This window comes from Paeniglutamicibacter selenitireducens (assembly GCF_051550675.1).
In the GTDB taxonomy this organism is placed as follows: Bacteria; Actinomycetota; Actinomycetes; order Actinomycetales; family Micrococcaceae; genus Paeniglutamicibacter.
The window spans coordinates 113,758-225,154 of the sequence record NZ_JBPULF010000006.1 but is presented as its reverse complement, the minus strand read 5'-3'; the positions used below and the strand labels follow the sequence as shown (position 1 = coordinate 225,154).

Below are 111,397 nucleotides of genomic sequence, written 5' to 3'. Positions count from 1 at the left end.
AGCGAATGGCGCGCCGCTTCATCGAGCACTGCCCGCGGGGCGCGGGCCCCGCCGAGCAGGATCGCGTCGAAGCGCTTGAGCGTGGACAGGGTTTCGGCATCCGGGTCGGTGAGCAGGCGCTGGAGCTGGGTGGGCACCAGGGAGACCAGCCGCCTGCCGTCGGTCAGGGCCGAGGCCGCCTCGTTGAACCCGGCCGCGTCGAAGCTCCGGTCCAGGTCCATGGCCCAGGGCCGCGTCCCGGCGTACAGGCTGCGGCTGAGCACCGAGAGCCCCGCGACGTAGTGCAGGGGCAGGGCGAGCAGCCACTGGCCCTCGAAACCCAGGTACTCGGCGGTGGCCATGGAGGAGGAAGCCAGTGCCTCCACGGACAGCGCCGTGCGCTTGGGCGTGCCGGTGGACCCGGAGGTGCGCACCACCGCGGCGATGTCCTCCAGGCCCTCCAGCTCCGCCTCGGGGACGAGGTTGGCCAGGTACTCGTCGGCCGTGGTGCCGGGAAGGATCTCCACGGCCGGGCCTTCCTCGTTGAGGGCTGCGGCCAGGACTGCGAGCGCGGATTCCGGGTTCATGGGCGGCGGGGTCCTTGGCCTCTAGAAGTAGTAGGGGTGCGCGGACCAGTCGGGATCGCGCTTCTCCAGGAAGGCGTCCCGGCCCTCGACGGCCTCGTCGGTCATGTAGGCCATGCGGGTCGCCTCGCCGGCGAAGACCTGCTGGCCGGCCAGCCCGTCGTCGGCAAGGTTGAAGGCGAACTTGAGCATGCGGATGGCCTGCGGCGACTGGCGGGCGATGTCCGCCGCGTACTGAAGGGCGACCTCCTCGAGGCGGGCGTGGTCGACGGCCTCGTTGACAGCTCCCATGCGGACCATGTCCTCGGCGGAGTATTCGCGGGCGAGGAAGAAGATCTCGCGGGCGGTCTTCTGGCCGACCTGGCGGGCCAGCAGGGCCGAGCCGTAGCCGGCGTCGAAGGAGCCGACAGTGGCGTCGGTCTGCTTGAACTTGCCGTGCTCACGGGAGGCGATGGTCAGGTCCGAGACCACGTGCAGGGAGTGCCCGCCGCCGGCGGCCCAGCCGTTGACCACGGCGATGACGACCTTGGGCATGGTGCGCATCAGGCGCTGGACCTCGAGGATGTGAAGGCGTCCGGCACGTGCCGGGTCGATCGAGTCGGCGGTCTCGCCCTCGGCGTAGCGGTAGCCGTCGCGGCCGCGGATGCGCTGGTCGCCGCCCGAGCAGAACGAGTGCCCGCCGTCCTTGGGGGAGGGGCCGTTGCCGGTGAGCAGCACCGTTGCCACGTCGGAGCTCATGCGGGCGTGGTCCATGACGCGGTAGAGCTCGTCGACGGTGCCGGGACGGAACGCGTTGCGCACCTCCGGGCGGTTGAAGGCGATGCGCACGGTCGGCAGGTCGCGGACGACGGCGCCTGAGTCGTCGCGCTCGACCTGGCGGTGGTAGGTCATGTCCTGGAGGTCGAAGCCTTCGACCACCCGCCAGCGCAGGGGATCGAAAATGTCTGAGACCTTGGCCGGCAGCTGGGGGTTTGATTCAACGTTGCTCACAGGTATGAATGCTAGTGCCTTACCCTTCGGCGTCGCGAAAGGGGGCCGCGGGGCCGGAAACTGTTCAACAATTTTTCGGGGATTTTCCGGGGTTCAAACGAACGCGCCAAAGACGCCTCTGACCAGCCGATTTGCGTGACCGGGCGGGCCGTTCACGACCCATGCTTCCTGTGTTCCGGGGCACAATCCAAGTGTATTTGTGGTCGTGAATGGGATATGTTTGCCGCTTGCGTCCACCGGATGTGTCACGGGCCACCCGGTACGCACTCCCGCCGGCCCCGGCGCGGGAGCAGAGCCTTATCGAAGGAGTCACGCGTTGGAACCCCGCAACGTTCTTGAGCAGCACGACCACGATTCGACACGGGACGCGGGTGTTACTTCCGAGGGATACAAGAAGACCCTGACCCGCCGCCATGTCCAGATGATCGCGATGGGCGGGGCGATCGGCGTCGGCCTCTTCATGGGTGCCGGCGGGCGCCTGGCCTCCACCGGTCCGGCGTTGATCTTCTCCTACGCCATCGCAGGGGTCATCGCCTACTTCCTGATGCGCGCCCTGGGCGAGCTGATCATGTACCGCCAGTCCTCGGGCTCCTTCGTTTCCTATGCGGGCGAGCTCTTCGGCGCCAAGGGCGCCTACCTTTCCGGGTGGATGTACGTGCTGAACTGGGCCATGACCGGTATTGCCGAACTCATCGCCATCGGCCTGTACTTCCAGTACTTTTTCCCGGGAGTCCCGGTGGAAGCCTCCGCGCTGTGCGCCCTCGGGCTGCTCGTGGCAGTAAACCTCTTCAGTGCCAAGGCTTTTGCCGAGTTCGAGTTCTGGGCCTCCTTCCTCAAGGTCGCGGCCATCGTCTCCTTCCTGTGCATCGGCACCTACCTGGTGGTCACCAACGCGCAGGTGGGTGACGGGCACGCCTCGGTGGGCAACCTCTTCGCCGGCGAGGGCGGCATGTTCCCGCGCGGCTTCCTGATTTCCATCCTGGTGCTCAACGCCGTGATCTTCGCCTACAACGCCATCGAGCTGGTCGGCATCACCGCCGGCGAAATGGAAAACCCGGCCAAGGAAGTTCCCGCGGCGATCCGCGCCGTGGTCCTCCGGATCGTCGTCTTCTACGTCGGTTCGGTGTCCCTGCTGGCCATGATCGTGCCGTGGGACCACTACCAGGCCGGCGTCAGCCCGTTTGTCACGGTCTTTGACCAGCTCGGCTGGGGCTGGATCGGCAGCGTCATGAACTTCGTGGTCATCACCGCTGCCCTGAGCTCCTGCAACTCGGGTCTCTACTCGATCGGCCGCATCTTCCGCGCCATGGCCAACAACGGCCACGCCCCCCAGTGGCTGACCCGGATGAACAAGCGCTACGTCCCCTATGCGGGAATTTGGGCCATCTCCGGCGTCTACTGCATCGGCATCATCCTGAACGTGTGGCTGGGCGGCACCTACGCGTTCGACCTGGCGCTGAACACCGCCTCCATCGGCGTGCTTTTTACCTGGGCCTCGATCTTCGCGTGCCAGCTGATGCTGCGCAAGAAGCGCGGCAAGGCCTCCTCGCTGCTGATGCCGGGATCGCCCTACACCAGCTGGGCGGGTCTTGTCTCCCTGCTGGTCATCACCGTGCTGATCGGTTTCGACACCATCACCGGCAAGGACGGCGAGGTCTTCCACCTCGGCCTTTACACCATCGGCTGCATCCCGCTGATTGGCCTTGCGCTGTGGATCGGCTGGCGCAAGGTGCGCACCAACAAGCCCAAGAGCGAGCTGTACTCCTAGCTCCCGGCCCCTGCACCCTTGGCCGGGTTCTTGGTACTTCGCCTCGGCGGGGCCGGGCGGATGCGCCGGAATGGCGCCTTCCGTTCGGCCCCGCCGCGCCTTTTGGCGCAAGGGTTTCCACTGTCACTGCCCAAGGCCGCGTGAAGCGCGTGTGCGGGATTGTGGCGCGGAGGTTGACCCCGATCACGTCGGGGTGGGATTGTATTAGTGAACGAATGGTCGGTAAATAACGTGCGGCCTGGCCGGGACCCGCGCCCGGGAACAGCGCGCAGCGGGTGCCGAATGACAAAGGAGTTGTGATGACCGAGGCTTTCTTGGTGGGCGGAGCCCGCACACCGGTGGGACGATACGGCGGGGCCCTGAGCGGCGTCCGCCCCGATGACCTGGCGGCGCTCACCATTCGGGCCGCCGTGGAACGCGCCGGCATCGACCCGGCCGACGTCGACGAGGTGATCTTCGGCAACGCCAACGGCGCCGGCGAGGAAAACCGCAACGTGGCCCGCATGGCCTGGCTGTTGGCGGGCTTCGAGGACACCGTCCCGGGCATCACCGTGAACCGCCTCTGCGCCTCCGGCATGAGCGCCATCACCATGGCCAGCCACATGGTCAAGGCGGGTGCCGCGGACATCGTCGTCGCCGGCGGCGTCGAGTCCATGAGCCGTGCCCCCTGGGTCATGGAGAAGCCGGACAAGGCCTTCGCCAAGCCCGGAGCCAGCTACGACACCTCGATCGGCTGGCGCTTCCCGAACCCCGAGTTCCTATCCGGCGAACTCTCCCGCGAGGGCAAGGCCACCTTCTCCATGCCCGAAACGGCCGAGGAGGTCGCCCGCGTCTTCAACACCAGCCGCGAGGACTGCGACGCGTTCGCCGTGCGCTCCCACGAACGCGCCATCGCCGCGATCGAGGCCGGCCGCTTCAAGGACGAGATCGTCCCGGTGACGGTGAAGACCCGCAAGGGCGAAACCGTCGTGGACACCGACGAGGGACCGCGCGCCGGAACCACCGCCGAGGTGCTGGCCAACCTGCGCCCCGTGGTCAAGGGCGGCACCGTGGTCACCGCGGGCAACGCCTCGACCCTCAACGACGGCGCCTCGGCGATCATCGTGGCCTCCGAGGCCGCCATCAAGAAGTACGGGCTCATCCCGCGCGCCCGCATCATCGACGGCGCCTCTGCCGGCCTGGCCCCGGAGATCATGGGCGTGGGCCCGGTCCCGGCGACCCGCAAGGTCATGGAACGCTCCGGCTACAAGATCGAGGACCTCGCGGCCGTCGAGCTCAACGAGGCCTTCGCCTCCCAGTCGCTGGCCTCGATGCGCGAATTGGGCATCGACCCGGAGATCGTGAACAACGACGGCGGGGCCATCGCCCTCGGCCACCCGCTGGGTTCCTCGGGTTCGCGCATCGTCATCACCCTGCTGGGCCGCCTGGAGCGCGAGGCCAAGGAAGGCGGGTCCAAGCTGGGCCTTGCCACCATGTGCGTGGGCGTCGGCCAGGGCTCGGCCCTGCTCATCGAGGGGGTCTAGGGGAATGGGGGAGACGATCGACGCCTCCGGCTTCCAGACCCTGAAGCTCACCGAGTTCGCGGACCGGCTGTACGTGCAGCTCGACCGCCCCGAGGTGAAGAACGCGATCGACCAGCTCATGGTCGACGAGCTGCACGCGGTGTGCGCCTACCTGGAACGCACCCCGAAGGTCATGGTGCTCTCCGGCACCCCGGCCGACCCGGAGTCCGGCGCCAAGGGTGTCTTCGCCTCCGGCGCCGACATCGCCCAGCTGCGCGAGCGCCGGCGCGATGACGCCCTGGCCGGCATCAACTCGGGCATCTTCGATAGGCTCGCCAAGCTGCCGATGCCCGTGATCGCGGCGCTCGACGGCTTCGCGCTGGGCGGCGGCGCCGAGCTGGCCTACGCCGCGGACTTCCGCATCGGCACCCCCGAGCTGCGCATGGGCAACCCGGAAACCGGGCTCGGCATCATGGCAGCGGCGGGCGCCACCTGGCGGCTGAAGGAACTCGTGGGCGAACCCGTCGCCAAGGAGATCCTGCTTGCGGGCAAGGTCCTCAAGGGCGAGGAATGCCTGCGCGTCGGACTTGTCACCGAACTGGTGGAGGGCAAGGACCTCCTGGAGGCGGCCTCGGCCCTGGCCGACCGCATCGCCACCCAGGACCCGCTGGCCGTGCGCATCACCAAGTCCGTGTTCCACACCCCGCGCGAGGCGCACCCGGTCATCGACACCCTCGCCCAGGGGATGCTCTTTGAATCCCAGGCAAAATTCGACCGCATGCAGGCCTTCTTGGACAGGAAGAAAAAGTAATGACTGAAGTTTCCCCGGCACTTCCGGCCAAGGTCGGCGTCCTCGGCGGCGGGCGCATGGGCGCCGGCATCGCCCATGCCTTCCTCATCAACGGCTGCGACGTCGTCGTCGTCGAACGCGACGAGGCTTCCGCACAGGGCGCCCGCGAACGCGTCGAGGCCGCAGCCGCCAAGTCGATCGAGCGCGGTTCTGTCGACGGGAACCTGGGCGAGATGCTGACCCGGTTCGACGTTTCGGTGGACTACGCGTCCTTCGCCGACCGCGAGCTCGTCGTCGAGGCCGTCCCGGAGATCTGGGACCTGAAGGTCGCCTCGCTGAAGAAGGTCGAGGAACACCTGGGCGATGGCGCCATCCTGGCCTCGAACACCTCCTCGCTGTCCATGAGCGGCCTGGCCGCCGAGCTTCAGCGCCCGGAGAACTTCCTGGGCCTGCACTTCTTCAACCCGGTTCCCGCCTCCACGCTGATCGAGGTGGTCATCGCCAAGCAAAGTGCACCGGCGGTCATCGAGGCCGCCCGCGGCTGGGTGGCGGGCCTGGGCAAGACCGCTGTGGTGGTCAACGACGCCCCCGGCTTCGCCTCCTCGCGCCTGGGCGTGGCCATCGCGCTTGAAGCCATGCGCATGGTCGAGGAAGGCGTGGCAAGCGCCGAGGACATCGACAACGCCATGGTGCTCGGCTACAAGCACCCGACAGGCCCGCTGAAGACCACCGACATCGTGGGCCTTGATGTGCGCCTGGGCATTGCCGAGTACCTGCACGAGACCCTGGGCGACCGCTTCGCCCCGCCGCAGATCCTGCGCGACCTGGTCGAGGCGGGCCACCTGGGCCGCAAGACCGGCAAGGGCTTCTACGACTGGAGCTGAGCCCGATTCACCGACCGCGGGGGCCGTGCAGCATCTGCTGCACGGCCCCCGCGGCGTCTAGCGCGTGCGCGGCGCCCGTGCCTGTGTCTGCTCGAATCGTTCGCGCCTCAGGAAGGCCAGCTGGGCTTCCTTCTCCTCCAGCTGGATCCGCGGACCGAGCTCGAAGCAGGTGGCCTGGAGCCGGCGCACGGCCTTCTCGTTCCGGGCGTCGGGTTCCACAACGATCCTGTCGATCGCGGGGTCCGAGAACATGAAGTTGATAAGCATCGTGGCAAGCCGCGGCGTGAAATGCGGGATGGGGCGGGTGGCCGGTGCCAGCAGCAGGTGCATGCCGATGTCCGCGGCGCGGGCCGGGTAGGCCTCGCCCACCGGATCGTGCAGGGGCTCGTAGGTCTGGAACAGGGCCATCGGCTCGCCCTCCAGCAACACCAGGAACGCGTGGTGCGTCTCGAGCGACTCGACGAACCGGTAGACCTCCAGGACCTCGGTGCGGGTGTATTCGGTCATGCCCCAGAAACGGGCGCGCTCCTGCGTGACCCAGCCGTGGATGAGGTCGGCGTCCTGTTCCGGGCACAACGGCACGATCAGCACCGTGCCCCAGGACCCGAGGTCCTCGGTGAATACTGCTGTGCGGAGGCCGGGGTCCGGTGCTGTTGCGGAGGTGGTGTTCATGGGGTCCTTTTCGATAGGGGGTCCGTGGCGGAGCGGGTATTGGATGCGGGTCGGGTATCGGTGGTTAGGTGGCTGTCGGTGGCCGGGTCCGGGCGCAGCAGGTTCCAGTCGGTGACGACGGGGACGAGCTCCCCGCCGGCCCAGAGCGGGAGCTGGTCGGCGGAATGCGCAGTGCCCGGCGTGCCGGCCGCACCGAACGGGACAACCCATCGGGAATTCGCGCGGTCCGCAAGGTCCCAGACGTAGCGGGCCACCGGGCCGCGGAAGCTGCGGTCCTGCACCCCGGGCAGGGACTCGGTGCACAGTACGCAGCCGGTGTCACCGGCCAGGGCCGCGACCGGGACCCGGTCCGCGAGCCGGCCGGGGAGCTCGTGCACGGCCAGGAGCGTGTGTCGCCCGCCCCAGGTTTCCCCCGCGTCTTCGGCGGTGCCGGCCGAGGCCTCGACCAGCGCTTCGGAGGCCACGGCGGCCGGGGCGATCCCCAGCTCCGCACCGCGCAGCAGCAGGGTCTCCAGGGCGAAACCCACCCGGGAGGCCACGGAGAGCCAGGGGGCGAACAACGGGGAATACCCGTGCGGCAGGGCCAGCGGCTCCAGCGCAGGGTGCCGCGCGATCCCGCGGACCACCGCCGAGCGCCACGCGGCGAAGGCCGCGGCGTCGGTGCTTTCCGCGTCCATGCGGCCGTCCCAGCGGAGGATGCGGGTGCGCAGCCGGTCCGCGATGCGCGGCAACAGCGCGGCATCGACGGATTCGAGCAGGGTACGGAAGGCGGGGAGCGGGCCGAGCAGAGTGTCTGCATGGATGTCCTGCATGTCCGCCACCGTGAGGGGAGCTGTGCCCCGGGATTCCAGGAGTTCGCGGATGCGCCGGGCCCGGTGGGCCGGGGCAAACTCCATGCCGATGCGGTCCCCGCCGGCTGCCTCGCGGTCGTTGGCGCTCACCGCGAAGCGCCCCACCGAGGTGCTCGGCAGCTCCACGTGACAGCCCTCCCAGGCGTGGGCGGCAGAGGCCGCCGGCACCGGCAGGCACCGGTTTCCGTGGTTCCGCAGCGGGACCACCCCGGCGAGGAAGTGCCGCACGGTGCCTTCGGTGTCCGCCGCGAGCACGCTGTTCACCGGTTCCACCCAGCGCTGCAGCGCATTCTCCACGTCGGCCACGCGGCGGCTGCGCAGCAGCGGCAGGAGTGCGTCGAAGCCGAGGCGTTCCTCGACCCGCGCCGGTATCCGCAGGCTCAGGGCGCCGCCGTCGGGACCGCCCGCGATGACGGGCCCGCGGGCGGTCCCGATGACTTCGACCTCCACGGGGGCGCCGCCGCGGACCAGGACCGTTTCCCTGCCGGTGGTTGCCGGTTCCCAGCCGCGGGGGCCGCGGGCCTCGATGCCGCCATCGGGGGCCCGGCGCAGTTCCTCCTCGAAGAGGTCCTGGTAGTCGGCCATGGCGTTGGTGATGGCCCAGGCGGTGTGGCCGGTGTGGCCGAAGTGCGGAAGGCCCGGGACACCCGGGAAGGCGAAGCCGACGGCATCGAACTCCGGGCAGGCAAGGCGCACCTGCTGGTAGACGCCGGGCAGTTCCAGCAACCGGTGCGGGTCCCCGGCGACCAACGGGGAACCGTCGGCGGTGGCCGAGCCATGGACGGCCCAGGCGTTGCTGCCGGAGAACACCGGGGCCTCGACGCTGAACAGGGCGACGGCATCGGGACCCAGGGTCCGGGCGACGTGGGCGCGGAAGAGCTTGTTGGGGAACGTGGAGAAGAGGATGTGCTGGACCAGGAACACGCCCAGCGGCGTCCACGGGTTCCACGGCGCCGGGGCGGTGCCGGACTGATCGAATTCCGGCCCGCCGCGCAGGCCGGCTTCGAGCCCCTGGTTGATGCCCTCCACGTAGCCGGTGCACCAGCGTTGCGTGTCTGCGTCGAGGGAATCGAAGCAGCGGCGGGCTGTGTCATCGAGCCGGGCTTGGCGGGCGAAACTGTCCCAGGGCACGCCGTCGGCACCCAGCATCTCGGCGGTTCGCCCCTCGGAGCGCCAACGTTCCAGCTCGATCTGCCACGAGCGGTCGGTGGCGGCGTTCAGGCCCTGCAGGCGGGCCAGGTCGTCGGCGGAGGCGGCCCACAGGTGGGGGATGCCCCAGTCGTCGCGGTGGATGCCGGTGGCGGGGGAGTGGTTGCCGAGGCCGGCGGCGGAAGTCATTGTCACGGGATGTGCTTTCAAGAACGGGGTGGAGGTGCGGTGCCCCGCCCCGGCCCGGGCGAACCGGGGCGGGGCGGGGCTGTAGCGCCGGTGGCTCAGGCCAGGTGCCCGGCCAGCGGGTTGGCCAGCGTTCCGGCGTAGATCAGCCCGCCGGACTGGTCCGCCAAATCCAGCATCTGCTGGTTGTTGCGCAGCTGCAGCCGGTTCAGGCAGGAGAGCTCGAAGTCCGGGGCGAAGAGCTCCAGGGCGTCGAAGGCCCGCGCCTGCTCCGGGTTGCGCTTCCGGTAGGCGAGCAGGCGCTGCGCCGCGACGGCCCAGAACTCCTCCTCGTCGCACACGCCCTCGCGGGCCAACGCGGGGGCCAGGAAGCGCAGGAAGCAGTCGACGACGTCCGTGAAGATCGCCAGCCGCCGCTCCGACTCCGGCGCGGAGATGCGGATCCGCTCCACCGCGGCGGGCAGTTCCTGCCTGTCGCCGAACACCGCGACCTCCTCGGCCAGGTCCTTGTGCAGCACCCGCACCGGGACCGAGTCCTCGAGGACCAGGATGACGTTTTCCCCGTGCGGCATGAACACCAGGTCGTAGCGGCACAGGCAGTGCACCAGCGGCACCAGGTAGGCGTCGAAGTAGCGGGCCAGCCAGTCCGCCGGGGCCAGCTCCGAGCGCCGGATGTGCGCCGCGGCCAGCGAGGCGCCCGCGGCATCGACATGCAGCAGGGAGGCCATGGTGGCCAGCGCCTGGCCCTCCTGGATGCGCGAGGCCGGGGATTCGCGCCAGAGCGCGGCAAGCATCTTGCGCTGCGGAGTGTCCTTCCCCGCGGCGTTGAACAGCGGGTTGGTGTAGCCCGCCGCAGCGACCTCGCGCAGCAGCCGGGTACCGCGCGCCCGCAGCTCGGGATCGGCATCCACCACGGAGGACAGCCACGCGTTGATGGCAGGGGTGCCCTCCATGTAGGCGGCCGAGAGGCCGCGCATGAAGCCCATGTTCAGCACCGAGAGCGCGGTCTTGACGTAGTGCCGCTCCGGGTTGCTGCGGTTGAAGAAGGTGCGGATCGACTGCTGCGGCTGGTAGAGGTCGGCTCCGGAACCCAGGTGCACCAGGTGGCCGGTGGCCACGTCCGGCGCGAAGCTGACGGCGAGCTTGTGCTCCCACTGCCACGGGTGCACCGGGATGAAGACGAAGTCGCCCGCCTCCAGCCCGCTGGCGGCGCAGGCGGCGGCGAGCCTTCCGGTGAGCAGGGCCAGCTGCTCCTCGCCGAGCTCCGCGCGCAGCAGCCCGGCCGCGTCGAGCCCGTCCAGGGCCGTGAACCGGGCCCGGGAGCCGTGGGCGGCAACCCACTCCAGCGCGATCGCGGCCCCGGCCTCCGGGGCGTGCTCCAGGTAGTCCCCGGCGCCCAGGCCCAGCCGGCCGTTGTTTGCCACAAAGCACGGGTGCCCCTCGGTCATCGCTGCCTCGGTGCGCTGGAAGTCCGCGACGGCGTCCCCGGTGCCCGCCGCAAGTTCCGCGGCGCTGGCGGTGGAGTGCAGCTGCTTGAAGCAGTGCCCGGCCAGCGTGCTGCCGATTTCCTCCAGGTAGACCGGAAGCTGCGCGTCGGCGAGGCCGAGCTGCTCCCGGAAGGCGAGCACGAACCCCGCGGCATCGGGTGCTTCCGGTTCCCCGGAGCGGGTGACAGCCAGCGAGGCCGGATCCACGACCCAGTGGTCCAGGCGGTGCACCGTGGCGGTGAAACGGTACTCGAGTTCCCCGCCGGACAGCGACCAGCCCCCGTCGACGGCCACCGGGACCAGCAGCCGCTCGTGGGTGAACTCGGCGATGGCCTTGGCCAACACGTGGCGGTTGGCCTTCGCCCAGCGTGCGGGGGACAGGTGCACGGTGGCAGTGGAGGGCCCGAGGGTTGCGGCGGCGAAGTCGGCCCGGGTGCAGAAGGAGAGCAGCGCGGTCTTGGCCGGGGTGTCGGGGCCCGCCGGCAGCTCCACGCGCCCGGCGGGGCGGAATCCCAGCCGCGAGTTCAGTGAATGGATGGCGCTGTTCGAGGCGTCGGGCTCCACCACGATGCGCAGCACCGCGAGGTCAGCGAAGAGGTGCCCGATGGCCGCCTCCATGGCAGCGGCGCTGAACCCGGGCCGTGCCGCCCCGCTGCCGGGTCCGGCGAGCAGCAGGTGCAGGCCCGCGTCACCGGTTCGGTGGACGTAGGCGCCGGCGAGTACCGAGTGTTCGGGGGCGTAGTGCTCCAGCAGCATCACTGCCTCCGGCTCCCCGCCGGGGGTGCTTGCGGGCAGCAGCCCGAGCAGCACGTGGTGGTGCGGGTCCGCGTCAAGCGCCTCGTAGGCCTCGCGCACCTCCTCGACGCTGGTGCCGTTCATGCCCCAGTAGCGGGCCCGTTCGGTGTTCACCCAGCTGTGCAGCAGTTCGGCATCGTTGGCCGGGTCGAGGCGGCGGAAGGAGAAGTCGGTGGCAGCCGGCGCGAGAGCGGCCTCGGTGGCGGGTTCGATGGCGGAGATCATGCGTGGGCCCCTTCGGGGTGGAGGTCAAGGGAGTGGTCGGCGGCACCTGCCGCGGGGGAACCGAAGTGCTGGAAGCCGATCCGGGTTTCCACCCGGTAGTGGGCCCGGCCGAGCAGCCGGTTGATGATCACCGAGTTGCGGTAGGCGCCCATGCCCAGGTCGGGGGCGGTGAAGCCGTGGGTGTGCAGTTCGGCGTTCTGCACCAGCACGTCGCCGGAGTCGGTGACCGAGTAGTTGCGGTCCACCTCCAGCCGCCCGTCGGGCAGCCGGTTCAGCCGGTGTTCGATGCCGTCCAGGAAGTCCGGTTCCCGGTAGCCATAGCCGGTGGCGAGCACCATCGTGTCGGCGTGGGTGGTGAATCTCCCGTCGTCGTCCTGGTTGCGCAGCCCCAGGCCCAGCGATCCCTCGCAGGTGGCGACGGATTCCAGCGCCGTGGCGGCGCGCAAGGTGACGGGTGCGTGGCCGGAGACCGAACGCCGGTAGAGCATCTCGTGGATCTCGTCGATCAAATCCGCGTTGATGCCCTTGTAGAGCCCCTTCTGGCTGGCCGAGAGCCTGTCGCGGGTGCCCTGCGGCAGGCCGTGGAAGTGGTCGATGTATTCCGGGCTGGTCATCTCCAGGGTCAGCTTGGTGTATTCCAGCGGGAAGAAGCGCGCGGAGCGGGTGACCCACTCCAGCCGCCCGTCGGCCGGGAGCCGGCCGAGCAGGTCCGCGAAGATCTCCGCGGCGCTCTGCCCGCTGCCGACTACCGCGATGCGCCCGGAGGCGGCCAGGCGGTCGGCGGCCTCGCGGTAGCCGCTGCTGTGCACCACCTGGCCGCTGGCCAGCAGGTGCTGCGGGACGGTGGCCGGCACGTAGGGCACGGTGCCGGTGCCCAGCACCAGCTGGCGGGTGCGCACGGTGTGCACCCCCTCGGCGGTGTGCACGTCGAGTTCGTACACCCCGTCCACGTGGCGGGACGCTGCCACGTGGTGCCCGAAGCGGACCGAGGGAAGCTTGGCCGCTGCCCAGCGCAAGTAGTTGTTGTATTCCTCGCGCAGCGGGTAGAAGTTCTCGCGGATGTAGAACGGGTAGATGCGCCCGGATTCCTTCAGATGGTTCAGGAAGGACAGCGGGTTGGTCGGGTCCGCCATGGTGACTAGGTCCGCCATGAACGGGACCTGCAGGTGGGCGCCCTCAAGCATCATGCCCGGGTGCCAGGCCAGTTCGTCGGCGCTCTCCAGCACCAGGACCTTCAGGTCCTTCACGGAGCTGGCCAGCGCCGCGAACCCCAGGTTGAAGGGGCCGGCGCCGATCCCGACGGCATCCCAGAGCTGTTCGTGGTTCTGGTTCCGGAGGCTCATGCGGACACCTCGCGTGCTGCGCGCTCGCCGGAGAGGCGGCGGCCGTGGGCCACGACGGCGTCGAGGATGGCGGCCACGTCCTGCGGCGTGGCTTGCGGGTTCAGCAGTGTCAGTTTCAAGTGGCGTACTCCGTTGACGGTGGTGGCGGCGACCATGGCCTCGCCTGACTCATAGAGGGACTTGCGGATCTCGTTGGCCAGCGGGCCGGCGTCCGGGGCCGCGGCGGCCGGGACGTAGCGGAAGACCACTGTGCTCAGCTGCACCGGTGCGGCGAGCTCAAGCTCGGGGTGCTCCTTGACCATGTCGCCGGCGAGGACTGCCAGGTCGATGACGGTGTCGAACATGTCCCCGATCGCCGGCCCGCCGATGGAACGCAGCGTCACCCAGAGCTTCAGCGCGTCGAAGCGCCGCGTGGTGGCCAGTGACTTGTCGACCTGGTTGGGCACGCTTCCGGCCTCGGCCGCGGGGTTCAGGTATTCGGCGTGGTGCGAGACGAGGCCCAGTGTTGCCTTGTCGCGCACCAGGATGGCGCTGGAGCCGATGGGCTGGAAGAAGGACTTGTGGAAGTCGACGGTCACCGAGTTGGCGCGTTCGATGCCGGCCAGCATTCCGCGGTGCCGCGGCGAGGCGAGCAGTCCGCCGCCGTAGGCGCCGTCGACGTGGAACCATGCGCCGTGGGTGGCTGCCAGCGCCCCAAGAGCCGGCAGCGGGTCGATGGCACCGAAATCAGTGGTTCCGGCGGTGGCGACAATGGCCATGGCCCGGAATCCGGCGGCACGGTCGGCCTCGAGGATGCGCTCGAGTTCGGCGGCGTCCATCCGGTGCATGGAATCGACCGGGACGGCCACCACTGCGTCGGCCCCCATGCCGAGCAGCGAGGCGGACGTGGAGATGCTGAAGTGGCTGTCCGCCGAGGCGTAGATGCGCAGCCCGGCCAGGCGTTCGGGCATGCTGCCCGGCATTCCCGCGATGGCGGCATTGCGGGCCAGCAGCATGGCCTGCATGTTGGAGGCCGTGCCGCCGCTGGTGAAGACGCCGTCGGCTTCCGGGCCGAGTCCGGCAAGGTCGGCGGCCCAGTCGATGAGTCTTTGTTCGATCAGCGTGGCTCCGGCGCTCTGGTCCCAGGTGTCCATCGAGGTGTTGATCGTGGTGACCAGGGCCTCGGCGACGACGGCGGGCACCGCCACCGGACAGTTCAGGTGAGCGGCGTAGCGGGGGTGGTGGAAGTAGACGGCATCGCGCATGTAGAGCTCCGCCGCTTCTTCGAGGGCGGCTTCGGTGCTGCCCAGAGGGCTGCGGAGGTCCACGGCATCGAGTCGGGCACGCAACGCCGCGGGGCCGGGACCAGTGGTGGGGCCGCTGGCCCTGGTGATCGAGTGCGCTGCCATGCGGGCGGCGGCGCCGAACTGCTCGGCCATGCGCTCGGCGGATGCCGCGCCGAGCAGGTGTCGCGCGGAGTCGCCGGCGTGGGCGGGGGAGGACAGGGTTTGCGCCAGGGGACGTTGGGGCGTCATGGGGCTCCTTACGGTATTGGGAAAACCACAAGCCGACAGGCAAAGGTTATGCTTACCTAACTTGTGCGCAGACATTAAGCGCACAGTGGTAGCCCGTAATGCAAATTCAGTTAAATGAACAACCAAAAAAGGCCATGTCGGATCGGCATCGGCCACGGTCCGGAAGGCTGAACCCCGGGGTGGTGGGCATGCCGGGGCTGGCCTTCACAATTCGCAAGATTGCCGTTGAGGCTGCGGCTTGGTCATCTGGGGCTTCGTCGCGGCCGCGCTTGTGGATCCGGGCGCCGACATGGGTACGGTGGAGGGGAGAATGCGGCGCCCTCGGGTGCCGACCGCCACCCGAGAAAGGGCTGAAAATGTACATCGTCACCAACCGGATCGACGTTCCGGCCGAGCGCGCCGAGGCTTTCGAAGAGCGCTTCATCGGCAACATGCGCAATAACCTGCCCAAGGTCGCGGGCCTTTCCCGGGCCACCCTCGACCGCCCGGTGGATGAGAACACGCCTTACAAGGTCACCATGGAGTTCGAGGCCGAATCGGACTTCGAGGCATGGAAGACCTCCGAGGCCTTCCGCGCCTCGCACGCCCGGCCGGCCTCCACCTCTGCGGATGCCGCCCAGGCACCGAAACCGGATGCCGCGGACCCGCGCTCGGCCACCGGGATCGAACACCACATCCGCGTCGAGACCTACACGGCCGAAAAGGCCTAGGCGGCGGTTCGACATGCTGGATGCCGGAGGCCAGCCACACTGGGAGGGGGCAGTCAACGCCCGCCACGTGCTCGGCCGGATCTACCGAATGGGCCGCAGCGAATGGTTGACCACCGCGGGGTGGGAACAGGCCTACGCTGACGGGGTACGCACGGTCATCGACCTGCGCAACCCCACAGAACGGACCCGCCGCCCCACGGATCCGGCGATCGACGAGGCCGCACGGGCGGGGATCGCCATCGTCAATGCGCCGACCGAGGAACCCGGGCACCCCGAGTTCGAGCGCCTCGCGGTCCCGTACATGAACCACCCGCGGCTCTACCCGGCGAACGTGGAGTTATTCCCCGACCGGATCGCCGAGGTCTTCCGCCGGATTGCGGTGGCCGAGGGCAGCATCGTGCTGCACTGTTCGGCGGGCCGGGACCGTACGGGACTGGTCGTCTCCATGCTGCTGCAGCTTGCGGGGCGCGAAGACCTCTTGCAATCCCAGTACGAGGCGGCTCTGCGCGGCATCAACGACTGGCACCTGGCCAGCCCGGTCAAGCACCCCTACGAATCGCACCTGGGCGAGCCGGAGCTCGTAGGGCACCTGGCCGAACGAGCCGCCGCGCTGGATGCGTTCGTGGGTTCGCTCGATGCCGAGGAGTTCCTGCTGGCGCACGGGCTGACCCGGACGGAGCTCGATTCCATCCTTGCAAAGCTGTCCGGTACTTCCCTGCAGGATTCTCCGCCCGCAGACGGGGTGTCACCCGAAAAACCGGACGGCACCAGGCCTTAGGCTGAAACCATGACGATGATTGAACCTGTCACCCTGCGCGGAAACCTTGTCACCCTCGAACCGTTGGGCCTGGAGCACCACGACGAGCTCGTCGAGGCGGTCCGGGACGGCGAGGTCTGGAACCTCTGGTACACCGTGGTGCCCACTCCGGAGCGGATGCGGGAGGAAATCGAACGCCGGCTGGAGGAGCAGGCGGCAGGAACCATGCTGCCGTTCGTGAGCCGGCGCAACTCCGACGGGGTGGTCCTGGGCATGACCACCTTCATGGCAATCGACTCCGGGCTGCCGCGTGTCGAGATCGGATCCACCTGGAACCGGGCCTCGGCCAGCGGCACCGGCACCAACGTGGATGCGAAGCTGCTGCTGCTCACCCACGCCTTCGAAGTGCTCGGCTGCCCGGCCGTCGAATTCCGGACGCACTGGATGAACGCGCAGTCACGGGCAGCCATCGAGCGACTCGGGGCCAAGCTGGACGGGGTGCTGCGCTCGCACACGCGCATGGCCGACGGGTCGCTGCGCGACACCTGCGTGTACTCGATCATCGCCTCCGAGTGGTCCCAGGTCCGCTCGGGGTTGGAGCACCGCTTGGCCAAGCACGCGCGGGTTGCCAATCCTGCTGGCTAGCCGCTCCCGGAAGGTTCGGGGGCGCCGGTGAACGTCACCACCGAGTACTCGTAATTTTTGCCTGCAGGAGCGCTGATGGTCAGGCTGGTGGGTTGCGAACCCGGCTTGAAACCGGAACTGAACGAAAAATAGGACCCGGCAACGCAGCCGGGGATGCTGCTACTGGCCTCCCACCCCGGATCGGGATCCGAAAAAGTGGCGACAATGGGACCGTCCGAGGTGGATCCCGGCAGGCATCCCAGAGAGAACAGCACATTGTCACCGCCGAGATGCTCGGGAAGTTCCATGTTATGTTCCCCGGCGGCCATGTTGGCAAGCACTGTTCGTTCGGTGCCCGGAATGGCCTCGGCAATGGGGTGTCTACCGTCCTGTATTTCCCGGGAAACGGCTCCTTTGGAGAGCTTCGCGATCCTTTGTTGCAGCCCCTTGGCGGAGTAGGGCTCCACTTCCGGTGGATCTTTCGTGGGGACGGCGGTGGGTGTCGGTGATTGCGCGAGGGGTTCCTGAGTGGCGGCGGGTGGCTGCGACTCGAGCGGCACACATCCGGCAACCGCCAATGTGAGTGCCAAACAACCGGTGATGCTACCGAGGATCCGTTTCATGGCCCGAGTCTACATACCACCCGCAGCAGGTCAGTGGACGTTTCTGTCGGATTCGCCCAGCCGCTTGGGTTCTTGGCCGAGAGCGAAAGGGCATTGAACGAAGGCGCTGCGGCGTGTGGGCTCGGGGGATGACGAAAATCCTTGTTCTCGGTGGCACCGCTTGGCTGGGGCGCACGCTGTGCGAAATGTCGTTGGAGCGCGGCCACGAAGTCCATGCATTGGCCCGGGGAAGCCACGAATTCGCGGCCGGCACCCGGTCCATCATCTCCGATCGCACGCAGCCGGATGCGTACGGCGGGCCGGCCGAACACCGTTGGGACCTCGTCATCGAGCTGACCCGCGATCCATCCCAAGCATGTGGCGCGCTCGAGGCGCTGTCGGGGAGCGCCGAGCACTGGGTCAACGTGTCCTCCTGCTCCGCGTATGCCGACCAATCCACGCCCGGAATGGAAGAGGACGCAGCGGTGCTCGAGCCATTGCCTCCCGAATCGCCTGCAGCAGACTACGACTACGGCCGCGCGAAATCCTCTGGCGAGAGCATCACCATGCAAGCCCGAGGCGGCAAGGCGCTGGTGGTTCGCTCGGGCCTGATCGGTGGCCCCGGGGACCCGAGCGGGCGAAGCACCTACTGGCCGCTGCGGTTTGCCGAGGACCGGCGCCCGGTACTGGTGCCGAGCGACCCGGGGAACGAAGTCCGTGTGCAGGTCATCGATGTCCGTGACCTCGCGGCATTCATCCTCGACGCGGGTCTTGCCGGGCTGCACGGCCACGTCAACGCGGTGGGCGAAGAAACAACGCTACGCGATGCGCTGCGGATGGCCCGGGCCGCCGGCGAGGGCGGCCGCCCGTCGCGGGTCGGGACGGATCCCCGCCCTTCCATGATTCCCTACGACCTGGCGCGGCTTGAAGCGGACGGCGTCAATGTCTGGGCGGGCCCCAAGTCGCTTCCGCTCGTGCCGCCGCCCGGGCCGGAATACGCCGGTTTCGCGCGGCGGTCCGACGCGCGCTCGCTGGGCATGGGGTTGCGGCGGCGGGGCCTGCAGCAAACCTTCCTCGACATTGTCGCGGCCGCCCCCGCCAGCCCGGTTGGTTCCCTGAATTCTGGACTCAGCCCGGACGAAGAAGCCGCCCTGATTGCCGCGGTATCGGGGTGATTCCAATCCCGGGACCGCCCAGTGGTGTTTGACAGCCGTCGATGCGGGGCGTCAGGATGGAGGAGTCCCATTGTCGACGTGAGGATCACGACGTGTTGCCAGTTCTTGCCTTCGCCTAATCGCGCCAAGGAACGCATGACCCGTACCAACCACCAGGTTGTTCGCGGCATGCAGTTGTTTCGGCGCATCCTTCGTCGAATCGAGAACACCCCATGCAAAACGCCCATCCCATTGTCCTGGACCACCTCGCCTTTTCTTGGCCGTCCGGCGGCGCTGTCTTCGACGGCCTTTCCACGACGTTTTCCCGCGGGACCACCGGGCTCATCGGGCCCAACGGCTCGGGCAAGTCAACGCTCCTGCGCCTGATCGCCGGTGAACTGGAGCCGACGGCCGGAAGCATCGTTGCCTCGTCGCCGCCAAGCTACCTCGCCCAAAACATCGTCCTCCATACCGGCAGGACCGTCGCCGAACTCATGGGCATCGAGGATACGCTGGCCGCACTTGAGCGGGTGCTCGCCGAAACGTCGAAAGACCTCGAACGCGACCTGGAGGTCATCGGCGATGCCTGGGACCTGCCCGAACGCAGCGCCGCGCTCCTTCAGGGCTACCTGAACATCGACATCGACCCCGCGTTCCTGGGCCGGTCGGTGGCGACCCTGTCGGGTGGCGAAACCATGGCGGTGGCCCTCGCCGGAATCGAACTGCGGGGCAGCGGAATCATGCTGTTGGATGAACCAACAAACAACCTGGACAAGGCTGCACGGCACCGGCTCTACGGCGTGCTGGAACGCTCGCCCGGGACGGTGCTTGTGACAACGCACGACCAGACCCTGCTGCGCCTTGTCGACTCCCTGGCCGAACTCCGCCCCGTCAACGTGCGTGCACTCAGGGCGGAGAAAGTGGAGCTGGTTCGTTTCGGGGACTGGCAGTCACGCGAGGAAAGCCTGGGCCACGATCGCGACGTCGCTCAGCGGCGGCTCAGCGATGCGCGCCGCAAACTGGCCATCGAAAGGCGCCAACGACGTGAAACCGAGACGAAAATCGCTAGACGTTCCAAGCAGGGGCAAAAAGCGGCCGGATCGATGCCTAAGATCTTGGCAAACTCCCTGAAGAACAAGGCAGAACAGACTGCGGCCAAGAGCCGGGGCATCATGAAGGACAGTGAGGACTCTGCCGCCGCGGAGCTGAACGCCGCGAGGGATGCCCTGCCCGTGGAGTTTCGCATAGGCATCGACCTGCCCGAAACCCGGCTTCCTGCCGGGCGCACTGTCGTGGAAATGCCGGTGGCGGGGATTGAGCGCGGAACACTCCTGGAGGATGGCGAGCCCTTGGCCGAAGATGGACTGGTGCGCCTTCGTGGACCCGAACGCATCGCCTTGACCGGTGGAAACGGGGTAGGGAAATCAACGCTGCTGGGCCGCTTGGCGACCGAGGCAAGCGTTCCGGTGGGGTTCCTGCGCCAGCGGCTGAGTGACGGCGGCACCGATGGTTGGGTCGGGCTCAACGAGGAATTGAGCATGTTGGAGAACCTCCGCGCGGCCGCGCCCGGGGTGCCGCCGGAAGCCCTGCGCGACCAGCTGGCGGCCTTCCATTTCCGTGGCAGCAGGGTCGACGAGCCGGTGGCAAGGCTCTCGGGCGGTGAAAGGTTCCGGGTCGCGCTGGCCCAGATCCTCCTGGCCAGTCCCGCCCCGCAGCTGCTCCTGCTCGACGAACCGACCAACAACGTGGACATACCCACCGTGGAACAGCTGCTCTCGGCGCTCGAGTCCTACGGGGGAGCCATGATTGTGGCCAGCCACGACGAGGATTTTCTCGCCGCGCTGGCCACGGATCGCGAATGGGAAATGATGCGAGAGTCTACGTTGCAGGGTTAGCCATGGGACGCCGGGCGTGGACCTTGACCTCGGCATGGGCGATGGAATATGCCGCGACCTCGGCCAGTGCCAGGATCGAGAACGCATTGGCTCCGTGCAGGATTCCAAGCCATGGCGCCCCGAAAGCCGCAAGACCCAGACCCACCTGAAGCACGGCGGCCAGCAGCGTCAGCAGCGCCCACCTCAAACCCGCGTGGGCAAAGAGGGCAATGGCAACCAGTGCAAGTGCCAGGATCGGCACCACGTACATCCCGATGTTTCCGTGGAGGATGGCCCCCAGGGGAGGTCCCTCGGGCATGGTTCCCCTTTGGAGAAGTTCGATCGCTTGGAACATAGACCAGGCAACCAACGCCGCCTGGACGACGACGGCAGCAGCAATGAGGTGGGCAACGATTTTGTATGCGGTACGCACGCGTCAGTCCTTCCTGAATTTTGCTCAAGGAATTCCGAAATCATGGCCAACCAGTGGCCGAGTGGCCGCGCGGATAATGGTTGCGAGCGATGCGGCTGGTGGTGGGTGATGCGGCCCGGCACGTTAGATGCGCCCACCGTAGGCCACGGGGCCTCGACGCATCAAGCGCTGGACACCACAGGAATGTCCAGCGCTTGATGTGTCGGTCCTACCAAGCAGCAGCAATGAGCTCCGCGAGGAGTTCATCGCTGTCGACCTCGAGGCCCCGCGACGCGAACCACGTGCACATGTTCTGGCAATCGCGCTGCAGGAGGTCCACGCCGCGTTCGTTGCCGGCCAGATCCACGAACTGAGGCAGGTCGATGATCACCAGCCGGTCGCCGGCTGCCAGCACGTTGTAGGGGGAGAGGTCGCCGTGGGCGAAGCCCAGGCGGGCGAGCGTCCGCATGGCTTCAACCAGCTGGTCCCAGTAACTGCGCAGCCGTTCTTCACCGGGGTGGACTTGCTGGAGACGGGGAGCTGCGGCACCCGGGGTTTCGGGGTCCTCGATGAACTCCATCAGGATCTCGGTGCCCATGATTTGGACCGGGTAGGGCACTGGCACTCCGGCGGTGAAGCACAACCGGAGGTACTGCCATTCCGAATCCGCCCAACGGGATGCCTCGATGATCTTCCCGTAGCTGCTGGCGTTCTTCAATGCGCGGGCGTCGCGCGAACGCCGGACGCTGCGGCCCTCGGTGTAGGTGGAGGACCTGCGGAACATCTTTTGGTCCGGGGATCTGTAGCGCTTCGCGGCCAGGAGCGAGCTTTGGGAATCCGTGGCCCGCTCAATCAGGAAGACGTCGGCTTCCTTCCCGGTTTTCAGGACACCCAGTTCGGTGTCGATGGCCGCTGCATCCTCGATAACGAACTCGGGGTAGGGCAGAGGGCCGCGCATCAGCTTCTCGGTCGACGGCCAGGTCGACCAACGCTGGTCCTCGCCCAACTGGTCATCGAGCATGTTCCAGTCGGGGTTTTGTTCCGCGCCGGCCAGATCGGAGCGGAGCGATATTGGTTCAAAGCTTTCCAGAAAGTCGGTTTCTGAATAATTCTTCATGGGGATGGTAACTTCCGTGCGAAGGGGAGGTGTTGTTCGGGGTGCTCATTGGGACACTCATCGTTACCCCTCCTTCGGTAGTTACTGGGTTGCTCGTACAACAACACCACAACTGATTGATTTTTGTCAATGAGTGCTCGCCTGGTGCAAGTCGGAAGCCCGTCAAGTATCGTGTGACATAACGATAAACATTATGTTGTCCTGCATGGTTGGCCTCGCGTGACACATGCAGCCCGTCGATTCGGAGTGACCCATCATGACTGGTTTGTTTGCGCTGGCAGCCATATTGCTGCTTGCTTTCCTGGCTGCGCTGCTCGTGGCACCCTTGTTCGACGGGAAAGGCAAGGCGCCGGAAGTCCGCTTGACCCGTGGGATTGCGGTGGCTTATGTGGTTGTCGCCAGTGTGGCGACGCTATTTCGGATAGTCGAGGTTGCCGTGGCTTCGAGTGTGGAAGTCTCGATGCCGGTCGAGGAATTCTGGCCAACGATGCCGCCGGGATCCCTTCTCGATGGGACTACGGCGCAAGTCGTCTCCGGAGGTTTCAGCCAGGCTTTGGTACACGTCCAGGGCTTGGCGGCGAGCACGCGGTGGTTGCTCGGCGCTACGGCCTTGCTTCAGGGAATCGTTGCCGTGGTCATTGGGGCGGCAGTACTTAGCATGTGCAATGGCTATCTAAAGAAGACGACGTTTCGCCCCGTGCTGGTCAAGTGGTTTACCGTCACTGCCGTGGTTGTACTGGTGTGCGGTCTGGGATGGCAGATCGTAGAACAGGTCGCCGGGTTGCAGGCCTCGTCGCAAGTGCTGGGCAATAGCGGCAGCGAATGGCTGAACGCTGACCCGCCGAGGGAAGATTTGCATGAAATCGTAGGTGTCCCAGAGGCGGTCTACTTCGCGTTCACCGTGAACTTCTGGCCGGTGTTTGCGGGCCTCGGACTTTACGCCACGGCACAAATATTCAAGCGCGGACAGATCATGCAAAAAGACCTGACGGGCCTGGTCTGATGAACGCCGACGACGTTGATGGAACGTCGGAAATCGAGTGCCATCTCGGGTTACTTCTTGAGCAGCGGGCGATGACGCTAGTTGACCTCAGCGACGTGATTGGTATCAGCGTGGTGAATCTTTCGGTCCTGAAAAACAACCGCGCCAAGGCCATCCGGTTTTCCACCTTGCAAGCGATCTGCAAGGCGCTGAGCTGCGACGTTGGGGAGCTGTTGACCTACAGGGTTTTGTGATCGGGGCATTGCCGCAATGCAACCGGCAATGCCCCGAAGCCGTTGCCCGCTGCATTGCCGACCGTCCTGCCAGGTCCGGCGGGAAGCGCTGCAGATCGGTGGACTACTTCATGCTCCGCTGCTTTGGTGGACGACGCGATGGGCGGGGCCTGAAAACTGTGCCGCGAGGCCCGTCCCTCGAGTCGGGACCATGACTGTGAGGGTATCCGGCTTGCCATCGGCCGGCTTCCATGGGCTTTGAGGGGAATCCAATCCTGAATCCCATGGGGGCTCCAATCACTGTGAGCACGCCGCCGCCGCCGGCGGTCCGGCGGCGGCGCTCGGGCCCGTGTTGCGCCCATGAGGCCGAAGGCATCGTCCGTGTCTCGTTCCCCGGTTCTGGCTACTTCATCCGGGGCGCGGGGTTGGGACCGCCGTCTCGATGGGCGGCGCCCTTTAGACGGAGGCGCGAGTCCGGCTTTGTGCGCCTGCGGGGTTTGAATCGGCCACAGAGGTTGAGGGCAGATGCACTGCCTCCTCATTGCGGTGGTGGCCAAGAACTGCCAGCGCTATGCCGACTGCCGACCAGGCTGCCAGCGCCAACCAGTGACTTTCTTGGGCAGCATTGGGGAAGTATGAGATATCGCGCAGGAGAGTGCCCGTGGCGCCCGGCACGAACCACTGGCCAATTTCACCCCAATGCCACGGCAGGAATTCCTGAGGGGAGGTCAGTGACGAAATCGGGTTGCCGATGAACATGGTCAGGACGGCGCCGATCGGGATGCCGGGTTTGCCCAAGAGGGATTCCAGTCCGATGATCGTGACGGCCGTGGCGAACAGTCCCAGGCCCATGGCCAGGGAATTGACCAGATAGGGTCCGGAAAGAATGCCGAACCACCCCTGCAGGATTCCGACAAGCCCGAGTCCACCGACCATGCCGTAGGCGGCTGCGGCTCCCAATCGGCGCCGGAGTCCTGTTATGAGCAGGGAAATCAAGACGCCGCCGATCATGCCGCCCATGGCCAGCGGGAGGCCCAGCAGCGCCAAGCCGGTGCCGCGGGGATCCTCTTTGTTCAGGGGCGCGACGTCGGTCACGGTCACCGTGGGTGCCGGGGCCGGATTCAGCGCGGTCGCCACCGCTGGAAGGTCGCCGGAAGCAAGGGCTTTCTGCACCTTCGCGGCTTGCGTGGCCGCGGCCTGCCGGGCCAGGCCCTGGGTGATGCCGGTGGCTGCCTGGTTCATGATCTGGACAACGACGGGGCTTGCTGCGGATGCCGTGACGACTTCCACGCCGGATCCGTCCGCGGAAAGCACAAATGCACCGTAGGCTGTCCGCGTTTCGACCGCGTCAATGGCTGCGGCTCGATCGTCGACAGGGCTGATGGCAAAAGTGCCGGCCTGGCGCAATTGCGCTTCAAGCGCTGTCGCGGCCGGACCACTACCCGAGACGACGACGGGGAGATTGCGGACGCTTGAAGTGACCGTCGGCCAAAGGAATGCCAGCAGGACAACGGCTACAACGGCTGCGGCGCCCAATGCTGTTGCAAACGTCCGTCCCCATCGGGTGTGGGGTGTTTCTGTGGGTGGCGCGGGGCCTCCTTATTATAAAAAGAATGTTCGTTCTTTATTAAGCCATCGCATCTCCGTACGGTCAAGAACGATCGTTCTTTTTGCTGGTAAGGTGCAGTCATGCCTCGCGTCTCCGATGAACATCGACAGCTCATGACCCTTCGGATCGAGCAGGCCGCAATGGAGTGCGCTAGGCGCAAAGGCTTCGCCGCCCTGTCGATGTCGGACATCATCAGCGAATCCGGGCTTTCCGCCGGAGCCATCTACGGGTATTACAAGGGCAAGGATGACCTGCTGGCGGCACTTGCTCGCCGCGTGGTTGGCGGCAGGGCGGCATTGTTGGATGAGCTGGCCTCACGGACTCCTGTTCCCCACCCCGCTGAAGGATTGCAGGAGTTTATGGTCACTGCAACCGGCCCGTTGCGCGACGGCGGCTTGGTGATCCAAATCTGGGGCATGGCAGCAAACTCCGAGGCGATAAGTGCCATCACAGTCGGAGCCTATGGGCGGCTCTCGGAACACCTTGAAAGCTACTTGGCTGCCTGGTATCGGGATTCCCGGGGACTGTCGGTTGACGCTGCGAAAGGCGCCGCGTCGATCATTCTGCCTGCGGTGCTTGCCTTGATGCAGGGATGGATGTTCCGGGTTTCCGTGGCCGGAACCGCGAACGACGAACAGTACCTGGCAGCCGTGGCGGCCATGCTTGGCCACCTTTAGCAAGGCGAATCAGGGATCCCTGTCTCCCGGCATCCAGTGGCCCGCCGCAGCGCTTTATCGGCAGGCTTCTGGTCTTGGATGACCGGTTTTGCGCGGACGCGAACGTTTTGCGGCAGCCCGGAATTACCATGTGCGGCGCGCGACCCCACGTTTCGGGCGTGCCGTGGGATGGGATGGCCCCTCCCATGCCCGTGGGAGGTGCGACTGGAACTGCGAGACGCTGGCCTCCTGCGGCCGGCTGCACGAGAATTCTCCGGGTCGGGTTAGGGGCGAATCCCCGGGGTCGGGCCGTATTCAGGGTGTTGGCCGAGCTCTGTGACGCGGAAACGGCTCCCGTCTCGGACCTCGGTTGCAGCACCGAGAGCACTAAGCGCCATTTCTGTGAGCGCGGAGCGTCGCTACTTCTTGACGTCGATGATCAGGTTGGTGATGCGCATGGTGCACAGGCGCTGTCCGGCCTCGTTTTCGATGACGACTTCGTGGCTGGCCATCCGGCGGCCCAGGCTGATCGGGGTGGCGGTGATGGTGATGATGCCCTCGCGTGCCCCCTTGTGGTGGGTGGCGGAAACATCGACACCGACCGCTGACTTGCCCATGGTCGAGGCGTGCTTGACCGCGGCCCAGGAACCAACCGCCTCGCCGACGGCCAGCGATGCACCGCCATGCAGCAGGCCGAAGGACTGCCGGTTGCCCTCCACGGGCATGGTGGCGACGACCTTCTCCACCGATTCCTCGATGATCTTGACGCCCATTTTCTCGTCGAGCTCGCCCAAGGCAATCTGCCAGACCCCGTCCTTAGAGGTTTCCGGGGTCGGTGCTGTCGGGCGCTGTTCGCTCATCGTGGTTGTCTCCTGAAGTTCACGTCATCTGGGCACCCAAGGCTCGTGGTGTCCTGCACCATACTGTACTGTGGTTGCTAATACTGACCGATCGTTCAGGAAGGATTCGTCGATGACGACAACTCCCATGGCTCCACTTGTTCCCAGCTTCATCCAAAACGCCTGGTGGACTCCGTCCGATCCGGCCGCCGGAACCCCCGTGCTCGATGCGAACACCGGCGAAACACTGGCCACCGTCGACTCCAACGGCCTGGACCTGGCGGCAATGGTCGACTACGCACGCACCATCGGCCAGCGCGAGCTGGGCAAGCTGACCCTGCACGAACGCGCCCTAAAGCTGAAGGAACTCGCGCAGTTCCTCAACGGCCGCCGCGAAGAGCTCTACGAGATGTCCTTCCGCACCGGCGCCACCAAGATCGACTCCATGGTGGACATCGACGGCGGCATCGGCGTGCTGTTCACCTTCTCCTCCAAGGGCCGGCGCGAACTGCCGAACTCCAACGTCATCCTCGACGGGCCCATGGAAGTCCTTTCCCGCGACGGATCCTTCGCCGGCGAGCACATCTACACCCGCATCCCGGGCGTCGCCGCCCAGATCAACGCGTTCAACTTCCCCGTCTGGGGCATGCTGGAGAAGTTCGCCCCGGCCTTCATCGCCGGCGTCCCGACCATCGCCAAGCCGGCCACCCCCACCGGTTACGTCGCCGAGGGCATGGTCCGCCTGATGGTCGAATCCGGCATCCTGCCCGAGGGCTCCATCCAGCTGATCTCCGGTTCCGCGCGCACCCTGCTCGACGTGCTGGACTACCGCGACATGCTTTCCTTCACCGGCTCGGCCTCCACGGCCTCCTCGCTGAAGGCCCACCCCAACGTCGTCGACGGGGGAGTGCGTTTCACCGCGGAGACCGACTCGCTGAACGCCGCGATCCTCGGCCCCGACGCCGTCGCCGGCACCCCGGAGTTCGACGCGTTCGTCAAGGCCGTCGTCACCGAGATGACGGTCAAGGCCGGCCAGAAGTGCACGGCCATCCGCCGCACCATCGTTCCCGCAGCCCTTGTCGACGACGTGGTCAAGGCCGTGGGCGAGCGCATCGAACAGCGCGTGGTCATCGGCGACCCGCGTGCCGAGGGTGTCACCATGGGCGCCCTTGCCTCGCTGGAACAGCTGCGCGACGTGCGCGCCGCCGTGGAAGCGATGGTCGCCGCAGGCGGCGAGATCGCCTACGGCACCCTCGACGCACCGGTGGTCCGCACGGCCGGGGGCGAACAGAAGCAGGTCGACGCCGGCGCCTTCATGTCGCCGCTGCTGTTGACCTGGGACGACGTGAACAACGAGGCAGTGCACAGCCTCGAGGCCTTCGGCCCTGTCAGCTCCGTGATCGGCTACTCCGACCTCGACGACGCCATCCGCCTGGCCGCCATGGGCTCCGGCTCGCTGGTCGCCACGGTCTGCACCAACGACCCGGAGACGGCCCGCACGCTCAGTGTCGGCATCGCCTCGCACCACGGCCGCGTGCACATGCTCAACCGCGAAACCGCGCGTTCCTCGACGGGCCACGGCTCACCTGTTCCGCACCTGGTCCACGGCGGCCCGGGCCGCGCCGGCGGCGGCGAGGAACTCGGCGGCATCCGCTCGGTCAAGCACCACATGCAGCGCACCGCCATCCAGGGTTCGCCGAACATGCTCACCGCCGTCACCGGGATCTGGCACACCGGCGCCGACCGCGTGATCGCCGGCTCCGCGGAATTCGGCGCCGTCGAGGGTGCCATCCACCCGTTCCGCAAATCGCTGGCCGAGCTGAAGGTCGGCGACTCCTACGCCTCGCCGCTGCGCGAAGTGACGCTGGAGGAGATCACCGCCTTCGCGAAGGAAACCGGCGACACCTTCTACGCGCACACCGATGCGGCCGCCGCCGAGGCAAACCCGTTCTTCCCGGGCATCGTCGCGCACGGCTACCTGCTGGTTTCCTGGGCCGCAGGGCTCTTCGTCGAGCCCGCACCGGGGCCGGTCCTGGCCAACTACGGCCTGGAGAACCTGCGCTTCATCACCCCGGTACCGGCCGGGGACTCGATCCGCGTCACGCTGACCGCCAAGAAGATCACCCCGCGCGTCACCGACGAATACGGGGAGGTTGCCTGGGATGCTGTCATCAACAACCAGGCCGGCGAGATCGTTGCCACCTACGACGTGTTGACCCTTGTCGAAAAGGAAGACACCACCTACGCGAACTGGGCCTGACCCCTCGTTCCCGGCGTTTCCCACGGCGTTGGACCTGTTGCCCCGGCAGCGGGTCCAACGCCGTTGGCGTCTGGCGGACGCGCTCTTACGCCAAGTCATGTGCCGGATGTTTGTGGTGGTGCGCTCCGCGATGTGAGAAGGTAGCGAGCATGCATCCCGGAACCATCCGCGACAACGAAGGCAGCCCGTCCCGACATGACTGAGATCAAGAAGCGGTGGAGCGAAGCAGAGCAGCTGGAGTTCTTCGGCTCCGGGGAGCTTGCCGAACTGCTCTCCGGAGTGGTGCGCCCGCTGGGGCTTGCCGACGCGCGGATCACCGTCATCGAGCTGCACCACCGCCCCGGTGCCGGGGTTTCGGGGGTGTTCGAGGCCGCAAGCGGGGACTCGATCCTGTACCTGGGTGCCACCGCCGAAAAGCTGGACCCGGTTCCCGAAGGCGTCGTGACGATTTCCAGCCCCCGCGGGCAGGTCGGGGTATGGCTCCATCCGGCGGACCCCCGCCTTCCGGGCCTCGCCGTGGCAACGACGCCCGAATCCGTGCAACGGCACTGGGGGCGCGGGCGGACCCTGAACGACCTCAGGACCCTCGCCTACCGGCCCTTGCGCCGCGCGGTGCTCAAGGCCACCTTCGACGACGAGCAGGAGATCTTCCTGAAGGTGCTGCGCCAGGACGGAGACACGCTGTACCGCAAGCACCTGGCCCTTGCCACCGCGGGAATCCCTGTCCCGGAACCGCTGGGCCCGCCGCTGGACGACGTCCTGGCATTCGGGAAGGTCCGCGGCGTTTCCCTGGCGGAAGAGCTCATGCACGGTGAATCCATCCCCCTGCAACCGGAAACGGTTCTTGCCCTGCTCGACGGGCTTCCCGCGAGCCTCATGGATTTCCCCGCACGCCCCGCCTGGTCCGACCGGTTGGGCTGGTACGGCCACGCCGCCCAGACGGCGCTTCCGGGGGAGGCCCAACGGATCGGGGCGCTGGTGCAACGCCTGGGGCGGATCCTGGAGGGTGCCGAACGCGGCGAACAGGTTCCAACGCACGGCGACTTCTACGAGGCCAACATCTTCGTCGAGCATGGCGCGGTGGCTGCCCTGCTGGACATCGACTCGGCGGGTCCCGGATACCTGGTGGACGACCTGGCCTGCTTCATCGGGCACCTGGCGGTCCTTCCCGCACTGGATGCGCGGTACTCCCGCGTTCCGGGCTACTTCGACACCTACGCCGCGTCCTTCGCCGGCGCCCTGGAGGCCCGGGGTGTCGGCGCCGACGGGCTCTTCGCCCGCGCTTCCTGCGTGGTCCTCTCGCTTGTGGCCGGTGCCCGCGACGAGGAAGACCCCTGTTGGCGCGACGCGGCGCTGCGACGCCTCGACCTGGCCGAGGGGCTGCTCGCGCGGATCCCCTGAGCCAGGTGCCGCGGCGAGGTTCGCGAACATGAGAGCTCTCTCATCTCCCTCTCCTTTTCTGCTCACGATGGCGGGCCATGCTTGAAGCACGACAGAAAGCCAGCCCATCCAAGGAGTAGGGAATCATGAAGAAGTCACGAGTGTTGTGGTCGGTCACCGGAGCCCTGGGAATCGTGTCGCTCGGCGCCGGAGTGGCAATGGCCCAGCCGGCAGCCACCGTTGCGGAACAACCGGCCGTGCAGGCAGTGGCACAGCAACATGCTGCTGCGGCGCCGGTGGCCACCGTCTCCGATTCGGCCCAGACCGCCCAGACCGCGGTGTCGGCGAAGACCGCGGTGTCGGCCAAGACGGCGGTGACCGCTGCATCCGCGGTTTCCCCGATGTCACCGAAATCCCCGGTTTCCCCGGTTTCCGCGCTCAGCCCGTTGTCTGCCCCGTCGGCCCCCACGGCGAACTAGACCCGCTGAACGCGGTGCGAAAAGATCCCCGGCTTTCCCCCGAAGCCGGGGATCTGCCATGTCACGCCACGTGGGTGCGGTCCGTGCCGGATCCCGGTGGGCGTGTGAGAATGAACGAATGGAACCCCAAGCAACCCCGGTAGCGCCCCTGGACCACGACGCGGCACACCGGTTGTGGACCGCCTACGCACACCAAAACCCGGAAGCCGTGGCCCTGTGCCCCGAATACACCGTCGAGCACTTCGGCGACTCGGCCGGCCTGGCCGACGTCCTGCTGGGGGAGGTCCTCAAGGGCAGGAAACGCGCGACGGCGGAACTCGCCGCCGAATTCGCGGGGCGCGGCGACGCGGTTCCCCGGGTCGGCTCGCACTGGATCGCCTGCGACGGCGCGGGGGTCCCGCGGGTCGTGCTGCGCAGCGTGGAGCTGCGCCTGGGCGTCTTCGCGAGCGCCGATGCGGCATTTGCCTGGGACGAGGGCGAGGACGACAGGTCGCTGGAGAGCTGGCGCAACGAGCACCGGCGGTACTGGCAGCGGGGCTGCGCGGCGCGCGGAACCACCTGGCGGGAAAGCGACGAGATAGTGTTCGAGCGCTTCCTGGTTGTCTGGCCGCCGGAGCTGGCCGACGGCTAGGCGCGGCCGCCCGACGGGTCGTCCAGCCGGTAGCCCATGCCACGCACCGTCGTGAACCACTGGGCCCCGAGCTTGTTGCGCAGGTAGCGGACGTAGACGTCCACCACGTTGGAGCCGGGGTCGAAGTCGTAGCCCCACACCCGGGAGAGCAGCTGCTCGCGGCTGAGCACCTGGCCCTCGTTGCGCATGAAGGCCTCCGCCAGCGCGAACTCGCGCGTTGACAGGTCGATCTCGCGGCCCTCCAGCCGCGCCCGGCGGCTGCCCAGGTCCAGCTCCAGGGACCCCACGCGCAGCAGCCGCGTGTCCGATCCGTTGGCCTGCGGGCGCAGGCGCAGGCGCACCCGGGCAAGCAGTTCCTCGAACCGGAACGGCTTGGCCATGTAGTCGTCGGCCCCGCCCTCCAGGCCCGCCACGGTGTCGTCGATGCTCGAACGGGCCGTCAGGATGATGACCGGGGTGTCGACGTGGGTGTTGCGGATGCGCTTGAGCACCGAGAACCCGTCCTCGTCCGGCAGGCCCAGGTCAAGGACTATCAGCTCGAAGTCCCCGGTCTGCGCCAGGTAGCCCCCCTCCAGGCCGGTTCCGGCGATGGTGGGCTGGAACCCGGCAGACTTCAGGCCCTTGGCGACGAAGGAGCTGATGCGCTCCTCGTCCTCGATGATCAGGATGCGGCTAATGGTCTTCTCCTTGGTCGCGCAGGGGTATTTCGATGACGAACGTGGAGCCCATGCCCGGATCCGAGCTGACGCCCACGGTTCCGTGGTGCGCGGCGGCGATCGCCGCCACGATGTTCAGGCCCAGGCCCGAGCCCTCGGTGCGCTTGGAGTTGTGGCCCCGGCCGAAGCGCTCGAAGATCCGTTCCTGGTCCTCCGGGGCGATGCCGATGCCGCCGTCGCGCACCCACAGGCGGAGCGTTCCCTGCCCGCCGGTGGAGCCGGTGATGTTGGTGCCCAACGTGATGGTGGTTCCCGGCGCGGAGAACTTGACGGCGTTCGAGCACAGCTGCAGCATGGCCTGGGTGATGCGCTGGGGGTCAAGGAGGACGACGGCCTCGTTGCGGTGCCCGACCTTCCACGTGCGGTCGCCCAGCGGGCGTGCGGTGTCCAGCAGGTCGTCAAGCAGGGCCCCGACGTTCGTGGGCACCGGGTGCACGAAGTCGATCCGGTTCGAGGTGGCCAGAGTGACAAGGTCGTTGATCAGGAAGGACATCCTGTCCAGCTCGGCCAGCGCAATGTCGCGGGACTGGTTGACGTCCCCGGGGTCCACCGGGTCCATGAGCTCCAGGTGCCCCTGGATGATCGTGACGGGCGTGCGCAGTTCGTGGCCCACATCGTCGAGCAACTGGCGCTGCGAGGTCATGGCGTTCTCCAGCCGGTCCAGCATCGCGTTGACGGTGGCGCTGAGCTCGGCGAGGTCGTCCCGCCCGACAACCTCGATGCGCTGGGCCAGGTCGGATTCGGAGATCTGCCGCGCGGTGTCCCGCAGCAGCGCGACGGGGCGCAGGATCCGCCCGACAAGCATCCAGCCCACGACCCCGGCGATGAGCAGCACGGCGAGCCCCACCAGCAGGTACATCGCGAACCCCTGGTTCAGGGCGCGCTTCTCGGCGGAGTAGTCGTAGGCGAAGACCAGGTGGGCGGGCTCGGCCGGCTCGCCCAGGGCCACGGGAACCGAGACGGCACGGTAGGTCGTGGTGGCGGTGGTCACCGATTCGACGACCACCTCCGTGCGTGAGGCCCCGCCCGTCGCCCAGGCCACGAATTCGGGGTCGTTTTCCAGCCGGAGGTCCACGACCTCCGGCGCTGTCCAGCGCACCTTCCCGTTCACGATGCTCAGCATGCCCTCGTGGTTGGCCGGCAGGGTCTGCTGCATGGCGGTGTAGAGCAGCACCTCGGCCGTCACGGGTTCGGGGAAGACCGTCGGGTCCGAATGCCGCGCGGCAAGCACGCGGAACTCCTCGACGCTGCGCTTGAGCGAGTCGTCGATCCGGGCGTCCATGCTGGAGAGCTGGAGCAGGTACACCACGCTGCCGGTGACCATGAACGCGATGGTGATGAGCCCCAGCATGCCGGCAAGCACGCGCGAACGCACCGACCAGCCCCGCCGCGTTGCCGCGCTCCGGCGCTCCGGTGCCGCGTCCGGCCCCGCGGTCCCGGCGCCGCTAGTCGTCACGGTCATCGCCGTCATCGTCGTCGTCATCGTCGTCGTCATCGGCGCGCGAGGGCGGAAGCGGCTTGACCGGTGCGGACTTGGAGGGAATGGCGGTGCTGGGTGCCGGCTTGCTCGAGGCCGGAGTCGACGAAGCCGGAGTCGACGAGACCGGTGCCGAAGACGCGGGGGATGACGCGGCGGACGAAGGCGTTTCGGTGGGCGAAGGCGTACCGGGATCCGCCGGGACGCTCGGCTCGATCGGGCGCGACTGGGTGGGGATGGCGCTCTGCTGGATGGTGACGCCCGGCCCGAGCTTCAGCGGCGGGGGAGCCGAGGCACCCTGGGCCAGGACATAAACCCCGATGCCGAGGGCGGAGAAGACCACCGCCCAGAGCGCGACCCGGCGCATCGTTCCAAAACCCATGTGAACCAGTATTGCCGATCTTGATGAGACAAAGATGAGAACCCGCGCCGGGAACGGGCCCCGGCCCGTTCCCGGCCGACCTCCTCAGTAGGCCTTGACGCGCTGTTCGACGACCAGGTGGATCAGTGCGAAGGTACCCTCGGCGTCGATGGCCTTCAGTGCGGCCTCGAGCGCCGCGGGAACGTCGGCATCTCGCTCCACCCGGACCCCGAACCCGCCGAAGGCCTGTGCCATCAGCGCGAAGTCGGGGTTCCTGAGCTGGGTGCCGCAGACGCGCTCGGGGTAGTGGCGTTCCTGGTGGGTGCGGATGGTGCCGTATTCCTGGTTGTCCATGACGATCACCAACGGGGTGGCGCCGTACTGGGCGGCCGTTGCCAGCTCCTGCCCGTTCATCAGGAACTCGCCGTCCCCGGCAATGGTGACGACGCGTCGGCCCGGGTAGTTCAGCGACGCCGCGATGGCCGAGGGGACCGAGTATCCCATCGAGCCGTTGCGGGCCGAAAGCATGGCCGCGTACTCCTCCGTGGGGAAGTAGCGGTGCGCCCAGTTGGTGTGTTCGCCGGCACCGAGGGTGACCATGGCGTCGGCCGGCAGGCCCTGGACCAGGTTGGCCATGAGCGTGTCCATCCGGGCGGGTCCGGCCGACGGCGTGGCAGGCGGCAGCTCCGCGAACTTGACCTGCTCGGCGCGCATGCGGTCGGTGAACGCCTGCCATTCGGGTTTGACTTCCAGGTCCATCAACACGAGGTCGCGGACGAACACGTCGGGCTTGGAGACGATCTGGTGGGAGACCGGCCCCGACCGACCGCGCAGCGACGGGTCGATGGTGACAAGGAAGTTCTTCTTGCCCCAGTCCTGGCGGACCACGAACCCGTCGGTGATGACGTCGCCCGGGACGGTCCCCACGAAGACCAGCAGGTCGGTTTCCTCCAGCAGGTCGTAGGTGGGCTTGGGGCGGCCGTAGCCGATCGGCCCGACGTAGGACGGGGAGCTGAACGGCACCGTGCCCTCGCAGCGCCATTCCACGGCCGCCGCGATCCTGTGCTCCTCCAGCCAGGTGGTCAGCGTTGCTGCGCCCTCCGCTGTCCAGTCGTTGCCGCCCACCACGAAGAGCGGTTTGCTGGATTCCTTGAGGGCGGACTTGAGCTGTTTCCAGTCGGTGACTGTCATCCCGCCGGCGGCGACGGGGATCACCGGGTGCAGGGTGGGATCGACCATCTTGCGGATGATGTCCTCGGGAAGGCCGACGACCACCGGGCCCGGGCGTCCGCTCATGGCCGCGAACATCGCCTCGGCGACGATCTCCGAGGCCCGGTCTGCGTGGTCCAGGACCATGACGCGCTTGGCCCCGGTGTCGAACCAGCCCTTGATGTCGAACTCCTGGAAGGCCTCGCGGTCGCGGTGGGCAAACGGGATCAAGCCGACGAACAGCACCATCGGCGTGGAGTCCTGCCATGCGGTGTGCAGGCCGACGTGGGCATTTGCGGCGCCGGGGCCGCGGGTGACCATGGCGATGCCGGGGCGCTGGTGCATCTTGCCGTCGGCCTCGGCCATGTAGGCGGCTCCGCCCTCGTGGCGGCAGACGATGGTTTCTATGGGGGAGTGGTGAAGCCCGTCGAGGACATCAAGGTAGCTCTCGCCAGGGATGACGTAGGTGCGCTCCACTCCGTGGGCGACCAATGTGTCGACGATGACGTGGCCGGCAGACTTCAGTGCGGGTGGAACCTGGGCGTGCTGCGCTTCCTGCGTGGGGATGCTCATGGCGTGTTCTCCTGTGCTGTGGCAGTGGTGAAGGCGTTGGACCCGGCGAGGCACCTCGTTGTGCCGCGCCGGACCCAGCCTGTTGTGAAGTTTTGGCAAATGTACATGATGGGCAACGGCTTGCGGTATCGGGCGACTAAATGCTTCGGTAACAATGCGGCGTTGATCACTTTGACTTGTCATTGCCGCAAACACAGGATTCAAATCCATGCTCCGCAGGTGCCCGCGCCGGGCCGCGCCCGGGCAGGATCCTGCGGGCATCCGATGGCGGAGCAGCGCTAGGATGGGCGGATGAACACCCACGAAGCACCTTCGGGACGGGCCCGGCTGCGGCACTGGAGCGTGTCGGAGCCGGACGTCGCGGCGGTGCTGGAGGCCTTCGACACGGACGACATGGCAGGACAATCCGGAGAGTCGGTCAACACCGAAGCCGCCGCACGCCGCTGGCTCGAGGCATGGGCAGGCGGCCCCCGTCCCGACGCCGTGGCGTTCGCGATAGACATCGACGGGATTGCCGTGGGCCACGTGATGGCCTCGGCGATTGATAACCGGCACGACACGGCCTGGGTTTCCTACTGGGTCACGCCCTCGGCCCGCGGGACGGGGCTGGCTTCCGCGGCCGCAGCGGGCTTGGCCGCGTACTGCTTCGGCGAGTTGGGGCTGTACCGGCTGGAGCTGGCCCACCGGGTCAACAACCCCGCGTCGGGGCGCGTTGCGGTGAAGGCAGGATTTGTCCCCGAGGGCATCGAGCGCGCCAAGCTGCGCTACCTGGACGAACACGGGATGCCTGTCCGCTTCGACGTGCAGACCTACGCCAGGCTGCGCGATGACCCGGTGCCGGCGGCGGCGCCGCTTCGCCTCGGCCCCTAGCCGGCCCCGCGGGAAGGCAGAAGGCCCTGGACATTGGTGATGTCCAGGGCCTTCTGTGATCGCGTCCGCTAGGCGGCGTAGGGGCTCGGCGGGTACTCGGAGCCCGCGTCGGACTCCGCCGCCGAGGCCTCGGCGGCGGGCAGCTCGCGCCACACGAACCAGCCGTAGAGGCCGGCCAGCACCTGGAAGACCGTGACGCCCAGCAGTGCCAGAGCGGGGTTGCTGCCGAAGAGGACCGCGACATAGACGATGCCCGCGGCACTGGCGGCAAGCCAAGCCCAGCGGTAGCCGCAGGCGATGCCGACCAGCGCCACCACCAGGGCGGCCTCGGCCAGCAGCGACACCAGCACGGCCGTGGTTCCTTCACCGAAGATGAAGCCGGTGGTGAGCATCCGTCCCAAGCGCAGGGCACCGACCACCAGGAACAGGCCAAGGCCGACGAGCAAGGACTTCACCGAGAATGCCCGGCGGACCACCGCACGGCCAAAGCGGCCCGACATCTCGTACTTGGAGAAGCGCCATAGGCCGAACGCCGCGGCTCCCATGGCCGGGATCGCGTAGACGAGCATCGAGATTTCGTACTGCAGGGACACCACGACGGGCCCGGCGAAAACGGCGAGGATCTGTGCCCACCAACCCAGGTCGTTGCGGCGGGCCAGCAAGACCATGGCGATGCAGCTGAGCAGCGCGGATACCGCGAAAAGCGATACCTGGGTGCCGGAATCCGTGCCCGGCGCCTGGGAGAAGAGGTTGTAGAAAAGTTCGTCCACGAAAAATACTGCCTATTCACAAAGATTGGGGTGTGAGACGGTGCGAGAGCCTCAACTATCGATCGTAGCGTGAAACGAGGACCAAGCGCCTATCGGTCGCTCTTGTGCAGCCCTTCGAACATCATGGTGATGGCGTGTTCCTCGACTTGTTCGGCCGTGACGTTTCCGTCCTCGCGGAACCACTCGACCAGCGAGTTGATGGTGCCGAAGAGCAGGCGCGTGGTGGTGCGCGGGTCGATGTCGCTGCGCAGCGAGCCTTCCTGTTGCGCCTCGATGACCAGGTCCGAGACCCGGCGGTCCACGGCGCGCCGGCGGTCCAGGGCATCGCGTTCGATCTCGGTGTTGCCGCGCAGGCGCAGCAGCAGCGTGACGTACTGCTGGCGTTCGACAAGCACCCGGATGGTGGAGCGCAGGAAGAACTTCAGGCGTTCCTCGGCATTTCCGGCCGTGGCGCGTTCGTCCTCGGCGATGGCCTCCAGCGGCACCAGGGCCTCGTCGAGGGCAAGGCGCAGCAGGTCGCCCTTGGAGGGCACATGGTGGTATATCGCGGATTTGCTGATGCCGAGGTTTTCGGCGAGCTTGCCCATGGACGTGGCGTCGTAGCCGTGCTTGTTGAAGACCTCAACGGCAATCGAAAGTACCGACTCCTGGTCGTAGCCGGGACGTCCCCGCTTGCTTGCCGGGGGCTTCATTGCACTGGTGGTCATGGTCAGCCATTCTTTCACGAAGTCGGCACGGACCCGTGCCGGGTGATGCGCGTCGGGGCGGGAACCTCGTACCGGTTCCCGCCCCGACGTCGCGGCGCTTCCTACTTGTTGCGCAGGTCGTAGATGCGGCGCAGCTTGCCCGAGGAGCGGGCCAGCGTGCCGGGATCGACGACGGCGATCTGGCAGGAGGAGCCGACGTGGATCTTGATGAGCTTGGCCAGTTCCTTCGAGGCGGCTTCCGCGCGGTCGCTGGTGCAGTCCTCGCGGCGCTCGATGCGGACGGCCAGCTGGTCCATGCGGTCCGGCCGTGTGATCTCCAGCTGGAAGTGCGGGGAGAGCCCCGGGACCTTCAGCGCCAGTTCCTCGATCTGGGACGGGAACAGGTTCACGCCGCGCAGGATGATCATGTCATCGCTGCGTCCGGTGATCCGGCCCATGCGGCGGTGGCCTTCGCGGGCGGTGCCGGGCAGCAGGCGGGTGAGGTCGTGGGTGCGGTAGCGGATGATCGGCAACGCCTGCTTGGTCAGCGAGGTGAAGACGAGTTCGCCGTGCTCGCCATCGCGCAGGACCTGGGTCTCGTCGAAGGCATCGATGATCTCCGGGCGGAAGTGGTCCTCCCAGATGTGGCTGCCGTCCTTGGTCTCGTTGGACTCCCCGGCGACGCCCGGGCCCATGACTTCCGAGAGGCCGTAGATGTCGCAGGCGTCGAGGTCGAACATGACCTCGAGCTCGTGGCGCATTTCCTCGGTCCACGGCTCGGCGCCCAGGACCGCGGTCTTCAGCGAGGTCTTGCGCGGGTCCAGGCCCTGGCGCTGCATGGCATCGCCGATGGTCAGCAGGTAGGTCGGGGTGCAGAGGATCGCGTCGGGCTGGAAGTCCTGGATCAGGGTGATCTGCTTTTCGGTCTGTCCGCCGGACATCGGGATCACGGTGGTGCCCAGGCGTTCGGCTGCGGCGTGGGCGCCGAGGCCGCCGGTGAACAGGCCGTAGCCGTAGGCGTTGTGTACCTTCCAGCCGGGCTTCACACCGGAGAGGCGCAGGCAGCGGGCGCCGAGCTTGGCCCAGTCGTCGAGGTCGGACTGGGTGTAGCCGACGACGGTGGCGCGGCCGGTGGTGCCGGAGGAAGCATGGATGCGTGCGACCTCGTGCTGCGGCACGGCGAACATGCCGAACGGGTAGGTCTTGCGCAGGTCCTCCTTCTCGGTGAAGGGGAACTTGGCGAGGTCCGAGAGTTCCTTCAGGTCCGTCGGGTGGACGCCCGCGGCGTCGTATTTCTCCCGGTACAGCGGCACGCGGTCGTAGGCGTAGGCCAAGGTGTCCTGGAGGCGCGCGAGCTGGATCGATTCGATCTGGTCGCGGCTCATGGTTTCTTCAGGATCCAACGGATTTGGAAGCTCGATCCGGGTGGAGGTCTGGGTCATTTCAAGGCCTATCGTGCAGTGGGGAACGGGAGGAATGGAACGGGTGAAACTAGGAGCGCTTGGGGATGGTGCGCGAACGGCCGCGGAACTCGGCGAGGACCTCGTCCTCGCCGCCGGGAACCGACTGGAAAACCTGGATGTCGTAGATGCCGCTGCGGCCGGACTGCTGGCGGCGGTTGGCGACAGCAGTGAGCAACCGCCCGGGGATGCCGGGCTTCAAGAAGTTGATGTCCACGCCGGCGGCCACCGTGATGGAGTCCGCTGAGCCGGTGTGCGGGTTGCAGGAGAGTGCGAACGCTGTGTCTGCGAAGGCGAAGATCATCCCGCCGTGGGCGATCCCGAAACCGTTGAGCATTTCCTGGCGGAGCTTCATGGTGATGGTCGCATGGCCGTCGGCAACCTTCGTCACTTCAATGCCCATCCATTGGGTGGCATAGTCGTTCTTCAGGATGGGATGCATTAACGGTGCGTCGACGTCGATGTCGCTCATGAAGGTCCCTTCAGTTATTTACCGAACGATCATTAGGTAATCCTGAAATGTGAGATAAGTCAAGACGCGAGCGTCCGAACGGCGTCATTTTGCAACCGACCGCGCATGATTTCGCGCCATTGGAATCGATACGTCCAGAGCGACCCCTGACTGCGGACTTCGGGATGCCACATGGGCCTTTCGGCCGGCCGCCGGGCGAAATGCAGGAGAACCGGCGGCGCGTGCCGGATGGCCCGCCCGCGCGCGGGACGAAAGCCCCTACCTGAGGCGCCCGCTCCCGGGGCAGACTCGAGAGTGGAGGATTCTCCGTAAACCTAAGGAGCTGGGAAACCATGCGTAAATGGCATCGTTGGGAAGACTGGACCGTGGTTGTCGCAGGCCTGGCCATTGCGCTGACACCGCTGTGGAGCGAGCCGATCGGCAATTCGGTTCCGCTGATGATCACCTCCGGCGTCCTGCTGGTCATCGTCGGGTCGATCAACCTGGCCGGACCCAACCTCTACGGAATCGAGGCCGGGCAGCTGCTCGCCGCGCTTATCGCCGTCCTGGTGCCGGGGCTTGGCTACTTTGCGGGCATGAACGTACCCGCCCTGACGGCGTGGATCGCCGGCGGCGCCGCCTTCGTGGCCACCATCCTGGCCATGAAGCCGAGCGTGAAGGCATCGCACGAGGTGCAGCACCAAGGCGGATAGACTCCGGGTCGGGCCGCGCCGGCCCATGGAACCGCCATGAAGTGTCCCCGGCATTGCTCGCAGGGGACACATCACTGTGGGGTTCGTCCGCAAACCGGATTGGCGCTGCCCTGATCGTGAACGGGGGCTAAACCGCGCCATGACATGATGGCACCGACGTCGAATGGACGCGGTTCAAGGCCCCGGACCGGTAGGCTCTGGCGCATGACGGGTGAAATGATTTCCGGAATGGTCCTCAGCGTTGTCGTTGCAGCAATTGCGCTCTATGCACTCTATTTTGTGGTCCGCGCGGCGGTCCGTGACGGAATCAAGTTGGCGAAGGCGGCCGAAACCGATAGCACCACAACGGATGCCCGGAGCAGCGCCCAGGGTTGATGCAAGCGAGCCGGTGGCCCCGGAATGCCCCGGGGCCAGCGACATGCGCCAAGGATCAGTCCGCGTAGATCCGGGCGTACAGCTCCCGGATGAAGGGTTCCTTGACCGCGTTGTAGTCCATGACCAGTGCGGTGCCGCCGCCCCGCGCATTGACCTCTTGGGCCGCCGCGGACTTGATGCGCGCGTAGTCGTCCCGGTCATCCGGATGCGCGCGCAACCAGTCCCGGTAGGAGCGCATGCGGGAGGTTTCCGGGCTGCCCGGGGCAAAGACATGCAGGTTCACCGTGGGGAGCCCGCTGTCCCGGGCGGCGACCAGCAGCCGGTGGCCGTACCAGCCCGGTTCGCGCAGCCGCAGGGCGAACCCGGCGGCGAGCAGGTCCGGTACGTATTCGCCCTCCGTGCCGGGATCCGGCACTGTCAGAACCACGTCGATGACCGGCTTGGCGGGCAGGCCCTGCACGGACGTCGAACCCAGGTGCTCCACGGCCAGCGCCCGGGTGCCCAGTGCGGTAGTGATGATCCCTGCCAGCGCGGCGAAGTCGGCGGCCCAGGAACTCCGGGGTTCGACGACCGCGACCTGCACCGGTTCGGGGGAGCCGCTGACCCACTCCACGGACGACGAGTCGGTCTCCGGGTTGCGCACCAGCGGCGGGTGCGGCAGCACGCAGAGATAGCGGCGCCTGCCCGGCCAGCGCGGGTCGGGGGCCGAAGCGCTGCACTGGAAGCCCGTGGCACGGTAGAAGCCGATGGCGTCGTCGTCCGTGCGTGCCACGACCATGGCGGCCTCCAGCTCCCGGACCCGGTGCACCAGGGCGCGGGCCGTTCCCTGCCGGCGCAGGGCCGGGGCGACAGCCAGGTATTCGATTTCCACGGCGTAGGCATCGAGCCGCCGGTAGACGGCAAGTGCCTGCGGGTCGCCCTGCGGGCCCGGCACCACCAGGAGCTCCATTCCCGCGATTTCCCGAAGCAGGGCGTCGAGCCGTGCACCTGTGGCATCCGAGGCATCGGTGAGCAGCGCCCGGAACGCGGGGTTCGCTGCGAACCCCGCGCCGGACGCGCTGGTTATTTCCGGTGTGCTCAAGCGCCGGCCGGGTTCAGGCCCAGGGTGTCGAGCGCGAAGGCGTAGTCCCAGGCGCGGGTCTTCCAGCCCTCGTAGCGCCCCGAGGCGCCGCCGTGGCCGCCGTCCATTTCGATCTTCATGATGATCGGCTCCCCGCCGGTGGTTTCCTCGCGCAGCTTGGCGACCCACTTGGCCGGTTCGACGTAGAGCACGCGGGTGTCGTTCAGCGAGGTGACGGCGGCGATCTTCGGGTAGGGCAGGGCCGCGACGTTCTCGTAGGGGGTGTAGGACTTCATGTACGCGTAGACGTCGGCGTCCTCGATCGGATTGCCCCATTCCTCCCACTCCAGGGCCGAGAGCGGCAGCTCCGGATCCAGGATGGAGGTCAGCGCGTCGACGAACGGCACCTGGGCGATGATGCCGGTGTAGAGCTGCGGGGCAAGGTTCGCGACGGCGCCCATGAGCAGGCCGCCGGCCGAACCGCCGAGGGCCACCACGCGGGACGGGTCGGCCCAGCCGGATTCCAGCAGGTGTTTGGTGGCGTCGACGAAGTCGGTGAAGGTGTTCTTCTTGGCCAGCTTCTTGCCGTCCAGGTACCACTGGCGGCCCAGCTCGCCGCCGCCGCGCACGTGGGCGATGACGAAGACGACGCCGCGGTCGAGCAGCGAGAGGCGGGGGATGCCGAAGCCCGGGTCCATGGACGCCTCGTAGCTGCCGTAGCCGTAGACGAGCACCGGGTTGGGGGACTCGTTGGTGATCCCGGCGCGGCGCAGGATGGTCAGCGGGATCCGGGTGCCGTCGGCGGCGGTGGCCCATTCGCGGGTCGCCAGGTAGTCGGCGGGGTCGTAGTTGTTGACCTGGGTCTGCTTGCGCAGGGTCAGCGTGCCGTCGGCCAGGGTGTAGTCGTAGACGCGTGGCGGGGTGAAGTCGGAGGTGTAGGAGAGCCTGACCATCGGGGCCTCGAGCTCGGCGTTGGCCAGGGAAGCGGTGTAGAGCTCCTCGTCGAAGGCCGGTTCCACGGCCGGCTGCTGCGCGTCGGTGCCCAGGCCGGCCAGCGGCAGGATCTGTACGCGTTCGGTGGTGTCCTTGCGGACGGCGATGAGCAGGTGCGTTGCCGTGGCGGCGGTGCCCTCCACCTTCACGGTGTCCTGGTGGCCCAGCACGGTGGCCCATTCCTGCTGCTCGTAGGGCAGCGAGAGCTGGTCGGCGCGAAGCAGCGAGACCATGTTGTTCAGCGCGCCGCGGTCGTGGGTGATCACGTAGGCGCGCCCGCCGTCGAGGGTGATCGGGTCGATCGAGTGGAGGATCCGGTGCTCGCGGGAGAGCAGCATGGCCGGGACGGCATTCTCGTCGGCCAGGTCAAGGGCCAGGGTTTCGGAGTATTCGGAGTTGCCGATCGCGATCATCAGCTCGGTGCGGTCCGCGGACAGGTCGAAGCCCAGCCACATGCCCGGGTCGTCTTCCTGGAGGATGACGGTGTCGTTTTCCGGGTCGGTGCCCAGGGTGTGGGCCTTGATCTGGTGCGGGCGCCAGGACTCGTCGACGACCGTGTAGAACAGGCGGGTGCCGTCGGGGGAGAAGCACAGGCCGTAGAAGACGTTCTCGATGACGTCGGGCAGCAGCTCCCCGGTGGTGAGGTCCTTGATGCGCAGGGTGAAGCGCTCGTCGCCGGCGTTGTCCTGGGCGTAGGCCAGCAGGTTGCCGTCCTCGCTGACGCTCAGGCCACCGAGGGAGAAGAACGGCTTGCCTTCGGCCTCGAGGTTTCCGTCGAGCAGCACCTGCTCGCCCTCGATCGCCGTTCCGGCCTCGATGGCCGGGGGAGTCCAGTCGGCGGCCGTGTCGCCGGTGTCGGTTGCGGCAACGCGGCAGTGGATCGGGTACTGCGACCCCTCGGCGGTCCGGGTGAAGTACCACCAGCCGCGCTTGCGGGCGGGGACCGACAAGTCGGTTTCCACGGTGCGTTCCTTGATTTCCTGGAAGATCGCCTCGCGCAGGGATTCCTGGTTGGCCGTCACGGCTTCCGCGTAGGCGTTTTCCGCGCGGAGGTGCTCAAGCACCTCGGGGCTGTCCTTCTCGCGCAACCATTCGTAGTCGTCGATGAACGTGTCCCCATGGTGGGTTCGCGTGACGGGGACCTTGGGGGTGACTGGCGGCTGGGGAGTCTGCTCTGCGTGGCTCATGCTCCTATTCAATCCGACGCCCGGCCCGCGCGTGCGCTGCTACGCCCACCGCGTACAAACCCGCCCATGCGTACCCGGGGGGACGGGGCCGGTCCGGGCCGGAATCGCAGGGGGTGGATCAGGACGCGGCGGGTTTCCACCGGGCGGCGTGCAGCAGCAACGTGGCCAGCAGGCACAGCACCCCGAGAACCACGAAGGTGAAGGCCGCGAAGTTGTAGGTGGACAGCACCGAAGGATCGAACGTGAATGACTCGTTGTAACCGGTCCCGTGCGGAACCCACGATTTCTCCGCGCCCACGCGCTGCAGGATGGCCGCGGTCATGAACAGGGCTCCGGTCAGGATCCACAGGGCCACCGCATAGGGGTTCCAGGGCGTGGAACGCGTAGTAGGCGGAGACGATGCGGCATCAGTTGCCGCGCTGGGGGAATCGATCATGAGTCGAGCTTACGGATCCACCGCACCGGATGCGAAGCACTCAAAGCCTCCGCCTAAAACGCTATACGACATGGCAGGATGTCCACATGAGCGAAGCGCGGACCTCCACAGCCACCCCTATCGAGACCGATCCGGAGGCGAATCCAGCCGTTGCCGTCTGGGAATCGGTGCTGCGGTACGCCCCGGGCTTCCTCGAAGTCGACCGCGCGGTGTCCCGGCAGCCGGGTTTCCAGTGCGCGGTGGGCGTTGACGGCACACTGCTCGGCGCCTTCAGCGGCGGGTTCGCGCACCTGGGCAGGTCCGCGCCACTGACCGAAGGGCACCTCTTCAGGGTCGCCTCGCACTCCAAGACCTTCACCGCCACGGCCGTCATGATCCTGTGCCAGGACGGCGTCCTCTCCCTCGAGGACAGGCTCGGGGACCTGGTGCCCGAGCTGGCCGGCTGCGAGGTTTCCGGCGTCACCGTCCGCGAACTGCTCTCGCACTCCGGCGGCATCATCAGGGACAGCGAAAACGCAGACTTCTGGGCCCTGGGGCGGCCCTTCCCGCCGAAGGCCGAGCTGCTGGAAATCGCCAGGGCCTCGAAGGTCCTGGAACGCAACGAGCACTTCAAGTACACGAACATCGGCTACGGGTTGTTGGGCCTGGCCATCGAAGCGGCCAGCGGCCGGGACTACGAAGGGTTCGTCACCGAACGCATCCTCGTCCCGCTGGGACTGTGGGACACGGGAGTGGACCTTGACGCACGCGCTCCGGAACTCGCCGCGGGCTACGGGCCGCTGGTGCTGGCCGGCACCGACCACTCCCTGGAAGCCCGGACCGAGATCGAACACGTCCACACCGGCTCGCTGGCCGCCGCCACCGGCTTCTACTCCACGGCCAGCGACATGGTCGCCTACTTCTCCTCCCACCTGCTCGGTGCCGCACCGAGCGTGCTCACCGACGATTCCAAGCGCCTCATGCAGCGCCAAGTGGAGGAGTCGGGCGTCGCGGGACGAGGCTACGGACTCGGGCTCATCCTGCAGAAGGTGCAGGACCGGGACACCTTTGGCCACAGCGGCGGGTACCCGGGGCACATCACCCGTTCCTGGGTCGTCCCGGAAACCGGTGTGGTGCTCAGCGTGCTCAGCAACGCCGTCGACGGTGCCGCGACCTCCTGGGGAGAAAAGCTCATGGCCCTGGCGGCGCTCGCCGAACGGGCAGCACCGGAGTCCTACGTCGGCGTCGACCCGGAAACGATAGCCCGCTTCACGGGCCGCTTTGCCGCGCTGTGGGGACTGCAGGACGTCGTGGAGCTGGGCGGCAAGCTGTACATGCTCGAGCCAGGGGCCGCGATCGACCCGAAGACCACGTTGCCGCTGGAATTCGTCGACGGGAACACCCTGAAATCGGCCGACCCCAACGGCTTCGGCGGCTACCGGGAACCCATCCGTTTCGAGTTCGACGGGCGCGGGGCCAGCGCACTGCGCGGCCCCGGGGGAATGCGCTTCGTGCGCCGTGGGGACTTCTCACTTCCCGGCGTCCTGGCCCCCGCCCTGTAGCGGCCCGCGCACTTCCGGGCGGTCCGCCGCGGTCGTCGGGCCGCCCGCTCGGAATGCCGGCACGGAACGCCGGTAAAGACTCGGAGAAGATCGCCGTTTTAGGGGCTTCCGGCAGTGTTCTTGGGAACCCGATGCACCTATGCTTTGTCGCGTGTTACATCCGCCGCACCACGGCGGACGCATCCAGCATCGGGAGAGTGAAAACACGTGAAAACAGCACTTGGAAGAGGTGGTCCCGGAGCCCGATTCAAGACCGTGCTCGCCACCGCGTTGGGCCTGGTCCTGCTGCTCGGCGGAGCCGGCACCGCCTGGGCGGCAACCACGGACGACTCGGTCGCGGGCAAGACCTTCATCATCGGAACCGACACCACGTTCGCACCCTTCGAGTTCAGGGAGAACGGGGAGCTGACCGGCATCGACATGGACCTGATCAGGGCAATCGCCAAGGAGGGAGGATTCGAGGTTGAAATCCGCTCCCTCGGCTTCAACGCGGCCCTCCAGGCCCTGAGCTCCAACCAGGTGGACGGCGTGATCGCGGGCATGTCGATCACCGACGAACGCAAGCAGGTCTACGACTTCTCCGAGCCGTACTTCGAGTCCGGCGTCCAGATGGCGGTGGCCAAGAACGACGACACCATCAAGGGCTACGAGGACCTCCGTGGAAAGACCGTCGTGGCCAAGACCGGGTCCGAGGGCGAGGCTTACGCCAAGTCGATCGCCGACCAGTATGGATTCACCGTAAAGCCGCTGGACCAGTCGGCGACCATGTACGAATCGGTCAAGGCAGGTTCGGCGGTGGCGGTGTTCGACGACTACCCGGTGCTCGCCTACGGCGTGGCGCAGAACAACGGGCTGAAGACGGTCACCGACAAGGTGCCCGGCGGCTCGTACGGATTCGCCGTGAACAAGGGGAAGAACACGGCCTTGCTGGCGTCCTTCAACGACGGGCTGGCGAAGCTCAAGGCCAGCGGGGAGTACCAAAATATTTTGGACAAGTACCTGGCGAACCCCACGGCGGCAGTGCCCACGAGCTTCATGGACCTGCTGGTGAAGTCCTTCCCTGCGCTGATGAGCGGCCTGAAGAACACCTTGCTGGTGACGGCCATTTCCTTTGTCGTGGCAATGGCGATCGGCCTGTTGGCCGGTTTCATGAAGATCTCGCGCAACATCGTGCTGCGCGGAATCGCCACAACGTTCGTAAACGTCTTCCGGGGAACCCCGCTGCTTCTCTGGGCCTTCATGTTCTACTTCGGCATCCCGCAACTGACAGGGCAGCCGATCAACATCTGGGTGGCGGGCGTGCTGACCCTGTCGCTGAACTCCGGTGCCTATGTTGCGGAGATCGTGCGTGGCGGCATCCAGTCGGTGGATCCCGGGCAGCTCGAGGCCTCGCGTTCGCTGGGCCTGGGCTACGGGAAATCCATGCAGAAGGTTGTGGTCCCGCAGGCCTTCAAGATCATGACGCCGTCCTTGATCAACCAATTGATCATCATGTTGAAGGACTCCTCGTTGCTGCTGGCCATCGGCTTCGCGGAACTCCTCTACCAGGGCCAGCAGATCTACGCGGCGAACTTCCGCGTCACGGAGACGCTGCTGATCGTGGGCGCCATCTACTTCGTGGCCATCATGGCCCTGACCAAATTGGCCAACTACGCCGACAGGAGGTTCAACAAGTGAGTGAACCAGCCGTTGAAACACAGAAGCCAGCGAAGATCACGGTGCAGGGTCTGCGCAAGTCGTTCGGCAGCAACGAGGTGCTCAAGGGCATCGACGTGGAGATCGGCGAAGGCGAGGTGGTCTGCATCATCGGGCCGTCGGGCTCCGGGAAGTCCACGTTGCTTCGCTGCCTGAACAAGCTCGAGGAAATCTCGGCCGGGCACGTCATCGTGGACGGCTACGACGTCACGGACCCGAAGGTCGACATCAATGAGGTCCGCCGCCACGTGGGCATGGTGTTCCAGCACTTCAACCTGTTCCCGCACATGTCGGTGGTGGAGAACATCATGCTGGCACCGGTGGAGCTCAAGAAGGCGACAAAGGAGGAGGCCAAGGCCCAGGCGCTCAAGCTCCTGGCTAGGGTGGGGCTCGAGGCGAAGGCCAACGTGCGCCCCGCTTCCTTGTCCGGCGGCCAGAAGCAGCGTGTCGCCATTGCCCGGGCCCTGGCGATGAGCCCGGGCATCATGCTCTTCGACGAAGCCACCAGCGCACTGGACCCGGAAATGGTCGGCGAGGTGCTGCAGGTGATCCGAGACCTGGCGGCCGAGGGCATGACCATGGTCCTGGTGACGCACGAAATGGGGTTCGCGAAGGAGATCGGCGACAGGGTGGTCTTCATGGCTGACGGCGTGGTCTGCGAGTCGGGCAGGCCCGCGGACCTCTTCGGGAACCCGCAGCAGGAGCGCACCAAGGAATTCCTTTCCAAGGTGCTCTAGCCAAGGCCTGGGCGTAGCGTGCGCCGTGCCCGGCAAACGGGCGCGGCGCAGCTTTGTCGCGGTGCAGGGGATTGGAAGTTGTGGCTTAGTCCTTGGATCCTGGACGCTGGCCCGAGCCGTATCCGATTCCCGGTTTCGGGTTGCCGATGAGTTCGGTGACGGTCACGAAGTGGTAGCCCTTGGCGTCAAGGTCCTTCAGGATCTTGGGCATGGCCTCGATCGTCGACTTGTGGATGTCGTGCATCAAAACTATCGAGCCGGGAACGACCTTCTCCGCTGCCTTGATCGTCGATTTGGTGTCGCGGGTTTTCCAGTCGAGGGTATCGACGTCCCACAAGGCAATCGGAACGTCGAGGTTCTTCTTGAGCGAAGCCGGAAGCGCGCCGAACGGCGGGCGCACCAAGGTGGGTTCGACTCCTGCCGCGTCCTTGACCGCATCGTCGGTCTTCTGCAGGTCGCGCTTTGCGGCGCTGAGAGACATTTTGTTCAGGTCTTCGTGGGACCACGTGTGGTTGCCGATCTCGTGTCCCCTTTCGACCTCGTCCCGTACGATCTGCGGGTTCTTCTTGACGTTGCGTCCGATCAGGAAGAACGTCGCCTTGGCGTTGTACTGGTCCAGCAGGGCCAGGAGCTCCGGCGTGTATTTCCCCGGTCCGTCGTCAAACGTCAGGGCGACGCACTTCACCTCGCTGCAGTTTGGCGCGACCCGTTCATTCTTGGGCTTCGCCTCCGCCGCAGGGTCCGGCGATTCCCCGCCGGCGGTCCCGGATCCCTCGGGCGGGGAGGCGAAGGGATACCTCACCCAATTTTCGCTCAGCGGGACAGAGCAACCGGCCAGGGAAAGCGTCAAGGCCAAGGCGGTTGCGATGCGAAATACTGCACTGCGAGAGCTCATGGTTCCCATGTTGCCGTTCCAAGCTGCAAAGATCCTCCACCGGCATGGCGTTTCGCCACAAGCGATAGCGAAGCCCCGACATAGGGATGCGGCAAAGGTACTGGGGGAGGGACTCGGGCATCGGCAACACGACGTCACATGAACCGAGGCAAATATCACAATGGTTGAAACTTCAATCAAAATAATGCGAGGCTTGATGGGACATTGCGGCCGGATCGCCCCGGCTCGCAGCGCCATTCCGCCGCGAGTGGAGACGGTGCCCCACTATCAAGAAGGACACATCCATGAATGCCTCTTCGAAAAACCTGAACCTGGCAACGGCCGCCCAGACGATCCTGCGCGTTGTTGTCGGATTCCTCTTCGCCGCGCACGGTTGGCAAAAGTACGTCCAGTTCACCCTGGACGGGACGACTGCCGCCTTCGGCCAGATGGGCGTTCCCGCTGCCGCGCTCGTGGCGCCGGCCGTCGCCACGCTCGAGCTGGTCGGAGGCATCGCCTTGATGCTCGGCGTGTTGACCCGCGTTTTCGCGGCGCTGCTTGCGCTGAACATGCTCGGCGCGCTGGTCTTGGTGCACGCCCCGGCAGGAATCTTCGTTGAGAACGGAGGGTTCGAGCTGGTGTTGCTCCTGGCTGCCGGTGCCGCCGCCATCGCCCTGGCGGGCCCGGGGCGCATTGCCGTTGACCGCCTGATTCTTGGCCGCGCCCGGGCATAGCTTCCTCGTCGCATCCGGGCCGAAGGCCCTCGAGTCCCCGTGTGCACCGACTGAGAACCGGTGCACACGGGGACTTTTTACTTGGACTGGCGGGGCTGGGTGTCGATGCCCGGGTGTCAGGTTTTCGTCTTGGCCGCTGCCTGCGTGGCGCATGATTCGCGAGGTGCGGATGTAGCCATATCGGACCGTGGCGATACCGGGTCAGGCGGCGCAATGCGGAGGGTGCGCTATCGGGTCGAGGCCAAGGTGGCCACGGTGTTGCCGAGTGCAACGAGGGGTATTAGCGCATGGGGGAGGACTGTAGCCAGGAAATTTGAGATCGACGAGGATTTTCTGGGGGATGTCAGCGGGGCCACGATCGGGTCGTCAGGAGTGTGCGCCGTCTCGTACATTCCCCAAAAAGAAGCCGCCAGCAAGATCAGCCCCGACAGGACGCCGGCAACCAATGGGTCCACGCTCAACCAGGCGACGCCACCTGCTGTTGGTGCAAAGAATGCCGATGAGGCCGCCGCGACGATGCAAATTCCCCACGCGACGACAGGAGCCCAGAAACGTCGAACGAGTTTCTCGAGGTAGAAGGGCAGGGTCGCGACCGCCAGTAGCGGAACCAGTAGCAGGAGTAGTTGCGGAAGCGAGAAGCCCAATTCCGTGCCTCCGGCCAGTGCGGAGACAGCGGGAATATTAACCAACAGTGCCAGGAACGCCAACGTGGGGGCGAGCGTCGCGCCGGGCCGTAGGCCGGCACCTTCGACGAGGGGCAGGTCCAGCTGGTCCGCGTATTGCCTTGGCGTCCCGAAGGCTTCCAGCGGGGCCTGCCCGGAGTCCGCCAGGAATTCCTTCACCGAGGCAACGGCATCGCCGATGGCATCCCCTCGGACCTCGCGTACCCGTAGTTCGATGGTGAAGTCGTTGATCCATTTCTTTTCGTCAGTGGAATTCACGGCGCGCCTTCCTGTTGGTTCGAGGTGAGGTAGTCATTGGTGGTTTTCGTGAACTGTGCCCAGGCCACTCGTTGTTCTTGCAATGCCGACCGGCCTGCCGGAGTGAGCGCGAAATACTTGCGCCCCGGGCCGCCGTCCCCGGCGCGCCACTCTGTGGTGAGAAGCCCTGCCGCTTCGAACCGCGTCAGTAGTGGATAGAGCGTCCCGCCCTTGATGCTGCCGATACCGGCTTCCTCAAGTGCCGTGATGATCGCATACCCATAGGAAGGTCCACTTTCCAGCGAGCCCAGTGCGCACATCCCCAGCGTTGCCCGAATCCAGTCGCTGGGCCACATTGGTTCCTGACTCGCACCGGGACCGATGGCGATTGCGGCTGGAGGGGTATTCATAACTAGATTGTGTGTCTAACTAGTAAGTCTGTCAAGCGTGAAGTTTGGTCATTCTGGCGCGTAACCGATTGACGAAAAGGTGACCCTCCGCATATTCTGAACGAACGGTCAGTAAATAAACTTTTTTGTCACAGTGAGGTGAGCACTATGGCTGCACAGAATGAAGGCGGCGGAAAGCTATCCGCGGTACTTTCTCCTGAGGAGCAAGCAGGCAAGGATCGTTTCGACGCGATCATCGCCGAAGATTCCCGCATCGAACCACGCGACTGGATGCCCGAGGCCTACCGTAAGACGCTCACGCGTCAGGTTTCCCAGCACGCGCACTCCGAGATCATCGGAATGCAGCCCGAGGCAAACTGGATCACCCGCGCTCCGTCGCTGAAGCGCAAGGCCATCCTGATGGCAAAGGTCCAGGACGAGGCGGGCCACGGGCTGTACCTCTACTCGGCTGCCGAAACCCTCGGTACCCCGCGCGACGAGCTCAACGAGCAGCTGCTCAGCGGACGCGCGAAGTACTCCTCGATCTTCAACTACCCGGCACGCTCCTGGGCGGACATGGGGGCCATCGGCTGGCTCGTGGATGGTGCGGCGATCGCCAACCAGGTTCCGCTGTGCCGCGCCTCCTACGGCCCGTACGGCCGTGCCATGGTTCGCGTGTGCAAGGAAGAGTCCTTCCACCAGCGCCAGGGCTTCGAGATCCTGCTCGAGCTCGCCAACGGCACCGAGGCACAGAAGAAGATGGCGCAGGACGCCATCAACCGCTTCTACGCCCCGGCCCTGATGATGTTCGGCCCGACCGATGACGAGTCCCCGAACTCCAAGCAGTCCATGGAATGGCGCATCAAGCGCTTCTCCAACGACGAACTGCGCCAGCGTTTCGTCGGCATGATCGCCGAGCAGGTCAAGGTCCTCGGCCTGACCCTGCCGGACCCGGAATTGCACTTCGACGAAGAGTCCGGCCAGTGGATCCACAAGGAACTGGACTGGGAGGAATTCAAGGCGGTGATCGCCGGCAACGGTCCGGTGAATGCCCAGCGTTTGGAACGCCGCCGCCAGGCCCACGCCGAAGGCTCGTGGGTTCGTGAAGCAGCAGCGGCCTACGCCGCGAAGATGGCTCGAAAGACTGAGGTTGCCTAAACAATGAGTGAAAACAACAGCGCCTGGCCGCTTTGGGAAGTATTCGTCCGTTCCTCGCGAGGCCTCTCGCACGTGCACGCCGGTTCCTTGCACGCCCCGGACGCCGAAATGGCGCTGCGCAACGCACGCGACCTGTACACCCGCCGCAACGAGGGCGTGTCGCTGTGGATCGTGAACTCGGCCGACATCATCGCCTCCGACCCGGATGCCAAGGGCCAGTTCTTCGAGTCCCCGCAGGGCAAGGACTACCGCCACGCGACCTACTACACCAAGAGCGAAGGCGTGAAGCACCTGTGAGCGCACACGACATCGACCACTCCCTGGACAGCTTCGGCGACGCAAGCGCCTCGGCAACCCGCGTCACCCCGGGCAACGCACTGCGCCCGGAGGACATCGCCATCCAGCAGGCGGCCCCGAGCGAAGAGGTTGCGCAGTACGCGCTTCGCCTGGGTGACGACGCCCTGATCCTGGCGCAGCGCCTGTCGCACTGGATTTCCCGCGGCCCCGAGCTCGAGGAAGACATCGCGCTGGGCAACATCGCCCTGGACCAGCTGGGCCATGCCCGTTCCTTCCTTTCCTACGCCGCACTGGCCTGGGACAAGACCGAGGACGACCTCGCCTACTTCCGCGAGGAAGAGGAATTCACGGCACTGCACATCGTGCAGCAGCCGAACGGGCATTTCGGCACGACCATCGTGCGCCAGCTGATTGTTTCGATCTTCCAGCACCTGCTGTACACCCGGCTGCTGGAGTCCTCGGACGAGACCATTGCGGCGATCTGCGCCAAGGCCGTCAAGGAAGTCGACTACCACCGCGACCACGCCATCCAGTGGACCCTTCGCCTGGGCCTCGGCACCGAGGAATCGGCTGCCAAGATGCGCCACGCCCTGGAGATTCTCTGGCCATACGTCGACGAGATGTTCAAGGACGAACCGCTCTACGACGTGCTCGGAGACGCCGGAGTTCGCCCGTCGACGCTGCGTGCGGCGTGGGACGAGGAGATCACCGCAGTGCTCGCCGACGCCGGCTTGGAAATCCCGAAGACCGGTTCCGCGATGAGCTTCGGCCGCCAGGGCGAACCCAGCGAACACATGGGCTTCATCCTCGCCGAGATGCAGGTGCTGGCGCGCAAGCACCCCGGCGCCACCTGGTAAAGAAAGAGGCTGACTGACAGTGTCTGTTTCCACCGAGCAGTTGCTCGAAATCGCCGCCCGGGTCACGGATCCCGAGATTCCCGTTCTCACCATCGAGGACCTCGGGATTCTGCGCTCGGTGCAAGTAGACACCGAAGGCACCGTGCACGTGACGATCACCCCGACCTACTCGGGGTGCCCGGCCATGGATGCAATCACCGAGGACCTTGGCATCGCCTTCCGCGAGGAGGGATTCGACAAGGTCTCGGTGGACCTGGTGCTTTCCCCGGCCTGGACCACCGACTGGATGACCGAATCCGGCAAGGCCAAACTCGAGGAGTACGGCATCGCGCCGCCCACCGGCAAGGGCCACCGCGGTACCGTCACCCTGGGCATGTCGGTCAAGTGCCCGCGGTGCCACTCGCTCAATACCAAAGAACTTTCCCGTTTTGGTTCCACCTCCTGCAAGGCGTTCTACTCCTGCAGGGATTGCCTGGAACCGTTTGATTACTTCAAGGTGCTCTCATGACAGAAACCGCTGCCACGCCCGAAACCACCCGACGCCGCGCCGCATTCCATTCCCTGCGGGTCGCCGAGGTGCGCCGGCTGACCGCCGACGCCATTGAGGTCACGTTCGAAGTCCCCGAAGACCTGGCCGACCAGTTCGACTACGTCTCGGGCCAGTACGTCGCCCTGCGCAAGGAACTGCCCGACGCCGACGGCAACCCCTTCGAGCTGCGCCGCAGCTACTCGATCTGCGCCGCACCGGTACGCGGCGAGATCCGTGTGGCCATCAAGCGCGACCTCGGCGGGATCTTCTCCACCTGGGCCAACGAATCCCTGTCGGAGGGCGACGTCATTGACGTGATGAGCCCTGCGGGTGCCTTCATTTCCAAGCACAAGATGACGGGGATGAACGACCCGGAGTCCATCGACACCGACAACGAGAACAACTTCGTCGCGGTGGCAGCCGGCTCGGGGATCACCCCGGTCATGGCCATCGCCCGCACGGTGCTCGCCGCGAACGAGAACACGCGCTTCGACCTGATCTACGCGAACAAGGCCGCCATGGACGTCATGTTCCTCGAGGAACTGGCCGACCTCAAGGACCGGTACCCGGCACGCTTCGCACTGCACCACGTGCTCAGCCGCGAACAGCGCATCTCGCCGCTGCTCTCCGGCCGCATCGACTCCGAAAAGCTGCAGACCATGCTCAGCACGGTGATCCGCACTGCCTCGGTGGACGAGTGGTTCCTCTGCGGCCCGTTCGAACTCGTGCAGATGGTACGCGACAACCTGTCGGCCCAGGGCGTTGCCGCGGAAAAGGTCCGCTTCGAGCTGTTCACCACCGGCGAGCCCAACCGCCCCGAAGGCAACATCGGTCGTCCCGTGGTTGTCGATGACGGCGGGAAGAACTTCGAGATCTCCTTCAAGCTCGACGGCCTGCAGGGCGAGGTCAAGAGCCCGGCCACCGCCCGTGAGACCATCCTGAACGCGGCACTGCGCGTCCGCCCGGATGTCCCCTTCGCGTGCGCCGGCGGCGTGTGCGGCACCTGCCGCGCCAAGGTCGTGACCGGCACCGTCGAGATGGACGAGAACTACGCGTTGGAGCCGGACGAGGTGGAGAAGGGCTACATCCTCACCTGCCAGTCCCGTCCGACCAGCGACAACGTGCTTGTCGACTACGACGCCTAGCAACAACTGAAGACCGGGAAGGGTCTGTCCACGGACGTGGGCAGACCCTTCGCCCGTACCGACACGAAATGAGGACCGGATGATTGACCTAAGCATTTCCGGCGGCGTGGCAGAAATCGTGCTCAACGCCCCGCAGAAGATGAACGCGCTCGACGAGGCGGCGTTGGCCGAACTCGAGGCCGCCTACGACAAGGCCGCGGAGGGCGTCGAAACCGGCGAGGTCCGCGCGCTCTTGCTGCGCGGGGAAGGCCGCGGGTTCTGCGCCGGCCGCGACATCTCCGGTGTCACCCCGGCCGATGACGACGTCATCGGATACCTGGGCGGGAAGGTCCAGCCGCTGTTGGCCAAGATGTCTTCCTTCCCGGCGCCGACGTTCGCCGCGGTCCAGGGCGCCTGCCTCGGCGTCGGACTCGGCCTGGCCATCGCCACCGACGTCGTCTATGTCGCGGACAACGCGAAGATCGGTTCGCCCTTCGCCAACCTGGGTGCCACCCTCGACTCGGGCGGGCACTGGCTGTTCACCGAGCGACTCGGCACCCACCGCACGCTGGACATGATCTACACCGCCGAGCTGGTCAGCGGTGCCGAGGCCGTGCGTTCGGGCCTCTTCTCGCGCTCGATGCCGGCCGAGGACCTGCTGGAGAACACCCGGGCCATCGTCGCCAAGGTTGCCACCGGTGCCACCGAGGCGTTCCGTGCCTCGAAGGAGCTTGTCGCCGAGATCCGCGACACCCGCCTGGGGCTGTGGGAATCCATGGCCAACGAGAACCAGGCGCAGGCCGACCTGTGCGCCACCGAGGACTACGCCGAAGGCTTCCTGGCCTTCCAAGAAAAGCGCAAGCCGGTGTTCAAGGGCTAGCGATTCCCGAAGGCCGGAATCGATGCGCCGCCGCCGTTGGCCCAAGCCGACGGCGGCGGCGCGTTTTCATTGCTCCGAGCGGGTCGCGACGTCGTGCTCTATACAGCCGGCCGGTCGCCTCGTAGGCTCGTGACTTGAAGCTTCCGACAAAGCGAGGGTTAGATGACCACCAGTGAGAAGTTTGCCTGGACCACGGGCCTCATCGCGTCCGGTGGGCTGTTCCTCTACTCAACACTCGTTGCCGCAACAACGTCGTCGTTGCATGAGTGGGAGCCGGGTCGCGGGATCGTTGCGCCCATGATCTGGACGACCGTGGCTATCTGTGTGTCAATGGCGGTGTCAAGCCACATCATCCTGCGCGGCCGATCGCAAGAGAGCGACCAGCGTGATGCGTGGTCCTTAGGCGTTGCCTACCGCGGTAGGACCACGCCGGGACAGGGGATTCTCTTGGTCGGCGGGATCCTGCCGGCCTTGGTCCTGGCATTCGCCGCACAGTACGCATTTGCGAATGCCTTGTTCACCGGATTGCTTTTGGCAACGGTTGCCCGATCGTTCATTGATCTCGCCAACTACCGCCGCAGGCGCGCGGCACCTCGAATCGCCAGGCCGTCCGAAGTCCGCGGGCGGTCCGCATAGAACCGGCGAACGGAGTCCCGCAGTGGCCGATGTCCCGACCGCGACCGTGGCGCTTCCCTATCCGGTGGGACGTGCCGGAGACTTGAGGTTTGGCGGTGCGGTGTCCCTGCCGGGTCCCTTGAGCAAGGTGGCCAGCGGAAGTGCCGCGCATGCCGTGATTCCCACCCAGATCCACAGTGCAGGCTGCAAGCCGAGCCGGTCGCCCAGGATGCCGCCAACGATTCCCATCACCGGAACCGGACCCATCGTGAAGACTAGTCGGAACCCCTGTTGGCGGCCCATCATGTCCTCGGGTGTGAAGCGCGCCAGCAAACCATAGGCCGTCGCGTTGTAGGCGACCATGAGCGCGTTGTAGAGCACCGAATGGGCAACGACCATCGCCAGGGAAGCAGCCGGGAAGCCGGCCGCGAGTGGCACGATGGCGACGGCCAGCGGGAGGCAGCCGACGGACAGGAACAGAACCCTGCGCTCGCCCAGGCGACCCACCATTCCCGGAACCAGCAGGGACCCGAGCAGGCCGCCCACGGCAATGGTCGAGATGACGAGCCCGATGGCATGCGGGGTGAACCCCAGTACCTTGACGAAGTACAGGGTCTCCAGCGCTGCGCCCATGGCGAGCCCCATGTTGGTGACCGACGACGATGCCGTCAGTGAACGGATCGTGCGGTTCTTGAGTGTGAAATGGAGCCCCTCGGTGAAGGAAACCTTGAAGGAAATCCGTTCCTTGGGCTCGGTGGGCCGGTTGTCGGTGGTCTTCGGTTTCCCGAAGCCCAGGAGCAAAGAACCTGCCGCCATGAAACTTGCCGCTCCGGCTGCCAGAAGTGTGAATGGTGCGGAGACCAGGGCAACCAGGACCCCGGCCAGGCCCGGGGACATGATGCCCACCGAGGCATCCACTGTTTCCTTGCGTGCGAAAGCCGCAGCAACGAGGTCGCGCCCAACGATGCCGGGCAGCGCGGATCCTGCGCCCATGCCCCAGACCATGCCGGCCACGCCGACCAGGAACGAGACCGCCAGCAGTTGCGGGTAGCTGAGGACCTGAAGTGCCCAGCAGGCGGGGACGGACAGGATCGCCAGCCCGGCGGTGGCCTGGGCCCACATCATGGCCCTGATCCGGTTGAGTCGATCCAGCAGGATCCCGGCGGGAACGGCCAGGAACAGGAACGCGAGGGAGCCCGCGGCGTTGAGCATGCCGATCTGGGTGGCATTGGCGCTGAGCGCGTAAATGGCAACCAGGTCGTCTGCCACATTCAGGATGCCCGAGCTGATGGCGCCGAAGGCAATCGAGACCATCAGGGCGCGGAACCCCGGACGCCGCCGCAGGAGACTCGGCAACCCCGCAGCGGAATCGGATGTCTCGGTCTCCGTCGACAGCCGATCCATGATGCCGCTCCCTGCGCTGGAGACCCCTGGTGAGTCATTGGGATTAGCCTATGACTCTGCCTGGTGATTAGCGAGTATCAACATCCTCGAAGATCAGGAATGTCTGGGTATCCAGGACGCCCGGCATGGCCTGGATCTGCTCGAAGATGACCCGGCGCAGGTCGACGTTGTCCCTCGCGCGAACCAGGAGGATGACGTCGAAGTTGCCGCCAACCAGCCCGATGTGGTGAACCTCCGGCATGAGGGCCAGTCGTTCGCGCAACTCGCGCCAGGAGTGCTGGCGCAGTTTCAGGGTCACGTAGGCACTGGCTCGCAGGCCTGCACGCAGCGGGTCGATCACCGCGGTGTAGCGGGTGATGACCCCTTCTTCCTGGAGGCGGTTGATACGAGAATAGGCGTGTGCGCGCGAGACATGGACCTTCTGGGCAACGGTGGTGACCGACTGGCGGCCGTCCTTGGTCAGCTCTTCGAGGATGCGGTGGTCCACGTCGTCGAGTCGAACCGGGGGAGTCTCCATCAAATGCCTCTATCCGCTTTGTCCATGAACCGTCGTGTAGCGGCGGTCACACTTGCAATCCGTCCACAATACTAGCGATCTCATTCTCAGTTTTCCAGAATTGCGCAACAGACTGGATACGTTTCTGTAGCAAAACACATAATTGAGGCAAGAATTGGCATCGAGTCAAGCCTTCGGGCCGGCGTCGATGCCACCGAAACGGCAGAAAGGCGTGAACCGTGACCATCAACGAATCGCGCGAAGCAATCGAGCAGGTGAGCAGCAAGTTCGGCATCACCCCCGAGGACTACATGCTTCCGGCACGAACCGAGATCCACATGCTCGACGTGAACGGCAAACTCCACCCGACGGGTGAACAGGGTGCCGAGCCGGGCCACGACTACCCGCTGCCGAGCCCGGCCGCGCTGTTGGCCGCCTACGAGCAGCTCGTCATCGGACGCCGCGTCAACGACCAGAACTCCGCACTGGTCCGCCAGGGCCGCATGGCCGTCTACCCCTCGAGCCATGGCCAGGAAGCCTGCCAGGTGGCAGCTGCCCTGTGCCTGGGCGAGGACGACTGGATGTTCCCGACGTACCGCGACTCGGTGGCCGTGATGGCCAAGGGAGTGGCCCCGATGGAGGTCATGACCAGCTTCCGCGGCGACTGGCACAGTGGCTACGACCCCAAGAAGTACAAGGTCTCCGTCCAGGCCACCCCGCTGACCACCCAGCTGTTGCACGCCGTCGGCGTGGCGCACGCGGCCAAACTGCGCGGCGAGGACACCGTTGTCTTGGCCATGTGCGGCGACGGCGCGACCAGCGAGGGCGACTTCCACGAGGCCCTGAACTTCGCCGCCGTGTTCAACCTGCCGGTGATTTTCTTCGTGCAGAACAACCAGTACGCCATCTCCGTCCCGCTCTCGCAGCAGTCGGTTGCCCCGTCGCTGGCCCACAAGGCCGTCGGCTACGGCATGGCCGGCGAACGAGTCGACGGCAACGACCTGGTGGCGCTGCTCTCCGTGCTGGGCCGCGCGGTGCGCCTGGCCCGCGAGGGCAACGGCCCGCTGCTTGTCGAGGCCCGCACCTACCGCATGCAGGCGCACACCAACGCCGACGACGCCACCCGCTACCGCGAGGATTCCGAGGTCCAGGAATGGATCGCGAAGGACCCGCTGACCCGCATGCGCAGCTACCTTGTCGATGCCGGGCTGCTCACCGAGCAGGCCGAGGAGCGCATCACCGCCAGCGCCGAAGCCGTGGCCAAGACCCTGCGCGACGGCATGAACTCGGAAAACACCCCGGACCCGGCGGAGCTGTTCGCCCACGTGTACTCGACCCCCACCACGCAACTGACCGAGCAGGCCAACCTGCTCGCCGACGAACTCGCCCGCGAGGAGGACACCAAGTGAGCCCCACCATCAGCACCTCATCCGAGGCCAACGGCAACGTCAGCGCCGAAACCGCGGCGCAGGCGGCACGCGCGGCCAACACCGGGCTGCAGTCCGTCACCTTCGCCAAGGCGTTGAACACCGCCCTGGCGGACGCCATGGAATCCGACGCCTCGGTCCTGATGTTCGGCGAGGACGTCGGCGTGCTCGGCGGCGTCTTCCGCATCACGGACGGGCTGACCCAGCGCTTCGGCACCTCCCGCTGCTTCGACACCCCGCTGGCCGAGTCCGGCATCGTCGGCATGGCGATCGGCATGGCGATGAACGGCATGCGTCCGGTCATCGAAATGCAGTTCGACGCCTTCGCCTACCCGGCCTTCGAACAGATCGCCTCGCACGTGGCCAAGATGCACAACCGCACCAAGGGCAAGATGCCACTGCCGATGGTCATCCGCATCCCGTACGCCGGCGGCATCGGGGGAGTGGAGCACCACTGCGACTCCTCGGAGGCGTACTACGCGCACACCCCGGGCCTGAAGGTCTTCACCCCGGCCACCGTCAAGGACGCATACCTGATGCTGCGCGAGGCCATCGACTCGCCGGACCCGGTGGTCTTCATGGAGCCGAAGAAGCTCTACTGGACCAAGGAGCAGGTGGATCTCGAGGCGCTGCGCCTGGCGCACGAGACCGCGCTGGTTCCTTCCACCGAGGGCAAGGCCGCGATCGCCCGGACCGGCACCGACGCCACGCTGATCGCCTACGGGCCCTCGGTTTCCACGGCGCTTGCCGCGGCCGAGGCAGCGGCCCTGGAGGGCCGCAACCTCGAGGTCATCGACGTGCGCACCATCGTGCCGCTGGATGATGCGACGATCTGCGAGTCGGTCCGCAAGACCGGCCGCGCGATCGTCATCGCCGAGGCCCCGGGCTTCGCGTCGGTGGCCAGCGAGATCGTGGCCCGCATCCAGGAACGCTGCTTCCACTCGCTCGCGGCCCCCGTGCTGCGCGTGACGGGCTTCGACACCCCGTTCCCGTCACCGAAGCTGGAGAAGTACTTCCTGCCCTCGGTCGACCGCATCCTTGACACCGTCGACGCATTGCAGTGGGAGGAAACGGCATGAGCGTGAAGACATTCCTGCTGCCCGACCTCGGTGAGGGCCTCGCCGAGGCGGAACTGGTGAAGTGGCTTGTCGCCGTGGGCGACACCGTCGCCATCGACCAGCCCATCGCCGAGGTGGAGACCGCCAAGTCGATGGTGGAGGTGCCCAGCCCCTACGCCGGCACCGTGCACCAGCTGCACGGCGCCGCCGGGGAAATGATCCAGGTGGACACCCCGCTGATCTCCGTGCTCGAGGAAGGCGGCGAGGCCGAGCCGGCCGCAGCCCCGGAACCGGTGCGCGAGGTCGCGCAGTCCTACCGCGAGGAGGAACGCGCGGGCGCCACCGAGCCGGAATCCAAGGGTTCGGGCAACGTGCTGATCGGCTACGGCACCCCGGAGGGGCTTGCCGCCAAGGCCCGCAAGCGCCGCCCGCGCGGCGGCGCCGCGGAGGCCTCCGCCCCGCGCGCCCAGGTGCGTGCGGCTGCAGCGGTGCCGCTGCGCGCCCCGCTGGTGATCTCCCCGCTGGTCCGCAAGCTGGCCCGGGAACGCGGCGTCGACATCGCCACGCTCGCCGGTTCCGGCATCGGCGGGTTGATCCTGCGCAGCGACGTGGAGGCAGCTTCCGCGGCCCCGGCGGCCGCAGTTGCGGCACCGGCCCCCGCGGCCGTTCCCGTCGCGCAGCCCGCCGCCCCGGCAGCTCGTGCCGCAAGCGCCGCCACCGGCGAGCTCGATGCCCGCTCCGGCCTGGAAGTGTCCTCTCGCACCCCGATCTCCGGGGTACGCAAGACCATCGCCTCGGCGATGACGCGCTCGCGCAGCGAAATCCCCGAGGCCACGGTCTGGGTGGACGTCGACGCCACGGCGCTGCTGGAGATGCGCGCCGCGCTCAAGGCCAAGGACCCGGCCAACACCCCCGGCTTGCTCGCGTTCATCGCGCGGTTCGTCGTGGCCGGCCTGCAAAAGTACCCGGAGCTGAACAGCCGCATCGAGTCCAACGCGCAGGGCGAGTCGGAGATCGTCGGGTTCGAGGGCATCAACCTCGGCATCGCCGCGCAGACCGACCGCGGCCTGATGGTCCCGGCGATCCGCAACGCACAGCAGCTCAGCGCGCGCGGCATCAACGCGGAACTGGCGCGTCTCACCGAGGTCACCCGCGCGGGCAAGGCCACAGTGGCGGAGCTGACCAGCGGCACCTTCACGCTGAACAACTACGGGGTCTTCGGTGTTGACGGCTCGGCCGCCATCATCAACTACCCGGAGGTCGCCATCCTGGGCGTCGGGCGCATCATCGACAAGCCCTGGGTCGTCAACGGGGAGCTTGCGGTCCGCAAGGTCACCGAGCTGACGCTGGCGTTCGACCACCGCGTCTGCGACGGCGGCGTGGCAGCCGGCTTCCTGCGCTTCGTGGCCGACGCCATCGAGAACCCTGCGGGGGCCCTCGCCGACCTGTAGCGGTTGCGCCGCCAGGAAGGCCGAACGGCAAGAAGCTTGGACCACGCATGGGTTCAACGACAGAGCGGGTGTGCACCCCTTCCTCCGAACGGGGAAGCGGGTGCACACCCGCTCTTGCCGTGTTCCGGCGATCACCGGCGGGCAACCCGGGGCTTGCGAACCCGGGCGTGCAAACACGGCGGGTACAACAAAGGCAACGGACGGCGTTGTGGGACGCCGTGCGTTGCCTTTGGAGCAGGACGGACAAGGGATCCGCCCAAGTTTTTCGTTGGGCTAGTTTGCGTGCCTGGCCTTGCGGCGGCCGCGTGCTGCAAACAGCCAGCCGAGCCCAACAAGGCCCAGCCCCGTGGCCACTGCCACCCAGATGTCGGCGCCGGTTTCCGCAAGCGGGGGCTTTTTGCCTGGCTCGAGCGATCCGGGGTGGCTCTCGGTTGGATCCGATTCGGGGGAGTCCGTTTCCTGGCCCGGGTGGCTCTCGGTGGGCTCAGGGTCCTCCGTGGGAGGGGAGACCTCCGGATCCGTCGGAGGGGCCGTGGTTTCCTCGCCCGGCAGCTCGGTATCGCCGGAAAGCGTCAGCCGGACGTCGAAGGACGCCTCGCGCGGGGCGACGTTCGCCTTGTTGCCGCTGGTTGCCTCGATCGGGAATCGGTAGTCGATGGTGATCGGGACCGTCTGGCCCTTGGCAACGTCGACGTCGTAGATCTTTGTCTCGGCGCGTGAGGCGAGGTCCGTGAAGCTCGAGCTTCCGCCGTTCCAGCCCAGGCGCAGGTCGTCGTAGAAGTTGCCCTGGTCCTCCGGGCCATGGCCCAGGTCCCGGGCATCCACGGCCTCGGGGTCGAGGATCTTGACGTTGACGATCGAGGCGCGCAGCGTGCCGCCCGAGGGTCCGTCGTTGCGCACCATCAGGGTCCGCTCGGCCGAATCGCCGGGAACCGAGACCGGCACGCCCACGAAGGAACCGCCGATGACGGTGGTGTAGTCCGTGCCGTCCCAGGAGAGCGCTATGACGTCCTTGCCCTGCGCGGTGGGAGCCGCGGTGGCAGCGGAAGCCGGAGCGGTGAAGGCAAGGACCGCCACGCCGAACGCGGAGAGTGCGGCGGCGCTACGGGTGAACAGGGGTGTGGTGCGCATCATTTACCTGGCCTGAAGGTCTCGAAAGTGAATCCGACGGTGTGGTCCGGTTCCTTGGTGGCATCGGCGACCGAGGTTACGTTCGCCCACCACTGGTCCTCGTCGGTGACCTTCGCACCGCCCGCATCGGGGGTGGCCTCGACCGTTACCTCGTTGGTGTATGTGCCGGTGCCGGGTGCCTTGTCCAGGGTTGCGACGAGACACCAGTACTCGGAGGTCGGCACGGACGAAGCCGAGTAGTCGGAGCTCACCGGGGTGCGGGTGTAGTAGCTGGCCGGCTTCGTCGAGGGGGACTCCGGCTTGAGGGCCACGGTGCACTGTGCCGGCGATTCCACGCGGACCAGTTCGGTCTTGGCCGCGCCGAAGAGCGAGCCGTCGGCGAAGGTCGGCGGGGTGGCGGTGTAGCGCATGCCCTTGTTGCCCTGCGACAGCGAATCCACCTGCAGGGGGATGGCCACGGCCTTGGCGCTCAGCAGCGTTGCAGCCTCCGTCTTGCCGAACGTGAACTTCAGGGTCTGCCCGGCGGCGGTTGCCGACTGGGCCAGCGTGGTGCCGGGGGCGCCGACGGCGAAGGCGACCTTGCCGGTCTGGATCTGCGAGGTAAAGGTTTCCTCGTCGTGCCACAGGGCCAGGGTGGCTCCGCCGATGCTGCCGACCAGGACGGTGGCTGCCGCTGCCGAGCCGATCAGCAGGGCGGGCTTGATGCGCGGTGTGCGTTTCACTGGGTGAAGCCCTCTCCGGTCCGGACCTCGTCAAGGTCTACAACGATGTTTCCGAGCTTGGCCAGCTCGGCGGGATTGGTGAAGCGGTCCGCCTTGGATGCGGCGAACACCAGGTCGATCTGCACGGTCCAGGTGGCGGTGCCCGCGGGCAGGTCAGGGACCGAAACAGCGGTGCCCAGCGGGCGCGGCGCCGTCGAGGTTCCCGGTGCCTTCAGGATGTATGTGGCGGTGACGCCTGCCGGGAGTGCCTGGGGCTGGTCCCAGCCGACGGCGATCTTGCCCAGCATGTTCTCGCCCTCAAGGATGGAGGTGAATGCCTGCGTGATGCGGAAGGTGTCCCCTGGCGTGGCAAGGAACGTGGCCGGATCGATGGCCGTGCCGGCGTGGGTGGTCCGCGGGACGTCCGGGGACGTCTCGGTCCAGGTGGTCGTGCCGGACGGATCCAGCTTCAGGTTGCCGGAGGTGATGGTGCCGCCGGCGATGGCCGCCGGGTCGCTCCACAGCGAGTAGGTCGTGGCTCCGGAGGCGATGCCGAGGGCGATGACGCCCCCCGCCAGCGCGAGCTTGGTTGCGGATTTCACTGCTGCTCCTGGGTACGACGCCCGCGTTTTCCGGCGGACGAGGGGCGGATGAACATGAAGGCGCCATAGGCGATGAGTGCGGTTGCCGCGGCGACGAGGACGAATTGGCGGTGCTCGCCGATGGCCATGGCCGCGTGCCCGACGTAGGGAACGTGGTACATCACCACGCCCTTGATCTGGTCGCCGACGATCGGTTCGTCGGCCGCGTCGTTGGCGTCGCCCTGGGTGACAAAGAGGGTGCCTTCGGGGGTGCCGCCCAGCTGCTTGGAAATGACCCGGTGGGTGATCAGCAGGGGATCGCCGGAGTTCGGCTGGAACGTCACGACGTCGCCGACCTGGATCTCGTCGGCGTTTGCGGCCTTCACGGCGACCATGTCGCCGGGGGAGTAGGTGGGCTCCATGGAACCGGTCAGCACCGTGAGTGCCGAACCGCCCATGAGGCGGGGGACGATGGCCAGTGCGATGGCCAGCAGGCAGGCGAGAACGACCAGCGCCGTGGTGGCCCCGGAGACGATTCCCGAGACGACCGACGCTTTCGGGGGCGTCGCGGAGGCTCTGCGGCCCGACGTCCGTTCGATGGTGCTGGTCATGTCGCTGTCCTTTGCCTGCAAGTCCTGTGAAATGGTGTGTGGGGGAAACGCGGGTGTTTCCCCCACACACCGGGTGCTTCCGCGAGGGGAAGCGGCGGGCTGCTAGAAGCCGCCGCCGGTGCCCGCGGTGCGGTCCTGGGTCAGGGTGACGCCCAGGCCGGAGAGCAGGGCGCTTGCCTGGGTGTTGGTGCGTGCGTCGGTCGTCTTGTCGAAGGTGGCAGTGACGACGACGCTGTAGTCGGCGGTGCCGTCCAGGGACTTGCCGAGGGTCGGCAGGGCTGCAACGTTGTTGGAGTTGTCGGCCGAGGCGAATGCGACGGTTGCTTCCTGGCCCAGGGCGATGTCGGTGGCGCCGGCGACAGGTGCGCCGTTGGAGTCAACCAGCGAGTAGGTGATGGCAACGCCCTTCTTGTCGGCGGTGGCCAGCAGCTCGCCGGCAGCGGTGCCCTTGGCCATGAGGCCGAGCTTGGCGACGAGGTTGTCGCCTTCCAATGCTGCGTCGATGTTGAAGGTGCCCTGGATGGTGTCGCCCGGGACGATGCGGAAGGTGTCCAGGTCGATCGCGTGGGAGTTGTCGGTGCGGTCGGCGGAGACGTCGTTCCAGGTGCTGGTGCCCTCTTCCGGTGCAACGATCGCGACGTCAAGGTTACCGGAGGTGATCTGGCCGCCGTTGATGTTCGCGGAGTCGTTCCACAATGCGAAGGTCGTTCCGCCTGCGAGCAAAGCGATTCCGGCGATTCCGGCGATGGCGCCCTTGGTCTTGTTGTTCATGATGGTCGTACCTTTCGGGTTGTGCGAGGTTTGTGCCCGGGGCGGGCGGATTGGCGGATGAAGCGATTACTGGGCTTTGACGGGCCCGGTTGCGGTGCAATCCATGGAGGCGCCAGGCGCCAGGGTGGTGGCCGGGCAGGTGACCGGAACAGAGATCCGGTCATCGTCCACGAAAATGTTCTTCAATTTCGTGGTGCCCGTGTTGGTGACTGTGTAGGTCCAGGTCACCTGCGTTCCGGAAGGAACATTCGGGGCGTTCTCCGGACCTGTGACAGGTTTGCCGCCGTTGTAGGCTGCAGCCTTCTTCACGATCGAGATTTTCGAGGTGAGCTGCTTGTTGATGACTTCGCAGCTGATGACCGCAGTCTTGGGAACGGAGAGCTCGAATCCAAGGCTCCCGGAGTTGACTACCGGAACACTGGAATTGGTGGCGGTATTGATGCATTTGGCGTTGAAACCGGCCTGCTTGGAAAGCTCAAACCCGGTTTGTTGGGTTTCGGCGATGACGACCTGGCGGTTGACGGCGTTCGAGTCGTAGCCCGTGACCTTGAAGTTCAATGCTCCGTTGGCGTCGGTCTGGCCCGAGGACGTTCCCGTTGAGCCGGCAACGCTAACCCCAGAAGTCGTGGTCCCGAAGGTCCACCCGGATCCGGCCGTCTTGGTTCCGTTCGGTTCCAGGATGCTCTTGACGACGGTTACGGTTCCCTCGCAGTTCTTGGTCGCCATTTCCTTCAGGGTGCTTCCGAGCGTGTCGAAGCCAGTGGTGTAGTAGTCGGATCCTTCGGCTGATCCGGAAATCAACGAAAGTCGTTGCTTCCCGGCCGTGCTGCTTGCCGAGCCGCCGATGCCAACCGCAATCACGCGGCTATTGGCGTTCTTGACGCGGTTTGCGGAGTAGATGGATTCCTCCACCTTGCGCAGGTTGGTGGTGTTGCCCGAGCCGTCGTTGACGCCATCCCTGTAGAAGGTGGGGTCGCCATCGGTCAGGAAGACAACGGCGTCGTATCCCGACGGAATCTGGTCCAGGCCCTTGTCCCAGTTGGTGCCGCCCTCGGCGTTGTCTTTGGTGGCGCCCAACCCGTCGATCTTGGTCTTGACGTTTGCGGCACCGGTGCCCTGCGCCACAGACGTCTTTGGTAGCGTGGTGTTGTTTGTCTTGTTTGAGGAATTCTGGGCAGGTGCACGGGTGGCGAAGGTGTAGAGGCCGATCTGCGACGGAGTGCCCGTCAAAGCGTCCACGAACGTCTTTCCAGCGGACTTGTAAGATGTCATGAGCGACTCGGATGCAGTTACCGAGTTGGAGAGGTCGTAGACGAGCGCGATGTCCAAGCCACATTTGTTTGGCATGGCGACGTTGGCCCTCACAAACGGGTACGGGGTGGAGTTCTTGAGCTCAACCGTTCGTGAAGAGTCCCATGACTGGATCTCGCCGCTGTTGAATCGGATGAGGTTCGAATCCTCGCTGCCCCAGCTTTCTGCGACGCTCCAGCCTTGAGGTGCGCTGACAGCCTTGGCATAGAAGTTTCCGTATTTGTACCTAAACGGCCATGTCCCGCCCGTCCGATCAAGATCGACAATGAGTCCGCATCGCCCGCTGCTATCCGTTTGGCACGAATCAATCAGGGTTCCACCAGTGATCGCGTTTTCGTTGGAAACGCTGTAGAACTCGAAAGTGGCGCCCGCGAGTCCGCTGAGGTTGTCCCCGCTGGAGCGAAGTCCTGCAGCCGACACGATGAGCTTCGCTTGGTTCGTTCCAGGGCTGGTTGCTGGCACGCCTACGCTGACAATGGCTGCCGCGGCCCGCCCCGCAGGTGGTGTTGACTGCAGCTTTTCAGACTGCATCTTCGCTGTAGTCTTTCCGAGTTCCGGAGCTGCCGGAGTGGCACTGCTCGAAGAGCCATTGGACTCCTCCTGCGCGGGATCTGCCTTCTCTGTGCTGTTTGGCTGTGGAGTAGGTGTTGCGCTCGGTGTGGACTGAACGAGGGTTTCTTCAGTCTGTTCGGTCCCCGAAAGCGCACCCGTGATGGCATTGGTGGACGGGGAAACCGTGGAAACGGCGCTCTCGCTGCCTGGAGCGGCCGCTGCGGTCGGCAGTACGGCAAAGGCCACAGCGGCAGCTGTGGCGATGGCGGTCGGCAGCATGAAAAGCCGGCCTCGTACCGGTGAATTCGACATCAGATTCCCCAAAATCTTCAGGTGCTGGATCACCGTGACCCAGCCTCAACAATGAATCTAGGGTTCTTACCCTTCGCCAGTGTTGCGGAAAGCTTGCGATTCACTGACGTTTTCTCAGGGGGTGAGTGGGGTCGGTTTGGTGCACATGCGGCTGGAGGGACCTGGGCGGAATGTTACTTTTTCGGCGTTTCCCGTTGTCAGGGCACTCAATTTGCAGATAGCCTTGGGGCGGGGTATGGGCGAAGCGTCCGAACCCGATCCGGCAGGCGCCGTGGCGAACTTGTCACGGTGACATCGCTCCGCCTCTCGGTTTCGTTTTGGGAACGAGGCCTGAAGAAGAGGATGCGTGCGATTCGTGTCGAACCGTGGGGTTCGACGCAAGGTTTTGCCGGTTGTGAAAGATGCTTCGTCCGGATTGCTTGCCTTGGGGGCTGGCATGACCCAACTTGGGGGTGCCGTCTGGCATGAAAGCGCATGGGTTCCGTGTTGTTTTGTGTCCTGGCGGCCGTGTATTTGGGGGACATATGAATCGTCGCGTCGTGCTCATTGTCGACGGACAAGACCAGCTGCGTCATGCGCTGGATGAACGAGGGTTTCAAACCCGTGTTTCGAGCGCTTCGGACGCGCTCGAGGCCTATTCTGCAAGCCGCCCGGCTCTGGTGGTCGTCGACGGCAACGGGGTTCCAAGCGCGGGGCTCGAGGTCTGCCGCTCCGTGCGCGCCATCAGCGAGGTGCCGATCTTGGTCATTGCCACCGAAATGGATGAGGTCGACGAGCTGCTCGCTTATGCTTTGGGCGCCGATGACTGCATGATCGGCCCTGTGTCGATCCGCAGGTTTGTCGCCAAGGCAAAGGCAATGACCCGGCGCAGGAAGCACCATGCAATCGAAGCGGAACCTGCAGTGCTTCGACATGGAGTCCTCGGCATGGACGTGGCCACCCGTCAGGTAACGGTCTCCGACCGAGCCGTCGGCCTGACCCGCACCGAGTTCGACATCCTGGCCATGTTGATGCAGCGCCCGAACCATGTCGTCACGCGGGGAAACCTGGTCCAGGAGATCTGGCCCGACTGGTTCGGCGACGAGCGTGTCATCGAGGTCCACATCTCGCGCCTGCGCCGAAAGATCATGGATGCGGACGGCCCTCGCATCGTCGAAGCCGTGCGCGGCGTCGGCTACCGGTTGGGCCAGCTCCAGCCGGCCTGACCCATCACGGCTTTCCCGGGTCCCGCCGGACCTGGGAAACCGGCAACGGTGCGCATCTATGTTGCGGGCCGTTGCCGGTCCTATCCTGAGGTCATGAGCGAGATGAAAGAGTTGCCTGCAAGCTATGTCGAGTACCTTGAGTCCATCGAGGAACACCACGCAGCGATGGTGCTGCCCGTGATGCGCGAATCGGTGGCCGAGGGAAAGCACGGTGTCCACGTGCGCGGCCTCGGGGGCCACTACGAGCAGGCCTTCGTGGATGAGAAGGTTCCCTTCGGCCAGGTCAAGGTCACCGTTCCCTGACCAATACCGCCATGCCCGGTGGCTGATGAGGAGCCGTTCCATGCCCGATGTCCGCGTGCCCCCTCCCGGCGCCGAACCTGGCGATGTCCGTGCGGGGGAGCCTGGCGCAGAGAACCTGGCCTGGGAATCGCTGCCCGACGGGTGCTGGCGCTTGATCAGTCCCGGGTTCGCGATGAACAGCGGGCTGGTGGTGGGCAGCAAGCGCGCGGCCCTGATCGACACCGGTTCCGGCCCCCGGGAAGCCGAAGCGATACTGCGTGCCGTGCGGCGCATCACGGACGTCGACCTCGTCGTCGTCAACACGCATGCGCACGGCGACCACTTCCTGGGCAACGACTACTTCAGGGCCCACGGGGTTGGCGACTTCTACGCGGGAAACCTGGCGATCGGCCACATGGAGGCCACCGAGGCGGAACAGCGCGCGCTGGTGCTGGCGCTGGAACCCGAAATGGGTGCCGGGTCCGGGGAACACACGGCCATCCACGTGCCGACGCATGCGCTGGGCAGCTCCCCGTACGAGCTGAACCTCGGCGACAGGTTCATCACCCTGCAACAGGTCGGCTCCGCACACAGCCCCGGCGACGTGACGGTGCGCGCAGGGCGCGTGCTTTTTGCCGGCGACGTGATCGAGCAGGGCGGGCCGCCGAACTTCGGGGATTCGCGCCCTGTCCAGTGGCTCCGGCTGCTCGAGGAGCTCACCGTGCACGAGGCCATCGACACGGTGTTCGTGCCCGGCCACGGAAGCCCGGTGGGAAGGGACTTCGTGCAACGCCAGGCAGGGGAAATGCGCGAGGCCATCGCGCGGTGCAGGATCCTTGCCGCAAGCCTGCCGGCGGGCCGCGAACCGAGTGACAGCGAGCTGTCCGTGCTGCCCTACGGGGCGGAGGAGTCCCGCTTCATGTACGGGCGGCTGGTGGCCACCAGCCCGTAGCCAATGGATACCATGAGGTCATGGCGGATTCGGCGGCAAGTCTCAGGAGCATGGCGCTGAAGGTGTATTCGCCGTCGCTGCTCTACGCTGTGGGCCTCGGTGCCGTGACGCCGGTCATCGCGATCTCGGCCCGGGACCGCGGGGCAAGCATCGCGACCGCGGCGCTCGTTGTTACCCTCGTCGGCCTCGGGTCACTGGTGTCCAACGTGCCGGCGGCGCTGCTGACCAACAGGGTCGGCGAACGGATCGCCATGGTGGCCGCAGCGGGCTGGGCCGCAGCGGGGCTGGCGCTCGGGCTTTTCGATTCGGCGTTGCCGCTCTTCGCCGTGGGCGTCACCATGCTGGGCATGGCCGGCGCGGTGTTCAACCTCGCCCGGCAGAGCTACCTCGCCGAGGCCGTGCCGGTTGCCTACCGGGCGCGGGCCATGTCCACGCTCGGCGGGGTGATGCGGATCGGCGTGTTTGCCGGCCCGTTCATTGCGACGCTCGCGATGGGCTGGTGGGGCATCGCCGGGGCCTACTGGGTGGGCGTGGCGGCGATGCTGCTGGCCCTGGCCGTCTGCTTCGCGATTCCCGAGCTGCCCTCGCGCCGGGACGGCCGGGCCGCCCTCGAGCCCCCGGCCTCCTCGTTGTGGGCGGTGGCGCGGAACAACCGGAGGCTGCTTGGCGGCGTGGGGCTGGGGGTCGTCTGCCTGTCCGCAGTGCGGGCCTCCCGCCAGATCGTGCTGCCCCTGTGGGGCGAGCAGCTGGGGCTGGAGGCCGGGACGATCGCGCTGGTCTACGGGCTCTCCGGTGCCCTGGACATGTTGGTCTTCTACCCGGCGGGCCGGGTCATGGACCTGCGGGGGCGGGTGTGGGTGGCGGTGCCATGCCTGCTCATCATGGCCGTCGCCATGGCCCTGCTGCCGCTGACCTCGGGCCTGGCGATGTTCAGCGCAGTCGCCGTGCTGCTGGGCTTCGGCAACGGCATCGGGTCCGGCATCGTGATGACGCTCGGCGCCGACTACGCCCCGGCCAACGACCGCGCGCGCTTCCTGGGGGTGTGGAGGCTGATGGCCGACGCGGGTGCCATGGGCGGCCCCGTCCTGCTTTCCGGCACGCTGGCTGTGGCCACGCTGGGCATCGGGATTTGGGGGATCGCCGGGGTGGCGGCCCTCGGGGCCGGGCTCTTCGCCTACTTCATCCCGAGGTCGGGGTTGAAGCGTATCGGTGCGCCGTAGCGGCTGAACAGGCGCAGGACCAGGTAGCCGGCGAGGAACGCCGAACCCAGGATCAGGGCCAGGCCCGAGCCGAGGAAGACCAGCAAGTCGGGGGTCGAGACCTCGGTGATCCGCGGATGCGGCAGCTGCAGGGCAACGACCAGGCCGGCGGTGAAGGCGAGGGTCCCGGCCGTTGCACACCACGCAAGGATCCTCTCCGCCCGCCCCGAACCGCCGGTTCCGGCCGTGCCGCCCGGCGCCGCGGGGCCGTGCAGGTGGCGCAGGAAGAGGCCGGCCAGCAGCGTCCAGAACGCCACCACCAGGTAGGCGGCGACGACGTCGCTGGGACGGTGCCAGCCGAGCACCAGGGTCGAGGCGCCGGCGACCGCCGCGTAGCTCCACCCGCCGAGCGCCACCAACGGACGGCGGGCCGCTGAGCTCACCAGGAAGATCGACATCATTGCGGCAGCGGCAAAGGTCGTGTGGCCGGAGGGGAACGAATTGACGGTGGCGCCGGAAATGTTCAGGTCCGGGCGTTCGAGGACCACGTGCTTGAGCAGCTGCGTGGTTCCCGAGGCCCCCAGGATGCCCAGGCCGGCAACGACCGGGCGCACGAAGTCCCGCCTGCGGAACAACGCCCAGAGCAGCACCGCCCCGGACAGGACCGCGGAGAACGCCGGCATGTGGTCGAGGAACGCCAGCGCCGGTTTCCGGGTTGCGTCGGCCGCGAGGAACGCCTGGCCGCCCAGCAGCGCCGCATCGTCGATCCACTGGCCGAGGCGGGTGCGGACGAAAAAGACGTAGCAGGCGATGAAGGCAGCGGCCAGTGCCGCCATGGACAGGTACCAGGGCAGCAATCCGGCGCGCACCCGCTGCTCGGCGGGTGCCATGTCTTCGGAGTCCATCTCCCCAAGCCTTTCACACCGGGGCGGCCGATGCAGGTCCGGTGCCCGGTGGCCGCGCTGGATCGCTGTCCGGCAGGGGTCCGCCGCACCGTCCCGGATCTATTGACAAAAAAATTTGTCAGTGGGATTCTTGTGCCATGTTGGATCTGGCCGTACTTGAAAACCCGCAGGCCGCAGCTGCGACGCTCGACCCGATGAGGCGTCGCCTGCTCGGCGAACTGCGCGAGCCGGCGTCGGCGAGCATGCTGTCCCCCCGGTTGGGGATCCCGCGCCAGAAAATCACCTACCACCTGAACCAGCTGGCCGAACTCGGGCTGGTGCAGGAGGTCGGCCAGCGCCACAAGGGAATCATGACCGAACGGCTCATGCAGGCCACCGCCGCGTCGTACGTCATTTCCCCCGAGGCCGTCGGCGCACTGAACCCGAGCGCCGCCGACCTGCGGGACAGCTTCTCGGCCGCCTGGATGCTCGCCCTGGCCGCGCGGACGCTGCGCGAGGTCGGGCGCCTGCTGGCCGGGGCGCGCGCGGCGAACCGGCAGCTGGCGACCTTCGCGGTGGACGCCGAGGTGGAGTTCGCCAGTGCCGTCGACCGCGCGGAGTTCAGCCGCGAACTGGCCCAGGGCGTCGCTTCCCTCGCCGCCAAGTACCACAAGCCCTCCCCGGGCGGGCGCAAGCACCGCCTGGTTCTCACCCTGCACCCCACACTGAAGGAACCCGCACCATGAACAAGGAATTCGAGATCCACCAGGAGGCGGACCTGCCCGGAAGCCCGGAACAGATCTGGAAGGCCGTCACCGAAGACACCGCCGCATGGATGTTCCCCACCGGCGAGTGGGATTCGTACGTGAGCAAGCAGAGCTACCCGACGCACCTTGTCTCCCGCATGGAGGGCCCGGACGGGTGGTTCAACCAGCTCGAGCACGAAATGACCCCCGGGCCGGAGGGGACCCACCTGCGCTACGTGCACTCGGGCATCTTCGTCGAGGACTGGGATAACCAGTACGACGGCGCCTCCAAGCACACCACCTTCTACCTGCACACCCTCGGGCAGTACCTCAGGTATTTCAACGACCTCCCGGTGGCCTTCAGCGACGTCCAGGGGCCCGATGCCGCAGCAAGCGCCGACGCCCTCGAAACGTGGCTCGATGCCCTGGGCGTCGGTGCCGCGCAGCCCGGCGACAGCCTCCCCCTCGAACTCCCGGGACGCGGGCTGCAGGAAACCGTCGTCGACTTCAGGAACGAGAACTTCGTGGGACTGCGGACCCCGGACGCCATGATCCGCATCTTCGGGCGCAACGCCTTCGGGCACCGGGTGGGGTTGACGGTCCACGACTTCAGGCCCGGCGCCGACGCCGACGGCAACGCGGAGGCCTGGCAGGCGGCCCTCGACGCCGCCTACGCCGCGGGCTAGGGACCGGTATCCCGCCCGCCGGCCGAGGCCGCCGGGCGGGGGATAGGCTTGAGGCATGCTTGAACTGCCCGGCCTTGCCGACCTCGTCGAACGTGCCCATGTGGTGTCCCTGCCGATGCGCGTGAGGTTCCGCGGGGTTGAACACCGCGAGGCGCTGCTCCTGAACGGCCCTGCGGGATGGGGCGAGTTCTCCCCGTTCCTCGAGTACGGTCCCGCCGAGGCCTCCACCTGGCTGGCCGCGGCCATTGAGGCCGCCTGGCACGGTTACCCGGCTCCGGTGCGCGACGCAGTACCGGTGAACGCGACGCTCCCGGCCGTCGGGCCCGAACGCGTGGAACAGGTGCTCTCCAACTACGACGCCGTGCACACCATCAAGGTGAAGGTTGCCGAGCGCGGCCAGGACCTGGCCCAGGACATCGCACGGGTGGCCGAGGTCCGCCGGCTGTTCCCGGAGGCGCACCTCCGCATCGACGCGAATGCGGGATGGGACTTCGGGGAAGCAACCCGGGCACTCGAGGCGCTGGCCGGTTTCGGGTTGCAGTACGCCGAACAGCCGGTGGCAAGCATCGAGGAGCTGGCCCGGCTGCGGATGCACGTGCAGGACCGCGGCCTCGGGGTGTTGATCGCCGCCGACGAATCGGTGCGCAAGGCCGAGGACCCGCTGGCCGTGGCCCGCGCCGGCGCGGCGGACCTGATCGTCATCAAGGCGCAGCCGCTCGGAGGGGTCCGCCGGGCGCTGGAGATCGTGGCACAGGCGGGGCTTCCCGCGGTGGTCTCCTCGGCGCTGGACACCTCCATCGGCCTTCGCCAGGGGGCGGCGCTTGCCGCGGCGCTGCCGGAACTTCCCTACGCCTGCGGGCTTGCCACAGGCTCCCTGCTCGCTGGGGATGTCACGGCCGACAGGTTCCTCGCCGTCGGCGGTGCGCTGCAGCTGCGCGACATTGCCGCGGATCCGGACCTGCTGCGCACCCACGCCGTCGACGCCGAGCGCCGCCGCTGGTGGATGGACCGGCTGGAAGCCTGCCACCGAGTGCTCGGCACCCAGGCGGCCGCCGCCGGCCGATAGGGGCCTGCAGCCTGCGCGCGCCGGAATCCCTTCCGGCCAGCCCATGCATTTCCCGCGCGCAGGGGAGAGACTTGAAACGGCAGGGCCACGCCGCAGCAGGCCCTGCCGCCCGCGGTTTAACCCGTCGTTTCCCCGGCGTTAATGTCGCCCCGGCCTAATGCTCACCCACTCGTGGAAGGTTGTGAATCGAATAATTCACTTTCAACATTCCTAGTGGGGACCACGATGAACCAGAGCCGAACACTTCTGCCGATGCTTGGCCACACCCGCGGCAACCGGAACGCTGCCACCTGCCAGTTCAAGTGCGGCAACGCCTGCGCCAAGGACGTCTGCAACACCACTGACAACGGGTACTTCCGGGACATCGCCGACGCCGCGCTGAGCCGCCGTTCGCTGTTGGGCCTCGGCGCCGTGGCATCCGCCGCATTGGTGGTCGGCACCGAACTGCTGCAGGCCCCGTCCGCGAGCGCCGCGGGTACCTCCGCGGCCCCCGGATCCGGCGGCAAACTGCGGTTCGACGCCATAGCGCCGGTCCCGCGCAGCAGCGACACGCTCAGCGTCCCGGAAGGCTACGACTGGAGCCCCGTGATCCGCTGGGGCGACCCGCTGTTCAAGAACGCGCCCTCCTTCAACATCACCAAGCAAAGCGCCAAGGCCCAGGCCGGCCAGTTCGGGTACAACAACGACTACCTCAACGTGATAGCGGACAAGTACTCGGGCCGCACCGGGGTGCTTGTCGCAAACCACGAGTACACCAACGAAGACCTCATGTTCGACCCGGAGTGGTTTGCCGCCAACAAAGCGGAAGGCGTACGCATCGCCATGGCGGCGCACGGGTTCTCCGTCGTGGAGGTCAAGCGCAGCCGCACCAGCGAACGCTGGGAGTACATCCGCGGCGGCGAACGCAACCGCCGCATCACCGCCACCACCGTCTTCCGGGCCGACGGGCCCGCCGCTGGCTCGGAGCTGCTCAAGACCGCCGCCGACCCCACCGGCCGGAAGATCCTCGGCACGCTGAACAACTGCTCCGGCGGGACCACGCCGTGGGGCACCGTGCTCTCCGGCGAGGAGAACTTCAACCAGTACTTCCGCGGCACCGGCTCGGCCACCGACGCGCGCTACGGAATCGCCGACGCCCCCACCGAACGCGGGTGGGAGGACGTCGACCCGCGCTTCTCCGCACACAACCGTGGATTCGCGAACGAGGCAAACCGGTTCGGGTGGGTCATCGAGATCGACCCGCAGAACCCGGACTCGACGCCCGTCAAGCACACGGCCCTCGGGCGCTTCAAGCACGAGGGGGCGAACATCCGGATCGCGGCCGACGGCCGGGCCGTCGCCTACTCCGGCGACGACGAGCGCTTCGACTACGTGTACAAGTTCGTCTCCAAGGAGAAGTACAAGCGCGGGGACCGCCGGCACAACATGCAGCTGCTTTCCGAGGGCGACCTCTACGTCGCGCGGTTCAGCGGGGATTCCCCGGCCGGCCAGGTCGACGGTTCGGGCGCCCTTCCCTCCGACGGCGAGTTCGACGGAACCGGAACCTGGCTGCCGCTGGTGCTCGACGGCCGCTCCATGGTGCCGGGGATGGGCGTGGAGGAAGTGCTCGTCTACACCCGCCACGCCGCGGACAAGGCCGGCGCCACCAAGATGGACAGGCCGGAGGACGTGGAGCCAAGCCCCGTCTCCGGCAAGCTGTACATCGCGCTGACCAACAACACCCAACGCGGGACCACCGGCAAGACGGCCGCCGACGAGGCGAACCCGCGCACCAAGAACCGCGACGGCCACGTCATCGAACTGACCGAGCGCAGGAACGACGCCGCGGCCACGGAATTCTCCTGGAGCATCCTGCTGGTGGCCGGGGACCCGTCCAAGGACGCCACCACCTACTTCGCGGGGTACCCGAAGGAGAAGGTCTCGCCGATCGCCTGCCCTGACAACCTGGCCTTCGACTCCAAGGGAAACCTGTGGATCTCCACCGACGGGCAGCCCGGGACCATCGGCTACTGCGATGCCCTGCACAAGGTCACCCTCGCGGGCAAGGAACGCGGCAAGGTCGAACAGTTCCTGGCGGTCCCCGCCGGCGCCGAGACCTGCGGCCCGGTGATCCACGACCGCGACGGCTCCGTGTTCGTCTCGGTCCAGCACCCGGGGGAGGGCGGCAGCTACGACCAGCCGCTCTCGTTCTTCCCGGACTACGTCTCCGCTCCGGGCAAGGCCAAGCGCGGCCAGGTGTACGGACCGCGCCCTTCGGTGGTCCAGGTCTACCCGAAGGTCCGCCCGCGCGGCAGGCGCTAGCCCCACCCGCTGTTGCCGGCGCCGTGCGTGAAGGGGGAAATCTCCTTCACGCACGGCGCTTGCGCTCCATCGAGTAACGGCGGCAGGAACGGCGCACTCCGGGGTCGGAATTAGGATGGAAGGCATGCCGTCTCATTCCGACCCCGAACTCGCCTCCATGGATGTCGCCCGCAAAGTTGTCTCAACCCTCCAGCAGGGCGGAGTGCGCGACGTGGTCATCTGCCCGGGGTCGCGCAGCGCCCCGTTGGCCTATGCGCTCGCTGAGTCGGAGGCCGCGGGGACGATCCGGCTGCACGTGCGCATCGACGAACGCGTCGCGGGCTTCACCGCGCTCGGGCTGAGCCTTGCCGGCGGTGCACCAGTGCCCGTGGTGACAACTTCCGGCACGGCCGTGGGGGAACTGCTGCCCGCGGTCATGGAAGCCAACCACGTCGGTGCCCGGCTGCTGGTGCTCTCCGCGGACCGGCCCGCCGAGCTGCACGGCACCGGGGCCAACCAGACAACCAACCAGTCAGGTCTGTTCGGCGCGCACGTGCGGGCCAGCACGACCATCGATGCAGGCGCAGATCCCACAGCGAAGGTTGCCGCAGCCCTGGCTGCGGCAGCGGGTTCCGATACCGCGGCGCCGGGTCCGGTGCAGATCAACGTAGCCTTCCGCGACCCGCTGGTGCCTGCTGAAAACGACAGGCTGCCGGACTTCGGCGCCAACCTCAAGCACCCGCCGGTTGCCGTGGAGTCGGCGGAGACGGTTTCATGGGCCCCGCCCCGCACGGGCGAACCGCTGCGCACCGTGGTGGTGGCCGGACACGGCGCGGGCCCCGTCGCCGCAGATTTCGCGCACGCCCTGGGCCTTCCCTTGTTCGCGGAACCCAGCTCGAACGCCCGCTTCGGCGCCAATGCCATTGGCCCGTACCGGACACTGCTGGCCGCACACATGTCACGCATCCAGCGGGTGGTGCTCTTCGGGCGCCCCACGCTGAGCCGACCGGTGGCGCGCTTGCTGAACAACGCTTCCATCGAAACGGCGCTGTGGGCACCGGCGCCGGCTCCGTGGTTCGAGGAGGGCAAACGGCGCGAGAGGCTCGTCTCCGAAGCATTCGAGCTGGAGGCCTTTGCCGGGACCTCGCCGGCCGGGTGGCTGGAAGGCTGGCAGCGGCTGGGAACCTTGGCCAGCCACTCGATCCAGCAACGCACCGAAGCCACCGGCGGGCTCAACGGCCCGCTCGTGGCCCGGGAAATCTGGGGGACCGCCACGGGGAACCTGGTGTTCGGATCCTCGAATGTCATCCGCGACGCCGACCTGTGCGCCACCCCCGCTGCAGCACCGGCAGCCCACGTGTATGCAAACCGCGGACTGGCCGGCATCGACGGAACCATTGCCACGGCCACGGGCATTGCCCAGGCCCGCGCCGGGCTCAAGACCACGGTGCTGCTCGGGGACGTGACGTTCCTGCACGACGTGGGCGGCCTGCTGCTGGGGCTGGGTGAACCGGAACCTGATATGGACGTTGTCGTCCTCAACGACAGGGGAGGGGCCATCTTCTCCACGCTCGAGCACGGGGCAGTGGAGGAATCCGGCAGGTACGCCGACGCCGTGGAGCGGCTCTTCGGCACCCCCCACCGGGTGGGGATCGAAGCGCTTGCCGCGGCCTACGGGTGGGAGTACCTCGCCGTGGACGACGGCGACGGTCTTCGGAGGGCCTTGGCATCCACGGGTGCCCGGCGCCGCCTGATCGAGGTTGCCGTGGAACGCAGCGGCCTGAGGTCCCTGCATGCCCGGATCGGCAAGGCCGTCAACGCGCTGGAATGGCCCGAGGCTCCGTAGGCACCAACCAACGGCGCCCGGTTTCCGGCATGGACCATGCGGGAGACCGGGCGCCGTCCTGGTGCTGTCGCGTTCCTATTGCGGTGCGAGGGATGCGGAACCCGAACCGAGGTTGGGGACCGGCAGGATCCGCGGCGTGTTTCCGCGGGTTCCATCAAGTTCAAGGATCACGACCCGGTTTTTCCCGGGCTGGACGATCGGGGCCGGTATGTACAGCGATAGCTGCGGCCCCCTGTCCCAGAACCGGCCGAGGCAGAATCCGTTGACCCAGACATAGCCCTTGCCCCAGCCGCTGAGATCGATGTAACCGTCGGCAGTGAACTCCGCAGTGAACTCCAAGGAGTGGAAGGCCGCACCAGGATCTTCCCCGGACCGTTCGGACCCGGCCAGCAGCAGCAGATCGGCGGAAGGTGCCTGGGGCAGCTCCAGGGCAGTCATTTGCCAGCCATGGAGTTCCTGGCGCTCGTGCAGCACGGCGCCGAGGATGCCTTTCCGTTCGCCAACCAAGCGTCCGTAGTTGACCCGGCCCATTGATTCGACGAGGAGCTCGATTTCCAGCCCTTCGGGGGGAACCTGCACGTCATACGGCTGCTGGTCGGTTCGCTCGAAAACGTGGACGGCTTTCCCGCCGATGACCAGGTGTGCTCTGTCGTTGAGTCCGTCGATGGTCAACGGGTACGGCTGCCGCGGCCCCGGGATGGTGCTTGTGTAGCGAACCACCCCGTGCGCAATGCCGAGCTCCTCGAACGCCAACGGGTGTCCCGACTCGTGGATTGCGCCCCCGTTGGCGACCGAGGCATCCAGGTACCCGCGCAGCGGCACTGGCGCGCTGGCCCCAACCAGCTGGGTCACCGGCAGGAGCGGCTCGGTGAACTCCTCGAGTTCCGGGACCTCGCGGTATTTGGCAATCACCTCTCGGTAGGCGTGGAACTTGGGCGTAGGTGCGCCGCGCTCATCCAGTGGCGCATCGTAGTCGTAGGAGGTCACGGTGGGCTGGTACCTACCGGTTGTCACGGAATGCGGGGGATCGAAGTTTGCGCCCGCACCTGTGCCGAAATTTGTGCCTCCGTGGGCCATGTAGAAATTCACCGACCATCCGGCCGACAGCATCTCATCAAGCGTCTGGGCGGCCTCTTGGGGGTCGCGCGCATGGTGTTCCTCGCCCCAGTGGTCGAACCATCCGTTCCAGAATTCCATGCAGAACAGGGGGTCGTCGGAACGGTGGCGGCGGAACCCGGCGAAAGCCTTGGCCGTGCCCGATCCGAAATTCGCTGTGGCCGGAACCCCCGGAATCATGCCGCCGGTAAGCATGTGGTCCTCGGGGCCGTCGGAAGTGAACAACGGAACGTCGATGCCGCGCTCGACGAGCGCCTTTTGGACCTGCTCGAGGTACACGAAGTCGGAACCAAAGGACCCGTACTCGTTTTCAACCTGGACCATGGAGATCGGGCCGCCGTGCGATTCCAGCAACGGGACGATGCGGGGGATCAGTTCGTCGAAGAACGCCGCCACCGCCGCCGTATAGGCGGCTTGTCGGGTCCTGACCCGGATGCCGGGTTGCGCGGTCAGCCACGCAGGCAGTCCGCCGTTGTCCCATTCGGCGCAGATGTACGGCCCCGGTCGGAGGATGACCTTGAGTCCTTCCTCGCCCGCCAGCCGGATGAACCGTTCGAGGTCGGCACCTCCCGAGAAGTCGAATTCACCTTGGCGAGGTTCGTGGACATTCCATGCCACGTAGGTTTCCACGGAATCCAGGCCCATGAGCCTGAGCCAGTGCAATCGGGCTCGCCACTGTTCGGGATGGGTCCGAAAGTAGTGAAGGGCTCCGCTGATGATCACGCTCTGGTACCTCGGTTCTTGCTCGAAACTGCTGCACGTCGCCTGTGAGGCAGAAAGTGACAGGCCACGGAATCGACGCCGAAGGGATCTGCCCGTTTCGGAGACCGTGGTCATTCGATTGTTATCGATAACAACAGATTTGGCAATGGGCAGTGAAACGTGGAGATCAGTTCGGTTGGGTTCGGCGGTTGGCGGTGCTGGAACGCACTATCAATTCCGGGATGATGAGGCCGTCCTGATGGGGGAGGGGCTGTTCGCCACTTTCCGACAGGTCCTGGTCCAGCTGGCGCACAGCCTGGCGGCCGATCTCCTCAAGTGGTTGGCGCACCGTCGTCAATGGCGGCGAGCAGTAGGGGGCCAGTTCGATGTCGTCGATGCCGACAACGGAAATGTCTTCCGGGACCCGGCGTCCAAGTTCCTTGACTGCCGCGATCAGTCCGAAGGCCATCTCGTCGCTGGCCACGAACGCGGCCGTGACCTCGGGCATGCGTCCGAGGATCAGGCCCGAGCGGTATCCGGATTCGGCGCTCCAGTCTCCGAAGAGCTCGGGGGGAACGGGAAGGTCTGCCGCTTCGAGCGCCTCCCGCCATCCTGCGATCCGGGTTTCGGACTCGATCCAGTCCTTGGGGCCGGCGACGTGCCAGATGTTGGTGTGGCCGAGTGCGATGAGGTGCTCGACGGCAAGGCGCGCGGCCTGTGCCTGGTCGAAGGTGAAGGCCTGTTCGCCCGCGGGGAGCGGGGAATCGATGGCCACCGAGGGGACTTCGCTGAGCAGGCTGTCCACCTCCGCGGTGGAGTCCTGCAGTGGGACGGCCGTGATGATTCCATCCACCCCCTGGGCGACGAGCCTGCTCAGGCCTTCCTCGAGCGATCGTGCCGAGAGGTTGGTGATCGAGACAAAGGTTACCGAGTATCCGCGGGCTGCGGCTTCGCGTTCGATGCCGACGATAAGGGTCATGCGCGAGTACGAGCTTGTTGAAAGCGTGATCACGCCGATCATGTTGCTGCGCCCGGTTACCAGTGCCCTGGCCGTCGCGTTGCGGCGGTAGCCGAGGCTGCGCGCGGCTTCCTTGACGTTCTGGCGGGTGGCCGGCTGGACGTTGGGGTGGTCGCTGAGGACGCGGGACACCGTCTGTGCCGAGACGCCGGCCAGCTGGGCTACGTCGCGCATTGACGGGGAACGGGATGGCTTATGGTTCATCGTGTCCTTCTATTCGGGACGGCGGTCGGTTGTTTCGCTCGCAAGTTACATCTCATGCGTCAAGTGACTCTATGTTATGAAGCTGCTCATTGGCCATGGATGGTGAAGTCGGTGCGAAATGATCCGAGGTACTTGTTATCGATAACAAGCTATGGCATTCTGGTTTTCACGCTTGATGTTGCGCGGCTCACATGAGTTCACTCTTGGGGGTGCCCGGGCAGGTTCAGGTGTCGGGGATATCCCTCGAAGACCCAGCCTTAGATAGTCATTCCGGGCAAGCCATTGCCTGGTGGTAGCAAGTGGAGGAAACATGAAAAGCTTCAAGCGATGGGGCGCGGCAGCAGCCGGCACCCTTGCAGCGACACTCGCCCTGACGGCCTGCGGCGGCTCCAGCGGAGTGCCGGCAGCGACCACCCCTGCTCCCGCGGCGTCAAGCAGCGAATCCGGGAAACCGGCGGAGCTGACGTTCTGGGGCTGGGCTCCGGGCTACGCCGACAGCGTCAAGGCGTTCAATGCTTCCCAGAGCGACGTGGTGGTCAAGTACGAAGAAATCCAGCCAGGTTCGCGCGGTGGATACGAAAAGATGCTCAACGCAGTTCAGGCCGGCAACGCAGCCTGCTTGGGACAGGTCGGCTACGAAACCCTGACGAGCTTTGCGGCGCAGGGCGCACTCGAGGACGTCACCCAGTATGCGACGGCAAACCAGGGCGAGTATGTCGAGTTCGCCTGGAACAGCGTCACTGTCGGCGGCAAGGTGTTCGGAGCACCCGTCGACACCGGCCCCATGGCCATGTACTACAACAAGGACCTCTTCGAGAAGCACAAGATCGAGGTCCCAACCACCTGGGACGAATACAAGGCAGCTGCAGAGAAGCTCAAGGCAGCGGACCCGAAGGTCAAGATCAGCTCCCCATATGCGAACTACGACTACGCGGGCATGTCATGGCAGGCGGGAGCCCCGTGGTTTGGCATCGAGGGCGATAGTTGGAAGGTGTCCATTGATTCGCCGGAAAACCAAAAGATTGCCGGATACTGGCAGTCGCTGGTTGACGCCGGCACCATTGCCGAGGCCCCCATGTACGACCCCGCGTGGTTCAAGGGCCTGGGCGACGGATCCATCGCCACCCTCGTCGGTGCCGTCTGGCAGACAGGAGTCATCAAGGGCGACGTTGCGGACGGTGCCGGCAAATGGGCGGTTGCCCCGATGCCGCAGTGGGATGCGGCGAACCCGAAGGTCGGTAACGTCGGCGGCTCCGCGACCGCGGTGCTCAAGGGCTGCGAAACCCCCGAAGCCGCATGGAAGTTCGCAAACTTCCTCGCCACCGACGCCGAAAGCTACGGCAACCTTGTCGAGAAGGCGGCTCTTTACCCGGCAGCCAAGGCCTTGCTGGACCTGCCGCAGCTGACCAAGGAAGACAAGTACTTCGGCGGCCAGAAGATTTTTGACGTCTTCAAGGATGAAGCCTTGAAGGTCAACACCAACTGGACGTGGGGACCGAACATGCCCATGACAACCACCAAGCTCGATGACGGCTTGAACAAGGCATGGGCCGGCAACGGGAAACTTGCCGACGCCTTGGTCGAAGCCGACACCGCAACGGTTGAGAACATGAAGAGCCAGGGCATCAACGTCACTGACTGAATCGATTCCCGTGGCATCCCCCACGGGGTGCCACGGGTTTCAGTCGCTATACACACATTGAAAGGCAGCAACCCCCATGAGCGTCGCCACGACAAACCGACCTCGGAAACTCAGCGCAAGAACCAACAGCCGCCAGGGGCGCACCGCGGCACTGCTGCTTGCCCCCTTTGTTGTCATCTTCGCGGCCATGTACCTGGCGCCCTTGGGGTTTGCCGTCTACCGCAGCCTCTTCGTCCTCAAACGCGACGGCTTGGGGCTCACCGCACCGACGCTCGCCTTCGATCCGATGGCGAACTACCTGAAGGCGTTTGCGGACCCCGTATTCATTGAGTCCCTGGGCAGGGTCCTGCTTTTCGGCGTGGTACAGGTCCCTGTCATGTTGGGGCTGTCCACGGGTTTGGCCCTGCTGATCGATTCCCGGTCGGCGCGGGCCAAGGGCTTCTTCCGGCTATCCAGCTTCCTGCCCTATGCGGTGCCCGGCGTCATTGCGGCGCTCATGTGGTCGTTCCTGTACTCCGGAACCTCGAGCCCGATCAATGCACTTCTGGCGCCGCTGGGGATCGAGATCCCGTTCCTTGGTGAGGGCATGGTGCTGTGGTCGGTGGCGAACATCGTCACCTGGGGTTGGACCGGCTACAACATGATCATCATCTATTCCGCATTGCAGTCGATTCCCGGAGAAATCCTTGAAGCCGCCAAAATCGACGGGGCTTCGGCCTGGCGCATCGCCTGGAGCATCAAGGTCCCCATGGTCCGTCCGGCGATCATCCTGACGGCGGTCTTCTCCATCATCGGGACCGCCCAGTTGTACAACGAACCAAAGGTGCTGCAGAGCGTCTCCGGCGGGTCAATTGATTCCGCGTTCACGCCGATCATGGCTGCCCAGGCCGCAACCGCCGCGCAGAACTACCCGTATGCGGCCGCCATGTCCGTCATTCTGGCTGTGCTTGTCGGAATCCTGTCCATCACCTTCTTCAAGCTCACGAACAGGGGTTCCGACGCATGAGCACTCAAGTAATCGCAGGAAACGACAAGGATTCCGCGACCGCCAGTGCCAGCCGCTCCACGGCACTGGGGAAATCAGAGCGAGGCGGCCGGAACTTCGGGGGTCCCGCTGGCCGCAAACCCAGGGACAACCGAGAGACCTCGCTGACCAGTCGACTGGTCGTCACGATCGTACTTGGATGCTTCGCCATCTACTTCCTCGTTCCGATCTGGTGGCTCCTCGTTGCCGCATCCAAGCCCATGGGTGAACAGTTCTCGGCACCCGGCTTCTGGTTCAACGGCATGCACATGGGGAGCAACGTGGCCGAACTGCTCTCGACACGAGACGGCATCTTCACGCGCTGGATCTTGAACTCGATCTTCTATGCGGGAATCGGGGCAATCATCGGCACGCTGCTGGCCTCGATGGCAGGCTATGCGCTGGCCAAGTACCGCTTCCGCGGACGAGAGGTCGTTTTCGGCGTCGTCCTCGCGGCGGTGCTGATCCCCAAGATCCTCTTCACATTGCCGCTGTACCTGATGTTCTCCGAAGTGGGCCTGATCAACAACCCGCTGGCGGTGATCCTGCCGAGCATCGTGAGCCCCTTTGGCGTCTACCTTTCCAGGGTCTTTGCGGCGCAATCGGTCCCGGACGAAGTGATCGAGGCCGCCCGGCTCGACGGGTTGGGCGAGGTGGGGATCTACTTCCGGATCGGCCTGCGGATGATGACCCCGGCCTTGGTGACGATCTTCCTCTTCAACTTCGTGGAGATCTGGAACAACTACCTGCTGCCGGCGATGGTGATCAACGATTCATCGCTGCAGCCGGTGACAGTGGGCCTGGTTTCCTGGTTTGCCTCGAACGGCAAAGTTCCGATGTCGCTGGTAGTGGTCGGTGCCCTCGTCTCGATCATTCCACTGCTGCTGCTTTTCCTGTTCCTCCAGCGCTTCTGGAAGGCGGGGCTCACCGCGGGCGCGGTGAAGTAGGAAGCAAGAATTCCCGGTCGCGGTCTGCGAATACCGGGCAACGAGAATCGGTGTCGGTGGCCCCTGGGTGGGGTTGCCGACACCGATTCTCTTTTGCAAGCAAGGAAAAGCTTGGGCCGCCGAGGCGACTGCCCCGGGTGAGTTTCTTGATGCCAAGGACTAGTTACCGGTGGTGAATCGGCTCCGGCGGCCGAATCCGGCCGCACACGGGATGGTATGAGGCGATGAACACGGGGCGGCGAGAACCTCTCGGGCACCTGCAAAAAGGGCCGGTTGCCACTGCCAGTCGAATTTCAACTGGTGGTGGCAACCGGCCTTCAACCGAATTGCAGGAGGATTCCTAGTCGGTGATCTCCACGTGGGTGGGATCGAGCACGCGCTTGAGGAAGTCCTGCGTGCGCGGCTGCTGCGGGTTGCCGATGACGTCCTTGGCCTCGCCCTGTTCGACGACGACTCCGCCGTCCATGAAGATCACGCGGTCGGCGACCTCCTTGGCGAAGGACATCTCGTGGGTGACAACGAGCATTGTCATGCCTGCCTTGGCCATCGAACGCATGATGGCCAGGACCTCGCCGACGGTTTCCGGGTCCAGCGCGGACGTCGGTTCATCGAAGAGCATCAGCGTCGGGTCCATGGACAGCGCCCTGGCAATGGCCACACGCTGCTGCTGGCCACCGGAGAGCTGGTCCGGGTAGCGGTCGCCGAAGTCGCCTAGGCCGACACGGGTCAGGTTCTTGTGTGCCACTTCCTTGGCCTGCGCGGCGGGCCGCTTCAGGACCTTGGTCTGCGCCACGGTGCAGTTCTGCGTCACCGTCAGGTGCGGGAAGAGGTTGAACTGCTGGAAGACCATGCCGACCTTCTGGCGCATCTTGTCCAGGTCGACGTCCAAGTCGGTGGCCTCGAAGCCGCCCACGTGGATGGTGCCGGCGTTGGGCTGTTCCAGCAGGTTCACGCACCGCAACAGCGTGGACTTGCCCGAACCCGAGGGGCCGATCAGGCAGACGACCTCGCCGGGCTTGACCTCGAGATCGATGCCCTTGAGCACTTCGTTGCTTCCGTAGGACTTGCGCAGTCCGGCAATGCTGACGCCGGCGGCCTTGAAAGAGGATTGGTTTTGCGTGGTATCACTCATGACTCTTCTGCCTATCGCTTCGTCCGTGCGGAACGGGATTCAAACTTCCGAGCGATCAGGCTCAGTGGGATGGTGATCACCAGATACAACGTACCGGCCACGATCAGCGGCGTGATGCCGGCGCCCAGGGAAGTCAGCCCGTCGCGGCCGATCTTCGTCATCTCGTACTGCGCCATGCTTGCACCGAGGATGAAGGCCAGCGACGAGTCCTTGGTCAGCAGGATGACCTCGTTGGTCAGCGGGGGCAGGACGATCTTGAAAGCCTGCGGGATCACGATGGTGATCATCGCGCGCCAGGCCGGCATGCCGAGGGAACGTGCGGCCTCGATCTGTCCCTTGGGGACAGCCTGCAGGCCCGCCCGGAGGGTCTCGGCGATGTAGGCGGCCGAGACCAGGCCGAGGGAGACCATGACGACGACGGGCTGTGGCCACTGGGTTCCGGGGAACGCCGTGGGCACGCCGTAGCCGAAGGTGATCAAGACCAGGATCGCAGGAATTCCACGGAAGAATTCAATGAACCCTGTGGCAAACCAGCGGTACGGGGCAAAGCTGGCCATCTTCATGAGAGCCAGGAGCAAGCCGAGCGCCAGGCCGAAGGCGAAGGATATCGCGGTGTAGAAGATCGTGTTCTTCAGGCCCACAGTGATCAGGTCCGGGAAGATTGGCCCCAGCTTGTCGAAGGCGAAGAATTGTTCGCTGAGGGTCTGCCAGTTGACCTGCACCAGCACGGCCACGATAACGGCCACGAAGAGGACAATCTGGATGATTTTACTAAGACGGGCACGTTGACGGGTTGTCATTGCCATGGCGTTTAAGCCTTCCGTGAAAGGTGGCGAGGCCCCGGTTCCGTTAGGGAGCCGAGGCCTCGCCTGAATGCTTGCATCAAATGGGAATGACGTTAGTTGGTGGAACCGAACCAGGTCTCGGTGAACTTGGCCAGCGAGCCATCATCGGTGAGGCGCTTCAGCGTTGCGTTGACGCTGTCGAGCATGGCCGTTGCTCCCTTGGGTACTGCGACGCCGAGCTGTTCGCCGGTCTTGAAGTCGGCAACGCGCTTGAGCGTTGGGTCGTCCTTGATTGCGTAGCCCAGGACGGACTGGTTGCCCAGGGTCGCCACAGTGGTGCCGGCCTTGAGGGAAGCGATCTGCAGGCCCGAGTCTTCGTAGCCGGTGGCGTCGAGGCCGTTTTCCTTGGCGAACTTCGCGCCGGTGGTAGCCTGCTGGACGCCGACCTTCTTGCCCTTGGCGGACTCGAGGTCGGTGATCCCGGAGCCTTCCTTGGCCACGAGGGTCAGGTCGTCATCCATGTACGGGGTGGAGAAGTCCATGTTGCCCTTGCGGGCCTCGGTGATCGACAGCGAGGAGATCGCGATGTCGCACTGGGTCTTGAACAGGCCCGACTCGATGGCGTCGAAGCTGGAGTCGATGACGTTGAGCTCGAGCTTGAGGTCCTTGGCGATCTCCGCGGCGATGTCCATGTCGAAGCCGACGTTCTTGCCGTCCTTCACGAATTCGAACGGCTCGTAGGGGATGTCGGAGCAAACGGTGAGCTTGCCTTCGTTGATGAGCTTGACGGCGTTGGCGTCGGCCGAAGTCGATGCCGCCGGGGTGTTGCTGCTTCCGCACGCAGTCAGTGCGAGGGCGCCAACCGCTGCCACGGTCAGGGATTTGAGTACGGTGGTGGTGATCCGCATGGAGTGTGGTCCTTCTCTAGGTAATCGCTCGCAGGCTTGCGTCGATGATTATTCTAACCGTCTGAGCCCCAAGTAATGAGATGTGCATCACAGGCTACATTCATTTTCTGGGGGTAAACAACTTTCGACGATTATTTGTGAAAAGTGACCACAAACCGTTACCTAAAGACCCAATGCCTCCCGCATGGGGCGCATCTTGGCCCAGGACTCCGCCAGCTCGGCGGCGGGGTCGGAAGCGGAAACAATGCCGCACCCCGCGTAGAGCCTCACCGAGGTGGGGGATTCGATGACCCCGCCACGCAGTGCGATCCCGAATTCCCCGTTGCCGCGGGTGTCGATCCAGCCCACGGGCCCGGCGTAGGGGCCGCGGTCCATACCCTCGATCTCGCGCAGGGTGCGGCCGGCCTCCTTGGTCGGGGTTCCGCAGACGGCGGCGGTCGGGTGGAAGACCTCGGCAAGGTCGAGTGCCGAGGGGACACTGCCGTCGGCGCGGCGGGCCAGCGACGCCTTGACGTCGGAGGCGAGGTGCCAGACGTTGGGCAGCTGCAGGACGAACGGTTCCGCGGGGGCGTCCATGCCGGAGGCGAGCGGGCCGAGCTGCTCGGTCAGCGAGTCGATGGCCAGCTGGTGCTCGTGGCGCTGTTTCTCGTCCTCGACCAGCATCCGGTGCGCATAGTCCGGATCGCCGGCGGGCGCACCGGCCCTGTCGAGGGTCCCGGCCAGCACGCGTGCCTCGGCGATGTCCCCGCGGACCCGGACGAGCATTTCCGGGGTCGCGCCGATCAGGCCATCCACCGAATAGGTCCAGCAGTCCGAGTAGCGCAGCGCCAGCTGGCGCAACACCTGGGCCACGGCGATCGGGGAGGCAAGCTCGGCCACCGTGTCGCGGGCCAGCACCAGCTTGGTGACGCGCCCGGACTCGATGGCCGCGACACCCCGGCGCACCGAGTCCATATATTCGTCCTCGGTGATCTGGCCGGCCACCAGGCGGTCCACGCCCGAGGCGAGCTCGTGCTCGGCCGAGTAGTCATCCAGCAGCACCGCCAGTTCCGCCTCGGCGGCCTCCACGCTTAGTTCCGCTTCGGGGTCGTCGACGGTGTAGGTGATCCAGCTGCAGTTTTCGTCCCGCCCAACCACGATCCGCGGCACGATCAAGCGTGAGGCATAGGTGCTGGAGTAGGAGAAGGCGAACGCGCCGAAGGCGAGCATGCCCGTGCCGGGAAGTTCAAGCGGATCCTCGACATCCGCGGCCGCGGTGACCCCGTTCCACCAGTCGCGGGCCAGTGCGAAACGCTCCGGTCCGGTCGACTCGAACCGCGCCACCTGGCCGAAACCGATGACACCCTCGCCGCGGCGTGCCCACATCAGCGAATCGTCGCGCGTGGCGTAGTCAAGAAGTCCGTGCTCGCCCATCGCCGGGCGTTTGACGGTCAAGCTGCGCAGCTGCGGAACCGGGGGTGGCGTGTGCGGTCCCGTCCCGGCGGAAAGTTGGGAAGTCATGATGAGCTAAGCCTACCGCCGCCGCGACGGGCACCGGGCTCCCGAGTGGCCCTGCTCACCAGGACACCCCGGTGCCGTTTTTTCACGTTGCCGCCGAACTTTGCGACAATGAAACCATGAGCCGCGCATCGTTGGAAAAGCACACAGAAGAAGTCCAAGCAATGTTTGACGACGTTGCCCCGCGTTACGACGTGGTCAACGACATTCTCTCCCTGGGGCAGACCCGCCGCTGGCGCAAGATCGTCTTCGACGCGGTCGGAGCCACGCCGGGCCAGCGCGTGCTGGACCTCGCCGCCGGAACCGGGACGTCCTCCGAGCCGTTCGCCGACGCCGGGATCGGCGTCGTCGCCTGCGACTTCTCCCAGGGCATGCTCAAGGTCGGCAAGCGCCGCCGCCCGGACATCGACTTCGTGGCCGGCGACGCCACAAACCTCCCCTTCGAGGACAACAGCTTCGACGCGGCGACCATCAGCTTCGGCCTGCGCAACGTGAACGAGCCGAAGAAGGCCCTGGCGGAGATGCTGCGCGTGACAAAGCCCGGCGGCACCCTGGTGATCGCCGAGTTCTCCCACCCGACCTTCGCGCCCTTCCGCACCGTGTACACCGAGTACCTGATGAAGGCGCTGCCGCCGATCGCCAAGAAGGCCTCGTCGAACCCGGCAGCCTACGTGTACCTGGCGGAATCCATCCGCGCCTGGCCGAACCAGGACGGCCTGGCCGCCTGGATCGACGAGTCGGGTTGGGAGTCCTGCCGCTACCGCAACCTCAGCGGCGGCATCGTGGCCGTGCACCGCGCCACCAAGCCGCTGGACTAGGCGCCCCCGCAGGTGGGGGTCCGGGCGTCTGACGCCGGGCGACCTGCCGTGGGTCGCCCTCCTTGGCCTTGCTCGGGCCGAAGGGCGATAGAGTGAAACCTGTACTTGAGCAGCTGGCACCTACCGGCCAGCAACCAGAACCGGCCACGTGCCGCGGCTGGAACCGACCGCCGAGAGATAGTAAGTCTTAGAACTGTGACCGATTCCCAGACCAACTGGACCGCTGCCGGACACGGCGTGCCCGAATCCTTCGACCTGAACCCGGAGACCAGCGCGCTGGCCGCGGCGGTGAACCTGCCGGGCGGTTTCTCGCTGATCGCCCAGGACCCGGAGTTCGGCCCGGCCATCGCCACCGGCCTGGCCAAGGTGGAGAAGCTGCTGCGCGACGCTATCGCAAACTCCGACCCGTTGATCGACGCGACGAGCCGCCACCTCGTGGAGGCCGGCGGCAAGCGGATCCGCCCGCTGCTGGTGGTGCTGACCTCGCTGCTGGGCGACGGCGTGACCGACGAGGTCATCAAGGCCGCCGCCATCGTGGAACTGACCCACCTGGCCACGCTCTACCACGACGACGTGATGGATTCGGCGCCGTTGCGCCGCGGGGCCCCGACGGCCCACGAGGTGTGGGGCAACTCCGTCGCCATCCTCACCGGCGACCTGATCTTCGCCCGCGCCTCGGTCATTGGCGCGGAACTGGGCCCGGAGGCAGTCTCCATGCAGGCACGCACCTTCGAGCGCCTGTGCCTGGGCCAGCTGCACGAATCGGTGGGCCCGCGCGAGGGCGACGACCCGATCGAGCACCACCTCAATGTCATAGCGGACAAGACGGCCTCGCTGCTGGCGACCTCGGGAGCTTTCGGCGCGCTCTTCGGCGGAGTCCCGGAATATGTCGAGATCCTGCGCACCTACGGCGAGAAGGTCGGCGTGGCCTTCCAGGTCGCCGACGACGTCATCGACGTGACGGGCGCCCAGGTCCGCTCCGGCAAGACCCCGGGAACGGACCTTCGCGAGGGAGTTCCGACGCTGCCGGTCCTGTTGATGCGCGATGCGGCGGCAGCCGGCGACGCCGAGGCGGCCCGCGTGCTGGAGATCGTCGACGGCGACCTGACCGAGGACGCCGCCCTGGCCCTCGCGGTCCAGGCAGTTGCCGGCAACCCGGCCACGGCGCAGGCCTGGGCCGTGGCACGGAACTGGGCCGACGAGGCGGTCTCCGTGCTGGCGCCGCTTCCGGCCGGAACCGTCAAGGACGCGCTGGCGGCCTTCGCCGACGCGGTGGTCACCCGCGAGGTCTAGGCAGACCTAGGCGGGAAACCGCGCGGGGTACTCGTCCCACAGCTGTGCATCACCCAAGGCCGCCCGTAACTGGGCGGCCTTTTGTGCGCGCTCGGCCACCGGGACACGGTGGCGCAGGTGCCTGTAGAGGTCGTCGTCGCTGAAGCGCGGGAACACGTGCTGGTGGTAGTGCCAGACGTGCTGGTTGCCGGCCGGTTCGTTGTGCTGCCGGGTGCTGGTGCCCTCGGGGGACCAGGCGTGCTTCATGGCCAGGGCGATGCGCCGGGTCTCGAACATGACCTGCGCGGCGACGGCCTCGGGCAGGTCGTAGAGCGCCTCGTGGTGCTCGGCGGGGATCACCATTGCGTGCCCGCCGTGGGGGCCGAACCCGTCGCAGGCCATGATGACGGCGACGTGTTCGGTCCGGTAGATCAGGTCGGTCGGCGCGCAGAGGTTCCCCGGGGAAAACTCAACGCCGGCCAGGAGCTCGCAGAACGGGCAGCGGTAGTCTTCCGGTGCGTGCGATTTCCATAGCCGGCGCATGGTGGTGGTTGTCCCGGGCTAGTCGTTCAGCTCGGGGGAAAGCTCGTTGAAGACCCAGCTGAACATGTCCAGCACGTATTCGCTGAAGGTTCCCTCCTCGCTCTTCCAGGTGCCGCGGGCATTCTGGCGGCGGTAGACGATGGGGTCCGGGACCTCGAGCTGGTCCAGGCGGAAGCCCCACACGTACTTTTCTTCCTCGTCCTCGAGGAAGAGCAGGTAGCCGTCCTCGACCTCCAACTCGTCGGGGTCGAAGAAGTAGTGGTACGCCTCCATCAGGTCCTCGCAGCCGCCCAGGGCCAGGTAGAACTCGCGCAGCACCAGCGGCAGCTGGACCGACAGGGTGCCCAGCGCCTCATCGAGCTCGGCGTCGGTCAAGCCGTCTTCGTTTTGCCACTCGTCCTCGAGGTACAACGGAACCAGCGAACGGAACTTCTCAAGGAACATTTCAGCCATGCCCCCCATTCTATCCGCAGCGCTTCTAGGTAATGTCCTTGGCGGTCAGCGCGAGCCACAATTGCACGCGGTCCGCGGTGGTCGTCGGGTCGTAGCCGCTGAGCTCGCTGATCTGCTGGAGCCTGTAGCGCACGGTGTTGCGGTGCAGCCCCAGGGTTTCGGCCACGGCGCCGACGCTGCCGTCCAGCTCCAGGTAGTTGCGCAACGTATCAAGCAGCTCCGCCGAGTGCTTGGTGTCGAACGCCTCCAGGGGACCCAGCGCCTCCTGGGCCAGCGCCTGCAGCGGAACATCGCGCGCGGCAAGCAGCAGGGAGGTGAGCGAGAGCCGCGAGGGGGTGTTGATCCGTTCGCCGTGGCGCAACGCCTCGAGCGCCTCGAAGAAGCTCCAGCGCAGGCCGTTGGCCTGGGCGTAGTTGCCGCCGAAACTCACGCGGGCGGTGATCCCCGCACCGTGCAGGTACCCGTCAAGCCGGTCGGCGAAGGCGGCGGCCCCGGCCCCGTCCACCACCAGGGCCAGCCTGTCATCGACGATGGCCGAGGTTTCGTGTTCGAGCTGCGGCGGGATGGGCAGGGTCCGCAGGGCCTTCTCGTGTCCGTCCGAGGCGTGCACCAGCACGAGCGAGTGCGGGCGGTCAACGGTGATGCCGATTCCCTGCAGCCGGGCGGCGGCCTCCGTGGAGCTGAGGTTCCCGGCGATCAGGTCCGAGAAGGCCTGCCCGGCGACGAGCCGGTTCGACTCGCGCAGCCTGGCCTGGTTCGCCAGTTCCAGCCCGATCAGGCCCTGTGCGTAGTCGACAAGCCCGTCGCGGGTGTAGGGCTCCGCCAGGTAAAGCGTGCACCTGTCCTTCAGGCCCGTGGCGATGGGAACCGGCTGCCACTTCTCCGCTCCCAGTTCCGGGCCGTGGACCCGCGCCCCGAACTGGGTCAGTGAGACGGCGGTTCCCAGCATGCGCGAGAGTTCGCGCAGCATCGAGCGCAACCCGCCGGTGAGCAACGTGGATGCCAGTTGCTGGTGGCCCTTGAGCAGGCGCTCGAGCCGGGCCAGGTGGTCGGCGTTCAATGTGTCGGCGATCAGCTTGGTGATGGCCACGAACGGTGTTTCGTAGGGGACCTCGAACACCGGAAGGCCGAGCTCGGTAGCCTTGCGGATGACCGCGGCGGGGACGCTGCGGTGGCTCAGGCCCGTCCCGTAGCCCAGGGCCAGGACACCCGCGCCGTGCAGGATCTCCACGAAGGCCTGCTGGTTGGCGATGGTGGTTTGCCGCAGGCCCGTCGTCAGCACGATTTCCCCGCCGCTGAGGAAGGGGGAGGGGTCGCGGAGCTCGGTGACTGCCGCCCATTCGATGGGGGTTTCCCCCGCCGCTGAGATGTCGGTCAGCGCGCGCAGCGACAGGCTGGGAGACCCGAGGAGTCGCGACAAGGTGATGGCCATGTACCCAATACTATGGAACTTCATGGTGCAACCGTACGATCGGGTGTTTCACAATGTGGTCAAATTCGTCCCGAACCACGGGACGAACGGCACTTGTGCGTATCATTTCTCCCCATGACCACTGCATCGACTGGGCCAAGCGGACAACCCGCACCGGCCCGACGAGAAACTTTCTCCTCGCGAAAACTCTTCATTCTCTCCGCCATCGGCTCCGCCGTCGGACTCGGAAACATCTGGCGTTTCCCCTACGTGGCCTATGAAAACGGCGGCGGCGCGTTCCTGATCCCGTACCTCGTGGCACTGCTGTGCGCGGGCATCCCGCTGCTCTTCCTCGACTACTCGGTCGGCCACCGCGGCCGCGGCTCCGCGCCGCTGTCCTACCGCCGGCTGAACCGCGCGGCCGAGCCGCTCGGCTGGTGGCAGGTGCTGATCTGCTTCGTCATCGCCGTCTACTACGCGGCGATCATCGCCTGGGCCGCCATGTACACCTGGTTCTCGGTCACCAAGGCCTGGGGGAGCGACGCCGAGGCGTTTTTCTTCAACGACTTCCTGAAGATGGCGCCGGAAGCCGGCCTGTCCTTCGACTTCGTCTCCAACGTGTTCTTCCCGATGTTCGCCGTCTGGGTCGTCGCCATCGTGATCATGGTCGCCGGCGTGAACAAGGGCATCTCGCGGGCCAACGCCATCTTCCTGCCGCTGCTGGTTGTCATGTTCGTGATCCTCGTGGTCCAGGCCGTGCTGCTCCCGGGCGCCATGGAGGGCCTGAACGCCTTCTTCACCCCGAACTGGGCCGCGTTGCAGGATCCGGGCGTGTGGGCTGCGGCCTTCGGCCACATCTTCTTCTCGCTGTCGGTGGCCTTCGGCATCATGGTCACATACTCCTCCTACCTCAAGCGCAAGACCGACCTGACCGGATCGGGCATGGTCGTCGCGTTCGCCAACTCCGGCTTCGAGATCCTCGCCGGCATCGGTGTCTTCGCGGCGCTCGGCTTCATGGCGGCTGCCTCGGGCACCGCGGTGTCCGAGGTGGCCAGCGGCGGCATCGGGCTGGCCTTCATCGCCTTCCCGACCATCGTCTCCGAGGCGCCGTTCGGTGCGATCCTCGGTGTGCTGTTCTTCGGCTCGCTGGTCTTCGCCGGGTTGACGTCGCTGATCTCGATCCTCGAGGTCATCGTCGCGGCCTTCCAGGACAAGCTGGGCTGGAGCCGCAAGTCGGCCACGCTGATCGTCACCATCCCGATCGCGCTGGTGTCCCTGGTGCTCTTCCCGACCACCACGGGCCTTCAGCTGCTTGACACCTCCGATGCTTTCGTCAACCAGTTCGGCATCCTGGCCTGCGCCCTTGTCACGGTCATCGTGCTGACCGCCGGCCTGACCGCGCTGCCGAAGCTGCAGCAGCACATGAACCGTTCCTCGTCGATCAAGATGGGCACGATCTGGCGCATCCTCGTCGGCGGCATCGCACCGGTGGCGCTCGGCTACATGCTGATCAACGAGATCCAGTCCAAGGGCGCCGAGCAGTACTCCGGCTACCCGGCGTGGTTCAACGGCGTCTTCGGCTGGGGCATGGCCGGCGCGCTGGTAATCGGTGCGGTCCTGCTCTCGATGATCCCGTGGAGCGAGAAGTCCAAGCTCAACGACCCCGAGTACGACGAATTCGAGGCCGAGCTTTCGGCCGACGCAGCAGCAGAGGAGCTGAAGGCATGACCCCGGTAGCCATCACCATGATGATCATCGCCATGGTCACCGTCTGGGGAGGCCTCGGCCTCGCCATGTGGAACCTGGCCCGCCACCCCGAGGACGAGGGGCACCTTCCCGAGGAAATGCCCCACGAGCTCTGACCTGCCCGCGCCACGCACGGCGTGAAGGCAAGCGGCGCGTTCCCGCCCGGTGACCCCGGGCGGGAACGCGCCGCTTTTTCATGTCTCGCGGGGGTTCGCTTCTGTGCACATGCACTGCGAACTTCGGGCACAACTGTGCCGATTTCACTAGCGGGCATTCTCGCCCGCGGCATAGGCTTCATGACAGTACACAACACCAACACACCGGTTCCCCTCATGCGTGCCCAATTTCCCGCCCTCGGCGCGGGATCCGGGCCCGCGCCGCGCGGACCGGGAAAGGAATGAGCGTTCATGGACGTCACTTACCGCATTGAACAGAAGCGCCAGATCAACGGTGCCTTCCCCGGACCGAAGTCCGTTGAGCTGGCAGCGCGTCGCACCGCGGCAGTGGCCCTGGGCGTGGCTTCCTCGCTCCCGGTCTACGTTGCCGACGCCGATGGCGGCGTGATCGTCGACGTCGACGGCAACTCCCTGATCGACCTGGGCTCGGGCATTGCGGTAACCAGCGTTGGCGCCTCCAACGAAAAGGTTGCAGCGGCCGTTGCCGCACAGGCAGCGCACTTCACCCACACCTGCTTCATGGTGACCCCGTACGAGGGCTACGTCGAGCTGGCCGAGAAGCTTGCCGAAATCACCCCGGGCACCCACGAGAAGAAGGCCGTCTTCTTCAACTCCGGTTCCGAGGCCGTCGAGAACGCCATCAAGGTCGCCCGCGTGGCAACCGGCCGCACCGCCGTCGTCGCCTTCGACCACGCCTACCACGGCCGCACCAACCTGACCATGGGCCTGACCGCCAAGGCAGCTCCGTACAAGCGCGGCTTCGGCCCGCTGGCCTCGGAAATCTACCGCATGCCGATGAGCTACCCGTTCCGCGAGGAAAACCCGAACATCTCGGGCAAGGAAGCCGCAGAGCGCGCCATCCTGGCCATGGAGAAGCAGATCGGCGGCGACCAGATCGCAGCCATCATCATCGAGCCGGTCCAGGGCGAGGGCGGCTTCATCGTCCCGGCCGAGGGCTTCCTGCCGCGCATCGCCGAGTGGGCCAAGGAACAGGGCATCGTCTTCGTGGCCGACGAAGTGCAGGCCGGCTTCTGCCGTGCAGGCGCCTGGTTCGCCTCCGACGTCGAGGGCATCACCCCGGACATCATCACCGTTGCCAAGGGCATCGCCGGCGGCATGCCGCTCTCGGGCATCGTCGGCCGCGCCGAACTGCTCGACGCAGTGCACCCGGGCGGCCTGGGCGGCACCTACGGCGGCAACCCGGTTGCCGTTGCCGCAGCGCTCGAGACCATCAAGTTCATGGAGGAGCAGGACCTCGCCGGCCGCGCCCGCGAGATCGAAGAGCAGTTCTTCACCCGCATGCGCAAGCTGCAGGGCGAAGTCTCGGTCATCGGCGACATCCGCGGCCGCGGTGCCATGGTTGCCATCGAACTGGTCAAGGCCGGCGGCATCGAGCCGGACGCCGACATCACCAAGAAGATCGCCGCCGACTGCCTCGCAGCAGGCGTCCTGATCCTCACCTGCGGCACCTACGGCAACGTCATCCGCCTGCTGCCGCCGCTGGTCATCAGCGACGAGCTGCTTGCCGACGCCTTCGACGTGCTCGAAGCCGCAATCCGCGCCAACGCCTAGTCGTTAGCCGCACACAGCCAAGAAAGGGGCTGGCCGTTGTTCAGGGCTTTGGACAACGACCGGCCCCTTTCTTAATGCCCGCACAGAGGGCCGGTGCCGGATGGCCGCGGGCAGTGCCCGCGGCCCGGTGGCTACTCCTTGGACGCGGGAACCCCGGCGGGTGCCCCGGCCGGAACCCCGGTGGGCGACACGGTGCCCGCCGGTCCGGCCGCCTCGGCTGCGGCCCGTGCGGCGCGGTCGCGGCGCGGTTGGGTGGCCATGTCGATGCACAGCAAGACCACCGCGACCCAGACCAGGCAGAAACCGATGAGGCGTTCGACGGGCATCGGCTCGTTGAACACCGTCAACGCCACGATGAACTGCAGGATCGGTGCCAGGAACTGCAGGGTGCCCAGCGTTGTCAGCGGCAGGCGGCGCGCGGAAGCGCCGAAGAGCAGCAACGGGACGGCCGTGACGACGCCGCTGGCCGCCATCAGCCAGAAGTGCGCGGGCCCGGCGGACAGCACGGTGTCCTGGCCGCGCGCCACGAGCCAGGCCATGAAGCCCAGCGCCGGGATGCTCAGGATCGCCGTCTCCATGCTCAGCGAGGTCAGCGCCGTGGCGGTGCGGCCCACCCGGTTCTTCACGAACCCGTAGAAGCCGAAGGAGAACGCCAGCACCAGGGCGATGTACGGGACGCTGCCGTACGCGAAGGTCAGCGTGAGCACCGTGGCCAGCCCGAACCCCATGGCCGTCCACTGGAGCGGGCGCAGCCGCTCCTTGAGGAAGACGACGCCCAGTGCCGTGGACACCAGCGGGTTGATGAAGTAGCCCAGCGAGGCCTCGACGGCGTGGCCGTTCAGGACGGCGAAGGTGTAGGTCAGCCAGTTCACGGCGATCAGCACCGAGGCCACAGAGAGCCGGAGCATGGCCCGCCTGTCGCGGCCCAGGGCCAGGAACCCGTGCCAACTGCGGGTCAGGCTCAGCAGAATGGCACAGAAGACCAGCGACCAGACGATCCGGTTGGCAACGATCTCCAGCGGCGAGGCGATGGAGATCGTCAGGAAGTAGAGCGGCAAAAGGCCCCAGAGGCCGTACGCCCCCAGGCCCTGCAACAGGCCGGCGTTGCGCTCTGCGGCGGGGGAGGAGCCCGCGGGCGCGCCCGTGGACGTGGTGGTGCTGGTTCGGGTCATGACTGACTCAACAGGGAAAACATGGATTCCATTCCGTGCTGCGCGGCAGCACCGGGTTCTGGCGCGTGCGGGGCAGAGGGAGGGCCGGGGCCGGGACCCCCGCCCTTCAGACTACAACCGGAACCCCCGGGCGCCGCTCCCGCGCCGGGAACGTGAGCATGCGCACACCGGTTCCCCCGCGGAACGAAACAACAATTAGACTAGGGAGCCGTGCGTTATTTGTGCGCGCCCGTGAACATCCTCCGGAAGGAACCCCCGTGTCCGATTCAGCAGTACGTCCGCTCCGCGTCGCCATCATCGGGGCGGGTCCGGCCGGCGTCTATGCTGCCGACATCCTCACCAAGGCGGAGCGCGAGTTCGAGGTCAGCATCGACCTGCTCGACGCCTACCCGGCGCCCTACGGCCTGATCCGCTACGGCGTGGCCCCGGACCACCCGCGCATCAAGGGCATCGTCAATGCCCTGCACAAGGTGCTGGACCGCGGCGACATCCGCTTCCTGGGCAACGTGACCTACGGCCGCGACCTCACGCTCAGCGACATCCGCGACATGTACGACGCCGTCATCTTCGCCACCGGCGCCATCAAGGACGCCGACATGGACATCCCGGGCATCGACCTGGAGGGCTCCTACGGCGCCGCCGACTTCGTCTCCTGGTACGACGGCCAGCCCGACGTCCCGCGCACCTGGCCGCTCGAGGCCAAGGAAATCGCGGTGCTCGGCAACGGCAACGTCGCCCTTGACGTGGCGCGCGTGCTCTCCAAGCACGCCGAGGACCTGCTGGTCACCGAGATCCCGGAGAACGTCTTCGCCGGCCTGAAGGACTCGCCCGTCACCGACGTGCACATCTTCGGCCGCCGCGGCCCGGCCCAGGTGAAGTTCACCCCGCTGGAGCTGCGCGAGCTGTCGCACAGCCGCGACGTGGACATCGTGCTCTACCCGGAGGACTTCGAGTTCGACGAGGCCTCCGACGCCCTGATCAAGTCCAACAACCAGGTCAAGACCATGGTCAACACGCTGACGAACTGGATCGTCGAGGAGCAGGACACCGGGGCCTCCCGCCGCCTGCACCTGCACTTCCTGCACAACCCGATCGAGGTCATTGGCGAGGACGGCAAGGTCTCCGGCATCAAGTTCGAGCGCCAGGAACTCGACGGCACCGGCAACGTCCGCGGCACCGGCGAATTCGTCGACTACCCGGTCCAGGCCGTGTACCGCGCCATCGGCTACTTCGGCTCCGAGCTCGCCGAGCTTGAATTCGACGAAAAGCGCGGGGTCATCCCCAACGCCGGCGGCCGCGTGCTGGATGCCCAGGGAACGCACGTCCCGGGCCTCTACGCGACCGGCTGGATCAAGCGCGGCCCGGTCGGCCTGATCGGCCACACCAAGGGCGACGCCCTGGAGACCATCGGCAACCTGCTCGAGGACCGCATGGCGCTTCCGCCTGCCGCGAACCCGGACGAGGACGCCATCATCGAGCTGCTGCGCTCCCGCGGCGTCGAATTCACCACCTGGGAAGGGTGGAAGAAGCTCGACGCGCACGAGATCGCACTCGGCGCCGCAGCCAGCCCGACCGAGACCTCGGTGGGCCCGGTGGACCGCGCCCGCATCAAGGTCGTGGACCGCGACGAAATGGTCAAGGTCTCCCGGGACCAGTAGCCTCCAGGGGCCAGTAGCCTCCCGGCAGCCCCGGCGCCGCTCGGCCGTCCGCGGAACGGCGCCGCAACGGCAGAAGCCCGCCGCCCCCGTCGACGGGTGCGGCGGGCTTCTGCGTGCGGGCGGGGTGGTGCCGCGTATGCCCTGCGGCACGGAGGCACCGTCGTTGTCCAGCGGCCCATGACTAGACTCGATGGGTGCCACGACTACTTGCCGACCTGACCCCGCTGCGCGAGAGCCCCGCCTTCAAGCGGCTCTGGATCGGCAACGCGCTTTCCGCCGTCGGAAGCCAGCTCACGCTCGTTGCGGTGAGCCTGGAAGTCTACGAACTGACAGGCTCAAGCTTCCACGTCGGCCTGCTGGGGGCCTTTGCGCTGGTGCCCCTGGTGCTGACCGGGCTCTACGGCGGGTCGGTCGCCGACGCACACGACCGCCGCAAAGTGGCCCTGGCCTCAGCCCTCGTCCTGTGGGCCGCGACGGCGGCCATCGCGGCACAGGCCTGGCTGGGGGTGGACAACGTCTGGGTTCTCTATGGCCTCGTGGCCGTCCATTCGGCCGCGGGCGGCATCAATCAGCCGGCCCGCGGCGCCATCATCCCGGCCATCGTCGGCCTCAAGCTCCTGCCCGCGGCGAACTCCCTGAACATGGTCACGTTCGGGATCGCGCAGATGGTCGGCCCCCTGCTCGGCGGGATCCTGGTGGCGCAGATCGGGTTCGGCTGGACCTACGGGATCGACGTGCTGACCTACACGGCAGCTGTCTGGTCCGTGTACATGCTCCCGGCGCTGCCGCCGGAAGGGAAGTCGGGGGTCGCGGGACTGCGCTCGGTCATCGAGGGTTTCCGCTTCCTGGCTACCCAGCCGAACGTCCGCATGACCTTCCTGATCGACCTTGCGGCAATGGTGCTGGCGGCCCCGCGCGCCCTGCTACCGGCCGTGGGTGCCGTGTTGATCGGGGGCGGTGAACTGACGATGGGCCTGCTGCTGGCTGCCACGGCGATGGGCGCCTTCCTGGCGGGGCTGTTCTCGGGCCCGCTGGGGCGCATCCACCGCCAGGGGGTCGCGGTGTTCGTCTGCGTGGCCGTCTGGGGCGCAAGCATCGGTGGCTTCGGCGTGGTGGTGCTGTTTGCCTCGCGGCAGCCGCTTCCCGCCGGCGGGGAGGCCGGCGGCTGGCTGTGGCCGGCCGCGCTGTGCATGGCCGTCGCCGGTGTCGCCGATGCGATCTCCTCGGTCTTCCGCACCACCATCCTGCAGACGGCGACGCCGGACCACTTGCGCGGGCGCCTCCAAGGCGTGTTCATCGTGGTTGTCGCGGGCGGGCCAAGGCTGGGGGAGATGCTTTCCGGCGGCGTTGCCGGCGGGATCGGAGAGGGGGCGACGCTGCTGCTGGGCGGAATCGCGTGCATCGTTGCGGCGGTGCTCCTGATCCGGCTGCAGCCCGGGTTCCTGCGCTACGACTCGCGCCGCCCAACCCCCTGAGAAGCGCCAGCCAACCCCTTGAGGCGCCGCGCCGAAACGCAGCGGCCATTCCCCCGGCAACATCCCGGAGCGGAACAAAGACGTGCGACTGCTCGTTGACTACAGTAGATACAACCCGCGGCAGAAGAACCGGCCGCGAACCGTTCCCGAGGAGAAAACCACAGTGCACAATCACAACAACGGCTTGAAGACCGCGGCCCTGCTGGGCGGCATGTTCGCCCTGCTGCTGGCCATTGGAGGCCTGTTGTCTTCGGGAACCGGAAGCAGCAGTTTCATCTGGATCTTTGCACTCATCGGCGTGGCCACCACGGCCTACGGCTATTGGAACAGCGACAAGCTGGCCATCCGCTCCATGCAGGCCTACCCCGTCACCGAGGCAGAACAGCCCGCCATGTACAAGATCGTGCGCGAGCTTTCCGCCGCGGCCCAGCAGCCGATGCCGCGACTCTACGTCTCGCCCACGGCGGCTCCGAACGCCTTCGCCACCGGGCGCAACCCGCAGAACGCCGCAGTGTGCTGCACCGAGGGAATCCTCCAGCTGCTCAACGAGCGCGAGCTCCGCGGCGTGCTGGGGCACGAGCTCATGCACGTCTACAACCGCGATATCCTCACCTCCTCGGTCGCCGCCGCTGTCGCCGGCGTGATCACCTCGTTGGCCCAGTTCCTGCTCTTCTTCGGCGGGGGAGACCGCCGCAATGCCAACCCGCTGGCCATGATCGCGATGTCCCTGCTCGCGCCGATCGCCTCCAGCGTGATCCAGATGGCCATCAGCCGCACCCGCGAATACGATGCCGACGAAGACGGCGCCAAGCTGACCAACGACCCGCTGGCACTCGCCTCGGCCCTGCGCAAGCTGGAAGGTGGTGTGCAGCGTGCTCCGCTGCCAAGCGACGACCAGCGCCTGGTGAACACCTCGCACCTGATGATCGCGAACCCGTTTGCCGGCGGTGCCCGGAAGCTCTTCGCCACCCACCCACCGATGGACGACCGCGTGGCGCGACTGGAAAAGATGGCCGGCCGCCCGCTGGGCTACTAGGCAACGCCCGGCCGCACCAGCGCCGTCGCGCACGAAGCTCCCGTTTCCCCCGGAAGGAAACGGGAGCTTTTCCATGTCCGGGAGTGGTTCCCGGTGCCGCGCGGTCAACGCACCGGGGAAAGACTCCGGCCACACACGGGGGAGGAGCGCGCCCTGAGTCCGGGGTGCCGTGGCTCCGTGGCGTCAGATGAAAGGCGGGATTGCCGCACACCGGCGCGCCGATGGGCCCTGTTTGGCGCGCGGCCCGCGCGCGCCCGGTTTGCAGCTCGAAGTAAGCAAGGCGTAACCTCATTAGGCAATGGGCACGTGGCCTATTGGTACCAGTCACGCCTATGGGTGGGGCGCCGCACGCTCGGTGCCTGCCGGTTGACGCTGAACCTACGAAAGCAATTCATGACCGCGAACTTTCTCATTGGCCTGCGCGAAGGGCTCGAAGCCGTCCTTGTGGTGGTGCTCCTGCTGGCATACCTGCAGAAGACCGGCCGGACCCAGCTCGTCCCACGGATCTATGCCGGAGTAGGCATCGCCGTTGCGGTATCCCTGGGCTTCGGTGCCCTGTTGACCTTCGGGCCGCGCGGCCTGACCTTCGAGGCCCAGGAAGCGATCGGTGGGTCCCTGTCCATCGTTGCCGTGGGCTTCGTGACCTGGATGGTCTTCTGGATGGCGAGCGCCTCAAAGACCCTCGCCACCGACCTCCGCGGCAAGGTCGACCAGGCGGCCGAAGGCTCGGCCTGGGGACTGGTCATGGTTGGCGCATTCGCGGTGGGCCGCGAGGGCCTGGAAACCGCGATGTTCCTGTGGGCGGCGACCCGGGCCACGGGCGAGACCTGGCAGCCGCTGGTGGGCGCCACGCTCGGAATCCTGGTGGCCATCGGCTTGGGGGCACTGCTGCACCGGGGCGTCCTGAGGATCAACCTCTCCAAGTTCTTCACATGGACCGGTGCCGCGCTGATCGTCGTCGCCGGCGGTGTCCTTGCCTATGGAGTGCACGACCTGCAGGAAGCCGGGATCCTGCCGGGCCTTCACAACCTCGCCTTCGACGTTTCACACATCATCGCCCCGGGCAGCTTCCTGGGAACGCTGCTCAAGGGCGTATTCAACTTCTCGCCCGCGACAACGTGGCTCGAGGCAATCGTTTGGGTGGCCTACGTCGTCCCCGTGATGTTCATCTTCTTCCGCCGCATCGGGGCGCCGAAGAAGACCGAACCGGCAGCACCGGCCACCGCAGCGGCATCGCTCTAGAACTCCGACCACCTTCCCATCCTCAAAGGAAACCCTCATGAAGCTTGTTCGACCCCTTCACTACACCGCGGCTGCAGCCGCGGCGGCGCTCGCGCTGACCGGCTGCACCACCAACACCCCGGCCGCCGAGGGTGAAGGAGCCATCCAGGTCACCAGCACCGCGGATGCCTGCACCGTTTCGGCCGTCACCGCGCCGGGTGGGACCCTGAAGTTCTCCGTCAAGAACGAGGGCTCCGAGGTCACCGAGTTCTACCTTCTGGCCGAGGACGGCCTGCGCATCGTGGGTGAAGTCGAAAACGTTGGCCCCGGCCTGAGCCGCGACCTCGTGGTCATGGCCCCCGAGGGCAAGTACTTCACCGCATGCAAGCCCGGCATGGTCGGCGACGGCATCCGCGCGGCATTCACCGTGACCAAGGCCCCGGAAGGGGAGACTGTCAGCGCCGACCGCGCCGCACTCCAGGCCACCGCGGTGAGCCTGTACGCGGCGTACGTCAAGGACCAGTCCCAGCAGCTGGTTGAGGGCACCAAGGAATTCACCGATGCCTTTGCCGCAGGGGATGCGGAGAAGGCGCGCGAGCTCTACCCGGCGGTGCGCATGCACTGGGAACGCATCGAACCCGTTGCCGAGTCCTTCGGCGACCTGGACCCGATGCTCGACGCCCGCGAGAAGGACCTGGAAGAGGGAGATGCCTTCACCGGCTGGCACCGCGCGGAGAAGGACCTGTGGGCGCCGAAGGGATACACCGCCATGACGCAGGCTGAACGCCAGGAAATCGCCGACAAGATGGTCGCCGACACCGCCGAGCTCAACAGCCGTACTAAGGAACTCACCTTCACCGCGGACAAGCTGGCCAACGGCGCCAAGGAATTGTTGGACGAAGTTGCCACGGGCAAGATCACCGGTGAAGAGGAAATCTTCTCGCACACCGACCTGTGGGACTTCCAGGCCAACGTCGAGGGTGCACGCATCGCCTACGAGGACCTGCGTCCGCTGCTTGCGGAAAGCGACTCCGAGCTTGACGCCGCACTGGAAACCAACTTCGCGACCCTCCAGGGCCTGCTGGACCAGTACAAGAAGGGCGAAGGATTCGTCCTCTACACGGACCTGACCGAGGCACAGATCCAGGAACTCAGCTCCGCCGTCGACGCCTTGAGCGAGCCGCTGTCCAAGCTGACCGCCGCAGTGGTGAAGTAGCGCCCCATGGAGAAGCCCGAAGACATCGCCGCCGAAGACCGGAAGAAACCTCGCGGAATCAGCCGGCGCGGGCTCTTCGGCGCCGCCGGCGCCGGTGGAATCGGCTTGGCCGTAGGGGCCCTGGGAGCCACGGCCGTCAACGCGGCCGCCGTTCCCAAGCCCGCCGACAAGATCGTCGATTTCCACGGCGAACACCAGGCCGGCATTGTGACCGAGGCGCAGGACCGCATGCACATGGCCGCGTTCGACGTCACGGCAAGCACGCGTGAGTCGCTGGTGGCCCTGCTCAAGGACTGGACCGAAGCCATCGCCGAGCTGACACAGGGACGCGAGGTTGGCGACGGCGCCACCGGCGGCAGCTACGACGCGCCGCCGGATGACACCGGCGAGGCCATGGACCTGGACGCCAGCCACCTCACTGTGACGATCGGTTTTGGGCGGACCCTGTTTGAGAAGGACGGCAAGGACCGCTACGGACTGGCCGGCAAGCTCCCGGCCGCCCTGATCGAACTGCCGCACTTTGTCGGCGACGCACTCGAGGCGGAACGCAGCGGTGGCGACCTGGTGGTCCAGGCCTGCGCCGACGACCCGCAGGTGGCCGTGCACGCCGTGCGCAACCTGGCCAGGATCGCCTTCGGTCGGGCGCGCGTGCGCTGGTCGCAGATCGGTTTCGGCCGGACCTCCTCGACTACCACCACCCAGAAGACGCCCCGGAACCTGTTCGGATTCAAGGACGGAACGGCGAACCTCAAGCAGGAGAACGCCGACCTCCTCAACCAGCACGTCTGGGTCCGCGATGCCAGCGGATCCGAGGCCTGGATGAACGGCGGCACCTACCTGGTTGCGCGTCGAATTCGCATGCACATCGAAATCTGGGATCGAACCTCACTGGGCGAGCAGGAAGGTGTCGTCGGCCGCACGAAGAAGGAGGGTTCACCGCTCTCGGGCGGCGGGGAATTCACGGAGCCCGACTTCGAGATGCAGGGCCGCGAGGGTCCCCTGATCGCCACGGATTCGCACGTGTCGATTGCGCACCCGAGCCACAACAACGGCGTGCACATGCTGCGCCGCGGCTTCAACTACACCGACGGGTCTGACGGGCTGGGCAAACTGGATGCCGGGTTGTTCTTCATCGCCTTCGTCGTGGACGCGAGGACGCACTACGTCCCCATGCAATCGGCAATGGCCAGGAACGATGTCCTGTCGTTGGAGTACCTGCGGCACACGGGATCGGGACTCTTTGCCGTTCCGCCCGGCGTCCAGCCGGGTGGCTACCTTGGCCAGGGGCTCTTCGAATCCTGAGCCGGGCGGCTTGCGACGCACCACATGACGATGGGCCCGCCACCTCGAGAATTCGAGGTGGCGGGCCCATCGCCGTTTGGTGTCGCTGTTTAGCGGAAGTTCACAAACTGGAGGTCTGCATCTTCGAAGGTCCGCAGCAGCGCCATGGTCGCCTGCAGGTCATCGCGGGACTTCGAGGAAACGCGCAGTTCGTCACCCTGGATGGTGGACTTGACACCCTTGGGTGCCTCGTCGCGGATGAGCTTGTTGATCTTCTTGGCCACGTCCTGGGCAATGCCCTCGACGATGGAGGCCTCGATGCGGTACTCCTTGCCCGACGCGTACGGCTCGCCGGCGTCAAGGGACTTCAGTGAGATGTTGCGCTTGACCAGCTTGGACTGCAGGACGTCGAGGACCGCCTTGACGCGTTCCTCGGAGTTTGCCTTCATGAGGATCTTCTCGCCGCTGAAATCGACCTCGGCGCCGACGCCCTTGAAGTCGTAACGCTGCACGATTTCCTTCTGGGCCTGGTTCAGTGCATTTGACACTTCCTGGCTGTCTACCTTGCTGACAACGTCAAAGGTTGAATCGCTCGCCATGTGAGCCTCCTATGAGTAGAAATGGGCTTTGAATACAAGCCTACCGGGGCTCCGCAAATGCCCCAAAGGGGGCTGTGGGGCAGGTCACGTGCCATTCGATTTTATCTTTCCCGGAAAGTCATGTAGAGTTTCTACTCGTTCCGAAGGGAACAAATTCGGCAGATTACCCGAGTGGCCAAAGGGGGCTGACTGTAAATCAGCTGGCAACGCCTTCACTGGTTCGAATCCAGTATCTGCCACCGAATGAAGCTCGAGCCCAAATCGAAAGATTTGGGCTCGAGCTTTTTTGTGCCTAAGCGAGCATGTTTTCGGGGCCGTCTTCGGCGTTCTTGTGAGCTGCGGATCCCTACGCCGCCATTCGTTCCCCCATGGGCACGACGAACACGTCCCAGAGCAGCATCATGGAGTCGCTCGGAGCCTGGAGCACCGCGTTGTAGTGGGCCCACTGCCATTCGGTCGCCCCGTTGTCGGTGGGCGGCTTTGGAGGGCAGGAACCCGGCGTCAGCCACGCGTTTCCATTCCAGATGGCCTGGAGCGGCCCTACGGCGGTTGCCGCGGCGCTGGGATCGTCCAGCGGGCGCGGGTACGAGACCCGTTCCTGGATCCGCGACGCCGGCGCAATGGCAAACGGCATGGACTCGGTGATGGCCAGGTCCATGGGCAACCCGTCGACGTAGCGTTCGGCGAGCAGCATTCCTTCCGAGAGCGCCTTGCGCCCCGATTCCCCGGTGGTGATCAACAACAAGGTGCACCGTGTCATGACCCGTTCCCTTCCTGTGTGGTGGGTTCTCCGTTCCACCGAGGATAGAAGCCCCGCAGGGTGGTGGGCGTGGGTTTCGCGGGGTTGTGGACAGGCTACGTCCGGGGATCAAGCGAGCCGGGGGAGGGTTCCCTGACGCCCCAAACGGGGGGCAACTCAGGCGTGGAGATCAGTTCGCGGTACCGTGGAGGTATGGCTACCATCAACATCACCGAAGCTGAGTTCACCGCCGCACTCGAAGAAAACGACATCGTCTTCGTCGATTTCTGGGCGGAATGGTGCGGACCCTGCCGCCAGTTCGCCCCCGTGTACGAGCAGGTTTCGGAAAAATACCCCGACGTAAAGTTCGCCAAGGTCGACACCGAGGCCGAGCAGGGACTGGCACGCGCCGCGAACATCACATCCATCCCGACCTTGATGGCGTTCCGCGACAAGGTGCTCGTGTTCTCGCAGCCCGGCGCACTGAACGCCTCGCAGCTCGATGACCTGGTGATTGCCGTGAAGGGCATCGACATGGAACAGGTGCACGCGCAGATCGCCGAGCAGGAAGCCCAGGCCCAGTAGCCGGGCTTCAGCGCCGCCGGTGATCCATCGGCGCCAGCCTGGGCCCGAAGGTCTGCTTACGCACGCCCGAGGCGCCCAGAAGCCTCACCACTCGCTGCCGGTGCCCCGCATACGGGGCAAGCAACCGCAGCATCCCCTCGTCGTCGACCCGGCTCCCGGTCAGGACCTGTCCGACGAATGCGGCCAGGTGGTAGTCGCCGACCGACACGTGGTCCGGGGCCCCGTGGGTGCGTTGTACGACCTCGGCAATGCTCCAGGGGCCGACCCCGGGAATCGAGCCAAGCGCGGAATCAATGGTTCCGGCCCCCGCGACGCCCTCACGCTTCTCACCCAACCCCAGGGGACCCCATCGTTCCAGGCTGGGAGCCAGCACCGCGGCACGCACGGCGGCGGCCGAGCGCTTGGAGTCGACGCGCGCCTGGTGCCACTGCCAGGGCTGCAACGATCTCACGGCGGACGGGGTCGGAGGCAGCCGCATCCCGGCCGGCGCCGGCGCCGGGGGGACCTCGCCCACCGCAAGCGCCAGGTACCTCCAGGCATGGTGTGCCTCGATGACGGTGACCTTCTGCTCGAGGATCGCCGGGAGCAGTGCGTCGAAGATGCGGCCCGTGGCGGGGAAACGCATGCCGGGGTTCATCCTGCGGGTTTGCCGGACCACCGGGGGAACGTTGTCCGTGAAACCGGGTTCGTCGAAGTCGCTCCAGTCGTCGTGGGCGCCGACAAGCCGCAGGCCACCGTCCACCGCCGCCTGCGCGCCCGGCCCCCAGGCGCGCAGCAACACCTGCGCATGGAGTTCCCCGGAGCGGGAGACCAGCAGGGTGACGGGGCCTTCGCCGGTGTGGAAGCACAGCCAGGCCTGCGAGGTGCCCACACGGGTGGTGGGGTCCTGCGGCCCGCGCTGCAGGATCGCGAGGGTGGCGCGCAGCGAGTACGGTCCCCGCGGATCCCAGTGCGCCTGTGCATCGGCTGGGGGGAGCGGGGGTGCGACATCGTGGGCCATGGATCAATCCTCCCACCGGGCCGCAGCGGGTTGTTACGTGCGGCCCGTCGCTCATGAAGAATCACTACGGGCCACCACGAAATTGTTACGCCGCGCCGGTAGAGTGTGCGCCATGAAGTACGCGCGCACAGTCCTTGACCTGATCGGCAACACGCCATTGGTCCAGCTCAACTCAGTTACCGACGGAATCCAGGCGAAGATCCTGCTCAAGCTCGAATACCTGAATCCGGGAGGGTCCATCAAGGACCGCATCGCCCTGAAGATGGTCCAGAACGCCGAAGCCAGCGGCGAGCTGCAGCCCGGCGGCACGATCGTCGAACCGACAAGCGGCAACACCGGCGTCGGACTGGCGATGGTGGGCCAGCTCAAGGGGTACAAGACCATCTTCGTCACCCCCGACAAGGTGGGCGAGGAAAAGCGCGACGTGCTGCGCGCCTACGGGGCGGACGTCGTTGTCACCCCCACCGCCGTCGCCCCGGACTCGCCCGAGTCCTACTACGGCGTCTCGGACCGCCTGGTGCGCGAGATCCCCGGGGCCTACAAGCCCGACCAGTTCTCCAACCCCGCAGCCCCGGACAGCCACTACGAATCCACCGGCCCGGAAATCTGGGCCGACACCGACGGCACCGTCACCCACGTGGTCATCGGCGCCGGTACCGGCGGAACGATCACCGGTACCGGACGCTACCTCAAGGAGATCTCCGCCGACCGGCCGTCCGGGCGCGTGCGTGTCATCGGAGTGGACCCCGACGGGTCGGTGTATTCCGGCGGG

The 111,397-nt window shown here is 66.5% G+C and carries 106 protein-coding genes and 1 tRNA gene (2 of these 107 running past the window's edge); 59 read left to right on the top strand and 48 right to left on the bottom strand.

Annotated features, from left to right (window positions below):
• Both ACSYDW_RS12565 and ACSYDW_RS12560 read right to left on the bottom strand, forming a co-directional pair.
• A protein-coding gene (locus ACSYDW_RS12565; RefSeq protein ID WP_438339064.1) for an AMP-binding protein crosses the window boundary here: on the bottom strand, positions 1-566 show its 5' portion. 562 nt of this gene lie to the left of the window's left edge; 566 of the gene's 1,128 nt are visible here — the first part of the coding sequence; it begins with the start codon at positions 564-566; its stop codon lies beyond the left edge, outside the window.
• A 21-nt stretch (positions 567-587) separates the two neighbouring features.
• Positions 588-1,553 (bottom strand): 1,4-dihydroxy-2-naphthoyl-CoA synthase, encoded by a 966-nt coding sequence (locus tag ACSYDW_RS12560; RefSeq protein WP_438339063.1) that lies wholly within the window; start codon positions 1,551-1,553, stop codon positions 588-590.
• Positions 1,554-1,869: 316 nt separating this feature from the next.
• On the opposite strand from ACSYDW_RS12560, the gene ACSYDW_RS12555 reads away from it, so the two are divergent.
• From ACSYDW_RS12555 to ACSYDW_RS12540, 4 genes are all read left to right on the top strand, one after another.
• Complete coding sequence (locus ACSYDW_RS12555) at positions 1,870-3,321, top strand: amino acid permease (RefSeq protein WP_438339062.1); 1,452 nt, start codon at positions 1,870-1,872, stop codon at positions 3,319-3,321.
• Between the two features lie 299 nt (positions 3,322-3,620).
• Positions 3,621-4,844, top strand: a complete 1,224-nt coding sequence (locus tag ACSYDW_RS12550) for a thiolase family protein (RefSeq protein ID WP_438339061.1) — start codon at positions 3,621-3,623, stop codon at positions 4,842-4,844.
• A 4-nt stretch (positions 4,845-4,848) separates the two neighbouring features.
• Positions 4,849-5,634 carry an enoyl-CoA hydratase/isomerase family protein gene (locus ACSYDW_RS12545; RefSeq protein ID WP_438339060.1) on the top strand — a complete coding sequence of 262 codons (786 nt, stop codon included), beginning with the start codon at positions 4,849-4,851 and terminating at the stop codon, positions 5,632-5,634.
• Positions 5,634-6,497, top strand: a complete 864-nt coding sequence (locus tag ACSYDW_RS12540) for a 3-hydroxyacyl-CoA dehydrogenase family protein (protein ID WP_438339059.1) — start codon at positions 5,634-5,636, stop codon at positions 6,495-6,497. The genes ACSYDW_RS12545 and ACSYDW_RS12540 overlap by 1 nt, the downstream gene beginning before the upstream one ends.
• A 57-nt stretch (positions 6,498-6,554) precedes the next feature.
• Here ACSYDW_RS12540 and ACSYDW_RS12535 read toward each other — a convergent pair whose 3' ends face one another.
• From ACSYDW_RS12535 to ACSYDW_RS12515, 5 genes are all read right to left on the bottom strand, one after another.
• The gene (locus ACSYDW_RS12535; RefSeq protein WP_438339058.1) at positions 6,555-7,169 is read right to left on the bottom strand and encodes a GNAT family N-acetyltransferase; all 615 of its coding nucleotides are present in this window, start codon (positions 7,167-7,169) and stop codon (positions 6,555-6,557) included.
• Positions 7,166-9,358: a penicillin acylase family protein gene (locus tag ACSYDW_RS12530; RefSeq protein WP_438339086.1), complete on the bottom strand. Its 2,193-nt coding sequence runs from the start codon at positions 9,356-9,358 to the stop codon at positions 7,166-7,168. Before ACSYDW_RS12530 ends, ACSYDW_RS12535 begins: the two co-directional genes overlap by 4 nt.
• 95 nt (positions 9,359-9,453) lie before the next feature.
• Entirely contained in the window at positions 9,454-11,862 is a 2,409-nt protein-coding gene (locus tag ACSYDW_RS12525; protein ID WP_438339057.1) for a GNAT family N-acetyltransferase, read from the bottom strand.
• Complete coding sequence (locus tag ACSYDW_RS12520; RefSeq protein WP_438339056.1) at positions 11,859-13,205, bottom strand: lysine N(6)-hydroxylase/L-ornithine N(5)-oxygenase family protein; 1,347 nt, start codon at positions 13,203-13,205, stop codon at positions 11,859-11,861. The genes ACSYDW_RS12525 and ACSYDW_RS12520 overlap by 4 nt, the downstream gene beginning before the upstream one ends.
• The gene (locus tag ACSYDW_RS12515; protein WP_438339055.1) at positions 13,202-14,719 is read right to left on the bottom strand and encodes a pyridoxal phosphate-dependent decarboxylase family protein; all 1,518 of its coding nucleotides are present in this window, start codon (positions 14,717-14,719) and stop codon (positions 13,202-13,204) included. Before ACSYDW_RS12515 ends, ACSYDW_RS12520 begins: the two co-directional genes overlap by 4 nt.
• 356 nt (positions 14,720-15,075) lie before the next feature.
• Here ACSYDW_RS12515 and ACSYDW_RS12510 point away from each other — a divergent pair, with 356 nt between their 5' ends.
• The 3 genes from ACSYDW_RS12510 to ACSYDW_RS12500 are packed head-to-tail and all read left to right on the top strand — an operon-like array spanning position 15,076 to position 16,831.
• Positions 15,076-15,429: an antibiotic biosynthesis monooxygenase family protein gene (locus ACSYDW_RS12510; RefSeq protein ID WP_438339054.1), complete on the top strand. Its 354-nt coding sequence runs from the start codon at positions 15,076-15,078 to the stop codon at positions 15,427-15,429.
• Positions 15,430-15,442: 13 nt separating this feature from the next.
• Positions 15,443-16,207 carry a tyrosine-protein phosphatase gene (locus ACSYDW_RS12505; RefSeq protein ID WP_438339053.1) on the top strand — a complete coding sequence of 255 codons (765 nt, stop codon included), beginning with the start codon at positions 15,443-15,445 and terminating at the stop codon, positions 16,205-16,207.
• Between the two features lie 9 nt (positions 16,208-16,216).
• Positions 16,217-16,831, top strand: a complete 615-nt coding sequence (locus tag ACSYDW_RS12500; RefSeq protein WP_438339052.1) for a GNAT family N-acetyltransferase — start codon at positions 16,217-16,219, stop codon at positions 16,829-16,831.
• On the opposite strand, the gene ACSYDW_RS12495 is transcribed toward ACSYDW_RS12500, so the two are convergent.
• Complete coding sequence (locus ACSYDW_RS12495) at positions 16,828-17,433, bottom strand: hypothetical protein (RefSeq protein WP_438339051.1); 606 nt, start codon at positions 17,431-17,433, stop codon at positions 16,828-16,830. The two genes, ACSYDW_RS12500 and ACSYDW_RS12495, sit on opposite strands and share 4 nt — an antisense overlap.
• Positions 17,434-17,561: 128 nt before the next feature.
• On the opposite strand from ACSYDW_RS12495, the gene ACSYDW_RS12490 reads away from it, so the two are divergent.
• Complete coding sequence (locus tag ACSYDW_RS12490) at positions 17,562-18,587, top strand: NAD-dependent epimerase/dehydratase family protein (RefSeq protein WP_438339050.1); 1,026 nt, start codon at positions 17,562-17,564, stop codon at positions 18,585-18,587.
• Between the two features lie 212 nt (positions 18,588-18,799).
• The gene (locus ACSYDW_RS12485) at positions 18,800-20,461 is read left to right on the top strand and encodes an ABC-F family ATP-binding cassette domain-containing protein (protein ID WP_438339049.1); all 1,662 of its coding nucleotides are present in this window, start codon (positions 18,800-18,802) and stop codon (positions 20,459-20,461) included.
• Here ACSYDW_RS12485 and ACSYDW_RS12480 read toward each other — a convergent pair.
• Both ACSYDW_RS12480 and ACSYDW_RS12475 read right to left on the bottom strand, forming a co-directional pair.
• Positions 20,445-20,873: a hypothetical protein gene (locus tag ACSYDW_RS12480; RefSeq protein WP_438339048.1), complete on the bottom strand. Its 429-nt coding sequence runs from the start codon at positions 20,871-20,873 to the stop codon at positions 20,445-20,447. The genes ACSYDW_RS12485 and ACSYDW_RS12480 overlap by 17 nt on opposite strands.
• Before the next feature lie 208 nt (positions 20,874-21,081).
• Positions 21,082-21,969 carry a serine protein kinase RIO gene (locus tag ACSYDW_RS12475; RefSeq protein ID WP_438339047.1) on the bottom strand — a complete coding sequence of 296 codons (888 nt, stop codon included), beginning with the start codon at positions 21,967-21,969 and terminating at the stop codon, positions 21,082-21,084.
• A gap of 256 nt (positions 21,970-22,225) precedes the next feature.
• On the opposite strand from ACSYDW_RS12475, the gene ACSYDW_RS12470 reads away from it, so the two are divergent.
• Both ACSYDW_RS12470 and ACSYDW_RS12465 read left to right on the top strand, forming a co-directional pair.
• Positions 22,226-22,972, top strand: a complete 747-nt coding sequence (locus ACSYDW_RS12470) for a hypothetical protein (RefSeq protein WP_438339046.1) — start codon at positions 22,226-22,228, stop codon at positions 22,970-22,972.
• On the top strand, positions 22,972-23,205 hold the full coding sequence (locus ACSYDW_RS12465) for a helix-turn-helix domain-containing protein (RefSeq protein ID WP_438339045.1): 234 nt from the start codon (positions 22,972-22,974) through the stop codon (positions 23,203-23,205). The genes ACSYDW_RS12470 and ACSYDW_RS12465 overlap by 1 nt, the downstream gene beginning before the upstream one ends.
• Positions 23,206-23,640: 435 nt before the next feature.
• Here ACSYDW_RS12465 and ACSYDW_RS12460 read toward each other — a convergent pair whose 3' ends face one another.
• Positions 23,641-24,498, bottom strand: a complete 858-nt coding sequence (locus ACSYDW_RS12460; RefSeq protein ID WP_438339044.1) for an ABC transporter permease — start codon at positions 24,496-24,498, stop codon at positions 23,641-23,643.
• A gap of 375 nt (positions 24,499-24,873) precedes the next feature.
• On the opposite strand from ACSYDW_RS12460, the gene ACSYDW_RS12455 reads away from it, so the two are divergent.
• Entirely contained in the window at positions 24,874-25,470 is a 597-nt protein-coding gene (locus tag ACSYDW_RS12455) for a TetR/AcrR family transcriptional regulator (protein WP_438339043.1), read from the top strand.
• Positions 25,471-25,868: 398 nt separating this feature from the next.
• Here ACSYDW_RS12455 and ACSYDW_RS12450 read toward each other — a convergent pair whose 3' ends face one another.
• Positions 25,869-26,309, bottom strand: coding sequence for a PaaI family thioesterase (locus ACSYDW_RS12450; RefSeq protein WP_438339042.1), 441 nt, complete (start codon positions 26,307-26,309; stop codon positions 25,869-25,871).
• Positions 26,310-26,421: 112 nt separating this feature from the next.
• Here ACSYDW_RS12450 and paaZ point away from each other — a divergent pair, with 112 nt between their 5' ends.
• From paaZ to ACSYDW_RS12430, 4 genes are all read left to right on the top strand, one after another.
• Positions 26,422-28,548, top strand: a complete 2,127-nt coding sequence (gene paaZ / locus ACSYDW_RS12445; protein WP_438339041.1) for a phenylacetic acid degradation bifunctional protein PaaZ — start codon at positions 26,422-26,424, stop codon at positions 28,546-28,548.
• A 195-nt stretch (positions 28,549-28,743) separates the two neighbouring features.
• Positions 28,744-29,949: a phosphotransferase gene (locus ACSYDW_RS12440; RefSeq protein ID WP_438339040.1), complete on the top strand. Its 1,206-nt coding sequence runs from the start codon at positions 28,744-28,746 to the stop codon at positions 29,947-29,949.
• A 125-nt stretch (positions 29,950-30,074) separates the two neighbouring features.
• A complete protein-coding gene (locus ACSYDW_RS12435) occupies positions 30,075-30,407 on the top strand; it encodes a hypothetical protein (protein WP_438339039.1) in 333 nt (110 codons plus the stop codon).
• A gap of 118 nt (positions 30,408-30,525) precedes the next feature.
• Positions 30,526-31,038 carry an ASCH domain-containing protein gene (locus ACSYDW_RS12430; protein ID WP_438339038.1) on the top strand — a complete coding sequence of 171 codons (513 nt, stop codon included), beginning with the start codon at positions 30,526-30,528 and terminating at the stop codon, positions 31,036-31,038.
• On the opposite strand, the gene ACSYDW_RS12425 is transcribed toward ACSYDW_RS12430, so the two are convergent.
• From ACSYDW_RS12425 to ACSYDW_RS12410, 4 genes are all read right to left on the bottom strand, one after another.
• Positions 31,035-31,715, bottom strand: coding sequence for a response regulator transcription factor (locus ACSYDW_RS12425; protein ID WP_438339085.1), 681 nt, complete (start codon positions 31,713-31,715; stop codon positions 31,035-31,037). The genes ACSYDW_RS12430 and ACSYDW_RS12425 overlap by 4 nt on opposite strands.
• Entirely contained in the window at positions 31,711-33,216 is a 1,506-nt protein-coding gene (locus ACSYDW_RS12420) for a sensor histidine kinase (RefSeq protein ID WP_438339037.1), read from the bottom strand. Before ACSYDW_RS12420 ends, ACSYDW_RS12425 begins: the two co-directional genes overlap by 5 nt.
• Positions 33,200-33,613 (bottom strand): hypothetical protein, encoded by a 414-nt coding sequence (locus tag ACSYDW_RS12415; protein ID WP_438339036.1) that lies wholly within the window; start codon positions 33,611-33,613, stop codon positions 33,200-33,202. The genes ACSYDW_RS12420 and ACSYDW_RS12415 overlap by 17 nt, the downstream gene beginning before the upstream one ends.
• Before the next feature lie 84 nt (positions 33,614-33,697).
• Positions 33,698-35,374, bottom strand: a complete 1,677-nt coding sequence (locus ACSYDW_RS12410; RefSeq protein WP_438339035.1) for a thiamine pyrophosphate-dependent enzyme — start codon at positions 35,372-35,374, stop codon at positions 33,698-33,700.
• A gap of 291 nt (positions 35,375-35,665) precedes the next feature.
• Here ACSYDW_RS12410 and ACSYDW_RS12405 point away from each other — a divergent pair, with 291 nt between their 5' ends.
• Positions 35,666-36,244: a GNAT family N-acetyltransferase gene (locus tag ACSYDW_RS12405; RefSeq protein WP_438339034.1), complete on the top strand. Its 579-nt coding sequence runs from the start codon at positions 35,666-35,668 to the stop codon at positions 36,242-36,244.
• A gap of 68 nt (positions 36,245-36,312) precedes the next feature.
• Here the strand turns inward: ACSYDW_RS12405 and ACSYDW_RS12400 are convergent, their stop codons facing one another.
• The 4 genes from ACSYDW_RS12400 to paaI all read right to left on the bottom strand — a co-directional run bounded on the left by ACSYDW_RS12400 (position 36,313) and on the right by paaI (position 39,632).
• Positions 36,313-37,014, bottom strand: a complete 702-nt coding sequence (locus ACSYDW_RS12400) for a nicotinamide mononucleotide transporter (protein WP_438339033.1) — start codon at positions 37,012-37,014, stop codon at positions 36,313-36,315.
• Between the two features lie 89 nt (positions 37,015-37,103).
• The gene (locus tag ACSYDW_RS12395; RefSeq protein ID WP_438339032.1) at positions 37,104-37,721 is read right to left on the bottom strand and encodes a TetR/AcrR family transcriptional regulator; all 618 of its coding nucleotides are present in this window, start codon (positions 37,719-37,721) and stop codon (positions 37,104-37,106) included.
• Positions 37,722-37,822: 101 nt separating this feature from the next.
• Positions 37,823-39,142 (bottom strand): phenylacetate--CoA ligase family protein, encoded by a 1,320-nt coding sequence (locus ACSYDW_RS12390; RefSeq protein WP_438339031.1) that lies wholly within the window; start codon positions 39,140-39,142, stop codon positions 37,823-37,825.
• 49 nt (positions 39,143-39,191) lie between these two features.
• Positions 39,192-39,632, bottom strand: coding sequence for a hydroxyphenylacetyl-CoA thioesterase PaaI (gene paaI / locus ACSYDW_RS12385; RefSeq protein WP_438339030.1), 441 nt, complete (start codon positions 39,630-39,632; stop codon positions 39,192-39,194).
• A 332-nt stretch (positions 39,633-39,964) separates the two neighbouring features.
• Between paaI and ACSYDW_RS12380 the strand changes: the two genes are divergently transcribed.
• Both ACSYDW_RS12380 and ACSYDW_RS12375 read left to right on the top strand, forming a co-directional pair.
• The gene (locus tag ACSYDW_RS12380; RefSeq protein ID WP_438339029.1) at positions 39,965-40,324 is read left to right on the top strand and encodes a hypothetical protein; all 360 of its coding nucleotides are present in this window, start codon (positions 39,965-39,967) and stop codon (positions 40,322-40,324) included.
• A gap of 204 nt (positions 40,325-40,528) precedes the next feature.
• Positions 40,529-40,699, top strand: a complete 171-nt coding sequence (locus ACSYDW_RS12375) for a DUF6019 family protein (protein ID WP_438339028.1) — start codon at positions 40,529-40,531, stop codon at positions 40,697-40,699.
• A gap of 55 nt (positions 40,700-40,754) precedes the next feature.
• Here ACSYDW_RS12375 and ACSYDW_RS12370 read toward each other — a convergent pair whose 3' ends face one another.
• The 3 genes from ACSYDW_RS12370 to ACSYDW_RS12360 all read right to left on the bottom strand — a co-directional run bounded on the left by ACSYDW_RS12370 (position 40,755) and on the right by ACSYDW_RS12360 (position 44,375).
• A complete protein-coding gene (locus tag ACSYDW_RS12370; protein WP_438339027.1) occupies positions 40,755-41,780 on the bottom strand; it encodes a GNAT family N-acetyltransferase in 1,026 nt (341 codons plus the stop codon).
• Positions 41,777-43,939: a S9 family peptidase gene (locus ACSYDW_RS12365; RefSeq protein ID WP_438339026.1), complete on the bottom strand. Its 2,163-nt coding sequence runs from the start codon at positions 43,937-43,939 to the stop codon at positions 41,777-41,779. Before ACSYDW_RS12365 ends, ACSYDW_RS12370 begins: the two co-directional genes overlap by 4 nt.
• 118 nt (positions 43,940-44,057) lie before the next feature.
• The gene (locus tag ACSYDW_RS12360; RefSeq protein WP_438339025.1) at positions 44,058-44,375 is read right to left on the bottom strand and encodes a hypothetical protein; all 318 of its coding nucleotides are present in this window, start codon (positions 44,373-44,375) and stop codon (positions 44,058-44,060) included.
• An 86-nt stretch (positions 44,376-44,461) separates the two neighbouring features.
• Between ACSYDW_RS12360 and ACSYDW_RS12355 the strand changes: the two genes are divergently transcribed.
• From ACSYDW_RS12355 to ACSYDW_RS12345, 3 genes are all read left to right on the top strand, one after another.
• A complete protein-coding gene (locus ACSYDW_RS12355) occupies positions 44,462-45,916 on the top strand; it encodes a serine hydrolase domain-containing protein (protein ID WP_438339024.1) in 1,455 nt (484 codons plus the stop codon).
• A 207-nt stretch (positions 45,917-46,123) separates the two neighbouring features.
• A complete protein-coding gene (locus ACSYDW_RS12350) occupies positions 46,124-47,593 on the top strand; it encodes an amino acid ABC transporter substrate-binding protein/permease (protein ID WP_438339023.1) in 1,470 nt (489 codons plus the stop codon).
• Positions 47,590-48,348 carry an amino acid ABC transporter ATP-binding protein gene (locus tag ACSYDW_RS12345; protein WP_438339022.1) on the top strand — a complete coding sequence of 253 codons (759 nt, stop codon included), beginning with the start codon at positions 47,590-47,592 and terminating at the stop codon, positions 48,346-48,348. Before ACSYDW_RS12350 ends, ACSYDW_RS12345 begins: the two co-directional genes overlap by 4 nt.
• A gap of 85 nt (positions 48,349-48,433) precedes the next feature.
• Here ACSYDW_RS12345 and ACSYDW_RS12340 read toward each other — a convergent pair whose 3' ends face one another.
• Entirely contained in the window at positions 48,434-49,243 is an 810-nt protein-coding gene (locus ACSYDW_RS12340; protein WP_438339021.1) for a polysaccharide deacetylase family protein, read from the bottom strand.
• A gap of 284 nt (positions 49,244-49,527) precedes the next feature.
• On the opposite strand from ACSYDW_RS12340, the gene ACSYDW_RS12335 reads away from it, so the two are divergent.
• Positions 49,528-49,956: a DoxX family protein gene (locus ACSYDW_RS12335; RefSeq protein WP_438339020.1), complete on the top strand. Its 429-nt coding sequence runs from the start codon at positions 49,528-49,530 to the stop codon at positions 49,954-49,956.
• A gap of 227 nt (positions 49,957-50,183) precedes the next feature.
• Here the strand turns inward: ACSYDW_RS12335 and ACSYDW_RS12330 are convergent, their stop codons facing one another.
• Positions 50,184-50,897, bottom strand: a complete 714-nt coding sequence (locus tag ACSYDW_RS12330) for a hypothetical protein (RefSeq protein ID WP_438339019.1) — start codon at positions 50,895-50,897, stop codon at positions 50,184-50,186.
• Positions 50,894-51,286, bottom strand: coding sequence for a PadR family transcriptional regulator (locus ACSYDW_RS12325; protein ID WP_438339018.1), 393 nt, complete (start codon positions 51,284-51,286; stop codon positions 50,894-50,896). The genes ACSYDW_RS12330 and ACSYDW_RS12325 overlap by 4 nt, the downstream gene beginning before the upstream one ends.
• A gap of 147 nt (positions 51,287-51,433) precedes the next feature.
• Here ACSYDW_RS12325 and paaA point away from each other — a divergent pair, with 147 nt between their 5' ends.
• From paaA to ACSYDW_RS12290, 7 genes are all read left to right on the top strand, one after another.
• Entirely contained in the window at positions 51,434-52,423 is a 990-nt protein-coding gene (paaA, locus tag ACSYDW_RS12320; RefSeq protein ID WP_438339017.1) for a 1,2-phenylacetyl-CoA epoxidase subunit PaaA, read from the top strand.
• Between the two features lie 3 nt (positions 52,424-52,426).
• The gene (gene paaB, locus ACSYDW_RS12315; protein ID WP_438339016.1) at positions 52,427-52,720 is read left to right on the top strand and encodes a 1,2-phenylacetyl-CoA epoxidase subunit PaaB; all 294 of its coding nucleotides are present in this window, start codon (positions 52,427-52,429) and stop codon (positions 52,718-52,720) included.
• Positions 52,717-53,577, top strand: a complete 861-nt coding sequence (paaC, locus tag ACSYDW_RS12310) for a 1,2-phenylacetyl-CoA epoxidase subunit PaaC (protein ID WP_438339015.1) — start codon at positions 52,717-52,719, stop codon at positions 53,575-53,577. The genes paaB and paaC overlap by 4 nt, the downstream gene beginning before the upstream one ends.
• A gap of 19 nt (positions 53,578-53,596) precedes the next feature.
• Positions 53,597-54,085, top strand: coding sequence for a 1,2-phenylacetyl-CoA epoxidase subunit PaaD (gene paaD / locus ACSYDW_RS12305; RefSeq protein WP_438339014.1), 489 nt, complete (start codon positions 53,597-53,599; stop codon positions 54,083-54,085).
• Positions 54,082-55,251, top strand: a complete 1,170-nt coding sequence (gene paaE, locus ACSYDW_RS12300; RefSeq protein WP_438339013.1) for a 1,2-phenylacetyl-CoA epoxidase subunit PaaE — start codon at positions 54,082-54,084, stop codon at positions 55,249-55,251. Before paaD ends, paaE begins: the two co-directional genes overlap by 4 nt.
• A gap of 79 nt (positions 55,252-55,330) precedes the next feature.
• The gene (locus ACSYDW_RS12295; protein WP_438339012.1) at positions 55,331-56,110 is read left to right on the top strand and encodes an enoyl-CoA hydratase/isomerase family protein; all 780 of its coding nucleotides are present in this window, start codon (positions 55,331-55,333) and stop codon (positions 56,108-56,110) included.
• 162 nt (positions 56,111-56,272) lie between these two features.
• Positions 56,273-56,746 carry a hypothetical protein gene (locus tag ACSYDW_RS12290; protein WP_438339011.1) on the top strand — a complete coding sequence of 158 codons (474 nt, stop codon included), beginning with the start codon at positions 56,273-56,275 and terminating at the stop codon, positions 56,744-56,746.
• 57 nt (positions 56,747-56,803) lie between these two features.
• Here the strand turns inward: ACSYDW_RS12290 and ACSYDW_RS12285 are convergent, their stop codons facing one another.
• A complete protein-coding gene (locus tag ACSYDW_RS12285; RefSeq protein WP_438339010.1) occupies positions 56,804-58,129 on the bottom strand; it encodes an MFS transporter in 1,326 nt (441 codons plus the stop codon).
• A 67-nt stretch (positions 58,130-58,196) separates the two neighbouring features.
• Complete coding sequence (locus ACSYDW_RS12280; RefSeq protein ID WP_438339009.1) at positions 58,197-58,646, bottom strand: Lrp/AsnC family transcriptional regulator; 450 nt, start codon at positions 58,644-58,646, stop codon at positions 58,197-58,199.
• A gap of 218 nt (positions 58,647-58,864) precedes the next feature.
• Here ACSYDW_RS12280 and pdhA point away from each other — a divergent pair, with 218 nt between their 5' ends.
• The 3 genes from pdhA to ACSYDW_RS12265 are packed head-to-tail and all read left to right on the top strand — an operon-like array spanning position 58,865 to position 62,561.
• On the top strand, positions 58,865-60,034 hold the full coding sequence (gene pdhA / locus ACSYDW_RS12275; protein ID WP_438339008.1) for a pyruvate dehydrogenase (acetyl-transferring) E1 component subunit alpha: 1,170 nt from the start codon (positions 58,865-58,867) through the stop codon (positions 60,032-60,034).
• Positions 60,031-61,131 carry an alpha-ketoacid dehydrogenase subunit beta gene (locus ACSYDW_RS12270; protein ID WP_438339007.1) on the top strand — a complete coding sequence of 367 codons (1,101 nt, stop codon included), beginning with the start codon at positions 60,031-60,033 and terminating at the stop codon, positions 61,129-61,131. Before pdhA ends, ACSYDW_RS12270 begins: the two co-directional genes overlap by 4 nt.
• The gene (locus tag ACSYDW_RS12265) at positions 61,128-62,561 is read left to right on the top strand and encodes a dihydrolipoamide acetyltransferase family protein (RefSeq protein ID WP_438339006.1); all 1,434 of its coding nucleotides are present in this window, start codon (positions 61,128-61,130) and stop codon (positions 62,559-62,561) included. Before ACSYDW_RS12270 ends, ACSYDW_RS12265 begins: the two co-directional genes overlap by 4 nt.
• A gap of 273 nt (positions 62,562-62,834) precedes the next feature.
• Here ACSYDW_RS12265 and ACSYDW_RS12260 read toward each other — a convergent pair whose 3' ends face one another.
• The 6 genes from ACSYDW_RS12260 to ACSYDW_RS12235 all read right to left on the bottom strand — a co-directional run bounded on the left by ACSYDW_RS12260 (position 62,835) and on the right by ACSYDW_RS12235 (position 68,564).
• Entirely contained in the window at positions 62,835-63,695 is an 861-nt protein-coding gene (locus ACSYDW_RS12260) for a hypothetical protein (protein WP_438339005.1), read from the bottom strand.
• Positions 63,692-64,414 (bottom strand): SipW-dependent-type signal peptide-containing protein, encoded by a 723-nt coding sequence (locus ACSYDW_RS12255; protein WP_438339004.1) that lies wholly within the window; start codon positions 64,412-64,414, stop codon positions 63,692-63,694. The genes ACSYDW_RS12260 and ACSYDW_RS12255 overlap by 4 nt, the downstream gene beginning before the upstream one ends.
• Positions 64,411-64,995 (bottom strand): alternate-type signal peptide domain-containing protein, encoded by a 585-nt coding sequence (locus ACSYDW_RS12250; protein ID WP_438339003.1) that lies wholly within the window; start codon positions 64,993-64,995, stop codon positions 64,411-64,413. The genes ACSYDW_RS12255 and ACSYDW_RS12250 overlap by 4 nt, the downstream gene beginning before the upstream one ends.
• Positions 64,992-65,585: a signal peptidase I gene (locus tag ACSYDW_RS12245; RefSeq protein WP_438339002.1), complete on the bottom strand. Its 594-nt coding sequence runs from the start codon at positions 65,583-65,585 to the stop codon at positions 64,992-64,994. Before ACSYDW_RS12245 ends, ACSYDW_RS12250 begins: the two co-directional genes overlap by 4 nt.
• Before the next feature lie 102 nt (positions 65,586-65,687).
• On the bottom strand, positions 65,688-66,356 hold the full coding sequence (locus tag ACSYDW_RS12240) for an alternate-type signal peptide domain-containing protein (RefSeq protein WP_438339001.1): 669 nt from the start codon (positions 66,354-66,356) through the stop codon (positions 65,688-65,690).
• Positions 66,357-66,422: 66 nt separating this feature from the next.
• Positions 66,423-68,564, bottom strand: coding sequence for a vWA domain-containing protein (locus ACSYDW_RS12235; RefSeq protein ID WP_438339000.1), 2,142 nt, complete (start codon positions 68,562-68,564; stop codon positions 66,423-66,425).
• 491 nt (positions 68,565-69,055) lie between these two features.
• On the opposite strand from ACSYDW_RS12235, the gene ACSYDW_RS12230 reads away from it, so the two are divergent.
• The 4 genes from ACSYDW_RS12230 (at position 69,056) to ACSYDW_RS12215 (ending at position 72,190) form a co-directional block, all read left to right on the top strand.
• Positions 69,056-69,736 carry a response regulator transcription factor gene (locus ACSYDW_RS12230; protein WP_438338999.1) on the top strand — a complete coding sequence of 227 codons (681 nt, stop codon included), beginning with the start codon at positions 69,056-69,058 and terminating at the stop codon, positions 69,734-69,736.
• A 93-nt stretch (positions 69,737-69,829) separates the two neighbouring features.
• On the top strand, positions 69,830-70,039 hold the full coding sequence (locus tag ACSYDW_RS12225) for a hypothetical protein (RefSeq protein ID WP_438338998.1): 210 nt from the start codon (positions 69,830-69,832) through the stop codon (positions 70,037-70,039).
• Between the two features lie 40 nt (positions 70,040-70,079).
• On the top strand, positions 70,080-70,970 hold the full coding sequence (locus ACSYDW_RS12220; RefSeq protein ID WP_438338997.1) for an MBL fold metallo-hydrolase: 891 nt from the start codon (positions 70,080-70,082) through the stop codon (positions 70,968-70,970).
• Positions 70,971-71,020: 50 nt separating this feature from the next.
• Complete coding sequence (locus ACSYDW_RS12215) at positions 71,021-72,190, top strand: MFS transporter (RefSeq protein WP_438338996.1); 1,170 nt, start codon at positions 71,021-71,023, stop codon at positions 72,188-72,190.
• Here ACSYDW_RS12215 and ACSYDW_RS12210 read toward each other — a convergent pair.
• A complete protein-coding gene (locus ACSYDW_RS12210; protein ID WP_438338995.1) occupies positions 72,145-73,074 on the bottom strand; it encodes a phosphatase PAP2 family protein in 930 nt (309 codons plus the stop codon). The genes ACSYDW_RS12215 and ACSYDW_RS12210 overlap by 46 nt on opposite strands.
• Before the next feature lie 137 nt (positions 73,075-73,211).
• Here ACSYDW_RS12210 and ACSYDW_RS12205 point away from each other — a divergent pair, with 137 nt between their 5' ends.
• The 5 genes from ACSYDW_RS12205 to menD all read left to right on the top strand — a co-directional run bounded on the left by ACSYDW_RS12205 (position 73,212) and on the right by menD (position 79,677).
• Complete coding sequence (locus tag ACSYDW_RS12205) at positions 73,212-73,799, top strand: helix-turn-helix domain-containing protein (RefSeq protein ID WP_438338994.1); 588 nt, start codon at positions 73,212-73,214, stop codon at positions 73,797-73,799.
• A complete protein-coding gene (locus tag ACSYDW_RS12200; RefSeq protein ID WP_438338993.1) occupies positions 73,796-74,485 on the top strand; it encodes an SRPBCC domain-containing protein in 690 nt (229 codons plus the stop codon). The genes ACSYDW_RS12205 and ACSYDW_RS12200 overlap by 4 nt, the downstream gene beginning before the upstream one ends.
• Before the next feature lie 55 nt (positions 74,486-74,540).
• Positions 74,541-75,551, top strand: a complete 1,011-nt coding sequence (locus ACSYDW_RS12195) for an o-succinylbenzoate synthase (RefSeq protein ID WP_438338992.1) — start codon at positions 74,541-74,543, stop codon at positions 75,549-75,551.
• 225 nt (positions 75,552-75,776) lie between these two features.
• Positions 75,777-77,852: a PhoX family protein gene (locus ACSYDW_RS12190; RefSeq protein ID WP_438338991.1), complete on the top strand. Its 2,076-nt coding sequence runs from the start codon at positions 75,777-75,779 to the stop codon at positions 77,850-77,852.
• Positions 77,853-77,976: 124 nt separating this feature from the next.
• Entirely contained in the window at positions 77,977-79,677 is a 1,701-nt protein-coding gene (menD, locus tag ACSYDW_RS12185; RefSeq protein WP_438338990.1) for a 2-succinyl-5-enolpyruvyl-6-hydroxy-3-cyclohexene-1-carboxylic-acid synthase, read from the top strand.
• A gap of 75 nt (positions 79,678-79,752) precedes the next feature.
• On the opposite strand, the gene ACSYDW_RS12180 is transcribed toward menD, so the two are convergent.
• Both ACSYDW_RS12180 and ACSYDW_RS12175 read right to left on the bottom strand, forming a co-directional pair.
• Positions 79,753-81,630 (bottom strand): glycoside hydrolase family 35 protein, encoded by a 1,878-nt coding sequence (locus ACSYDW_RS12180; protein ID WP_438338989.1) that lies wholly within the window; start codon positions 81,628-81,630, stop codon positions 79,753-79,755.
• Between the two features lie 52 nt (positions 81,631-81,682).
• A complete protein-coding gene (locus ACSYDW_RS12175) occupies positions 81,683-82,717 on the bottom strand; it encodes a LacI family DNA-binding transcriptional regulator (protein ID WP_438338988.1) in 1,035 nt (344 codons plus the stop codon).
• 310 nt (positions 82,718-83,027) lie between these two features.
• Between ACSYDW_RS12175 and ACSYDW_RS12170 the strand changes: the two genes are divergently transcribed.
• The 3 genes from ACSYDW_RS12170 (at position 83,028) to ACSYDW_RS12160 (ending at position 86,330) form a co-directional block, all read left to right on the top strand.
• Positions 83,028-84,359 carry an extracellular solute-binding protein gene (locus ACSYDW_RS12170; protein ID WP_438338987.1) on the top strand — a complete coding sequence of 444 codons (1,332 nt, stop codon included), beginning with the start codon at positions 83,028-83,030 and terminating at the stop codon, positions 84,357-84,359.
• A 76-nt stretch (positions 84,360-84,435) separates the two neighbouring features.
• On the top strand, positions 84,436-85,365 hold the full coding sequence (locus tag ACSYDW_RS12165) for a carbohydrate ABC transporter permease (protein ID WP_438338986.1): 930 nt from the start codon (positions 84,436-84,438) through the stop codon (positions 85,363-85,365).
• Positions 85,362-86,330 carry a carbohydrate ABC transporter permease gene (locus tag ACSYDW_RS12160; protein ID WP_438338985.1) on the top strand — a complete coding sequence of 323 codons (969 nt, stop codon included), beginning with the start codon at positions 85,362-85,364 and terminating at the stop codon, positions 86,328-86,330. Before ACSYDW_RS12165 ends, ACSYDW_RS12160 begins: the two co-directional genes overlap by 4 nt.
• A gap of 340 nt (positions 86,331-86,670) precedes the next feature.
• Here the strand turns inward: ACSYDW_RS12160 and ACSYDW_RS12155 are convergent, their stop codons facing one another.
• From ACSYDW_RS12155 to ACSYDW_RS12140, 4 genes are all read right to left on the bottom strand, one after another.
• Positions 86,671-87,462, bottom strand: a complete 792-nt coding sequence (locus ACSYDW_RS12155) for an amino acid ABC transporter ATP-binding protein (RefSeq protein WP_438338984.1) — start codon at positions 87,460-87,462, stop codon at positions 86,671-86,673.
• 11 nt (positions 87,463-87,473) lie between these two features.
• Positions 87,474-88,268: an amino acid ABC transporter permease gene (locus ACSYDW_RS12150; protein ID WP_438338983.1), complete on the bottom strand. Its 795-nt coding sequence runs from the start codon at positions 88,266-88,268 to the stop codon at positions 87,474-87,476.
• A 92-nt stretch (positions 88,269-88,360) separates the two neighbouring features.
• Positions 88,361-89,155 carry an ABC transporter substrate-binding protein gene (locus tag ACSYDW_RS12145; protein ID WP_438338982.1) on the bottom strand — a complete coding sequence of 265 codons (795 nt, stop codon included), beginning with the start codon at positions 89,153-89,155 and terminating at the stop codon, positions 88,361-88,363.
• Positions 89,156-89,317: 162 nt separating this feature from the next.
• A complete protein-coding gene (locus ACSYDW_RS12140; protein ID WP_438338981.1) occupies positions 89,318-90,655 on the bottom strand; it encodes an isochorismate synthase in 1,338 nt (445 codons plus the stop codon).
• 116 nt (positions 90,656-90,771) lie between these two features.
• On the opposite strand from ACSYDW_RS12140, the gene ACSYDW_RS12135 reads away from it, so the two are divergent.
• Complete coding sequence (locus ACSYDW_RS12135) at positions 90,772-91,470, top strand: demethylmenaquinone methyltransferase (RefSeq protein WP_438338980.1); 699 nt, start codon at positions 90,772-90,774, stop codon at positions 91,468-91,470.
• Positions 91,471-91,665: 195 nt separating this feature from the next.
• Positions 91,666-92,763, top strand: a complete 1,098-nt coding sequence (locus tag ACSYDW_RS12130; protein WP_438338979.1) for a polyprenyl synthetase family protein — start codon at positions 91,666-91,668, stop codon at positions 92,761-92,763.
• A gap of 6 nt (positions 92,764-92,769) precedes the next feature.
• On the opposite strand, the gene ACSYDW_RS12125 is transcribed toward ACSYDW_RS12130, so the two are convergent.
• The 3 genes from ACSYDW_RS12125 to ACSYDW_RS12115 are packed head-to-tail and all read right to left on the bottom strand — an operon-like array spanning position 92,770 to position 95,170.
• On the bottom strand, positions 92,770-93,285 hold the full coding sequence (locus tag ACSYDW_RS12125; protein WP_438338978.1) for an HIT family protein: 516 nt from the start codon (positions 93,283-93,285) through the stop codon (positions 92,770-92,772).
• 18 nt (positions 93,286-93,303) lie between these two features.
• Complete coding sequence (locus tag ACSYDW_RS12120) at positions 93,304-93,738, bottom strand: SMI1/KNR4 family protein (RefSeq protein ID WP_438338977.1); 435 nt, start codon at positions 93,736-93,738, stop codon at positions 93,304-93,306.
• Positions 93,739-93,763: 25 nt separating this feature from the next.
• Entirely contained in the window at positions 93,764-95,170 is a 1,407-nt protein-coding gene (locus ACSYDW_RS12115) for a PucR family transcriptional regulator (protein ID WP_438338976.1), read from the bottom strand.
• Positions 95,171-95,284: 114 nt separating this feature from the next.
• Here ACSYDW_RS12115 and ACSYDW_RS12110 point away from each other — a divergent pair, with 114 nt between their 5' ends.
• The 3 genes from ACSYDW_RS12110 (at position 95,285) to gabT (ending at position 98,643) form a co-directional block, all read left to right on the top strand.
• Positions 95,285-96,877: a sodium-dependent transporter gene (locus tag ACSYDW_RS12110; protein WP_438338975.1), complete on the top strand. Its 1,593-nt coding sequence runs from the start codon at positions 95,285-95,287 to the stop codon at positions 96,875-96,877.
• Positions 96,874-97,011, top strand: coding sequence for a methionine/alanine import family NSS transporter small subunit (locus ACSYDW_RS12105; protein WP_209998738.1), 138 nt, complete (start codon positions 96,874-96,876; stop codon positions 97,009-97,011). The genes ACSYDW_RS12110 and ACSYDW_RS12105 overlap by 4 nt, the downstream gene beginning before the upstream one ends.
• A gap of 291 nt (positions 97,012-97,302) precedes the next feature.
• Positions 97,303-98,643 (top strand): 4-aminobutyrate--2-oxoglutarate transaminase, encoded by a 1,341-nt coding sequence (gene gabT / locus ACSYDW_RS12100; protein WP_438338974.1) that lies wholly within the window; start codon positions 97,303-97,305, stop codon positions 98,641-98,643.
• A 131-nt stretch (positions 98,644-98,774) separates the two neighbouring features.
• Here the strand turns inward: gabT and rarD are convergent, their stop codons facing one another.
• Positions 98,775-99,815: an EamA family transporter RarD gene (gene rarD, locus ACSYDW_RS12095; RefSeq protein WP_438338973.1), complete on the bottom strand. Its 1,041-nt coding sequence runs from the start codon at positions 99,813-99,815 to the stop codon at positions 98,775-98,777.
• Between the two features lie 257 nt (positions 99,816-100,072).
• On the opposite strand from rarD, the gene ACSYDW_RS12090 reads away from it, so the two are divergent.
• From ACSYDW_RS12090 to efeB, 6 genes are all read left to right on the top strand, one after another.
• Complete coding sequence (locus ACSYDW_RS12090; RefSeq protein ID WP_438338972.1) at positions 100,073-101,473, top strand: FAD-dependent oxidoreductase; 1,401 nt, start codon at positions 100,073-100,075, stop codon at positions 101,471-101,473.
• A gap of 194 nt (positions 101,474-101,667) precedes the next feature.
• The gene (locus tag ACSYDW_RS12085; protein ID WP_438338971.1) at positions 101,668-102,948 is read left to right on the top strand and encodes an MFS transporter; all 1,281 of its coding nucleotides are present in this window, start codon (positions 101,668-101,670) and stop codon (positions 102,946-102,948) included.
• A 163-nt stretch (positions 102,949-103,111) separates the two neighbouring features.
• Complete coding sequence (htpX, locus tag ACSYDW_RS12080; RefSeq protein WP_438338970.1) at positions 103,112-103,984, top strand: zinc metalloprotease HtpX; 873 nt, start codon at positions 103,112-103,114, stop codon at positions 103,982-103,984.
• Positions 103,985-104,377: 393 nt separating this feature from the next.
• Positions 104,378-105,226 (top strand): iron uptake transporter permease EfeU, encoded by an 849-nt coding sequence (gene efeU / locus ACSYDW_RS12075; protein ID WP_438338969.1) that lies wholly within the window; start codon positions 104,378-104,380, stop codon positions 105,224-105,226.
• A 37-nt stretch (positions 105,227-105,263) separates the two neighbouring features.
• Positions 105,264-106,421 carry an iron uptake system protein EfeO gene (efeO, locus tag ACSYDW_RS12070; RefSeq protein WP_438338968.1) on the top strand — a complete coding sequence of 386 codons (1,158 nt, stop codon included), beginning with the start codon at positions 105,264-105,266 and terminating at the stop codon, positions 106,419-106,421.
• Between the two features lie 6 nt (positions 106,422-106,427).
• Positions 106,428-107,723, top strand: a complete 1,296-nt coding sequence (gene efeB / locus ACSYDW_RS12065) for an iron uptake transporter deferrochelatase/peroxidase subunit (RefSeq protein WP_438338967.1) — start codon at positions 106,428-106,430, stop codon at positions 107,721-107,723.
• An 89-nt stretch (positions 107,724-107,812) separates the two neighbouring features.
• Here efeB and ACSYDW_RS12060 read toward each other — a convergent pair whose 3' ends face one another.
• Complete coding sequence (locus tag ACSYDW_RS12060) at positions 107,813-108,301, bottom strand: YajQ family cyclic di-GMP-binding protein (RefSeq protein ID WP_438338966.1); 489 nt, start codon at positions 108,299-108,301, stop codon at positions 107,813-107,815.
• A gap of 157 nt (positions 108,302-108,458) precedes the next feature.
• Here ACSYDW_RS12060 and ACSYDW_RS12055 point away from each other — a divergent pair.
• A tRNA-Tyr gene (locus ACSYDW_RS12055) sits at positions 108,459-108,540 on the top strand.
• Between the two features lie 107 nt (positions 108,541-108,647).
• Here the strand turns inward: ACSYDW_RS12055 and ACSYDW_RS12050 are convergent.
• Positions 108,648-109,061 carry a hypothetical protein gene (locus ACSYDW_RS12050; RefSeq protein ID WP_438338965.1) on the bottom strand — a complete coding sequence of 138 codons (414 nt, stop codon included), beginning with the start codon at positions 109,059-109,061 and terminating at the stop codon, positions 108,648-108,650.
• Positions 109,062-109,253: 192 nt separating this feature from the next.
• Between ACSYDW_RS12050 and trxA the strand changes: the two genes are divergently transcribed.
• Entirely contained in the window at positions 109,254-109,625 is a 372-nt protein-coding gene (trxA, locus tag ACSYDW_RS12045) for a thioredoxin (protein ID WP_438338964.1), read from the top strand.
• A 7-nt stretch (positions 109,626-109,632) separates the two neighbouring features.
• Here trxA and ACSYDW_RS12040 read toward each other — a convergent pair whose 3' ends face one another.
• Entirely contained in the window at positions 109,633-110,625 is a 993-nt protein-coding gene (locus ACSYDW_RS12040) for a DNA-3-methyladenine glycosylase family protein (RefSeq protein WP_438338963.1), read from the bottom strand.
• Between the two features lie 112 nt (positions 110,626-110,737).
• Here ACSYDW_RS12040 and ACSYDW_RS12035 point away from each other — a divergent pair, with 112 nt between their 5' ends.
• Positions 110,738-111,397 carry the start of a cystathionine beta-synthase gene (locus tag ACSYDW_RS12035; protein ID WP_438338962.1) on the top strand. The gene runs 717 nt beyond the window's last position, so the window shows 660 of its 1,377 coding nt (coding positions 1-660); its start codon is at positions 110,738-110,740; the stop codon falls past the right edge of the window.

Excerpts from the sequence above, each read along its gene's own strand:
- ACSYDW_RS12550 (WP_438339061.1), top strand. The coding sequence starts at position 3,621 with ATGACCGAGGCTTTCTTGGTGGGCGGAGCCCGCACACCGGTGGGACGA.
- ACSYDW_RS12545 (WP_438339060.1), top strand. The coding sequence starts at position 4,849 with ATGGGGGAGACGATCGACGCCTCCGGCTTCCAGACCCTGAAGCTCACC.
- ACSYDW_RS12540 (WP_438339059.1), top strand. The coding sequence starts at position 5,634 with ATGACTGAAGTTTCCCCGGCACTTCCGGCCAAGGTCGGCGTCCTCGGC.
- ACSYDW_RS12535 (WP_438339058.1), bottom strand. The coding sequence starts at position 7,169 with ATGAACACCACCTCCGCAACAGCACCGGACCCCGGCCTCCGCACAGCA.
- ACSYDW_RS12530 (WP_438339086.1), bottom strand. The coding sequence starts at position 9,358 with ATGACTTCCGCCGCCGGCCTCGGCAACCACTCCCCCGCCACCGGCATC.
- ACSYDW_RS12525 (WP_438339057.1), bottom strand. The coding sequence starts at position 11,862 with ATGATCTCCGCCATCGAACCCGCCACCGAGGCCGCTCTCGCGCCGGCT.
- ACSYDW_RS12520 (WP_438339056.1), bottom strand. The coding sequence starts at position 13,205 with ATGAGCCTCCGGAACCAGAACCACGAACAGCTCTGGGATGCCGTCGGG.
- ACSYDW_RS12515 (WP_438339055.1), bottom strand. The coding sequence starts at position 14,719 with ATGACGCCCCAACGTCCCCTGGCGCAAACCCTGTCCTCCCCCGCCCAC.
- ACSYDW_RS12510 (WP_438339054.1), top strand. The coding sequence starts at position 15,076 with ATGTACATCGTCACCAACCGGATCGACGTTCCGGCCGAGCGCGCCGAG.
- ACSYDW_RS12505 (WP_438339053.1), top strand. The coding sequence starts at position 15,443 with ATGCTGGATGCCGGAGGCCAGCCACACTGGGAGGGGGCAGTCAACGCC.
- ACSYDW_RS12500 (WP_438339052.1), top strand. The coding sequence starts at position 16,217 with ATGACGATGATTGAACCTGTCACCCTGCGCGGAAACCTTGTCACCCTC.
- ACSYDW_RS12495 (WP_438339051.1), bottom strand. The coding sequence starts at position 17,433 with ATGAAACGGATCCTCGGTAGCATCACCGGTTGTTTGGCACTCACATTG.
- ACSYDW_RS12490 (WP_438339050.1), top strand. The coding sequence starts at position 17,562 with ATGACGAAAATCCTTGTTCTCGGTGGCACCGCTTGGCTGGGGCGCACG.
- ACSYDW_RS12485 (WP_438339049.1), top strand. The coding sequence starts at position 18,800 with ATGCAAAACGCCCATCCCATTGTCCTGGACCACCTCGCCTTTTCTTGG.
- ACSYDW_RS12475 (WP_438339047.1), bottom strand. The coding sequence starts at position 21,969 with ATGAAGAATTATTCAGAAACCGACTTTCTGGAAAGCTTTGAACCAATA.
- ACSYDW_RS12470 (WP_438339046.1), top strand. The coding sequence starts at position 22,226 with ATGACTGGTTTGTTTGCGCTGGCAGCCATATTGCTGCTTGCTTTCCTG.
- ACSYDW_RS12465 (WP_438339045.1), top strand. The coding sequence starts at position 22,972 with ATGAACGCCGACGACGTTGATGGAACGTCGGAAATCGAGTGCCATCTC.
- ACSYDW_RS12455 (WP_438339043.1), top strand. The coding sequence starts at position 24,874 with ATGCCTCGCGTCTCCGATGAACATCGACAGCTCATGACCCTTCGGATC.
- ACSYDW_RS12450 (WP_438339042.1), bottom strand. The coding sequence starts at position 26,309 with ATGAGCGAACAGCGCCCGACAGCACCGACCCCGGAAACCTCTAAGGAC.
- paaZ (WP_438339041.1), top strand. The coding sequence starts at position 26,422 with ATGACGACAACTCCCATGGCTCCACTTGTTCCCAGCTTCATCCAAAAC.
- ACSYDW_RS12440 (WP_438339040.1), top strand. The coding sequence starts at position 28,744 with ATGACTGAGATCAAGAAGCGGTGGAGCGAAGCAGAGCAGCTGGAGTTC.
- ACSYDW_RS12435 (WP_438339039.1), top strand. The coding sequence starts at position 30,075 with ATGAAGAAGTCACGAGTGTTGTGGTCGGTCACCGGAGCCCTGGGAATC.
- ACSYDW_RS12430 (WP_438339038.1), top strand. The coding sequence starts at position 30,526 with ATGGAACCCCAAGCAACCCCGGTAGCGCCCCTGGACCACGACGCGGCA.
- ACSYDW_RS12420 (WP_438339037.1), bottom strand. The coding sequence starts at position 33,216 with ATGACCGTGACGACTAGCGGCGCCGGGACCGCGGGGCCGGACGCGGCA.
- ACSYDW_RS12415 (WP_438339036.1), bottom strand. The coding sequence starts at position 33,613 with ATGGGTTTTGGAACGATGCGCCGGGTCGCGCTCTGGGCGGTGGTCTTC.
- ACSYDW_RS12410 (WP_438339035.1), bottom strand. The coding sequence starts at position 35,374 with ATGAGCATCCCCACGCAGGAAGCGCAGCACGCCCAGGTTCCACCCGCA.
- ACSYDW_RS12405 (WP_438339034.1), top strand. The coding sequence starts at position 35,666 with ATGAACACCCACGAAGCACCTTCGGGACGGGCCCGGCTGCGGCACTGG.
- ACSYDW_RS12395 (WP_438339032.1), bottom strand. The coding sequence starts at position 37,721 with ATGACCACCAGTGCAATGAAGCCCCCGGCAAGCAAGCGGGGACGTCCC.
- ACSYDW_RS12390 (WP_438339031.1), bottom strand. The coding sequence starts at position 39,142 with ATGACCCAGACCTCCACCCGGATCGAGCTTCCAAATCCGTTGGATCCT.
- paaI (WP_438339030.1), bottom strand. The coding sequence starts at position 39,632 with ATGAGCGACATCGACGTCGACGCACCGTTAATGCATCCCATCCTGAAG.
- ACSYDW_RS12380 (WP_438339029.1), top strand. The coding sequence starts at position 39,965 with ATGCGTAAATGGCATCGTTGGGAAGACTGGACCGTGGTTGTCGCAGGC.
- ACSYDW_RS12375 (WP_438339028.1), top strand. The coding sequence starts at position 40,529 with ATGACGGGTGAAATGATTTCCGGAATGGTCCTCAGCGTTGTCGTTGCA.
- ACSYDW_RS12365 (WP_438339026.1), bottom strand. The coding sequence starts at position 43,939 with ATGAGCCACGCAGAGCAGACTCCCCAGCCGCCAGTCACCCCCAAGGTC.
- ACSYDW_RS12360 (WP_438339025.1), bottom strand. The coding sequence starts at position 44,375 with ATGATCGATTCCCCCAGCGCGGCAACTGATGCCGCATCGTCTCCGCCT.
- ACSYDW_RS12355 (WP_438339024.1), top strand. The coding sequence starts at position 44,462 with ATGAGCGAAGCGCGGACCTCCACAGCCACCCCTATCGAGACCGATCCG.
- ACSYDW_RS12340 (WP_438339021.1), bottom strand. The coding sequence starts at position 49,243 with ATGAGCTCTCGCAGTGCAGTATTTCGCATCGCAACCGCCTTGGCCTTG.
- ACSYDW_RS12335 (WP_438339020.1), top strand. The coding sequence starts at position 49,528 with ATGAATGCCTCTTCGAAAAACCTGAACCTGGCAACGGCCGCCCAGACG.
- ACSYDW_RS12325 (WP_438339018.1), bottom strand. The coding sequence starts at position 51,286 with ATGAATACCCCTCCAGCCGCAATCGCCATCGGTCCCGGTGCGAGTCAG.
- paaA (WP_438339017.1), top strand. The coding sequence starts at position 51,434 with ATGGCTGCACAGAATGAAGGCGGCGGAAAGCTATCCGCGGTACTTTCT.
- paaB (WP_438339016.1), top strand. The coding sequence starts at position 52,427 with ATGAGTGAAAACAACAGCGCCTGGCCGCTTTGGGAAGTATTCGTCCGT.
- paaE (WP_438339013.1), top strand. The coding sequence starts at position 54,082 with ATGACAGAAACCGCTGCCACGCCCGAAACCACCCGACGCCGCGCCGCA.
- ACSYDW_RS12295 (WP_438339012.1), top strand. The coding sequence starts at position 55,331 with ATGATTGACCTAAGCATTTCCGGCGGCGTGGCAGAAATCGTGCTCAAC.
- ACSYDW_RS12290 (WP_438339011.1), top strand. The coding sequence starts at position 56,273 with ATGACCACCAGTGAGAAGTTTGCCTGGACCACGGGCCTCATCGCGTCC.
- ACSYDW_RS12285 (WP_438339010.1), bottom strand. The coding sequence starts at position 58,129 with ATGGATCGGCTGTCGACGGAGACCGAGACATCCGATTCCGCTGCGGGG.
- ACSYDW_RS12280 (WP_438339009.1), bottom strand. The coding sequence starts at position 58,646 with ATGGAGACTCCCCCGGTTCGACTCGACGACGTGGACCACCGCATCCTC.
- ACSYDW_RS12265 (WP_438339006.1), top strand. The coding sequence starts at position 61,128 with ATGAGCGTGAAGACATTCCTGCTGCCCGACCTCGGTGAGGGCCTCGCC.
- ACSYDW_RS12260 (WP_438339005.1), bottom strand. The coding sequence starts at position 63,695 with ATGATGCGCACCACACCCCTGTTCACCCGTAGCGCCGCCGCACTCTCC.
- ACSYDW_RS12245 (WP_438339002.1), bottom strand. The coding sequence starts at position 65,585 with ATGACCAGCACCATCGAACGGACGTCGGGCCGCAGAGCCTCCGCGACG.
- ACSYDW_RS12240 (WP_438339001.1), bottom strand. The coding sequence starts at position 66,356 with ATGAACAACAAGACCAAGGGCGCCATCGCCGGAATCGCCGGAATCGCT.
- ACSYDW_RS12230 (WP_438338999.1), top strand. The coding sequence starts at position 69,056 with ATGAATCGTCGCGTCGTGCTCATTGTCGACGGACAAGACCAGCTGCGT.
- ACSYDW_RS12225 (WP_438338998.1), top strand. The coding sequence starts at position 69,830 with ATGAGCGAGATGAAAGAGTTGCCTGCAAGCTATGTCGAGTACCTTGAG.
- ACSYDW_RS12220 (WP_438338997.1), top strand. The coding sequence starts at position 70,080 with ATGCCCGATGTCCGCGTGCCCCCTCCCGGCGCCGAACCTGGCGATGTC.
- ACSYDW_RS12215 (WP_438338996.1), top strand. The coding sequence starts at position 71,021 with ATGGCGCTGAAGGTGTATTCGCCGTCGCTGCTCTACGCTGTGGGCCTC.
- ACSYDW_RS12210 (WP_438338995.1), bottom strand. The coding sequence starts at position 73,074 with ATGGACTCCGAAGACATGGCACCCGCCGAGCAGCGGGTGCGCGCCGGA.
- ACSYDW_RS12205 (WP_438338994.1), top strand. The coding sequence starts at position 73,212 with ATGTTGGATCTGGCCGTACTTGAAAACCCGCAGGCCGCAGCTGCGACG.
- ACSYDW_RS12200 (WP_438338993.1), top strand. The coding sequence starts at position 73,796 with ATGAACAAGGAATTCGAGATCCACCAGGAGGCGGACCTGCCCGGAAGC.
- ACSYDW_RS12195 (WP_438338992.1), top strand. The coding sequence starts at position 74,541 with ATGCTTGAACTGCCCGGCCTTGCCGACCTCGTCGAACGTGCCCATGTG.
- ACSYDW_RS12190 (WP_438338991.1), top strand. The coding sequence starts at position 75,777 with ATGAACCAGAGCCGAACACTTCTGCCGATGCTTGGCCACACCCGCGGC.
- menD (WP_438338990.1), top strand. The coding sequence starts at position 77,977 with ATGCCGTCTCATTCCGACCCCGAACTCGCCTCCATGGATGTCGCCCGC.
- ACSYDW_RS12180 (WP_438338989.1), bottom strand. The coding sequence starts at position 81,630 with ATGACCACGGTCTCCGAAACGGGCAGATCCCTTCGGCGTCGATTCCGT.
- ACSYDW_RS12175 (WP_438338988.1), bottom strand. The coding sequence starts at position 82,717 with ATGAACCATAAGCCATCCCGTTCCCCGTCAATGCGCGACGTAGCCCAG.
- ACSYDW_RS12170 (WP_438338987.1), top strand. The coding sequence starts at position 83,028 with ATGAAAAGCTTCAAGCGATGGGGCGCGGCAGCAGCCGGCACCCTTGCA.
- ACSYDW_RS12165 (WP_438338986.1), top strand. The coding sequence starts at position 84,436 with ATGAGCGTCGCCACGACAAACCGACCTCGGAAACTCAGCGCAAGAACC.
- ACSYDW_RS12160 (WP_438338985.1), top strand. The coding sequence starts at position 85,362 with ATGAGCACTCAAGTAATCGCAGGAAACGACAAGGATTCCGCGACCGCC.
- ACSYDW_RS12155 (WP_438338984.1), bottom strand. The coding sequence starts at position 87,462 with ATGAGTGATACCACGCAAAACCAATCCTCTTTCAAGGCCGCCGGCGTC.
- ACSYDW_RS12150 (WP_438338983.1), bottom strand. The coding sequence starts at position 88,268 with ATGGCAATGACAACCCGTCAACGTGCCCGTCTTAGTAAAATCATCCAG.
- ACSYDW_RS12145 (WP_438338982.1), bottom strand. The coding sequence starts at position 89,155 with ATGCGGATCACCACCACCGTACTCAAATCCCTGACCGTGGCAGCGGTT.
- ACSYDW_RS12140 (WP_438338981.1), bottom strand. The coding sequence starts at position 90,655 with ATGACTTCCCAACTTTCCGCCGGGACGGGACCGCACACGCCACCCCCG.
- ACSYDW_RS12135 (WP_438338980.1), top strand. The coding sequence starts at position 90,772 with ATGAGCCGCGCATCGTTGGAAAAGCACACAGAAGAAGTCCAAGCAATG.
- ACSYDW_RS12125 (WP_438338978.1), bottom strand. The coding sequence starts at position 93,285 with ATGCGCCGGCTATGGAAATCGCACGCACCGGAAGACTACCGCTGCCCG.
- ACSYDW_RS12120 (WP_438338977.1), bottom strand. The coding sequence starts at position 93,738 with ATGGCTGAAATGTTCCTTGAGAAGTTCCGTTCGCTGGTTCCGTTGTAC.
- ACSYDW_RS12115 (WP_438338976.1), bottom strand. The coding sequence starts at position 95,170 with ATGGCCATCACCTTGTCGCGACTCCTCGGGTCTCCCAGCCTGTCGCTG.
- ACSYDW_RS12110 (WP_438338975.1), top strand. The coding sequence starts at position 95,285 with ATGACCACTGCATCGACTGGGCCAAGCGGACAACCCGCACCGGCCCGA.
- ACSYDW_RS12105 (WP_209998738.1), top strand. The coding sequence starts at position 96,874 with ATGACCCCGGTAGCCATCACCATGATGATCATCGCCATGGTCACCGTC.
- gabT (WP_438338974.1), top strand. The coding sequence starts at position 97,303 with ATGGACGTCACTTACCGCATTGAACAGAAGCGCCAGATCAACGGTGCC.
- rarD (WP_438338973.1), bottom strand. The coding sequence starts at position 99,815 with ATGACCCGAACCAGCACCACCACGTCCACGGGCGCGCCCGCGGGCTCC.
- efeU (WP_438338969.1), top strand. The coding sequence starts at position 104,378 with ATGACCGCGAACTTTCTCATTGGCCTGCGCGAAGGGCTCGAAGCCGTC.
- efeO (WP_438338968.1), top strand. The coding sequence starts at position 105,264 with ATGAAGCTTGTTCGACCCCTTCACTACACCGCGGCTGCAGCCGCGGCG.
- efeB (WP_438338967.1), top strand. The coding sequence starts at position 106,428 with ATGGAGAAGCCCGAAGACATCGCCGCCGAAGACCGGAAGAAACCTCGC.
- ACSYDW_RS12060 (WP_438338966.1), bottom strand. The coding sequence starts at position 108,301 with ATGGCGAGCGATTCAACCTTTGACGTTGTCAGCAAGGTAGACAGCCAG.
- ACSYDW_RS12050 (WP_438338965.1), bottom strand. The coding sequence starts at position 109,061 with ATGACACGGTGCACCTTGTTGTTGATCACCACCGGGGAATCGGGGCGC.
- trxA (WP_438338964.1), top strand. The coding sequence starts at position 109,254 with ATGGCTACCATCAACATCACCGAAGCTGAGTTCACCGCCGCACTCGAA.
- ACSYDW_RS12040 (WP_438338963.1), bottom strand. The coding sequence starts at position 110,625 with ATGGCCCACGATGTCGCACCCCCGCTCCCCCCAGCCGATGCACAGGCG.